We start from the raw sequence: 115,343 nt of genomic DNA, 5'->3' as shown, positions 1-115,343 counted from the left end.
CGTCAAGCCGGCTTTTTTCAAGACCTTCTGAGTCGCCGGAATCGGTCCGCATCCCATGATCGTCGGGCTCACACCCGCACTTGCATAGGCAGTCAATGTAACGAGCGGCTTCATGCCTAATTCTTCCGCTTTTTCTTTACTCATCAGGATCAGTGCGGCAGCACCATCATTGATCCCTGAAGCATTGCCGGCAGTGACTGAACCGTCTTTCTTGAAGGCCGGACGCATGCTCTGAAGTTTTTCAAACGTCGTACCGAATCTTGGATACTCGTCGGTGTCGACCACGACCGGATCGCCGCGACGCTGAGGCACTTCGACCGGAATGATCTCTTCCTTGAATTTACCGGCTTTGATCGCTTCTTCTGCTCTCTGCTGACTTGTTGCAGCGAATTTGTCCTGTTCTTCACGGGTGAAGCCGTATTGGTCGTTGATGTTTTCTGCAGTGATCCCCATATGGTAATCATTGAAGGCATCCATCAAGCCGTCTTTCAGCATCGTGTCGACAACTTTCATATCACCCATACGTTTGCCCCATCGTGCGTCTTCGATAACGTGTGCGGCATTGCTCATGCTTTCCGTTCCGCCGGCAATAATGACATCGGCATCCCCGGCCATAATTGCCTGGGCAGCAAGGGCCACTGTTTTGAGTCCTGAACCACAGAGCTTGTTGACAGCAAAGGACGGCACTTCTTTAGGAATACCTGAATAAATAGCGACTTGTCTTGCGACGTTCTGTCCCAGACCGGCACTCAGGATGTTTCCGAAAATCAGTTCATCCACATCTTCCGGATTGAGTTTGGCTCGCTCCATTGCCCCTTTGACAACAGCTACACCCAAATCAACGGCTGATACATTTTTGAAAGCTCCACCGTGAGAACCAATAGGTGTACGTGCAGCCTCCACAATAACTACTTCTCTCATTTTCTTCCTCCTATAACTTATTTTAATATTTTATGATAGTTAAATGTTCTACACTGTTTTTCAACATTTGACTAGTAATCGCTTACAAGGTTATATTAACGGCTTTATTTTTAAATGTCTAACTGTTTATTTTTATACCGGGTATAAGTTTTTGTTATATGTAACCGTTTTAATACATGATTAGCAATAGCGTCTTTTTTATGAGGATCACTAGAATACATTGCACGATTTTATTTGTTTCACTGCAAATAAAAATGCCGAAGCATAGGCTTCAGCATTTTTATATCGTTATAAAGGTCTTCATAAGTCCCAGTATTTTTGTACAGGACCTTTGAATTTGGTTACTGGATCGGTAGCCGGCACAAGCGTATCGTAGGCTCTTTTCTGTACAGTGTCATAATTTGACGCCTCACCTCGCTGCATGTCCGGTTCCATCCCGTTCGGATAAGCCCCTACGATCTTAAAGTCATCTGTGGAATCCGTAAGCTTATGAGCCACTCCGGCAGGCAGAAGAATGACATCCCCTTTGCTGAAGGGATATTCATCCTTGTCCGGTCCGCCGAGCTGAACAGTCGATCGGCCGGCTATGCACCCCAGAACTTCATGCGTATTGGAGTGAAAATGATGATAATCATAGATGCCGTTTACCCAGCCGTTACTGTAGCCGTTGTCGCTAAAGAATGCCAGCACAGCTTCAGCCGGATCAGACTTTTCGAGCAGCTCGTCTAACGCGTTAGGATAGTACAAAACCGGCAGCGGATGATTGGGAAACGGCGGGTTTTCTTCGATTCTAATTGCTTTGGCCATACATGCTTCCTCCTTTATTGCTTCTACACTTCTAGTTTGTCACCCTGACAGCGAGACTTCAACTGATAGCCCTTGATCGGATGCTTTATTTGTCTCTATGTGTAAAATAAATGTCGGAAGAGGGAAAATCCGACCTAGACAAAAAGAAAGAAGACCCTTAATCTAGAGATAACGACAACGCTAGAGAAAGAGGTCTTCTTATGAATGAAATTATAACAGAAATCATCGAAACGATAAAGGATTCTTCCACATTATTAGAAGGAGAATTAGCCCTGGAGAGACTTTTACAACAGGTGAATCAACAATTGCTTAACGCAGCCTTTAAACAGATTGATTTAGAACTGCTTCCGAAATATAAAGAGCAGGGATATGAAATTGATAGTGTACCTAAACGTACACTTCACATGACCGTTGGTCCTGTAGAGATTGCAAGACATCGTATGCGAAAAGAAGGCGAAAAAAGTGTCATTCCTTTTGATCAAGCTGTCGGCCTAGAGCCACGTAAACGCCATTCTCCTCTTGTCGAAATGAAAGCAGCTCAAATAGCTTCTGATGGAACTTATCGCAAAGCCGAAGAAGCGATTGATCTGCTTACGCCGTTTTCATTGAGCCATACGACTATACATAAGATGACTCAAAAAATAGGTACAACTATCCAAGAATGGACGGATACGGCCCCTCTTCAAGACGAAACGGCTCAAAAGGACAAGACTAAGACGCCAGTACTGTTTATCGAAGGTGATGGTTTAATGCTCACTAAAGGTAAAGAAAAGAAACGTCCTGAAATTCATCGTGTTCAGTTCCATGAAGGTGTTGAGTATAAAGGCAAACAGAAAAGGCCCGTTTTAATTAATTCGAGAATGTTCGAGAGCACTATATCGAGTTCAGAAGCATTTAAACGCGCAAGTCTATGGCTGGAATCAATCTATGACTTACGGGAAACGATTGTCATCTCTAACAGTGATGGAGGTAGTGGTTACGATAAAGATAAATTCTATCGGATTATCGGAAAATGCCAGCGTCATGAGCATTTTAGAGATGCCTATCATGTCAATGAAAAAATCAAACAACGGATGTATTTTGATAAAAAAATGGAAGAAAAAATGAGGAAAGCTGTGCGTATATACAATCTGGATCTGGTTGAAGCGATTATAGCGACGACTGAGAGTCGTATCAAAGGCAACGATGAAAAAGCAACGGAATATAAAGAAGAACTTTCAAAATTAAAAGCCTACCTATATAGAAATTGGGACAGTCTTAAACCCTTAAAAATGAGAAACCTACCTGTAAACGGAGGACTAGGTGTATGTGAGAGTAATCATCGCCCTTATAGTTATCGCATGAAACGACAAGGCCGAGGGTTTTCAGCTCAAGGTGCTGGAAATGTCGCAGCGATCATTTCTGCACGAAAGAATGGAACGTTTCTCCGAGCGCTAACCGAAAAGATTCCCGAACTATTAACGGAACTCCAACCGGAGTTCAAAGGCGCTGTACGAGCAGCTTTGAAGAAAAGCAAGACAAAACCATCAATCGGTGTAAAAATTGGGAGTATAGCTAATTACAGCTCTTCATCAAGTCCTATAGGACAATTGCAAAAAATGTTTAGTTAAAACCCTCTTTCTCAATCGTATTGGGAGCTCAAAGAGCGATCAAGCAATTGAGAAAGAGAAAAAATAAAAACAGTGTTTCAGATTTCTAGAATAAATTTCCGAGATTAACTTTACACATACTATTTGTCTCAGCTGATTGACTAAATAAAGCACTTTCAGTATTCTTATAGTACACGCACTTCATATAAAAGGAGATTGATCATGGGACTATTTGATTTTTTTAAAAGTAAAAAGGACACAGCAGACACGTCCGCTCAGAATAAGTTACAGGATAACGACCAGCATACGCTTAAACATGAAATGCAGATCACCGAAAAAGACCTGAAAGCAGATGAAGAGACCGTCGACCGCATCGTCGAGAAGATGGTCGAGGAAGATCCCTTCAAAAACTTTTATTCCGGCAAAACTAAAGAGGACATAACTCCTTTATCCAAGCAGACCTATAAGTATGAAAATATTACGACAGTCAATGTTGATTTTGTAAACAAGGACAAGGGAAAAACACTGGTGAAAGTCGAAGGCATCACTCTCGGTTTTCTTCCAGAAGACACGGCTTTGACCCTGCAGTCTTACCAGGACAAGTACCTGCTGACGGCTTTCGTATACGTCACCGGTGGTCCCTATATGGCTTATGACCCCAATACAGAAACAGTCATCGAGGACGAAGGACCATTCGGACTGGATATATTCGTACAGTTTACTTAAAAACAAAAGGAAGCAGGATCTTCATAGTGAAGGTCCTGCTTCCTTTTGTTGATGTATCCTATAGGTATCACTCAAATCGATTTTACGGTGAGCACGCTCAATGAGAGCCGCATTGGCCTTGCTCAAACTGGTTTCTTCGTCAGTACGTCCAATGAAGAGATCATTGGCATCACTCAAGCAGATTCTGCGGTGAGCACGCTCAATGAGAGCCGCATTGGCCTTGCTCAAACTGGTTTCTTCGTCAGTACGTCCAATGAAGAGATCATTGGCATCACTCAAGCAGATTCTGCGGTGAGCACGCCCAATGAGGGGCGCATTGGCCTTGCTCAAAGTGATTTTTCCGTCAGTACGTCCAATGAAGAGATCATTGGCATCACTCAAGCAGATTCTGCGGTGAGTACGCTGAATGAAGGCCGCATTGGTCTTGCTCAAAGTGATTTTTCCGTCAGTACGTCCAATGAAGAGATCATTGGCATCACTCAAGCAGATTCTGCGGTGAGCACGCCGAATGAGAGCCACATTGGACTTACTCAAACTGGTTTCTTCGTCAGTACGTCGAATGAAGGGCATATAGGCATCACTCAAATAGATTCTGCGGTGAGCACGCTCAATGAGAGCCGCATTGGCCTTGCTCAAAGTGATTTTTCCGTCAGTACGTTCAATGAACGGGACATTGGCATCACTCAAATATATTCTTCGGTGAGTACGCTGAATGAGAGCCGCTTTGGCCTTGCTCAAACTGGTTTCTTCGTGAGTACGTTCAATGAATGGGACAATGGCATCACTCAAATATATTCTGCGGTGAGCACGCTCAATGAGAGCCACATTGGACTTACTCAAACTGGTTTTTTCGTCAGTACGTCGAATGAAGGGCACAAAGGTACCACTTAACACGATTCACTCTTAATTGATGGCTTTTTTCCTGAACAGTGCTGCACCGGCAGCAATAAAGACTACAGTCAAAATCCCCGTCACAGCGAAGCTCTGAATGATTTCCTGGCCCGGTTCCAGACCGGTCAGCCACTGCGCATTGCGTGAATTAAGCTGCAAAGGACTCCACTCCTGTATGACCGGCACAAGTTCACCGAGGAATAAAAGACCGACAAATCCTCCGACAGCGAGCAGTGGGGCGAAAGTCGTTTCCAGTATCACTGCTGACAAAAGCAGTAACGCCATAAGCATCAGACCAAAGATATACATGCTGACTGTAGCCAGCAGCAGCCCCTCCGTGGAACTGTCAGGAAAATAGTAATACGTATAGCCAAGTGTGATCAGGGCGCTCATCCAGTAAAACAGTGTCCAGCTCAGGTAAAGCATAGCCAGTTTAGCTGAATAGATCGAGAGTCGAGGTAATCCTTTGGTCACCATATGAACCAGGGTCCCTTTTTCATACTCTCTGGCCATCAGCGGACTGAAGACGAGGATCATGACCACAAGCCCCATCTGGTTGACATTGGAGAAAAACTGGACCCATGAATCCACATGTGTCGGTTCCTGCAGGATGATCGTAATGTTCTCATCCATCAGACTTTCCAGCAGTTCTGGCAGAAATTTAGCACTTAACGGACTGAGTATCCCGATAATGGCAAAAACGATAAAAAAGATGAATAATTTATAGTTTCGTGTATGTTCGATGAGTTCTTTTTTAAAAAACGCCAGCGTCCCTCTCATTTGATCGCCTCCAGAAAGACTTCTTCCATCGTCGGTTCTATTCTTTCGATTTTCTCCGGAACGATAGCTAATCGGGTAAGGGTCTCCATAATGGAACGTATCGCCTGTCTGCCCTCTGTCGTTTCTCCTTCTACAATGCTGTCTTTTTGGCTAATGTTAGAAAAAAGCGGGTTATCCGCCAATGCCTCTTTGACCTTCTCCGCATCTGCAAGTGTTTCAAGGGTAACACTCCATCGTTTCGAGGAGAGACGGCCTTTCAGTTCACTCAGTGAGCCTTGTGTAACGATTTTCCCCTGGTCTAAAATAGCGACTTCATCACAGACGGCTTCCACATCACTTAGGATATGAGTGGAGAAAACGACCGTCGTTTTTTCCTTCACCCTTTCCAGAACAGAAAGAAGCTGTTTTCGTCCGATCGGATCCAAAGCAGACGTCGGTTCATCACAGATCAGTAGCACAGGATCATTGATGAGGGCCTGAGCGATACCCAGACGCTGCTTCATGCCGCGCGAGTAGTTACTGATGCGTTTTTTGGAGTCTTCAAGCCCTACCATTGCAAGCAGGTCAGTAATTTTCTGATCGCCGTTAGGATATGTAGTCCCACTGACATCCAGGCTCAACTGCATGTATTCCCGTGCCGTCAGAAACGAATAGAACTCCGGCACATCCGGCAGATAACCGACAAAGCGGTTCGTCTTCGTGTCCCCATAGGTCACCGTTTCTCCGTTAACTTTCACTTCTCCGGATTCTGCTCTCAGGAGCCCTAGGACGATATTCATCGTGGTCGTTTTACCGGCGCCGTTTTTTCCGATAAAGCCGAAGACTGACCCTTTTTCGACCGAAAAAGACACATCATCCAGTACAGTCTGTTTTCCAAACGCCTTCTTTAACTGACTGATCTCCAGTACAGCCATCAGTCTTCTTTCCTTCCAAAGATAAGGTATAAAATCGGGCCGATCAGGTTCACAAATATAATGACCAGCGCCCAGACGATTTTATTGTTCCGGTCCAGCCGTTCGTTTTTCACCAAATGCAGTAAAGCCGTGATCATCAATGTGACCTGCAGTATTAAAAGCGGGATAATGATAGGTAAGTAGGCCATGATATCTGGTAGTGCCATAGTATCGTCTCCTTTAACTTTATTATGTTCTAATTTAACCATGAAATCCCTTTTTTTACTAGGGACCAGAGACCGATTTTCGGTTGCGCACAACCTTACTTTTTGTAAGCAAACTAATTGCTTTTCTTTCAGAATTGAGAGAAAATAGAGGATGTAAGATAATATAACTGGAGGAATTCAAACATGAATTACGCATACGAAGAAAAAAGTTCTCACACATACCAGGACACACTGGATAAACTGAAACAGGCCATTGCCGACAACTCATTCGGCGTCCTTTACGAAGTGAACCTGAAAGATAAAATCGAAGGTAAAGGGTTTGAGTTCGATAAAAACTTTACAGTTCTAGATGTCTGCAACCCTAAACTGGCTAAAGAAGTGCTGGACGAGCAGATCGAAGTCGGCTATTTCCTACCATGTAAAGTCGTTGTCTATGAAAAAGGCGAAGACGTTTACGCGGGCGTATTGAAACCGACCGTACTCATCGATATGGTCGATAACGATTCACTGCATGATGCGGCTGTCAAAGTGGAAGACATCCTCACTAAAGCTGTTAAAGCGGCAGTATAATAACCATTTAATTTGAAAAAGTGCCGGCGGGTCTTCCCACCGGCACTTTTTTTATCGTATTCGTGCTCTGAACAGCCCGCCTGATAAATCTTCATCATCTTCATGATCCTTTGCCGTCGTGATATAAAGATACTCATTATCCTTACCTCCGATACAGCAGGACGTTACATTCGTCACCGGCATCGGAATCTCAAAGATCTTTTCTCCTGTATCCGAGTCCCACTTACAGACTCTTCCGCCTCCGTATTCAGCGATCCAGATATCATCACATTTATCGACACACAGACCATCGGGAGTACTGTCTTCCAGCTGGATCAGCACTCGTCCATTAGCTAATCGTTTTTCCTCTACATCGTAATCGTATTTCGTCACTGTCTTTTCTGTCGAATCGATATGATAAAAAGCTTTGCCGTCATGTGACCAGCCTAAGCCGTTGGACAGTGAAAGATCTTTCAAGAGGACTTCAGATTCGCCGTTTTCGATGACATACAAGGCTGCCGCATTCTTTATGATATCATTCTGTCCCATCGTCCCGACAAAAAATCGTCCTTTAGGATCGAGTTTCCCGTCATTATACCTTAACCGCTCGTCCTCATTCGGATGCGCTACAAATGTCCTGTCCCCCGTATCAGGATCGATACGGTATATGCCTTTTTTCTCTGCCGAAATCAGCATCCCTTCGTCATCGATAACGGCTGCCCCAACAGGTCCTTCCGTTTTGAATGTTTTCAACTCCGTCGTTTCCACATCCAGCTGGTAAATAATCTCATCCAATATCGATATAAAGTAAAGACGTTCATTTTTATCATCCCAGACAGGACCTTCAAGTAGTGAACTGCCAGCGTAAAAGACTAATTCTGGTTCAAACATATCTGCCCGATACATATCGTCTACTCCTTTAATTATTGTAATTTCTTTCACTATACACCAGAAAGAAACATTTTTTCTAGTTTTAGCTCTTATAGCGTTTATGTAGTATGATGAAAGGGTAGAATACAGCTCAGAAAGAGGTAGATCATGAATCATAAAAATCCCACCATAACTTATAGTGTCAATGATTTGATCGATACATCGGAGCTCTTTGCTCTTTATAAAAGTGTTGGGTGGACCGGTTATACGGATCATCCGGAAAAAATGAAGAAGATTCTCCCGGGATCTCTTCATTATGTCAGTGCCTGGAGAGATGACCGGCTCGTCGGGCTGATTCGAACGGTTGGAGATGATGCATCTATTCTCTATATCCAGGACATCCTTGTCCACCCTGAATATCAGCGTCTGCAGATCGGCACGACTTTGGTCAAAAAAGTCCTTGATTCATATGCTCACATCCGGCAGATCATCCTGTTGACCGACGATACTGAAGAAACAAAGGCATTTTACGTCTCGCTGGGCTTCCATTCTTCCGAAAAGCTTAACAGTGTCGCATTCATCCAAATGAACTGGGAAGCCTGAACTCCTTAACCCCTTCTGCATCACTGGTAGACCGGTGAGCTCTGCCTGCTGTTGCCAACTCCCATTAATTTTCTCATTAAGTTGACAAACCTGGCATTGCGCATACATACTCGCTGCCAGACATCTTATTGAGCTGGCAGGCGCTACCCTACGCTTACTTGTTCACTTCAAACCTTCTAACTGAGTTGGCAGGCCTGGTTATACGCTTACCAGCTTATCAGCCCAAAGCAATTATTGAGTTGGTAGACCCCGATCCTTCTTTACCCTTCTCAGTGACATTCTAATCAATAAGTCGGTAGGCCTGGCACTGCGCTTACACGTTCAAAAGATTTACTCTTTGAGTCAGCGGGCCCAGCTCATGGAAAAATATAAGCACGATTTATCCTCCTTTCATTTTCCCTTGCGGTTGAGCCATTTTGAAAAATCAAAAATCTATGTTACGCTTATATAGGCGATTTAAGACTTTCTGAAATTTTCATGAAAAGAATATATAGTCGGGAAAACTCTTCCCGATTTTTTTTACGGCAAATTTCAAAAATAGTCACTGGAAATAACTTATAAAATAATAAATGGAGGAATTGGATGAATAAAACAACTATAAAATTAGTATCTTTAGCTTCAGTCTCACTATTAATGGCAGCGTGCGGGAATGATGACACAGCTGCCGAGGCAGATACAACTGTCTTTGAAGAAATGGACTACACGATCACGGGGATCGAACCCGGTTCCGGCATTACTGAAAGTGCCCGAAACACATTGGACACTTATGACAATCTGGAAGGCTGGGAGCTCCAGGAGAGTTCAACTGGCGGTATGATGGTGGAACTGCAGCAGGCTATTGAAAACGAAGAACCGATCATCATTACCGGCTGGCAGCCTCATTATATTTTTGAGATCTATGATCTGAAGATACTTGAAGATCCCAAAGAAGGTTTTGGTGCTGCAGAAAACATCCACACCATGACCCGTACTGGTTTAGCAGAAGATATGCCCGATGCAACGGCTATATTAGACAATTTTGCTTGGGAAACGGAAGACATGCAGCAGATCGTCCTCGATGCCCAGGATGTTCCTTTTGAAGAAGCGGCTCAGACCTGGTACGACGAAAATCAGGATCTAGTCAGTGAATGGACCGATGGTGTGCCTGAAAGTGACGGACAGGAGATTGACCTAATCTCAATGCCCTGGGATACCGAACGCGCCTCAGCGCATGTGATGTCATTGACCCTTGAAAATCACGGATTTGACGTCAATGTCACCAGTGTGGATCCTTCTGTTTTATTCCAGGCTTTAGCCATTGGCGAAGCAGATGCCACTGTAACCCCGTGGCTGCCGATGACTCACGGTGCCTTTATGGAAGAATATGGAGACGACCTGGTCGACTTGGGTCCTAACCTTCCTGGAGCAAAATCTGGTTTAGTTGTCCCTGCCTATATGGACATCGATTCCATTGAAGATATCCCTGCCAAGTAATCATAGTCCGACCAACAATGAAACAATATCTTTATTACTCAAATGAAAAGCAGTGGTTTTTCACTTGTATACTAAAAAAAGCATATTATTTTATAGGAAAAACTATTTATGATAACATTAATGTGTGCGTGGAAAGTTTCTTGAAGAGATAAACCATTATATATTTTATTATTCAACATAAAACCCACTAAATACAGGAGGAATTTTTATGAAAATGAAAACACCCATTAAACTCTTATCACTTGCATCAGCGTCACTTTTACTTGCAGCGTGCGGAGGCGAAGAAACTTCTGATAACGAAGAAGCAAGCATCGGCGAGCAGCTGGACTACACGATCACAGGTATCGAACCCGGCGCCGGTATCACAGCGACAACAGAGCGTGCTTTGGAAGAATATGACAACCTTGATGGCTGGGAACTTGAAACGAGTTCAACAGCAGGCATGATGGGACAGCTTGATTCAGCATACGGCAATGAAGAACCGATCGTTATCACCGGCTGGACCCCTCACTATAAATTCGAACAGTACGACCTGAAGTTCCTTGAAGACCCAGAAGGCACATTCGGCGAACCTGAATTCGTGCATACTATGGCTCGTATGGGCTTTGAAGAAGACATGCCGAATGCTTATGCGATCATGGAAAACTTCTCTTGGGAAGTTGACGACATGCAGTCGATCATGCTGGCCGCACAGGATATGGAATTCGACGAAGCCGCAGCTAACTGGATCGAAGAAAACCAGGAAACTGTCGACAGCTGGACTGAAGGCATTGAAGAAGCCAACGGCGAATCTATCGAGCTCGGTTCATTCCCTTGGGACTCTGAACGTGCCTCTTCAGCTGTGATCACTCAAGTACTGGAAGATCACGGCTTTGACGTTACGGTCAATAATGTCGATCCATCCATTCTCTTCCAGGCACTGGCTCAGGGCGAAGTAGACGTGACCGTTGCACCTTGGCTGCCAACGACGCAAGGAGCTTATCTTGAAGAATACGGCGATGAGATCGTCGACATGGGACCTAACATGGAAGGCACCGTTATCGGTTTAGTGGTTCCGGAATATATGGAAATTGATTCGATCGAAGACTTGAATGCCCCAGAATAAACAACTTTAAAGCAAAAAGGTTCAGGATGAGAATCCTGAACCTTTTTTTATTCAACGATATTCAAGTACATTCTTGATGTGACGCGGTATATGATCCAGTAGATCAAGGCATAAATGAGTACGACACTAATCGTTATAAGAACGAACAGTCTATTGTTCAAGATGCCGAAAATAACGAGCAGTTTCTGAACGATCGGATAAGCAAAGGCCGTATGCAGAGCCGCCGTAAGGATAGGCAGCGAAAACATCCAAAGTATCTGGGACTGCGTTGCTTTTCTAGTTGTCTCTTTATCCAAGCCGACTTTCTGCATGATCTGAATGCGTTCTCTGTCTTCGTATCCTTCTGACACCTGTTTATAGTAAGTGATCAGGACCGCTCCGATAGTGAATAAGCCGCCTAAGAAGATACCTATAAAGACAAAGCCACCATTCATGCTATACCATTCTTCCCTGCTCCCTTCTCTTGACTCATAAAACACACCGATAGGATAGTCTGTTTCCCTAAGTTCATCATTCATCAGGGAGGCATACGCCCCATTTTGATCTTCTTCAGCTGTCGACCAGTAATAGTCGGCTGAATAACTGATCGGGTAATCAGCAATGTTCTCATTATAATATGACAGGATAGAATCAATAACCTCAGTGTCTGGTGCAACAAGAATCAGCATATCTCCAAACAATGCATTCGTATTCAATGCAGCAGGTGATTCATCGATTTCTTCCAGTTGAAACGTCTCTTCGTTGACCGTTAGCGAATCATGTGTAACATCAAACCCGCTGGCATAAAAGAGCATGTCATCTGATCCAAGCTGTCTGAACTCTCCAGATATATGAATATAATCTTCCAGCGGCATTATAATTATCGTTGTGGGCATATTATCGCCAAGTTCGAAATCTCTAAAACTGAGCTGACCGCCTTCCAAGTCTCCCCACATATCAACATATCTGTAATAATAGTTATCCTCCATCGTGTATCCCGTTTCGCTACTTAACTCAGAGAGATCACTTTCCAGTGTTTCAATCGATTCTTTTAATTCTGTTCCATTTAACTCAGGTTCGGTCATGATCGAAATGTTATTTTCTTCAGGGAATCGATTGCTTAGTGTTTCCTCTGTCCCAGCGTAAAGTGTAACGGTCGTTGATACCGCAATGATCACCATAACTGACAGAATACTGATATTGGCCAGACCCACAGCGTGCTGTTTCATCCGGTAAAGCATGCCTGAGATGGATATAAACGGTCCCGGTTTATAGTAAAAGGATTTATTGCGTCTCAAAGCTTTCAGTATAAAGATCGATCCTGAAGTAAACAGGAGATAGGTTCCGATTATGACAAGTAAAACGGCTATAAAAAACTGGTTTAAAGCATTGAAAGGACTGTCGATCGTCAGTGAGATATAATACCCTGCACCAAGTGAAATCAAGCCGATAAGGAACAGCAGAGGTGAACTTTTCGGTTCTTTCTCCCCTTCTTTACTGCCCTTGAGCAGGCGGATAGGATTCGAAAACGTGACTTGGGCGATATTGTATATAAGGGTCAGCGTGAATATACCCACGAAAAGCAGTGCAGTGATACCTGTCGTTCCCCATGACGTAGAATAATCAATGGCAGTTGGAAGATTCAGCAGATAATTGAGGAACAGAAAACTCAAGCGCCCGAATAAGACGCCGACAAGGATGCCCGAAAGGATACTCAGGCCGCTCACCATAATGTTCTCGATCGTTAAGATCTGTGCCACGTGTCTTTTTTCAAGTCCCAGCACACTGTAGAGACCGATTTCTTTTTTCCGGCGCTTGATCAGAAAGCTGTTGATGTAAAAAATAAAGATCACCGAGAAAACACCTATGACGAATGTGCCCATTCCAAAGAGTGTTGGCAGGGTAGCCGACCTTTGTCTGACAAAATCATTAGTCATGAGACTGGCCATCATCTGAAACAAGGCGACCGATAAAATAGCAGATAGACTATAAGGAATATAGAGCTGTCGGTTGGATTGAATATTCCGCCAGGCCATTTTAGTGAAAAAGCTTTTCTTCATGCTAGACACTCCCTTTAGAAGAAACTAGGAGCGATTTTGATATGCTGTCGATAAAGGCATCCGGTTCTTTATCGCCGCGGTACAGTTCGTGATAGACCTGACCGTCCCTTATAAAGAGTACACGGCTGGAGTAGCTTGCTGCACGGGCACTGTGCGTGACCATCAAAATCGTCTGACCATTCTGATGCACGTCTGACAAAATCTCCATCAGGTTCTGCGAAGATTTCGAATCCAGGGCCCCCGTCGGTTCATCCGCCAGAATCACTTTCGGCTTCGTAATCAAAGCCCGTGCCACGGCCGCTCTCTGCTTCTGACCGCCGGACACTTCATACGGATAATTATCCAGCAGGTGGGAGATCCCTAAGCGTTCTACCAGCGGCTTTAGGGCTGTCTCCATTTCGTTCACTGATTTTCTTGAAAGGACCAGCGGGAGCAGGATATTATCTTTCAAGGTAAAGTTATCCAGCAGATTGAAGTCTTGGAACACAAAGCCCAGCTGTTCTCTTCTAAATCTTGAAACCTTTTTATCTTTGATCGAAGATAAAGGCTGGTCATCCAGGTAAACTTCTCCTTCTGTGGCACTGTCTAATGTAGAAAGGATATTCAGAAGCGTCGTTTTTCCAGATCCGGATTCTCCCATCACCGAAATAAACTCCCCTTTTTCCACTGAAAAGTTGACGTCTTTTAAAGCCTCTGTTCCCTTTGAACCCAATTTCGTTGTGTATACTTTCTTTAAATGTTTGATCTCCATAAATGTCATGGTTGTTTCCTCCTTAGCTATAGTCCTATCATACGTTGAAGCAGACACGCCAGCATTCATCTAACCTTACAAAAACGAAAAGAACCTTACAGAGATGTAAGATTCTTTTTTATTCGGTGATCAGTCAAACAGATCCCACGACTTTTCGCCAAAGTCAACGATCGCTTTCGTTCCTTTGCCTGCTTCCGATTCAATGGTCAAGGTATGCCCTAACCTACGGCAAATCTTTCTGGAAAGGAACAAGCCAAGTCCCGTTGATTTACTATGCAGCCTTCCGTCGAGACCTGTGTAGCCTTTTTCAAAGATCTTCGGCAGATCTTCTTGCCGTATGCCGCTGCCGGTGTCTTCTATGATCAGCGTCTGTTCATCTTCAAAGAAAATCTTGATCTCGCCGGCTTTCGTGTACTTCAGACTGTTAGAGATGAGCTGTTCGATGAGGACCTCCAGCCATTTTTTGTCAGACAAGACTGTCTGCATCCGAGGTTCGAATGCCACACTGATATCTTTGTAGATAAAAAAGACCGCGTACTTTTTCAAGATCATTTTTATGACCTCATCAACAGCTACGTCCTCAAGTTCCAGTTCTTTTCCGCTGTCTTCAAGCTTCAGATAATTCAAGGCCATATGCGTGTAGTCATTGACCCGTATCAGCTCCTGTTCCAGTCGAAGCGCATCTTTCGTTTCGGGACTTTTCTGCAGAAGCAGACTCATGGCCGAAATCGGTGTTTTTATCTGATGGAGCCACAGTGTGAAGTAGTCCATCTGTTCTTCCTTATTTTCGGCAGTTTCCTGCTTGAACAGCTGGTACTCTTCATACAGCTCCTTGTACTTCTCCTGATATAGGGCATCGATCGACTGAACAGAATACCTGTCGTTTTTTATGTCTTGTCTGAACCGTAGTGACTCCGCCTCCCGGATGCGGTTCAAATAAGCTATCCACTGAATAAACAAAGAAACCAGAAAGATGAATGATGACAGCTGAACACCATACCAGAACAGAGAGAAACTTCTTTCTGTAAAGAACATTAGGAGGGCGAAAACTGAAAGGATCGATATGAACAGAAAAATCTGCGGCCTTACTGACTGAACAAAAGGACGAGCCCAGCGTTTCCACATATGTTTTTCAGATGTCTCATTCCATGACGGCATAACCGACACCTTTTTTCGTCGCGATGAAGTCTTCTTTGTCCAGTTCCTTGAGTTTCTTTCTAAGTCGCGCTATATTGACAGCCAGGGTATTGGAATCAATGAAGGATTCATCTTCCCAAAGCTGTTTCATGATCCGTTCTTTTGATACATATTCTCCTTTGTGCTTGAAGAGAATCTCTATTATTTTTAGTTCGTTTTTTGTAAGTGATACTGTTTTCTCTTTATATATCAGACTTAATTCCGATGGCTTGAGCGTCACCTGACTGGCTGAATAAAAGTTTTCGGTCTCAGAAAAATCATACGTACGTCTAAGCATCGCCTGAATCTTAGCCACCACTACGGTCAGCTGGAAGGGTTTTTGAATATAATCATCCGCTCCCATCTGAATGGCCATCACTAAATCCATGTCATCCGTTCGAGAGGATATAAATATGATCGGCACCTCAGAGATTTTCCGGATCTCCTGACACCAGTGATAACCGTTGTAGGCCGGCAGTTGTATGTCCATGAGAACTAACTGCGGTTTGATCGCAATAAATGAATCCAGAACAGCATTAAAATCAGTTTGCCTGTGGACCTTATAGTTCCACTTATTCAGTTCATCTTCCAAGGACGACGCGATCACATCATCGTCTTCTATGATCATAATTGAAAACATAACGAAACTCCTTCAGCTATTTATTATACACAGTATACCATTACTTTTATGCAGAAGAATCAGCCTGCAGTCTCATTTTCCGGAAATACTTCCTCAGACCCATCCATTCCTGTAAGCGCTGTGCTATACTGAATGAAAGACTGAAGGAGGAGAATGAATCACATGAACCATACATATGAAACTCTGCGTATCAAGCTTGAACGACTGGTCGAAAAAGAAAAGTCCGCTGAAGAACGGTTCCGGGATAAGGAACGCGACTACACGGATGCCAAAGTCGTCTTTCAGAAAGAAAAGGAAGATGTGGAAAGACTGGAGGCCCAGTCTTTCACTACCTTTTTAAGAACGGTGATCGGTACACATGACAAGAAGCTTTATGAAGAAAAACAGGAACAGATCCAGGCCAAACTGCGACTGGATCAAGCTTCGGCTTTGTATCTGGAAGCCCGAGAAGAACTCACCCGAATCATCGATGAAATCAGTCGGCTTAAAGAGGAACTGGAAGCACTGAAAGAAAAACTGAGAGCAACAGATCCGACGTTCCAGGAAACACTTTCTCAAAAAGAAGAACAGCGTCTTGTAATGGAGGCCGAGATCCGTGAGATCAGCGAAGCGCTGAATGCCGGTCAGAGTGTCTTGAACAGTCTCGACTCGACCCTGGAGAAATTGGAGTCCGCTGACTCATTAGCCACATGGGATATGTTCACCGACAGCTTTCTCGTTGACATGTTCAAGTATGACAAAATCGACAAAGCTGAAGAAGAACTCTTCTATCTGGAAGGGCTGATCGAACGTTACAAGAAAGAACTGAAAGACGTCGATCTGCACAATGTCCTGGATTACGAAAGTCTCGGTGAAATGAGACGGGTGTTCGATGTCTTCTTTGACAATGTCTTTTCTGACTGGAGTACAAAAGATACGATCCAGCGCAACATGGATAATCTCGATACGATCTATATGGAAGTCGACCGTATCCAGAAACAGCTCCAGGAACGTCGTTCAGAATTAGGGAATCAGCTGGAAGAACTTCAGTTGTATTATTAAAGACAAAGCAAACAGCGGGCGATCTCAGTTATTTCTGAGACCGCCCGCTGTTTTGTCTGTTCATGATGGTGAAACTGACCTCTTCAGGTCAGTTTCTTCGCTTTTAATGTACGTGGTTCTGCTTATCAATGATATAAGATTCTCTAGTGACCTCATTGGCAGTGCTCACAGTGATTTTGCCCTGAGTACGTCGAATGCGCGCTTCATTGGTCGTGCTCAAATCTGTTTTGTCCTGAGTACGTCGAATGCGCGCTTCATTGGCCGTGCTCACACTGATTTTTCCCTGAGTACGTCGAATGCGTCCGTCATTGGTCGTGCTCAAGCTGATTTTGTCCTGAGTACGTCGAATGCACCACTCATTGGCAGTGCTCTGACTGAATTTGTCCTGAGTACGCCGAATGGGCGCTTCATTGGCCGTGCTCAAACTGTTTTTCCCCTGAGTACGTCGAATGCACCACTCATTGGCAGTGCTCATACTGTATTTGGCCTGAGTACGTCGAATGCGCCAATCATTGGCAGTGCTCAAACTGAATTTGTCCTGAGTACGTCGAATGCGCCAATCATTGGCACCATTCCGACCGATTTTCTTGAGAACATTCCATCATTTTGACTCTCCAGTTTATTCGGTAAGATTCAATGCCTCCGCTAACTGCACTCATGAAACTCTTACCAGGGCAGCGGACGGCCTTTTATTTCTTCGATCCACAAGCCTCTCAAGTCCTGAACCATCTTTTCAGGAAGCAGATCCTGCGAAGCTGAAAGGTTATGCAGCAGCTGCTCACTGTTTCTGGCTCCCGGGATAACGGTTGATACTTCTTTATAAGACAAGATGTATTGTAAAGCCACTCGGGTCATCGAAGCATCTTCCCCAATGATCTTGCGCACTTTATCGACCAGTTCGGCACGTCTTTCAATATCTTCCCTGCTCCAGCGGCTTCTGATTCCATCAAATGTACTGTTTTCATCATACTTGCCTGTCAGCCAGCCCGAATCCAGAGGTACTTTGACGACCAGGCCGACACCTTCATTATAAGCACGGCTCATTGCATTAAGGGGTTCCTGATGAAAAATATTGAACATGACTTCAATGATCTGACTGTCTGTTTTATCAAGGATCTGGTTGACTTCTTTGCCCGTATCCACAGAAGCTCCGTATGCTTTGATTTTCCCCTTCTCTTTCAGTTTCTCAAGTGCCTGAAACTGCGGTGACTGCTGATCCAAAGCTGACAGCGGCGGATTATGCAGGAGCAGACTGTCTAAGTAATCGGTGTCCAGACGTTTCAGACTGCCTTCCACTGATGCAATCAAGTCATCCGGATCAAAACTCTGTTCATCATTCGCCTGGTGTCCGCACTTGCTGCTGATCACTACCTGTTCTCTGTTTTCTTTCAGAGCTTTACCTAAAAGTTCCTCACTTTTTCCCAGACCGTAATTCGGTGCTGTATCAAAAAAGAAACAGCCATTCATATGTGCTTCATGGACCAGTCGGATCGCTTCGTCATCGCTCATCCGGCCCCAGTCGCTCGCATTACCCAGCTGCCAGGCGCCAAATCCCACTTCAGATACTTCTATACCTGTATTTCCCAACATACGCTTCTTCATTCTCTTTTCACTCCTAATCATATTTACTCTCTACTTCTAATGATACCGCTCACAGCCCAGTGAATCCACTAAGACACAGTAAAATTAGTTTAATCACTTACCTTCAAAATGATTTTTCCCGTATTTTCATTGTCTTCCATGATGCGATACGCTTCCGGCAGCTCTTTAAAAGGAATAACCGTATGGATGACCGGTTTAAGTTGCTTTTCCTTAAAGAGCGGCATGGCGATTTCTGCGAATTCCTTAGAAAGCTGAGCTTTATACGCATCACTGCGTGGGGTAAGCAGCGTCCCTTTGAGCGCAATCCGTTTTTTCATCAAGTCGCCTAACGACACTTCAGCCACTTCACTTCCGCCAAGCGTCCCAATAAGGACCCACCGGGCATCCACCGCACAGCTTTCCAAGTTCATCACCCAATATGAGGCACCGATGAAGTCTAAAATGACATCTACTCCGGCTCCTTCGGTCACTTCATTCACGCGCTCGTCAAAAGATTCTTCCTTATAGTTGACTAACACATGCGCCCCCAGCTCTTTCGCCTTCTCCAGTTTCTCAGGGTGACCGGCTGTTGCAAAAATCGTTGCCTGACTCAGCTGACTGGCGAGTTGTATGGCTGCTGTTCCGACTCCGCTCCCTGCCGCATGGATCAGAATCTTCTCTTTTTCTTCCAGTTCACCCAGCCAGTAAAGGGTCTGATAGGCTGTCAGAAAAACTTCCGGGATCGCCGCCCCTTCTTCAAAAGTTAGTTCATCTGGTAAAATCATGGCCCGGTCAGCCGGCATGATGACATATTCACCGTATCCCCCATGGTTGACTAGTCCGCACACCCGGGTCCCTGCATTCAAATCAGGATCCGTCGACTGGTTTTCTGCGACCACTCCACTGACTTCGATGCCTAGAATCGGATAGGGTCTACTCAGGCCTGTATTCTGCCGGGTCAGTGTATCGGTACGGTTGATACCGGCCGCTTTCACTTCTATAAGCAACTCTCCTTGTTTCGGTACTGGTTTTTCCACTTCTATCTGCTTCAGGACTTCTCTGCCTCCTGGTTTTTCAATGCTCCATGCTTTCATTTCACTCATCCTTTTCTTTCACTTTATTTATAAAATCTTCAACGTCTTTAGGTGTATGTAGCCAGACCACTTTTTTGTCACTGGGAACCCTGTCAAGCTTCTCTAAGATTCCCGGCCGCTGGTCTTCAGGAAAATGCCAGATCCATTTATAAAAATCCAGATCAACATGTTCTTTATTTCCTTCACACATATCCGGACGCCGCTTGTTCCGGTACTGCAAGGCGCGTTTCATGACACGATAGAGGCACAACGTACGTTTAAAATCCAGAAATATGTTCATATCGGCCGCATCGAGCCGGATATCCAGCGTCCCTCCGTAATTGCCGTCAATGATCCACTCGGGCCGTTTAACCAGGTCTGTTTGGATGACACGCTGTTCTTCCTTAGACGTCATTTCCCAGTTCGGCTTCCAGTGCAGCACATCCAGATGATAAACGGGCAAGCCGGTCAGCTCTCCCAGACGTCTAGCCAGCGTCGACTTGCCTGAACCAGATGAACCGATGATCGCGATCTTCTCCAATGAAACCACCTCTCTTATCCAGTATACTAAAGTTGGAATCCTTTCCCTAATCATACTCATTTTCAGTATCGTTGACAAAAAGTAAGGGTTTGGTATACTTAAACCACTTCGAATTCGAGATAAAAGGAGGACGATTACCCTAATGAAACAAACGCCTGGTATCCACCATATTACAGCGATCGTCGGACATCCGCAGGAGAATGTCGATTTTTACTCAAAAGTTCTTGGACTCCGATTAGTCAAAAAAACAGTCAATTTCGATGATCCAAAAACCTATCACTTATACTTTGGCAATGAAAAAGCACAGCCGGGATCCCTTGTCACCTTTTTCCCATGGCCAGATTCAGAACACGGGCGCATCGGCGGAGGGCAAGTCGGAATCACTACTTATGCCATTCCGACCGGCAGCCTTGGATTCTGGGAAACCCGCCTGATCCATAAAGCTGTGCCTTTCAATAAAACAAGTCGATTCGGTGAGACCTACCTTCAGTTCGAAGATCCCCACGGCTTGAAACTCGAACTCGTTGAGCGCGAAGAAGGGCCACTGAACAGCTGGTCGAATGACGGCGTCCATCCTGATGTAGCCATCAAAGGATTCGGCGGTGCTATACTGTATTCCACCGAACCGGAAGAAACCATTAAAACCCTGACCGGAACCTTAGGACTGCGACAAACTCATGAAAATGAGCAGTTCATTCGCCTTAAAGCCACTGGAGATATCGGCAACCTTATCGATGTACAAAAAGAAGCCCAACCGCTTGGGCAGATAGGTGTAGGGACCGTGCATCACATCGCCTGGCGCGCCCAAAACGAGGCTGACCATAAAGACTGGCATACGTATGTCTCCGCCTTTGACCAGCAGGTGACAGAGATCAAAGATCGCCATTACTTTAAATCCCTTTATTTCCGCGAAAACGGCCATATCCTGTTTGAGATCGCCAGTGATACACCCGGTTTCACTATAGATGAAGAAGCCGATCACCTCGGTGAATCGCTCAAACTACCGGAACACTATGAAGCAAAAAGAGAAGAATTAGAGAAAACCCTCATCCCACTAAACCATTAAGGAGTGACCATACATGAAACACCTATTTAAAAAAGGCTCAGACTTGACGAATACCACCCTGCTGCTGCTCCATGGGACAGGCGGATCTGAAGAGGACCTGCTTCCATTAGCAGAACATGTAGATCTAGAAGCCAATGTGCTGAGTGTCAGAGGAAACATCAATGAGAACGGCATGTCCCGCTATTTCAAGCGTCTGAGACCTGGGGTCTTCGATGAAGAAGACCTGAAATTCAGGACCCACGAACTGAAAGACTTTCTGGATGATGCAGCAGATGAATACGATTTTGACCGCAGTAAAGTTGTTGCTGTCGGCTATTCAAATGGAGCCAACATCGCCGGAAGCCTGCTCTTCCATTACAGTGATGCCCTGGCCGGTGCCATCCTCCACCATCCCATGGTCCCCTTGAGAGGACTGTCGCTGCCTGATTTAAAGGATCGACCTGTCTTTATCGGAGCCGGAAAGAACGACCCGATTTGTCCGGCGGAAGAATCAGAAGAACTCGAGCAGCTGCTCTCTGAAGCAGGCGCCGACGTCACCTTACATTGGGAAAATCATGGCCATCAGCTGACTGGCACAGAGATCGATGCCGCAGCCGACTGGTATAGAAACAACAAAAATCGCCTGGATTAACAGGCGATTTTTTCTTTTATTCAACTTACTGTCCTATTCTGACGATACGCGCTCCAAAAGGCAGCAGGGCGAGTTTAGCCTGCTTAAAATGCTGGAGCCCGAATGGAATGCCGACGATAGTCAGACAGAACGCTGCACCCATCGTCACTTCTTCGACCACCAAGGCAAAACCGCCAAGCACGAGCCACAGGACATTGAACATAAAGGAAACGCCCCCGTGTCCGAATTCGATATCCTTTCCGAAGGGCGCTGCCGCCATCGTCGAGAATTTAAAGCACTGCCTCCCGATCGGCAAGCCCACAATCGTGATCGACCAGAGCACCCCTAAGATCAGCCAGGTAAAAAAGCTGATAAATCCGCCAAAAACAAACCACACGATATTACCCAATAATTTCAAACTCTTCTTCCTTTCATATTAAATCAACTGATCTGTGGTGGACGCTCGTTCTGATTATCTGACTCCTGAAAATCCGAGTGCTGCCACTGATACAAATACTCAAAATCCTTTTCATCCAGCTCGAAGTCGAAGACATCAAAATTTTCTTCGATCCGGTACATATGTGCCGACTTCGTCAAGGGTACGGTGTCTAGATCCAGACAGAAACGCAACAGGATCTGAGCCATCGTTTTGTCGTACTTCTGAAGCATTTCTCGCACCCGATCCTCTTTTCTCAGAACACTTAAAGGGTTCAGCGGGGAATAAGCCTGAACGACGATCCCCTGCTCCCTGCAGTAGTCTCTCACTTCATCCTGTGTGACCCCGGGGTGAATCAGCAGCTGATTCACCATTGGTTTAACTTCCGCATGGCTGACCAGATTTTCTAAATGGTTGATGGAAAAATTGCTGACACCGATCGCTTTTAGTTTCCCTTCTTTATAAAGTTCTTCCATGGCTTTCCACGTTTCTCGATTATCTTCAGCCCAGTCTTCACCATGTCCTTCGACAACAGGCCAGTGAATCAAGTAGAGATCCAGGTAATCTGTATCCATTTTTTTCAGTGACTCTTCCACTTCTCGTCTCACATTTTCATATCCATGGGCCGCATTTCTTAGTTTACTTGTTAAAAAGAGTTGTTCTCTGGGAAATCCACTTTCTCTGAGTGCCTTCCCTACTAGTTCTTCATTCTGATAGGCGGCCGCATTGTCAATATGACGAAAACCGACTTCTATTGCTTTTAACACCGATTTAACGGCTTCATCTTCATTCGTGTTCTGCCACATGCCAAACCCCAACACCGGCATTTTAAGTCCATTGGCTAAAGTTACATTTTCCATTCCAATTCCCTCCGCTTCCTGAATCCTGACTTGATTTGTGCAAAGTCTATCTATAACTAGTATACTATAGATAAAGATTCTATCCTATTAACACCATTCAAACATCTAATAGAATTTACAGGGAGGAAGAAATATGTCATTAATTGATGAACTGACAAAAAAACTGGAGGCAAAGCAGGATCGGCTTATTGAAGTAAGACGCTATCTTCACGCACATCCCGAACTGTCATTCCAGGAAGAACAGACAGCCGCTTATTTAAAAGATTTTTATAAGAATGTCCCTGTCGACAGCATCGAAACAGATTTCGGTGGGAACCGCGGGGTGGTTGTAAATATTAAAGGCGGAAAGCCCGGTCCACGACTTGCTTTACGTGCCGACTTCGATGCCCTTCCCATTCAGGAAGAAACCAACCTGCCTTTCGCTTCCCAGAACAAAGGTGTCATGCATGCCTGTGGTCACGATGGACACACAGCCTATATGCTTATCCTTGCTGAAACATTAGCCGAAATGAAAGACCAATTGAATGGCTCAGTCAGGATCATCCATCAGCCAGCAGAAGAAATGCCGCCGGGCGGTGCAAAAAGCATGGTCGAAGCTGGTGTTTTGAACGGCGTGGATGCTGTCCTAGGCGTTCACTTGATGTCGGCTATGGAAACCGGAAACGTTTATTACCGGAGCGGACAGACTCAGACCGGGCGTGCAAAATTCACACTGAAAATTCAGGGAAAAGGCGGTCATGGTGCCATCCCACACACCGCTAATGATGCCATCGTTGCCGCCAGTGCCTTCGTGATGAATGTTCAGACGATCGTCAGCCGCCGCGTCGATCCCTTTGATTCTGCCGTGGTCACGATCGGTTCATTCGACGGTAAAGGGCAGTTCAATATCATTAAGGATGCGGTGGAACTCGAAGGGGACGTCCGCACACTTTCAACTGAATCCAGAGCACTTGTCGAAGACGAAGTTAAAAAAATCGCCAAAGGGATCGAGTCTATGTATGGTGTCCAAGCTAAGCTGGATTATGTGAATGACTACCCAGTCCTTGTCAATGACGAAGAAGTCACCTTGAAAGTAAAAGAAGCGATCGAACAGGCAAATATACCTGAAATCAACGCCGTTCTGGAAACAGGACCGATCGCTCCTTCGGAAGACTTTGCCTATTATCTTCAGGAAAAACCCGGAACGTTCATTTATGTCGGTGCCAAGCCTGAAGGTAAGGAAGGCTTTCCGCACCATCATCCTAAATTCGAAATCGATGAACGCAGCCTGCTCATCAGCGCCAAGGCCATGGCCGCAGCCGTCGCTTCCTATCTGGGATGAATCCTTCATAAATCAAAAGCTCTCAAACGTCATGTTTGAGAGCTTTTTTGTAGTCATCAATTTTTAAATGTAGCTACATGACTTGGATCAATCCGCCGTCAGCATCTTTCGGTATTTATTTGATCTATTCGGTAGTTTGCTGGACTTTCATGCATCGAATCTACTGAATAGAGATGAGTTCGACACTTTGAGATAAGTTGATGTCTCCTAATTACCGAAGTATAACTATGTTCGACAGTTAAAAATGATCACGGTGATCCTAACTACCGAACTTAGCTTTATTCGGCAGTTTAAATCAAAACTTTATTTTCTAACTGTCGAATCCACGGCATCTTCGACAGTTAGCCGTCTATCTGATAATGGAACCTACCGAACTTGATGAACTTCGGTAGGTTCCGCCTGCCATCGACTTCCTAAGTGTCGAAGGTGTTCGTTTTGCATCCTTTAATATAGAAGAGAGAAAATAACCGAATAAATTTGCTGCTTCAAAACATATATCTCTACCCTCACTCTTTAAATATCAAACGGTGTATTATACACTATATATTGTTTACAATTAAGTTGCCCATTATATAACAACCAATAAAATACTTCGAAGGAGATTTTGTAAATATGAAAAAAGTTTATATTATACATGAAAACATGGACTGGACAAAACATCTGATCAAACGACTGGAAGAACTCGATGTTCCCTATGAAGACTGGGACTTATCCAAAGGACTTCTTGATATACAAAATATGCCGGAAGACGGTATCTACTATAACCGCATGAGTGCCTCGTCTCACACGAGAGGCAACCGTTATGCTCCCGAACTGACTGACCAGGTTTTATCCTGGCTGGAGCAGAAAGGCGCTCGCGTCATCAATGGAACAGGCGCAGTCGAGCTGGAAGTCAGCAAGCTGAAACAATATCTTGCCCTTGAGAAAGCCGGAATCAGAACGCCCAAAACCATCGGTGCTGTCGGAAAGGAAAACATACTGAAAGCTGCAGAAAAACTGGACGAGTTCCCCTTTATCATCAAACATAACCGCGCCGGTAAAGGACTGGGTGTCCGGCTGACGTCTGCCAGATCGGACCGGATGGCGAAGTGATTTCTGAGGAAAGTAAATTCACGATCATCGACCGACTGCCTGAAGACCAGATCGAACGATACGAAACGTTCCTGAAAAACCAGAACATCGATGTAGCCGCACTGGAATTCATTATTGATGAAAATGGCGATATTTATACGTATGACGTCAATACCAATACGAACTACAATGACGATGCTGAAACAGCAGCCGGCCAGCATGCCATGCTCGAGTTGGCAAAGTATCTGAAAAGAGAACTTAATCGTATTTAAACTCCAGTCGTTGTCCCACAAATAATGTCAGATCATAAAAAGCTGTGTCATTTTGTTGGTTTATACAAATTGACACAGCTTTTTCTATTTTTTCACTAGAATCTTTCTCTCTTTTTCGTGTATGAGTTCTTATGATTCGTTAAAAATTACATAAACTTTTATTATGTTCCCTTTGCATGATAATAGATGAGTCGAAGGGCACTTAAAGCCTATTTGCGTGCCCTTCACGCTACAGACAAAGACACGAAGGGCACATAAAGCCTATTTGTGTGCCCTTCACGCTACAATCGAAGTCACGAAGGGCACTTAAAGCCTATTTGCGTGCCCTTCACGCTACAGACAAAGTCACGAAGGGCACTTAAAGCCTATTTGCGTGCCCTTCACGCTACAATCGAAGTCACGAAGGGCACTTAAAGCCTATTTGCGTGCCCTTCACGCTACAGACAAAGACACGAAGGGCACTTAAAGCCTATTTGTGTGCCCTTCACGCTACAATCGAAGTCACGAAGGGCACTTAAAGCCTATTTGCGTGCCCTTCACGCTACAGACAAAGTCACGAAGGGCACTTAAAACCTATTTGTGTGCCCTTCACGCTACAGACAAAGTCACGAAGGGCACTTAAAGCCTATTTGTGTGCCCTTCACGCTACAGACAAAGTCACGAAGGGCACTTAAAGCCTATTTGCGTGCCCTTCACGCTACAGACAAAGTCACGAAGGGCACATAAAAGCTAAACGTGTGCTTTTTCAAAGCAGAAATAAGGAAAGATACTGGGATTTCGTTCCGGTATCCTCTTTATTAATCAATTATATTCTGTGGTCGTCCTTTCAAATAAGCCAGTGTGTTGTCAAAGGCGATTTCAGCACGCATGACCATAGCTTTATCTGTCAGATAGGCGACATGCGGTGTCAATACGGCGTTTTTAACATTCAGCAGCGGATAATCTTCTGGAAGCGGCGGCTCCATATCGAAGACATCGATACCGGCACCTGCCAGCTTTCCTTCATTCAAAAGATCCGCTAAAGCTGCGTTATCAATGATCGGTCCCCGCGCACAGTTGATGAGTACGGCTGAGTCCTTCATTTTTTCCAGTTTTTCTTTGGACAGGAAGTTTCTTGTTTCCTCATTCATCGGTAAATGGACAGAAACGATGTCACTTTGTGCAAGGACATCTTCTAGCGGCAGATACTCCAGCCCTAAATCTTTCGCTGCCTCTTTTTTCGTGCGGTTGTATCCGATCAGGTTGGCGCCAAAGGCTTTGAACAGTTCAGCTGTCTTCAGTCCGATATTACCCGTCCCAATGATGCCTACAGTCTTGCCATTGATCTCTCTTCCCTGGATCATTCCGGGAAACGATTCTTTTCTAATATCCTTGTCGCCTTGAGAGATGGAACGGTACACGTCCAGCGTCAGACCGATGACCAGCTCAGCCACTGACTGGTCAGAATACCCGGCCGCATTGGCAACTTTAATGCCTTTCTCTTTAGCCGTCTCTCGTGCGACATGATCCACACCAGTAAAAGCAACGTTGATCAGTTTGGTCTCTTTCAGCTTAGCCACGACTTCTTTCGGATACGGATTGTTGGCGATCATCACCACAACGGCATCCTGACTGCGTTTCAAAAGTTCATCAGGATCCGTTGTTTTCTCTTCATAGTAAATAAAGTCGTGACCTGCATTTTTAATGGGTCGAGCCAATTTATCGATCATATCTTTTGGTACTCTCAATGGTTCCAGTAAAGCGACTTTCATGCTCTTCTTCCTTTCGTATCGATTCTTTATCTATAAAAAGTGTATCGTTTAAAGCATTTCTTCGGCCAGAAGTTTATACGCATTCAGACGCTGTTCCTGTGAATGAGCGATACTGCAGATCATCGCTTCCTGAAAGCCGTATCTTTCCTGATCCTGATACAGTTTTTCAGCGACTTCTTTGGCCGTCCCCACTAGATGGATCTCGCGGTTCGTCTGAATCGTTTCCTTTTCGTCCTCCGTCAGTGGGTAGTCACGTGCTTCTTCAGGTGTCATCAACGGCGACATGCGGCCCTGTCCAAGACGGATCCGGGCAATGTCCTGCGGTTTGGCCTGAAATTCGGCTTCTTCTGTCGTTTCAGCTACGGTCACCAGATACGCAACACTGATTTCCGGCTTTTCCATGAATTCGGACGGCACGAACCGTTGTCTGTATAAGTCAAAAATTTCTTTTCGCATCGCACCAAGCATGAAGAACTGGGCAAAGGAATAGCCAAGCCCCTTCTGTCCTGCCTGAATCGCGCTGTTGCCGCTTGAACCCAAGAGCCAGGCTTCGGGTAAGGTCACATTTTGAGGTGAAGCAGGCGTCTTTTTGTATAACGTTTCTTTAGGGATCTCATCTTTGATCAAGTCTAGGGCCACATCCAGCTTCTCATATAAACGGTCAAAATCCGGATCATTTCCCTGAGCCAGTGCATAGATCGCATTCTGGTCACCGCCGGGAGCCCGCCCGACCCCATAATCGATCCGTCCGGGCGCCAGAGCACTCAATGTTTTGAAAACTTCAGCCATTTTCAAAGGTGAATAATGCATCATCATGGTTCCACCCGTACCTAAGCGGATGTGATCTGTTTTAGCTGCCAGATACGCCACTACGACTTCAGGAGCCGCACTGGCAAAGCTGGAACTCCCATGATGCTCAGCTATCCACATACGGTAATACCCCAACTCTTCTGTGAGCTGAGCAAGTTCCACCGCTTTTTCCAGCGCACCTTGAGCTGTATTACCGCTCGTTATCGGTGCCTGATCCAGTACACTTAATCTCATGTCTATCGTCTTCCTTTCCATCTTCATTATCCCTACTATATCATTTTAAGGAGCAGGTATCCTACTGATTCAATTATTCCTTCATCTGTTTGAGGAAATGGGTATTCTGTCTTGAAGATCGAATATCCGTTTCATCTGCTGAAACCCCTTGACATGTTGAGTCGTCCCTAATTAAATCAGTTCTTACTACTCGTTACGTTCCATGGATGAGCCGATGCTAAATTGGAGTAGTAAGGCAATCTCAAACTTTTCTTTTCGATCAGTCGATCCTAAAAAGCTAAGGTAGCGCCTGCCCACGTGCCTTTTATTTTTGAGCATTCCTTTGAAGGGCGTTTTAGCTGCCCCAAAAACAGCCTCCCTCCAGAGGTCACTATTCCCTACTTTTAAGGCAAACTGATTCCCCTTTGTTTTCTGACCAGTCACTATACCTGCCATACAGGACCGGCTCATACTGAATTTTGACTCAGCGGTCATTATGCATATGTCTACTACACACTCTTCATTTTATAGTCAGCCAGTAGTCTCTACATACTCCAAAAATATGGATAAGAGATAACTGCTCTGGATAAATGAAAAAAGTCTCCGTCACAGGAGACTTTTCCTTACTGATCTTCCACTTCAAAAGACGCTTTATGCTTCCTGAAAAATTCATAATAGTCCCTCACGTGCTCCAGCTCCGTCCACTTTCTGACAGATACAGGTTCCGAGTCCAGGTCGTAGACTTTAGCTTCTTCCAGAGAAAGCAGAAAAGGCGAATGGGTTGATATGATAAACTGACAGCCGAAAAATCGGGCAGAATCTTCAATGAACTGTTTCAGTTCCAGCTGTTTGTCCGGGGACAGGCTGTTCTCGGGCTCATCCAGGAGATACAGGCCATTCTCGTCCATCTTTTCGATAAAATAGCGGAAGGCACTTTCCCCATTGGACTGTTCACGCACGTTACTCATTAGATGTTCTCTGACATATCTGGACTGGGTTTTCCGGCGGGCTTCGGTCATCTTTTTCAACTCGTCATAATCATCCAGAGACTTCAACTGGAATGTCGCAAACTTTGCTTCAAGGTACTCATCAAACATCTCTTCTCTTTTCTCGTCGATCCCCTCGTTGACTGAACGCAGCGTGAGGATATAATCAAACACATCGTCACTGGTAATGATCCGTTTTTTTGAGGGTTCATTAAAGGTGTGTTCAACGGAACAGAAGTCCAGATAGGCCGGAAAGAAACTGGATTTATTATAGCGTGCATCACGGCAAGCTCCGATTTTCTCAGCGATAATATTCAATACGGTTGTTTTTCCCGAGCCATTTCCTCCATACAAGATCGTAACGGGTGCCAGATCTAGTCGACTCAGATCTTTTTTTGATAGGACCTGAAAAGGATAATATGTATTATATACTTTCCGTTTGATGCCCATAAAAAAATCAAACTCTGTTTCTTGATCAGGAAAACTTATAGATTTTAAGTACATGATCAGCTTCCTTTCTTGCCCTTCTATTAAATTATAATGGACTATCTTTCATTTTTCCAGTCAATTACGCCAACGCCACGTAAGCGTATACACATTTACTTCACATCCTATTCTAATGTTGTCATACCAAGCAAAACAAGCATTGGATGCGCTAACAAAGCGTATAAAAACCTGCAATAATTTTTTAAATAAAAATATAATTTGTTATATCTTATTCTAGCTTAATGTAGTATACTGTAAAAAATCACACAATCTGTTTATCAATTAAACGGATAAAAATTGGAGGAGATACAATGGAAAAACGAAAGAAATTTACAGTTGGTTTAGTTCCAAAGTTACTCATCGCTATTGGTCTGGGGGTCCTGGTGGGGCAGTTGACCTTTATACCTGATTTCATTCTTCAGATCCCCGTTACATTTTCAGCCTTATTCAGTCGTTTATTAGCCTTTATTATTCCTTTAATGATCGTCGGCTTTGTTGTCAAGGGTATTTCTGATCTGACAGATGGTGCCGGAAAATTACTCGGCCTTAATGCTCTAATGGCTTATTCAAATACACTGATCGGTGGGTTCATTGCGTATCTGTTAGCTTCCAATCTATTCCCGCTCTTCATCGATGCCTCTGTAAGGGAAACGGTGCAGACGGAAGGAACAGCCCTAGAACCGCTATTCGACCTTCCGCTTGAACCACTGTTCAGCGTTACTTCTGCCATCGTCTTTGCCTTCCTGTTCGGGGTCTTTATCTCCTGGCTGCGTAAAGAGAAAAAAGGCGAAGTCATGTATAACTTCTTCTCTGAATTTGGTGCCATAATCACTCAAATTTTGTCAGCTATTATTATTCCAGGTTTACCCTTCTACATTTTCGGTAACTTCTTAAACTTAAGCTACAGCGGTTCTGTCTTCTCTCTGCTATCCGTTTTCTGGAGAGTCTTCATCGTCGTTATCGGCCTTCAGCTCCTGCTTGTCACATTGCTGTTCATTTTCGCAGGTCTGTATACTGGCAAGAACCCGATCACTTTACTCAGAAATCAGATCCCTGGTTACTTTACAGCTTTGGGCACACAGTCTTCTGCCGCTACTATCCCTGTCAATATGGAATGTGCGCGCAAGAACGGTGTGTCTAAGGAAATCAGAGAATTTGTTATTCCATTGAGTGCAACGATCCATCTTATGGGAAGTGTCGTAACGATCACATCTTGTGTGACAGCCGTCCTCCTGATGTTCGACATGACACACAGTTTCGGTATGATGGCTGCCTTTATTGCTACATTAGGTGTGGCCTTAGTTGCAGCACCGGGCGCACCAGGTGGAGCCGTCATGAGTGCTTTACCCTTTGTTTACATGGTCGGCATTGACCCCACCGGTTCATTAGGTAACCTGCTTATTTCTCTTTATATCACACAGGACAGCTTCGGTACTGCCGCCAATGTTTCCGGCGACAATGCCATTGCACTTGTGATCGACAAAATTTACGGAAAATATATCCTGAAAGAAGCCGTTGAATCAGAGGGTGAAGTCGTCCCCCCTATCAACAACTGATCTAATAATTGCTTAAGCAAGAAGGAATGAGGCTGGGATAAATCCCAGCCTTTTTCTTTTTAAAACGATTATAGAAAGAAATGCATTCTGCCGATCGATGACCTCATACAACAACCACTTACTGAGAAGTCACAGCATAAACTGGTCACTAAACGTCTATTCACACCACTTCTACGGACCGCGGGGTTGCTTTTTTCGCACAGCGCATTTATCAAAAAATTCCGGAAACGCCAAAGGAGCTGAGACTTTATGTCCCAGCTCCTTTTTCTTATGTTCAAACTCTATTCCGTTACGTTCTCACTCATTTTTTCAAGCAGTCGTTTTGCGGCATATTGCCCGGACCGAACAGCACCTTCCATGAAGAGAGGGAAATCAAAGGCCAGTTCCGTGCTGGCAAACACCATATTTCGATGGGGTTCCCTTAACGTCTTATTCGCATCCGGAATGCCATGATGATGGATGATCGCCCCATATCCGCCACCGTAATAAGGAGAATGCTGCCACTCACTGATTTCATAATCTTTGTAGTGCTCTGCATCTTCTCCTAATACTTCTATCAGTCGCTCTCTGGCATAAAATTCTTTCACCTCGATCGGCACATCGGCAAGCTCCTTCGCTTTGTCGCCACCAATAAACAGAGTCAGTCGATTTTCTCCACTCTCTTTTGAAGAATCCATCAAGTTGACACCTTCATGGGCACTATAAATAACACCGTAGATACTCTTTTTCTTATCTTTGATGTCTCTCTCTCGCCAGAAAGGTGTGTCATAGACAAACGTCATCTTAATTACAGCACCGTCAGTATAACTTTCCAGATAAGGCCTATAATGATCGGCAATGGTGGTATTGAATGTGATCCTTGACGCTGCTGTAGGCGGCACCGCCATAATAATGGCTTTTGCATGATATTTTGCTTTGTTTTTGGTTTTCAGGGTGTAGCCTGATTTAGTTTCCTTAACTTTCGCTACAGGTTCAAGGTAGTGAATGGCATCTTTATTGAGTGTCTCCAAATATTTGATGACATTTGAAAGCGGATCTGAGGCTTGATATTCCAAACCGCTGGTCGTGGTGGTGACCCGACTGACCAGATTTTTCATAGCCTCTGCATTGATATATCTGCTGTTCACAGTCGTTTCTGCAGCTATAAAACTTTTCAGGATCTGACGCTTTCTTTTCTGGCTGATATGCTTTTCAAGTACCTGGTCAAGCGGTTTTGAGTCAAAGTGTTCACCTGAAATGGCTCCCAGGGTATCTGTGATGTCACTAAAATCCAGATTAATGAGTTCTTTGCTCTTGTCACTGATAACTATACTGCTTTGTGTTCCCTCATTCCTGGTAAGTGTCATTCCCGTTTCTTCTATGAGTTTAACTATTTCGGTCATCTTTTTATTGATGAACTGGGCACCCAGCTCAAAGTAACGGGACGTATCTTCTGAAGTTTTGGAATAGACCTTTCCACCTGGACGTTCCGTTGCTTCAAGGATCATATAGCTTTTACCTTCTTCATGCAGGACTTTCGCTGCAGATAACCCTGCCAACCCCGCACCAACAATTATCACATCATATTCGGACACCTGATTTTCCATCATGTCACTGTTCCCCACTTTCTGATATATCGTTCCCTAACCTTTATTTCTTTTTAAAATGTTGTGTGTAATGAATTTTTCGATTTCAACGACGACAAATACGCTGAAACCGACCAATACGGGATATACCCAGTCATACAGGTCGATTGGATACAGTCCAAGCGCATTAGACAGAAACGGCACATAAGTCACCAGCAACTGGAAGACGATCAGTAAACCAGATACTAAAAAGGCAGCCGCGTTGTTGAAAAACTGATCATTCAGACTGAAGTGTCGCTCGTTTCTGACATTGAATAAATGAAACAGCTGAGCAAACACCAGCGAATGAAGCGTGATGGTATTCAAGTGTTCACGGTCATACCCTGCCAGCAGTCCCTGATTGATCCACATAATGGTTCCACCTATAAGCACCGAGACAAAAATGATTCGAAACACATAATAAGGACTCAACAGCCGCTCATTCGGATTTCTTGGCGGCTTGGACATCGTTCCTTTTTCAAGAGGCTCAAAAGCCAGTGCCAGCGCGATCGTTACGGCTGTGATCATATTGACATAGAGGATCTGAACCGGAGTCAGCGGCATTTCTATACCTATCAGCAGAGCAGCCATTACAAGAAGCGCTTCAGCCCCATTAGTCGGCAAGATGAAAAGGATGGTTTTCTTCAGGTTATCGTACACCCGACGGCCTTCTCTTACAGCGTTGACAATGGTGGAGAAGTCATCGTCTGCCAAGACCATTTCAGACGCTTCCTTGGCTACTTCCGTTCCCTTTATCCCCATAGCGACACCGATATCTGCACGTTTCAGTGCCGGCGCATCGTTTACACCGTCACCAGTCATCGCACTTACATGGCCATTACTCTGGAGAGCTTCAACTAACTGAAGTTTGTTCTGCGGACTCGTCCTGGCAAAAACATCCACTTCTTCTACCAGTGACTGGATCTCCTCTTCCGACATGTCCTCCAGTTCACGACCTTCTGTTACTTTATCCTGATCTGTAATACCTAATTCCTTTGCGATCGCCAGCGCCGTTTCTTTGTGATCGCCTGTTATCATTTTAACCTGAATACCAGCTTCTTTACAGACTTTTATTGCTTCGATCACTTCTTCCCGCGGCGGATCGATGATTCCTGTCAGACCCAGCAGCGTGATGCCGGACTGGACATCATCATGATCGATACGATCAGTTGATTTTGAAACTTCTTTCACTCCTACAGCCAGGACACGCTCGCCTTTTTTCGAACGCTCGCTCACCCGCTCTTCCCAGTATTCACGTTCTTCTGAATCGATGTCTGCCATATCAAACAACCGGTCAGGTGCCCCTTTGATATAGATTTTTTTCAAATTGCTCTCTTCCACTAACCCTGCCATATATTTATATTCTGAATCAAAAGGTATTTTTGACTGGATATCAAGAGCCTCAATGTCTACGTTTGATTTTTCAGCCAGTGTGATCAGGCAGCCTTCTGTCGGATCGCCTCTTACTTCCCACTGGTCGTCTTTCTGATATATATCTGCTTCATTGATTGTTTTTGCCGCTGTCAGAAGTTCTTTCAAATCATTTTCTTCTGCCACATCGACGGCTTCTTCCTTTTCATTTAATATCTCGCCTTCAGGTTCATAACCCAGACCAGTCACGGAGTAAGCTTTGTCTCTCGTCACAACTGACTGGACAGTCATTTCATTTTTCGTCAGGGTCCCTGTCTTATCTGAACAGATGACTGTCACGGCGCCTAAGGTTTCGACCGACGGCAGCGTGCGCATGATCGCATTCTTGTCTGCCATCGACTGCACCCCAAGCGCCAGAATGATCGTCAGGATGGCCGGCAGACCTTCCGGGATGGACGCGACAGTCAGACTGATGACCGAAAGTAAAAGCTCTCCCCATTCATAATCATGGATCAGCATGCCGGCGATAAATAAAAGGACAGCCAGCACAAGGATGACGACTGAAATCGTCTTGCCGAATTTATCTGTCTGCCTGAGCAGCGGTGTCTTGATTTCTTCTACTTCATTCATGGAGCGGTTGATCTGCCCTATTTCAGTGGATTCCCCTGTTTCAACGACAATGCCTCTTGCTGTTCCAGAAGATACCGTTGTTCCAGAGAAAACCATGTTTGACCGGTCCCCCAGCGGGGTATCTTCGTCCAGTTTCTCCGTCTGTTTCTCAACAGATGTCGATTCCCCTGTCAGTGGTGATTCTTCCACTTTCAGCTTATCCTCTTCAAACAGCCTTATATCAGCTGGGACTTTGTCACCGGATTTCAAAAGGACGATATCTCCGGGAACGATTTCTGTGGAATCCACTTCTGCTTTCTGTTTGTCCCTCAGAACCATCGCTTCCAGAGACAGCATGTTTTTGATTCCTTCCAGCGCTTTTTCGGCCTTGCTTTCCTGAACATAACCAATGACGCCATTCACGATAGCGACTAAAAGGATGACAGAGGTATCGATATACTGTTCCAATATAAAGGTAACGACAGCGGCGGCCAGTAGAATATATATCAGGATGTCATTGAACTGCCTCAGAAACTTGACCCATTCCGGTGTCTGTTCACCCTCAGGCAGTTTATTCAAGCCGTACTTATCTTTTCGTTCTTCACTTTCATTTTCGCTTAGCCCGGTTTCTTTATCCGTCTCAAGTTCCTGCTCGACTTCTTCTTCGCTTAATGTAAACCATTTTATGTCAGCCATAAGGTCCCCTTCTTTATGAGATTATAGAATTTCTTGAGTCATTCATACTGTTTCTTACTTTGCCTGTATCCCAGCTGATTCTGCCATTCAGTCACATCATGATTATTGCATACACACGAGTTACTGACTAGTTCGTCCAGAATCCTCTTACATATAGAATAACATACTGAAAACTCTGATATCTTGTCTGGACGCTTGTAAAAGTATCTGCTCTTTGTTCTTGGATTCCTTTTGTTAGACACAAAAAGAGCGCAGATAATAAAGTGTATCTGCACTCAAGTTATATAAGTTATAGTTATTTGCTGCGACTTATATCACATCGAATAACTATCTATTCTCACTCATCTGTGTTAAATTTGTAACAAATCTAAAACCACTTCCGGTTCAAAATCATACAGTACCTTCTCTTTCTCACTCGTCATCTCCACTAATCGAACGCTTTCGATTCCCCACTGATTCATAGTCTCGGCAGTAATTTTATTCTTTCTTAACGTTGTCTCCATCGGACAGTCTATCTCACCATCCGCATTCATCACTAAATCATTCTCATCCACAGTTAAAGTGATCACTTTCTCCGTCCCGATCAACACGATCATCAGAGATTTTAACGGATGCAGCGTTATTTTCGATTCTTCTTTCATTCATGTCACCCCATCAGAATAGTAAAAAAAAACAACAACTCAACTTATTTGTATATCCCATTGTTAAATTAGTAACATGATACCACGATTTTGTAACTATTTTAATATATGTTCAAATATTACCCAAATGTTAGTAAAGCATCTCCTTACTGTATAATTTACAGTAGCGATAATTTTAAGAGCCCTATAAATCAACTATTCCGCATATTAAATTATTCATTTCTGATTTAATATTCACTCATGCTCTATTAAGGAGAATACAAATGGATAATATATACTATCATTTTGGTCAGACGCTGAAAACGATCCGTATGAACAAAGGCTATACCCAGGAAGACATCGCGGACGGTAAAATGTCGGGATCCAACTATACTAAGGTAGAGAATGATGAAATCAATCCGAATATCGTCAAGTTTTTTGCGATCCTCGACCATATGGATATGTCAGTGGATGAGTTCTCCTTTATTTTGAATGGTTATAATTTAAACGAAAAAGAGCATATTCTATATTTATTCAAAAATATGACCCAGTCCCCTTCAACCCCTTATATTCAGAATTTGATAAAAGCTTCCAACGACTTACTCCAAAAACGTCCAGATCACATGGTTCAGGATATCCTCAATGTATCCTTAGGTTACTGGGCACTTCTGAACGATCACGATCTGAAGAAAGCACAGATGTACGCTGGTAAAGTTTGGGACCGCTTGAAAACACTCGATAAGATGTACCTTGCTGAATATCATCTTTTAAATAGAGTGCTCTATTTCTTTGAAATCTAAACAGCTATTTCACTAACGAACAAAGCACTGGCAGACCTTCAGGAATATAAGTCATTTCAGGAAGCAGATGATCTCAGACTTTCTATTTTATCCAATATCGCCTGTATACTGATCGATAATGGTCAATACAAGCGGGCCATGGTCTATGTTGACCACTTGATCACTGAAAGCAAAAAAGAATACCAGATCATTGTTTTAGGTGCTGCTCTAGTACGAAAAGGGATGTGCCTGAAAGGTGACGGGTTTTCAGAAGACAGTGAGAATGCATTCAACTCGGCTATAGAAATGTTTGAAATCATGGACCGGGAGGATTATGTGGAAGGCACGCGTAAAAATCCCAAGGCTGTCTATAATCCATATGGATATGTAGACTTGAAAAGTAATTAACGGATCGACAACTATAACGTTATTTATTGCAGGATCAGACCTAATCGTCTGGTCTTTTTTTCATCCCGAAACGGGTTCGATTATTTAGAACCGTGTGATCTTGCCTACCCTGAAACAGCTTTACAATAGCTATTAATTGAAGTTTTTCAGTATGAATAGTACTCTTTAAAGTAACAAGGATCGAATAGATTTCGAAATATTTAAGCAATCCATGAAAGGAGAGGCGCTATGGAATTAGGTTTAAAAGACAAAGTCGCATTAGTCACAGGAGCTGCTTCAGGGATCGGTAAAGAGACGACCCGGGTCCTTTTAGAAGAAGGCGCAACGGTCGTGATGACTGATCTAGATGAGGAAGACTTGAAACAAGCTGCCATGGAACTGACCGAAAATGACAGACTGCTGTATTTCCCATCAGACATCAGAAGTCTCGAATCTCTTAAGCAGTTACATGAATACATCAAAAAGAGTCTGGGCAGTATCGATATTTTAGTTCAGAATGCAGGTGTCACGGGGGCTCAGGGACTGTTCCATACGCTCTCGGATGACGACTGGGTCTATACCATCGAGCAGAACCTGCACGGCCCTGTACGTATCGCCAGAGAATTCCTTCCCGATTTGAGAGAAGGTGGCTGGGGACGGCTTATCTTTATTTCTTCAGAGAATGCAGTTCAGCCTTATGACAACGAACTGCCTTACGACAGTGCCAAAGCGGCGGTCTTATCCTTTGCCAAAGGGCTGTCCCGTTCGTATGCCAAGGAAGGACTGCTCGTCAATACGGTCTCACCGGCATTTATCGAAACGCCTATGACAGACAGAATGATGCAGAAGCGGTCGGAAGAGAAAAAGGTTTCTTTTGACGAAGCTGTCGATTCTTTCTTAGACGAAGAACGCCCCCATATTGAATTGAAGCGCCGCGGTCAGACCGAAGAAGTGGCTGCCGTCATCACCTTTTTATGTTCAGAAAAAGCCTCATTCGTCAATGGAGCCAATTACCGCGTAGACGGCGGATCCGTTGCGACGATATAATACTTCATTTATTTTTAAAGGAGAGATCAGTTAATGACTTTATCCAGCGAAAACTATTATGACTACTTATTTATCGGTGGCGGGATCGCTGCCGGATATGCCGCAGAAGGCATCAGGGAAGTGGATAAAAAAGGCTCCATCGGTATCCTCTCTTCTGACCAGGACGGACCGTACACCCGTCCGGCTTTAACGAAAAAAATATGGACAGATGACGCGTTTACCGTTGACGATGTCCCTTTCGACACAGCCGAAGAAACAGATGCAGACGTCATACTCGAAACGGTGGTGACGACTATCGACCGGCAAAACAAATCTGTCACCACTGAGGACGGCAAGTCCTACACGTACGGTAAGCTGCTATTAGTCACTGGCGGTGAACCACAGACACTGGACGGACCAGAAGACGACCGCGTCATCGCCTTCCGTTCATTTGAAGACTACCGCAAGTTGAGAGACGTCTCAGGAGACAACCAGCACGTCATCGTAGTCGGCGGCAGTTATATCGGAACAGAGCTGGCAGCCAACCTGAAACTGAACAATACCGAAGTCACTCTCATCTATCCGCAGCAGGTCCTGGGCGACACACGCTTTCCACTTGAACTGGCAAAAGAGTATGAAGACAGTTACCGGAGAGCCGGCGTCAGATTGATGAATGACTGCCGGGCCGATTCTTATACGAAAGACGACGGTAAACTGGTCCTTGAACTGGAGAACGGAGAAACTGTGGAAGGCGATGCCCTCGTTTTAGGTCTGGGCGTCAAACCACGTCTCTCCCTGGCAGAAGAAGCCGGCCTGGATGTCGAAGACGGGGTCATCGTTGACGAATACTTCCGTACGTCGGACCCTGACATTTATGCGGCCGGAGATATCTCAGCTTATCCGGATCCGATTTTAGGTCGACACCGTATCGAACACGTCGATCATGCCCGCAAATCAGGGACAGCAGTCGGAAAAAGTATGGCCGGTGCCGGCGAATCTTATGACTATACCCCTTACTTCTATTCAAAAGTTTTTGATATTTCATGGAAAGCCATCGGTACACTCGATCCGGAGCTGCATATCTTTATCGATCATGTCGATGACGGCAAAGTGGCTTATTATCTTAAAGAAGGAAAACCGGTGGGTATCCTGACATGGAACGTGGAACCCGATCTGGATAAAGTAAGAAACGTGCTTAAGAATCCACCAGAGACCCCTGATGATTTACGCGGACTCATTCGTGATACAGCTGACGACTCTTAAACGAAACAATATATGAGGAGGACAAACTAATGAATACACATGTCGAAGGCAGTTATGCCAAAGTGGAAGATGCCCTGCGCGCTGTGGACACACTGATCATGCGCGGTTACGATGCTGATGCGATCATACTCATCAGCAGTAAGGCACATCAGGAAGAACAGCTGAAAGCCGTTGATATCACCGTGAAACAGATTTCAGATCTGACTGATCAGGATAAGAAAGAATTAGGCAAGCATATGGAGGATCTGGAAGACGGGCGTTTCGTCGTTCAGGTGACTGAAGACAAAGGTGAATCGAAGGAACAGTCTCCTGACATCAATCCTTTACAGGCCGACCGAGCATATACCGACGATGATTCTGGACTGACCTCTGAAGAAGGCTCCTACACGGACGATGCCGAGTTACTGGAAGACGTCAGAAACAGCAACACGGACCCTTCCAACAACCGTTCCAATGATGCGATCGGCTATTCCGACAGTATGAAGAATCCGAATGAGACACCACTAGATAACGGACCTAACCGTTCACTATAATTTACTATTTCCAATTTGAAGAAAGAAGCCGGCTGGCTTCTTTCTTTTTCATTTTATAGGTGCTTCAGCATAGATTCTGTGCCTTTCAAGTAGGTTCTCTGATCGCGAAAGGCACGCGCGGACTAATTCCGTGCCCTCCAGCCCGATTTGCTGACCGCGAAAGGCACGCGCGAATCGATTCCGAGCCCTCCAGCCCGATTTGCTGATCGCGAAGGGCACGCGCGGACTATTTGCGTGACCTCCAGCTCGACTTTCTGGTCGTGAAAGGCACGCGCGACCTCATTGCGTGCCCTCCAGCCCGACTTTCTGTTCGCGAAGGGCACGCGCGGACTCTTTGCGTGCCCTCCAGGCCGATTTTCTGCTCGCGAAGGGCACGCGCCAACCGATTGCGTGACCTCCAGCACAGCTTCCCGCTCGCGAAAGGCACGCCTTGTTCTCCTAAATAAAAAAGGATGGGAGCCCCATCCTTTTACCGATCGATTCAAATTCCACTCAAGCTCTAACTCTTTGAATAGTGACGGTTCAAATAACTGACCAGGGATTCCGCTTTTCTTCCTGTTATGGTCCGGAAGTCATCCGTTACGATATCCAAAAGACCCAGATTGGCTGCTTTATACATAGAGGCCAGCAACGCACCAAAGCCTTCCGGTTCATCATACGTTTCTGCGAACTCCTCAAGCGTCAGAGGCTCAAAACCGATTTTCTTTCTCGACACATCGCTGAGCGTATCTGCCAGTTCCCTCATTGTGTAAGAACGGTCCTGAGTTAACGTGTACGTCCTGTTCTGAAGTGTGGCATCTCCTGCCACTTCCACGATCGCCTTGGCACTGTCTTCTCTTGAAATGTAGCTGACTTTTTCATGCGGGACAGGATAGACGACATTTTTCCGTTCGATCAGTTCAGGCAGATAACTGACCAGTGGATCCGCGTACATCGCATTTTTTATAACCGTATAAGAAAGCGACGAGCTGGCCAGACGTCTGCTGGCGTACCCGTAAAACGGACTCATCTGGAACGGGTTGTTCTCCTGGTCTGCATAGAAACTGACAAAAATGAACTGCTTTACCTCTGCTTCCTCTGCCGCCGTGACCACATTCTCGATTTCCGGCAGCCGCTCATAACTTGGGTGAACGATGCTTGGGATATAGATCAGGACATCGGTATCCTCCCAGGCCGAAACCAGTTCTGATTTTTCCCGGTAATCTGCTTTCTTCACCTCCACTCCCTGTTTTTTATACTCTTCAGCTTTATCGACATTGCGGACAGAGACCCGCAGTTCTTTAGCCGGTAAGCTATTTAAAGCAACGGTCATGACTGCTTTGCCTAAACGTCCCGTTGCTCCTGTAATGGTATAACGCATAATTTTCTCCTTTCATCAAACATCGTTGTACTGGAACCCTTTGTTACCCTACAGTATAAGACAAACCTTACAGAATAGACAGAAATACGGGTATCCTCTTCTCTGACCTACCTTTGTAAGGACCCAGAAAGAACGAAGCTGTTCTGACCCAGCCTGCCAAGTTAAAAACTATTTGAATTTAGTGGCACAGATAGATAGAATAGGTATAATGGAATAAATTTTTCATGACAAAGCGGATGAGGATGATAGGATCCATGAGATATAAAAAAATAATTTTTGATTTAGATAACACGATACTCGATTTTTCAGATACCGAGGAAAAGTCTCTGAAAAGAGTCATAGAGATGTATGACCTTCCTTATACAAAGGAAACGGTTCAGACATATAAAGACATCAACCACGGCTTATGGCGGAAGCTCGAGCAGGGGATCATTACACGGGAAGAGCTTTTTTCCAGTCGTTTCGCCCTGTTCCTTGAAACGTTCGATATAAAGGTGGATGGCAAAAAAGTGGATGCCTATTTCAGTGAACATCTTGGCGAAGGCTATAAAATGATGGAACATGCCCATGAGCTGATGACCGTCCTTAAAAACAATGGCTACAAGCTTTATGCCGGATCGAACGGTGTCGCGAAAACCCAGTGGCAGCGGATGAAAGGCGCCGGAATCACGCACTTTTTCGAAGAGGTCTTTATTTCTGAAGACATCGGTGTCGAAAAACCAGACCCTCACTTCTTCCATCATATTTTTGATACCTTAAACGCCCACACTAAAGAGGAATTCCTGATGGTCGGGGACAGTCTCACTTCGGATATCAAAGGCGCTAATAACGCCGGGATAGACAGTGTCTGGTACAACTATGCTGAAGTGTCGGTCTCTGGTGAACAGGCACAGAGCACCTATACGATCACCAGTCTGCTTGAATTACTCCACCTGTTCAATTTAAAACGAGGAATCACTCGCTCCGTTTGATCCCTACCGACTAAGTCAAAAAGAGAGCAGAGATCTCAAATAAGTAAACAGCTCAATACGTTTACCCAAAAAAAGGAACGACCGGCTCCCTGCATCAGGGAAAATGGTCGTTCCTTTTTCAAATTACATGTTAAATCGTGTCCATACTGAAGTCCAGGTCGGGTCCTTTAGGAACGATACCCGTCGGATTGATGGTTTTGTGGCTGCGGTAGTAATGCTCTTTGATGTGACGGAAGTTGATTGTTTCAGAAACGCCCGGCCAATTATACAACTCTCTTGTGAAGAGCCAGAGATTTTCATAATCTGTGATGCGTTTGAGGTTGCACTTGAAGTGCCCATGATAGACACTGTCAAAACGGATCAGCGTCGTAAACAGGCGCCAGTCTGCTTCAGTGATCCGGTTGCCGATCAGATACGGATTTTTTTCAAGGATCGCTTCCACTTCATCCAGGGCTTCAAAGAGTTTGGTGACTTCTTCGTCGTAGACCTCCTGCTTCGTCGCAAAGCCGGCTTTATACACCCCGTTATTGATCGCATTGTAGACACGGTCATTGATCTTGTCGATATCGTCCCTCAGATCTTCAGGATAATAGTCACCTTCTAGCGCTCCAACTTCATCAAAGGCACTGTTCAGCATGCGCATGATTTCTGAGGATTCGTTGTTGACGATCTTGTGCTGTTTCAGATCATACAAGACAGGAACTGTTACCCGTCCGCTGTAGTTCGGTTCGACACGCGTGTACACTTCGTATAAGTAATCCGCATCATCCACCGGATCCGGGACGACCCCTTCATCCGGCTCGAAAGTCCAGCCGTTTTCCGCCATCAACGGATTGACGACCGACACGGAGATCATGTCTTCCAGACCTTTTAATTTGCGCATGATCATCGTACGGTTCGCCCAGGGGCAGGCATTGGAAATATACAAGTGATATCTGCCTGGTTCGGCTTTAAAGCCCGCTTCACCACTGGGACCGGCACTGCCGTCTTTGGTGACCCAGTTCCTGAACTGGGATTCTTCTCTTATGAAACGTCCGTCATTTTTTTCGGTATCATACCATTTATCATGCCACTGTCCATCTACTAGTAATCCCATAATGTCCTCCTTCTAACGTTCAGATCCGTTTATTCTGCAGTCAGTTCGATCAGGTTGCCTTCAGGGTCTTCGATCACCGCTTCATAATACCCGTCTCCTGTCGTACGCGGTCCGTCCATCAACGTATAACCGTCCGCCTTCAACTTATCCACAAGGTTATCCACAGCCTTTTCATCTCCGACGCTAAGGGCGAGATGTGCATAACCGTAGCTTTCTACATTCGGACGTTTGATGTCTTCTCTGTGCATCAGTTCCAGTCGGCTGCCTGAATCAAAGGTCAGAAAATAGGAACGAAACCCCTTTTTCGGATTATGATAAGGTTTACCGCTTTTTGCTTCAAAATAAGTTTCGTAGAACTCCCGCATTTTTTCCAGATCGATAGTCCATAAACCGATATGTTCAATTCTCACACTGCTTCACTACTTTCTTTTATTAGATACTTTTTTCCGGATATAAAATCCTACACCAATGAGTAAGACTAATATCAGTATAAATGGAATGGCGTAAATTAACCAAATAAATGCGTCCTGCATGAAATAATAGAAAGCAAAGAAGGAATCCACAAACGCTTCTCTGATACGGGCCAGGAACGACAGGCCATCTTCCCGTGTATTTGCGATGCGTGGACGTTCAGTTACCGACAGATGGACTTCTGTATAATCGATCAGATCATCAAAGGTTTCCAGCCGTGACTGAAGGGCTTCACGTTCCGCGATCGTTTCACTCAAGCTGTTTTCGATCTGAAGGATGTCTTCGATCGTTTCGGCCTGTTCCAGCAGCTCGTTCAGTCGTTCTTCTTTATTTTCCAGTACCTGAATACGAGATTCCGTGTCCCGGTAGGTCTGCGTGACATCTTCTGTTCCGATGTTCTCGCTTAACTTATACGCATCCATACCATCCAGATCGTCTAAAAAGTCGTTCAGTGAATCGGTCGGGATCCTGAACAGGTAATTCACCCGTCGGTACTGCCGCGACTGGTCTCTTGGAGCGATGCCTGACGGCGAATAGCTGGACTCATTGGAATATTCGATATAGCCGTCATACTCGCTCACTGTGTCCAGAACAAAGGACGTCGTTTCCTGGAAATCAAGCGTTTCGTACTCAAGCTGGACCCGGCGGATGACCTTGTCACCGATCAGCTGCTCACCCTGACCATCAGTAATTTGACCGTCAGAGACATCCGCTTCTCCCATCTCTTCTTCAACAGCGGCATCCTCAGCCGCTCTTTCGTCCATATACCCAGCACCCGAGTCCGATTCGGTCGATTCCGACGTGTCGTTACTTCCACTTGCGCAGCCGCTTAACATCACTATGAAAAGCAGCAGGAAAGCCAACCCTTTTTTTATCATCTGACATCACTCCACACCATTAGTTTATGTACCATTAAACCGCTTACTTAATTCTATTATATAGTAAAAGCAGGCAGATTAGCTACTCAGAACTGATTGAGTACTAAAAAGACTTCCTCACTCAATGGAGTAGGAAGTCTTAACAATACCTTTTATAGCTTGAAGCGGTCGACCAGCTGATTCAGTTCTTCTGCGATCTTAGCTAATTCTTCTGAACTGGCTGAGACTTCCTGCATCGTGCTCGTGGTCTGTTGAGCTGATGCTGAGGTCTGTTCGATACCTGCTGCAGATTCTTCGGAAACGCTGGCGATTTCTTCCACGCTTGCACTCATATCCAGCGTCTGCTGCTTGTTGGCCTGCAGCTTGTCTGAAATCTCTTTGATCGATGCCCCCATCGACTGAACGGATGACGAAATCTTATTGAACGTTTCTCCAGTGCTTTCGATCTGGGTCGTCCCTTTAGCCACCTGTTCATATCCATTCTCTAAACTCTGAGCCACACTGGATGATTCTGACTGGATGCTTAAAACGATCTCTGTGATATCACCGACGGAGTGGGAAACTTGTTCAGCCAGTTTCCTGACCTCTTCCGCAACAACCGCAAATCCCTTACCCTGTTCACCGGCACGTGCCGCTTCGATCGCCGCATTCAATGCCAGCAGATTCGTCTGTTCAGCGATTTCTTCAATCACTGAAACCAGCTTTGTGACTTGACCCGACTTGTTATCCAGTTCTTTCACACCATCGACCGACTGCTTGACTATCTGGTCGATCATCTGCATCTGCATGACAGAAGAATCCATCAGTCCTTTTCCTTTTTCAGTCAAAGCTCTGACGTCATTGGAGGTCTTGTAGATCCGGTCACTCTGATCGGCTGAATCTTCGATCGTCTGGACAAAGTTCTGCATATTCATGGATAAGTCACTGGTGTAATTGGCTTGGGACTCAGAGCCGGAAGCCAGTTCCTGCATGGTGACTGCGATCTGTTCCGCACCCTGACCGACTTCGTGTGTCGATTGAGTCAGTTCTTCACTGGAACTCATGACCTGTGTCGTCGCCTGGGAAACAGATGAAATGATAGTTCGCAGTTCATTCTGCATCGCGTTGCTGGCGTTGACCAGTGTGCCGATTTCATCCTTGCGTTTCGTTTTCAGCGGCTTGACGGTCAGATTGCCTTTGGCTACTTCGTTCAAATTATGCGAAATACCTTTCAGCGGCTTACCGATCATTCTTCCCATGAGAACACCAATAACTACAGCCAGTACAGTTGCGATCAGACTGATAAGGATAATGACGTTTCTTAGTGTTTCATACGTATTCAGATTCTGATTATGTGTTTCACTGGATAACTCGTCTGTCAAAGTGAGCAGTTCTTCCAGATACATATTGGCAGCCCCATATCGTGCTCCGCTGTCTCGCACGCCCTCCATCGTTGCCGTGTAATCGCCTGCCGATAAACTGGCCGCCGTGGTGCGTATGGATTCCGCAAACAAGTCCCAGTTCACTTGCATCAAATCAAAAATTTCCTGTTCGTCTGCCCCTAAGTCTCTGGTGCTGTATTCTTCAAGTAGAAAATCCACTTCTTCTAAATTCTCTACCGCACTTTCTCCACGAGCCGGCACGGTTCCGACGACACCGGTCAGTAAATGGACCCGGGTATTTTCCATCAGCTGAGACACTTCTGATAAGATGATGGCTGGCTGAAGACGTTCGGTGTACAGTTCTTCAGAGTTCTCATTTACTGTTCTCAAGCCGATAAACGACAGGATACCCAGCATAACGACCAGCAAGGCGATCGTTAAGTATGATAACAGTAATTTGGTTGTGATTTTCAAAGATATTCCCCCAATGTTCTAATAATAGCTATACCCATTTTCTAATAATGAGTCATACAGTTTTATAATCGGAGGAAAAACACTGAAATTAACCCTATTCAATGGATTTTGTGCTTATGTCTAGATTTTTAAAATAGTTCTGTATTGTAAAGTACAAACTAAAGAGGCCTTCGACTTTTGGGCGAAGGCTTTCCTTATTGCAAGAGCTTTGGGTTGGGAAGTGACTGCTGGGTTATTGTTTATGGTTGAGTATAACCAAGTGATTTCTGTAGTGCCGGCTCGAAAGTATGTCTGCTTGAGAAGGCTCTATATGCGTCCAGTAGGTTATGCTCGCTATCAGTAATTCGCTGAGCGGGCGGTAAAAACCTCTTGTAGTGACCACTCAGCGCCTATTATTTATTAATTGGCCATCAGAAAGGGCTTCTAGTGACCGCCCAAAATTTTCGGACCTTTGACCAGGCTGTATCACACGCAAGTACAGTCAACCGGAGCACCTATACCATTACAGCAGGCAAAAGCAGAGGCCTTTACAACCTTATCAAATAGAACGAGAAAACGAGTTGGCCGAAATCTTTTCCCTTTATACCAGTCAGTAAAGGGAATCGCTGAGTCTATCCCATTATTTTTAGCTTACTTCTCCTTTACATCATTCATTCAGCGTCCTGCTCACTTAACCCGCGCTTCATCCCAGTCAGTTCGCGAAGCGGTTGGATGTCCTGTACATATTCCAGGATGCCCATATATGTGCCATCGTCATCTCTGACTGCAGCATAGGTCACATGAATGAACTGTCCGTTTTTACGCGGGAACCACATGCTTTCCTTGTCTTTTCTGCCTGAGCTTAGATCCGCGATCAGACCGAGAACCATATCCAGGCTTTTTGGCGGATGACAGTTTTTCACTTCCCGTCCGATCGCGCTCGGGGCACGGCGGAAAACTTTTTCCTCATCAGGAATACTGTCATTGAAATACTTGAACACATTGTCTTTGTTGATGAAGGTCAGTTCCAGAGGGAGGATATCCAGGATCTTCTCCACTTCATTCAGCGTCAAGAAGCCATTCCCGAAAGGCATTTCCTTGTGACGCGGAACATCTTCGATGGCGATTTCTTCTTTTTCTTCGCTGTCACTATCCTCTTCAATAAAGGAAACCCGTTCAGGCACCCATTCTTCTGCCGGTTTAACGATCGTGTAGCCGTATTCTTTACTGTCTTTAGCTATGCCTATCCAGTCATCTTCATTGAAGATATCAAGGACTAAAGGTACAAGGATCGTCTCTTCTTTAAAAATCATTTCATTGAATTCAAAAGAGAATGTTTCAAAACTTTCCTGCAGCTTGTCCCTGCCGACTTTGTCTATGACCTCTAAGTCGCGCTTCACCTGATCAAACAGCTCGCGGATCTGGTCATCCACTCCCCACATGACTTTCGGCGGTGCGTCGTGACCGTATTTCTCCATGACCGGGAACCATACTTCTTCTTTCCGCTTATAATGGGCATCGAACTGGCCGAGTAAATTCAGCTGATTATATAAGCCTCTGAGCAGGCCTTTTTCAAAAGGCGGCTCACCGAGATTTTTTATGATCCGGTTGATACGCATGACCGCTGCACGCATGGCCTGGTTTTCAGTCCGCATAATCTGGATCGGATGACCCGGCTTTTCAAACTCACTGACTTTCCCCGGTTCGGAGACTCTGTTCTTGAACAAATTGGCATGGACATTGCACAGTTTCATGACATCTTCAAAAGTAATAGCGTTATCTTCGCTGTCTATCAGTTCGTGCTCCATCAGAGAGATTTCGATCGCGCTGACGCCCTGAAAATGTTCATCAAACTCGGCCTGAACCGACTCAGACTCTGCACCTTTATGAAGGCGCAGCAGGATATCCTTCAGTACCATTACGCGTTTCTTCTGATTATCATTCAAGTGTTCTGACTCTTTCATGCTTCTTCGACCCCTTTCACTTCGTACCCGTTCCATTCCAATTCTTTCGCCAAATCTTTCGCTCTTACATTGATCTTTTTTGCGCCCTGATTCAAGCTGACTAGTCGCCCCACGGAGTTCAGCATTTTTGGATCCGTCAATGGCTTGAACCCAGCCGTGACTAGCAGCGGTTTGATCTCAGGGTATTTTTCCAATACTTTAAAGACTGGAATTGTAAAATCTATCACATTATCCATTATTCTATCCCTTTCTATCGTGACTTAACATGGTTAAGACTGTTTTGAATTAAAGTATGCTCTCGTGAATGTTTTCCTTAATCATTCTAACACATGAAATTCTTTTTAAATGGACGATTTTATGACAACTTTCAATCTAGCCTATATATATTGAGTTCAAAGGCGATCGACCTTTAAAATCTTCTATTTTCTCTGGTATATGAGCCGGCTGCTTCTTGACTTCCAACTAACACCGTGCTATAAGTGTAAGGGAAAGATTAGACATATTTGGCATAATATATCTAATTAGGTGAGGCTTATGAAAACTGCACATTTGAAAAAATATCTATATATACTGCTCGGATCTGTAACGCTTGTCATCGGGACGATCGGGATATTCCTGCCCATCCTGCCTACGACACCGCTCCTGCTGCTGACGGGCTTCTTTTATCTGAGAAGTTCTGAGAAGCTGCATCAGTGGCTGATCCATCACCGTATTTTCGGTGCGTACATTTACAGCTATGTGACTTACAAGGCTGTTTCCTTAAAGACCAAAATCAGCGCCATAAGCATACTCTGGCTGTCCATCCTGTTCTCGATGTATCTCATCGACAACAACTGGCTGAGGCTCATGCTGGGCGTTATTGCTTTCAGCGTGACTGTCTATATCAGCTCCCTGACAACACTCTCGAAAGAAAAAACCAGAGAGGTCAAACAGCTTCACACTGCTTTAAGAAACTGAACAGGCTTAATTATTACTATAAAAAAGTATTGACCATCCAACTGGTTAATACTTTTTTTATATATTATCCCCTTCATCAGGTTCCTTGTTATTACTACTATAAATCCGCTAGCTAAAACTATCCTTCTCACACTTCCAAGCTTCTCAAAATAATTCAGTCATATTTCAGACAAATCTTTATATACTTTTTTATATATTCTTGTTGACTGATAATTATTCTCACTGTATACTATGGTCAATGCCAAATATGTGAAATTAATATCAATCTATAACCTAATGTACGATCCTGACATTCCATAGAAAGCCGTGAAGGAGTCTTCATCATGAATATCAAACGATTCGTCGAGGTCCGCAAAGCTAAGGGATACTCGCAAAGTGACCTAGCTGACGGGATCTGCACACAGGCCACGCTCAGCCGTTTTGAAAATAACGGACAAGTCCCTAACTTGAAGATACTAAATAAACTATGCAGCCGCATCGACTTCCCCCTAAGTGACTTATTTCCCAAAGTCGGCGTCCGCCATTCCGACGTCGTTGAGAAAATGAACCAGGCGGAATTCTTCTTGATCACAAGCAAGTATGAGAAAGCCCACCAGCTTATCAGCGGCATTGCTATCGATGCGATCGAAGATTCTCAGCTGCTGCTTCGCTATCATTATCTGAACGGCTTCATCATGATTTTTCAGCATCAGCCAATTATGGATATTCTCTTCACCTTTGACCAGGTCCTTCTGGAAGATGACAATTCAGACTCGACCATTTTCCGCCTGCTCGCCCACACGGGGATCGGAATGGTTTATTCACGCGAAGGAGATCTTAGAAAAGCAGAATTCTACTTCAACAAGGTACTTGAGAAGATTTACAAGTATCCGAATAAAAATATGGAAGATACCTGGCGTGTACTGAATATCGTCTATAACAGCGGCGTCTTTTACTCGACCATCGATGAAATCGAGATCAGCGATGCCCTTCTATGGCATGCAGTCAATATCTGTTCCGATAATCACGTCACTTACTACCTAGCCAAAGCGGCGATCCAGCTGGCTAAAAATGCCATCATCAAAAATGAGTCAAAAGAGAAGATTCTGGAACTCATTTATGACGCGCGTGCCTATTCTAAAGTGAACCGGAATGAGATCGCTCTGACAGAACTGGCGAAGCTTGAACGATCGGTTACAGAATCCACATAATTTTTTGCCAGCTCTTGTTATCTTTTGAGCATAAGGAGGAATGCCTGTGTCAGAACAACTTAAAACCGTCCGCATGATGGGTACGGTCATCGATATCCTGATCGATACCTTGGACGATCAAAACAGTGAACTGATCATTGAAGACACGATTCGAAAGCTTGATGTTTATGAGAAGCGTTTCAGCGCCAACGATCCCAAGTCAGAACTCATGGCTGTGAATAAAGCGGCAGGCATCTCTCCTGTGAGCGTTCACCCTGATCTTTATCAGCTTATAAAGAAAGGCAAGGCACACAGCCTGGCTGAGAGCAGCCATTTGAACATTGCCCTGGGCCCACTGATCAAAGCTTGGCGGATCGGTTTTGACGACGCGAGAAAACCGACCGAAACGGAAATATCTGAAGCACTTCAGCTCACTGATCCAAACCTCATCCACCTTAACGATGAACGGCAGTCGGTTTATCTGGAAAAAAAAGGGATGCAGATCGACCTCGGCGCCTTGGCCAAAGGCTATATCGCTGATCTGATTATAAATGGCTTGAAAAAAGAGCCGATCAAATCGGCTTATATCAACTTGGGCGGAAATTTTGTGTCAACTGGCTTCTCACACAAGCGCGCCTCGGGCTGTTACCGCATCGGTATCCAGGATCCAGCTCGTCCCCGCGGCAACTATCTGCTTGCCGTGGATACTCTGAACCAGTCCGTGGTGACTTCAGGCATCTACGAGCGCACACTAAAACACGAAGGTGAGACCTTTCACCATATTTTCGATACCCAGACAGGCTATCCGACCGAAACGGACCTTGCCAGTCTGACAATCATCTCGCCTGAGTCTGTCGATGGCGAGATATGGACCACACGTCTGTTTGGTCACAGTCCTTCTAAAATTCTCTCAACGGTCGAAGCATTACCGGATATCGACTGTATCCTCATCACGAAAAGCAACACTGTTATGTATTCAAAGGGCCTGGAAGGAAAAATCATCCCACTATCCCCGGGCAACTAAATCTATGAATAAGAAAGGAACAAACGACTTATGAAACATCTCATCGGACTTGTTGGTACAAACTCCAGCCAGTCAACCAACCGTAAACTGCTTCAATTTATACAAAGCCACTTTACTGAAGAAGCTACTGTAGAATTAATGGAGATCAAAGACTTCCCGGTTTTCAATAAACCATCAGACAGCACCCTTCCGCCTGTCGTACAGGAAGCTGCAGACAGAATCGAGCAGGCAGACGGCGTCATCATCAGCACACCTGAATATGACCATGCCATCCCTGCCTCACTGATCAATGCTCTGAACTGGTTATCCTACGATGTCTATCCTTTTGTTGATAAGCCGGTCATGATCACAGGCGCTTCATACGGCACTTTAGGCTCTTCACGCGCACAGGCACAGCTCCGTCAGATCCTGGATTCACCTGAACTGAAAGCACGTATCATGCCGAGTTCAGAATTCCTCCTGAGTCATTCCCTGCAGGCCTTTGACGAAGAAAACCGTCTAAAAGATACGAACCAAATCGACAAGCTTACCGGGCTCTTTGCTGACTTTCTCGTATTTGTCGACTTAGTCAATCAGCTCGTCCAGGCCCACGACAGCAATGTAAAAGCAGCGGAAAACTTTTCCTGGGAAACTATCTAACATAGGAGTGTTAAAACAATGAAATTAATAGGCATCGTCGGCTCTAATGCAGACATCTCATATAACCGTCATTTACTTAACTTTATCAAACGTCATTATTCAGATCTGTTTGAACTGGACGTCGTTGAAATCAAGGACATCCCGATGTTCAATCAGGATGACGATCAGACAAACAGCTACCCTATCCAGCAGCTCAATCAGAAGATCTTAGCGGCAGACGGCGTGATCATCGCTACACCGGAGCATAACCACACGATTCCGGCAAGCTTGAAGAGCGTCCTCGAATGGCTGTCGTTCAAGATCCATCCACTTGAAGAAAAACCCGTCATGATCGTCGGTGCCTCTTACTATGATCAGGGCTCTTCACGTGCACAGCTGCATCTGCGTCAGATCCTGGATGCTCCCGGTGTCAATGCTATTGTTATGCCCGGAAATGAATTCCTGCTTGGCAGAGTCAAACAGGCTTTTGACGAAGAATATAATTTAACTGATCAGAACACTGTGGACTTTCTTCAGACCGTGCTCGAGAAATTCCTCTCTTTTGTACGTCTGGTGAATCGTCTGGAAGCGCCGGTTGAAGAACCTTTACCGGAAGAAGATCTGCATGCGTCTCAACCGATCGACACCACTATCGAAGGGGTCGATATGGCTGCAGAAGACTGGGTCGAACAGGCAGCCGAAAAAGTCAATGCAGTTGAAGGGGATACCTATGTAAAACTGAACCGCGGGATCCTGACGGTCGACCAGATCAATACTTTCCTGTCCTCCATGCCGATGGAACTGACCTACGCCGACGAAAACAACCAGTTCCTTTATTACAATTACACCACGGAAGCGGAAGATATGCTTGCTGACCGTGTTCCGGGACAAGTAGGTAATCCGCTGGTCCTCTGTCACCCTGAGAGTGCCCTCAAGAATGTTGGCTGGGTCATCCAGCAGCTCCGTTCAGGTAGACAGGACGTCGTTCGCGTTCACGTACCGACACACGGTCCAGACAAGTTCGTCGTGCACAACTATCAGGCGATGCATGACGCGGAAGGAAACTATAAAGGCATCAATGAATATATCCTTGACTTTAAGCCGATCGTAGACTGGTACCTCAAACAAACCGGTCTGAAACTCGACGGCGATATCGATGCCGCATCCGGAGCCTCTCAGAAAGAGGAAGAAACCGTGGATGCCGGTAGTGGCGCCAGTGTGAAAAGCTAGTCAATAAAGATTTTTAGTTATGTGAGCCTTCGACCTCGAGTCGAAGGCTTTCCTTTTTATATGAACTTCTGGTTGCTAGTGACCACCGGGTTATTGATAATGTATGAGTAGGGAGAAGTGATTTCTGTAGTGCCTGCTCGACGGTTTTTCAGTCTGAGCTGGCTCTATATGGAGCGTTTAGTGCCAGCCCAGATTATGATAGCGGTGAGCGGGCACTATAATGCCCTTGTTCTGACCGCTCGGCGTCAAAAAAATAGTGACCAGTTAAAAGAGGCCCCCTCTTTTGACCTCTCAAAATTTTTTCCTCTTTGAGCTGTCGCTACCTGGCTAATTTACGGTCATCTCACAGCGGAAGCGATTTGAGCAGGCACTATAGCTCTCAGGTACGCCCTTCTCAAAAGAAAAATGACGTCGAGTTGTTACAACTAAAATTCATTGTGACAACTGGAAACTAATAAGAAGCTCACCTGTTACAAAGCTTTTATATATTTGCACAATATCATTCCGTATGGTTTACTTTATGTAAGCAAAAAGATAATGACGAATGGTTTATAGGATTTCCTTGTAATCACACCTTTTAAAATCCTAAATACATTGAATGAGGAAGATACTAATGACTACCCCTTTCGACTTTATCGTTAAAACACCTGCGGGAGAAGATTTCGAGCTGAAGCAATACGAAGGACAGCCTCTGCTTATCGTGAATACTGCCAGCCACTGCGGCTTTGCGCCTCAGTTTGAGGGACTGCAGAAATTATATGACCAGTATAAAGACGACGGGCTTGTTGTGCTCGGTTTTCCCTGCGGTCAGTTCAAGGAGCAGGAATTTGACGACATCGATAAGACGATGGAATTCTGTCAGGTCAACTATAACGTCTCTTTTCCGATGTTCGCGAAAATCGACGTGAACGGCGACAACGCTCATCCCTTATACAAACACTTGAAAAACCAGCAGAAAGGCCTGTTCTCCGATAAGATCAAGTGGAACTTCACTAAATTTTTGGTCGATGAAAACGGTCAGGTCGTTCAGCGCTATGCCCCAGCGAAGAAGCCGGAAGATATCGAACAGGATGTCCAAAAAGTATTGGGGAAACAGTAACGGCATCTCGGTACTCTTCATTCAAACGATTCCGTCAAACAAATCAAAACAGACTCAGCGCATTAATGGGCTGAGTCTGTTTTGATTAATATTATTCATAATGCGACCATGTCGAGTAGATTTCAACTTCTTTAGTATCTTCATTCACTTTATATACAACTCTATGCTGATAATTTGATCTTCTTGAATATCTTCCTTCGTGTTTTGGAAAAAGATTCTCAAATGATTGAGATGGGTAATATGGATCGTCTTTCAATACTGAAACGATTTCCTCAAACTGTTTCCTTAAGTTTGAGGCTTTAAGTTTTTTTAAATCTATTTTAGCTGAGTTCTTTATTTTGATAGTGTAAGTCGACATTACAAATTATCCCAGTCGATATCGTCTACTTCAGTAAAACCACTATCATTTTTTTCACGACTTCTAACTTTATCTAACGTACCCGTCTGCTCTAAATATAATGTTTCCTGTATAGCTTTCCAGTCATCTAGACTAATTAATACAGCATTATTTTCGTTTGTACTACTAATGATTTGAATTTCACTATGGTTCTCATTGACTTCTTTTAATAATTGATAGAATTGTTTCCGAGCTGAAGTGGGGTTTAAAGTTGTCTCCGGCATAACTGATCACCTCTTATCTATATTTACGTACATCATACCGTACGCTTATGATTGCGTCAACAGTTCCGTACTTGCAATAAAATCAATAGAGATGTATCCACATAAGTTATTAACGATCCTATAGATACATAACAAAGAACCAGCACATTGATTATGCTGGTTCTTTGTCTGCATATTCAGATTTATATTATTCTCAAACGACTGGCATCAAGTTTTCTAAATATCTCAAGGTTTCTCTGCTCAACTCTTATACCTTCAGTTCTGCGTCCATACCGAGCAGGTCTTTATTGGCATCCAGTATCGGCTGCACACATTCGCTGATAAACTCATCCACTTGTCCGGAGGCTCTGCCGGTATAGTTTTCTGCCTTCAGCACCTTCATGAGGTCATCTTTTGAAATGTTAAAAGCCTCATCGGAAGCAATGCGGTCGATCAGGTCATTGTCCAGGCCTTCTTCTTTGACCCGTCTGGCCGAGGCCATCGAATGCATGCGGATCTTTTCATGCAGCTCCTGTCTGTCTCCGCCTCGTCTGACGGCTTCCATCAGGATATTCTCCGTTGCCATAAACGGCAGTTCCTGCTCCACATGTGCGGCAATCACTTTCTCATAGACGACTAGATTACTGGAGACATTCTCGTATAAGTTCAGCACGCCGTCCAGTGCCAGAAAAGCTTCGGATACAGACAGCCGTCTGTTGGCTGAATCATCTAATGTACGTTCAAACCACTGTGTCGCAGCCGTTATAGCCGGGTTCAAAGCATTCACGATAACGTGTCTGGACAGAGCACTCATCCGTTCCGAACGCATCGGGTTACGTTTATAGGCCATTGCAGAAGACCCGATCTGTTTCTTGCCGAACGGTTCTTCCACTTCTTTCATTCCCTGAAGCAGTCTCAAGTCGTTACTGAACTTGTAGGCACTTTGAGCAATTTCAGATAACGTGTTCAGAACGATCGAGTCGACTTTTCTTGAATAGGTCTGACCGGTCACTCGATACGTTTCGTTGAAGCCCATTTTCTCAGTGACTTTCTGATCCAGCAGTTTCACTTTCTCTTCATCACCGTCAAAGAGGTTCATGAAGCTGGCCTGAGTGCCGGTGGTGCCTTTGACCCCTCTAAATTTAATAGAGTCCAGCACATAATCCAGTTTTTCCAGATCGATGACCAACTCGTTGATCCAAAGCGTGGCCCGCTTCCCGACCGTCGTCAGCTGCGCCGGCTGATAATGCGTTAAACCAAGTGTCGGAACGTCTTTATACTCTTTCGCGAAGTTGGCCAGTTCACTGATGACATTGATCACTTTTTTTCGCGTCAAAAGCAGCGCTTCTTTCATGACGATCAGGTCCGTATTGTCGCCCACAAAGCAGCTCGTCACGCCCAGATGGATGATGCCTTTTGCATTCGGGCACTGAACACCGTAGGCATGGACATGACTCATCACATCGTGTCTGATTTCCTTTTCCTTCTGTTCGGCAACGTCATAGTTGATGTCATCGGCATGCGCTCTCAGTTCATCAAGCTGTTCTTCTGAAATAGGCAGCCCGAGTTCACTTTCCGCTTCGGCTAACGCTACCCACAATTTGCGCCAGGTCTTGAATTTTTTGTCATTTGAAAAGAGGTAGGACATCTCTTTTGACGCGTATCTCGTTTCCAGTGGTGATGTATATGACTCTCTCATAAGTTCCCCTATCTTTCTCTAGTGATTGACGACTATTAAAAGGTATCTAGTTAAAGACTTTCTCTAGATCTCGTTGACCACGATCGTCTGGTCTCTTTTCGGTCCGACCGAAACGATCGACACTTCCACTCCCGTGAATTCTTCAATGCGTTTCAAATAAATCTTGGCATTTTCCGGCAGTTCATCATACGTTTTAGCCGTCGCCGCTTCTTCCCCCCAGCCTTCGAACGTTTCATAGACCGGTTCGCACGCAGCCAGATCTTCCAGCGAAGCCGGGAAGTAATCGATCACTTGACCGTTAAACTTGTATCCGACACACACCTGAATCTTATCGAGGCCTGCCAGTGTATCGATCTTGGTCACGACCAGATTCGTCAGTCCGGATACACGGGCAGAGGTTTTCAGGATGACCAGATCGAGCCAGCCACAGCGTCGTGGTCTGCCGGTCGTTACCCCGACTTCGCCGCCTTTTTCCTGGATCCATCTGCCAGTTTCATCGGTGAGTTCCGTCGGGAATGGTCCTTCACCGACACGCGTCGTATAGGCCTTGGCCACACCCACAGCACCTTTCAGCATCGTCGGACCGATACCCGTTCCGGTACAGACGCCGCCAGCGATCGTGTTGGACGACGTCACAAAAGGATAGGTCCCGTAATCGATATCCAAAAGCATCCCCTGGGCGCCTTCAAACAGGACTTTCTTGTCGGCTTTGATCTCATCATACAGTCGCACAGACGTATCCTTGACGAATGGGATCAGCCTTTCAGCATAGGCGCTATAAGTTTCATAAACTTCATCAAAGTCCAGCGGTTCCTCATCATATACGCTCACTAATAAATCATTCTTTTTCTTGATATTTTCTTCAAGTTTTCGTTTAAATACATCAGGCTTGATCAAGTCGCACATTCTGATACCTGATCGTTCGGCCTTGTCCGTATAAGCAGGTCCAATGCCTTTGCCGGTGGTGCCGATGGCGTTCTTTCTCAGTTTATCACTGGCTTTGTCCAGCAGACGGTGGTAAGGCAAAATCACATGCGCCCGGTCACTGATCAAAAGTTTTTCCGGCGTCACCGCTACATTCAAGTCTTCCAGATAGCTGATTTCCTTGAAAAGAGCTTCCGGATCGATCACCGTGCCGTTACCTAAAATGTTTAGTTTATCATCATACAATATACCTGAAGGAATCAGGTGGAGCTTGTATTCACTTTCTCCAACGATCACCGTATGACCGGCATTGTTTCCTCCTTGAAAGCGAACGACCAGATCGGCACTTTCTGCCAGAAAATCCGTCATCTTCCCTTTTCCTTCGTCTCCCCATTGTGCACCTAACACGACAAACGTTGACATTCATTGTCCTCCTTAGTAAATCGCTCTATTTATGAGCCTTCACTTATCCTCATTAGCGGTATCAAAAATCACTCACTTTCGATACCAGAACAATGGTATCAGAGGCATGGAGCCCAGGTCAATAAAATATCGCATGAATTTAGTGGTTGAGTGGTTAATGTTCGTGTTTATGGAAATTAGCACGTTTTCAATCTTCCTTATCAAAATCTATTTATAAAAAAACACATCAATGAGTTCTACTCACTGACGTGTTTTAATATTAACATTATATACCTGACCCCAACTTTATACATAGACTAAATCTAGATAACAACTTTAATCTTGTTCACTTATTCGTTTTGTAACACTATCCGCACTTTATGACTGAAAATGTATTAAGCTTCTACCAGCTGTTTCTTTTCTTCTTTCTCTTCCTTAACCTCTACGTTCGGAATGAGTACATAGGCAATGGCAAAGGATACTGTAAGAGAGATGAGCATGCCTAGAATGATAAAGACGAAGTACTCGCCAATGTAGGCTGGAAGACTAAACACGCTGGAAAGAATGTAGCCATAGATTCTTACGCCAAAGAAACTGATAAAGGCAGAGGCAGCAGAGCTTCCGATCGTAGCGGCGATAAAGGCTTTCGCATTTTTAGTCAAGACACCAAAGAGTGCTGGTTCTGTGATGCCCAAGAAGCCGGAAACAACGGCGGAGACAGCGATATTTTTTTTCTTCTTTGGTATTTAATTTGAAATACATCGCTGCTGTGGCACCGGTGATCGATAGATTAGCCATGAACATCATCGGCATCAGCATGTCATATCCCTGATTAGCAAAGTTCTGCAAAGCGATAGGCGTCATTGCATGATGCAGGCCTGTGAATATCGCGATCGGTCTAATTCCCCCTACAACGATCCCTGCCAGAACGGGTGACACATTAAAGAGTCCCTCGATACCATAAGCCAGCATATTCCCCAAGTAGATCCCCATCGGTCCTATTACCACCAGGGTCAGCAAGCCGGCTGCAAACAAGGAAAGCGTCGGTGTAAAGACCGTACGCAGGACTTCGGGAAGACGGTCGTCTATGAAGTTCCGGATGTGACTTAACGCCCAGACTGCGATAATGATCGGAATGACTGTTCCGCCATAGTTAAAGACGGGGACAGGTAAAAAGCCAAACACATTGAATTGAGAGATAACACCTTCCGCGACAGCATTAGTCATTGCCGGCACCTGCAGACTGGCTGCGATCGCAATGGCCAGATACTGATTGGTTTTAAAAATCCGGGCGGATGAAGCGGCTACAAAGAATGGCAGGAAAATAAAGACGCCGCTGGCTATCATGTTGATCACGATATACGTTTGAGATTCTGCACTAATGATCTCCAATGCCTTTAATCCGGACATCAACCCCATGATCATACCTGCTCCAGCTATTGCAGGAACAATGGGCCCAAACACGCCGGATACGATATCCATAAAACCTGAAATCATACTTTTTGATTCTTGTTTATCACGACTGGCCGACTCATTTGTATTCAGCCCTAAAATGGCTGCTGCCGTTTCGTAGTATTCGTTTACATTTGTTCCGATCACGACTTGTAACTGTTCATTGCTATCGGTCGTTCCCACTACCGGCTTTTCAGCCATCAACGCCTCGTGGTCCACCACATTATGATCCTTCAGTTTGAAACGCAGCCGCGTCATACAGTGCCACACGTTCTGAATATTGTCCTGCCCACCCACATTTTCTATGATTCGCTTGACTATCTCCTCATGTCTCATTTTGACTATTCCTCCTATTTTTGTATCGCTTTTGTTTACATGAGTTATCTTATCAGACGGCCCTGCTTTAGTAAACCAGTCCTAAAAATGTGTATAATCCAAATTATCGTTGATTTTAAAGCGTTTTAACGTTTTTTATAAATAATTGGACTGGTATTATACCCTTTACACACACAATGTCAGTCCAAATTGACTTCTTTACTCCGTGCGTGTTCTAATAACATTAAGCTATCTATTCCCGAAAGGACGATTATTTTGAAACCAACGATCATTACAAACATTAAAAGCTACGGTATCAAGCCAGACCGCCATAATCTGGTGGTCGTGGAAGTGGAGACAGATAAAGGCGTGAGCGGCTTCGGCTGTGCGACCTTTCAGTTCCGACCGCTGGCTGTGCAGACTCTGGTCGATGATTACCTGAAGCCTTTACTTGTAGGAAAAGACTCCAACAATATCGAGGACTTATGGCATCTGATGACGGTGAATGCCTACTGGCGCAACGGCCCCGTCATTAATAATGCCATTTCCGGGGTCGATATGGCCTTGTGGGACATCAAAGGAAAACTCTCGGACATGCCTTTATATCAGCTTCTTGGAGGAAAATCCCGTAACAAGGTATCGGCTTACGCACACGCTGCCGGGGATACTCTGGACGAACTTTTTGAACAGATCGATACCCACCTGGCTAACGGCTTTAGCTATATCAGATGCCAGCTGGGCTTTTACGGCGGGACAAATTTAAATGCTGAAACAGAAAACGAGGCCTTGCCCGGCGTCTACTATGACCAAAACACTTATATGGACCGGACGCTTGAAATGTTCGAGGCCATAGAAGCTAAGTACGGTCATTCTTTTCAGATGCTGCACGACGTTCACGAGAGACTGCACCCGAATCAGGCTGTCCAGTTTGCTAAAAAAGTGGAGCCTTTCAATGTTTACTTTTTAGAAGATATCCTGCCACCCGACCAGACAGAATGGCTGAAGCTCGTCCGTACCCAGACAGCGACACCGATCGCGATCGGCGAACTCTTCAACAATCCGATGGAATGGAATGCGCTCATTGCCAGTCATCAGCTGGACTATCTTCGCGTCCATGTTTCCCAGATCGGCGGAATCACACCTGCCCTCAAGCTGGCTCATCTTTGCGATGCCTTTGGTGTCCGGGTCGCCTGGCACACACCGTCTGACATATCACCCATTGGCCTGGCGGTGAATACACACCTCAACATGCACTTGCACAATGCGGCTGTTCAGGAGTCGCTGAATTTGAAAGACAACACGAAACAGCTTTTCAAGCATTCGCCCGAACCGAAACAGGGCCATTTCTATCCCATCGAACGGCCCGGTATCGGGGTTGACTTTGACAAAGAACTGGCCAAAGACTATCCGGTCGTTTACCGATCCCATGACTGGACGCAGAGCCGGTTGCCTGACGGGACATTGTTCACCCCTTGAGACACGCAGATCATAATAATAAAAAAAGAAAGTCATCACTCACGTGTTTTTACGTGACTGATGACTTTCTTTGTTGAACGGCGTGACATAGGTACAGGCATAGTCGATGGCGATGAGTTCACTGTATTCATACACCCGGCCGTCTTTCAAAAGACAGCGGTTCTCGATCTTCATCGCCGGCGTATTTTTCCTGGCCATCAATAATTCGGACTGACTTTTAGTCAATAGTGCCGGACTGTAGCTGGTGATGAAGTGCGAGATCTCATATCCGCATGATTGAACATAGTCCTGAATGGAACCTTCAAGTATTTTTTCATTGAGCTCCGGAAACAGTGACACGGGCAGCTTTGACTTTTCGATCTGCTCGATCTTGAAATCCACGATACGTACCCGCTCGAACGTCCAGATATCTTCTGCTTCACTAAGCTGAAAAATCTGCTTTTCCTCCGGTGTAGCTTTGTGTTTATCCAGATAAAGGACCCTTGACGCGATCCGTTCATAAGGCGTCCGGGTCAAGGTGTTGAAGACCAGTGGACTCGTCTGATAGTGATTCTGCACATACATCCCGGATCCCTGAACCGTCTTGATGATCCCGATCTCCTCCAGCCGCTTGATCGCTTCCTGGATCGTATAGCGGGATACCTGATACCGTTCAGCCAGTTCCCGCTGGTTCGGAAGTTTCTCATCCTTGAAATCCTGCTGGTATATTTTACTCAATAGATCCTGCACGATGAATTCTCTTTTATTCATAGTTTTATATACCCTTCTATATGTTTTTCAAGAAATTTTTTTACAAGACAGCTGATGCGATCAGATTGTCAAACTTCCGGATATCCACGCCTTTTTTCAAATTGATTTTAAGGTGACCGGCGCGTGTCCACAGTTCGACTTCGGCATTGAAGTCCAGCATTTTGCCGGCATTTTCCGTTGACCACATGTTGATTGAAGAATAAGGGATCGAATAAATTTCTACTTTCTTTCCTGTCAACCCCTGCGCATCTCTAATGATGATACGTTTGTTCGTGAACACCGCTGAATCTCTGATCGTTTTATATGCCGCAACGGCCTCTTCCCCCGGAACCAGCATACTGTCAACATCCTTCGGAATATCACATTCTGATATAAAGGTCCACGCCTGTATTGTCTGTAATTCGTTCATTAATAATTCCTCCTAAATATTTTTTTCTGATGTTAAACTTAAAATCAAAAAAGACTTCTCTTTCATTAATTCACTGTTCAATGGACTAAGAGTTTTCTCCCGCTCCGACCTGTTCAAAATAAGGATCCAAATACTCAAGCAGTTCATCAAACCGTTCCGGAAAGGCATTGGATCCTCCGGTTTTAAATTTCTTTCGATTGTCGAATGTGATTTTCAGATCCCACTGGGTCCCGTCCATGATATCTGGGTCAGTGTATTCTTCATCCCATGAAAGGACGAATAGGTCGTTGAACAGCTCATCTTTGATGGCCTGCCATTCGTTGAGGGTGATGCGCAATTTCATTTCGCCGTCTATACTGATACCAATAGGCGGTGTTAAGGTCATGTCCGCAAACCCGTCTCGTTCTTCGATAAGGATAGTCTTAAATCCACCGTGAAAGCCGCCATAGGTAAAGTAAAACGTGTGACAGCCGCTGACCCATTCACTGGATCTCAGCCCAAACGTTTTTTCACACGTCCTGCATACATACTTCCCGCTCTCGTTAGATAAGTCATTCATTTCTACTATCTCACTTCCGCAGTAGGGACACTTTAAGTCATTCGTCATCTGTTTGCCTCATTTCCTTTATTTGAATAGATCCCAGAAAGAGAAGGATGTCTTCTTATAGACTTTGTTGTAGGCAGCTTTTTTAGGATCCTTCAGCCAACCCATGCCTTTCTTGCCGTAACCCGGGATCACTTTTTTCTTTACCGCACGTTTGGCTCTGCCTGTGGTCCGTGCTTTGAAAGACTTTTTGATGCTTGGCTTACGCATGCCGAATTTCATGTCAAATCCACCTTTCCGAATTTTTTATTCTAGTCCTCATGCTCATTGTTTCGCTGATTCCAGCACATCGGTTCTTCCGCTTTCCAGATCGATTCGTTTCAGAGTATGTTCACCGTAGCTTTCTTCTACAGTGAAAAGCACGGCATCTCCCACTTTCGCCAGGCCTTCAACGCTGCTGGAGGCGGATAGAAGTTCCTCGTCTCCACCATCAGTACTCATCATGTAAATGCCCTCTCCCGAATACCCTTCACTTAATGAAGATAAGGCGAACACTACGCCCTGTTCCGTCGGCATATAGGCAGACACATGCGTATCCACCAGCAGTTCCGGGTCACTGTCTTCCCCGATCTCACTTCGGTAGAGCAGAGACTCATCCCCTAGATAATAGTAATACCCGTCCCAGACCATCAGGTTTTCTGCATAGGAATCCAGGACGATTTCCGGGTCTTCCCCGTTGAGATCAAAGCTCTCTACTACCGCCTGCCCCTGCTTTTCATGACTGACCAGAAGTCGATCGTCATGAATCGAAAAGCTGTATGCTCTGATGTCGATCAGCTGTTCGAGATTCTGTCCATTCAAATCCATACGGTAGATGCTGTTATCATCCTGCCAGGTCGAGAAATAGATCCCATTACCGTAAATCTGCATTTCTGACGGGAAACTCAAGGAAAAGAGTGTCGTATGCTCACTTCCGTCTAGTTTCATTCGTTCGATCGTTTCGCCTTTTGTAAAGTAAAGCCATTCACCGACGACATTCAGGTTTCTGATCCCATGACCTCCCTCACGCTGTATGAGGTACTCGGCATTTTCAAACTGCTTGTCTGTCCTGACAAGATCCATATGGTCTTCAACATAGAAAGTATACTCGTCAGTTTCTACGGCATAGCCACCATTCATCGTGTTCTCCAGTGCGTTGCCGCTGACTGTTTCAGAAACGGCTTCGACTTCTTCACTCACACTTGAGAAGGTATTATGACGCAGGACATTCATGCTCCACACCAGGTTGGAGTCCATCAAGACCGGCAGAAGAACGATGAACGCCATATAAATAAACTTGAGCGACGACATACTTTTTCTGGTCCAGAGGCTCTCTTCACCGCGGATATTCTTGGAAAGGATCGTAATGTAATGCTTCGGTCCTTCGATCCTCAGGCTTTCGTCTGCGTAGTAAAGGTCGATCTTGTCGTCAAGGATGAGATTGAACGGCGTATCGAACGTCGGTCTAACAGTCATTTCCGCTTGCCTTTTATCAAGCACTTCAAACCGGCCCTGTTCAATCAGCCTGTCCAGACTGTCAAAGCTCTGGACTTCTTCCTCGATGCACTGATGCCTGTACTTGGCGATCAGCCACCGGAGAAACACCAGGAGATAGAGAACAATAAATATCCAGTGGATCCCGGGCCCCATGCTAAAAACGCTCTGGTAACTCCAGTAAAACAGCAGGGCCAGCGGCAGATAAATCAGGACCGTTCCTCTTACAGCTATATTCAGCCAGTTCTTCACTTCTTTCATCAGTTCTCCTCCAAATGATCAGTCTCTTATTTTATGTATTTTCTGTTACTCTCAGTTTATCAAAAATGCCCTGTCTTTTGACAGCGCTTTTTAAAATAAACCTATATTTTATGCATTTTTCCCAATAGCATGGCATAATACTTTGTGTCATAATCTTAAACATTTAAGACTTCCTTTTCCGTTCGTGGTAAACTTGTGAATAATAATCAAATGAATTTATTCTTCATAAAAGAAAGCAGGTGCATTATGCATACCAAAAAATTGGATCCTTATAAAAAGAAAACAGTAGTCAGCGTACTCTTGATTTTGCTCTTTTCAGTTCCAATGCTGGTCTCTTTGTATCATTATTTGAAGCCAGTTCCTGAAGGACTTTCAACAGAAGGGAAATCACATAAAACGAGTGACTTAGAGTTCCTGTATGACCTGACTTATGAGAATGAAGCAGGTGAAGTCGTGCATGACCAGCAGATTTTTGATAGAGTCTATCGCATGATCGACGAGGCGGAAGACTTTATCGTTCTGGATATGTTCCTCTTCAACGACGACTATGACCATACCGACCCGGATCTGGACTTCCCTCAGTTATCGACTGAACTATCCGACGCCCTGATCGAAAAGAAACAGACGGCACCCGATGTGGATATCGTCTTTATCACCGACCCCATCAACACCTTTTACGGTACATATATGCCCGAGCACATCGCACAGATGACGGACGCTGGGATCAGCATGGTGTTTACTGATTTAGATCCCCTGAGAGATTCCAATCCTGTGTATTCCGGCTTTTCTCGCACGTATCTGGACTGGTTTGACCGTTCCGGATCAAGCTATCTCCCAAATATTCTTCGTCCGCAAGGGCCAGAGGTCGCCGTGCCTTCGTATACGAAACTGCTGCATTTCAAAGCGAACCACCGGAAAACGCTGATGACCGAAGGAGAAGGTCTGATTACTTCCGCCAACCCGCATGATGCCAGCGCCTATCATTCCAATATTGCCTATGTTTTAAAAGGCGACATCTTAAAGGACTTGCTGGCTTCAGAAAGAGCGGTGGCTGAACTGTCCAGTTTCGACACTGAATTGTTTGATTCCTTTGAGGTCCGGGATTTAGGTAGTGAATCAGGTGGTGTGTATAATGTACAGCTTTTGACAGAAAAGAAAATCAAGGTCTCACTTTTGGAATCGATCAGTCAGGCAGATGAAAATGATGCGATCAAAATCGGGATGTTTTATCTCTCAGACAGAGACATCATTGATGCCCTGCTTGAAGCGGACAAGAGAGACGTTTCGATCCAGATGGTTCTCGATATCAATCAGGATGCCTTCGGGAATAAAAAAATCGGCATCCCCAACCGCCCCGTCGCAGATGAACTGACCAAAGGTGACAGTACCATCGCTGTCAGATGGTATAAGTCACACGGCGAACAGTTCCATTCGAAGTTTTACATGCATGAAACAGAGACAGACGTCACGATGATCGGCGGTTCGACCAATTTCACCCGCCGGAACTTGGATGACTATAACCTCGAGACGAATGTGAAGATCACAGGAACAAAAGACCAGGCAGAAATCATGGACATGCTGCAGTACTTTGACCGGATCTGGAACAACGAGGGCGGCACCTATACCGTCGACTACGCCGAGCACGCAGAAGCAACGGCCTGGAAAGACTGGCTCTATCACATTCAGGAATTTACTGGCCTGTCGACGTTCTAGGTGAAAAGAAAGTACGTCCTTTATATGAAACAACTTAGAAACAAATCCTTACTCCAAAGTAATATTAAAAGAATAGACAAAAAGAAGAGTACAACATCCTGACATACGCTTATCGACAAGTAGGTTTTATGAAGTATGCCAAAGTTTTGAAATATCAGTGGTTGCTTTGTACATTAATTTTCTAACATGGTATAATTTATATAGAAAAAGAGGACATGCTCGATACGTGCCCTCAAATGTAGAACCGTTTAAGACGGTAGTAAATTTGATTACTAAAAAATAACCGTTAACTTGCCAAAGTTAAGGACGGTTATTTTTTTGTCATTATTTAGCTTTATCAGCACTTACGCAAACATTAGAATCCATCATTTACTCGTATTGTAAATGACGGACTCTATTTTTATTTTAATTTCTCTATCCGTTTTCGTTCTCTTCTCATATTGTAAAGGTCCTTTCCCAGTAATATCAGGGCAAACAAAGGAATCGTAATCAAGATAATAGCCAGCAGATCCCTTGTCGAACTATAGGATGCAGAAGAGAGTCCCATCACTGTTAAGTGGGCTACGGCATAAGAGATAGACAGTAAAAATGCCGTAAACGACCATTTTACGATTTGTTTATGTCGACGAAACAGTAGAGCGATAATTAAGCTTATTAATCCAAACAGAACAGCTGTCATAAGAAAGTAAGACAGATTCAATCTCGGCAAAGTCACTATTCCTCCATTTGGGATTTCATTGATTCCGTATATCAATCGGTCCTCTGTCCCATCCGTCTGATAATAATAAACCGATGAGACTGTTTCAGCTCCTTCGTTCAAGACAATTGTCCCGATCTCGTCTGACTGGACGTATTCATCCCAAATAGTCGTCCAAGTAGTGAGATGATAAGTCGTGCCAGATCCTCCTTCTGACGCATACTCGTTTATATCAAAGCCTGAGACCTGTTCGTCGAATGCAGCGACGACAGTTCCATCTGTTTGCTCGCTCACTTGGATAATGTCTTCATTGTACGGAAGATAATTTGGGGCAGTTAAAAATGAAAAAAGGATGGCAGAAAACAATAGTGTAAATACAAACGTCAACGCTATCGAAAGTGTCTTTTTCTTTCTTAGTGCAGATTTTATCTTCAGTAAAGGCATAGCGTTATGATCTTCTGGTGCAGGATATGGCTGGTTCAGTTCTTCCAGCAACTTTTGACAGTCCTTACAGTACTCAAGATGGGTTTCCACCAGTTGGACAGAATCCTCACTGAGCATATCTTCCACGTATAATGGAATAAGATCTCTTATGACATGGCAGGATACATTCATTTGTTTTTCCTCATTTCTTCTCTTATTTTTATTTTCGCTCTATAAAAGGTTACACAAGCCCAATTATCCGTTTTACCGAATAGGTCAGCAATTTGTTTGAAGCTTAATTCTCCAAACAACCTCAACGTAAAGACTTCCTTGTAAGGCTCAGAAAGCTGATGAAGAACTTTATGTACATTCATTGCTTCCTCTTTTGAAGCAACGATCTTTTCGATATCTGTTTCAGCTTCTATTTCTCCTATGGAATCAAGTCCCGTCTCCTTCTTTGATTTCCTCAGATGGGAGTAATAGGTATATTTAGCAATCTGAAAAAGCCAGACGTGAATATCGCTCTCCCCTTTAAAACTGTCCAAAGAGTTCAATGCTTTTAAAAACGTTTCAGATGTAATATCTTCTGCCAGATGCTTATCTTTGGTTAAGCTATATACGAAGTAATAGACATCTTTAAAATACAATGCGTATATCTCTTCAAGTTCCACCGCTTTCTCACCTCCTATATATAAGACGCACCAACCATCAAAATCTTACAAACTTTTTATAATAAATCACTAAAGACCTCTATTTTCTCTAAATGAGAATAGAGGTCTTTACTATTTAAGATTGTTTTCTTGTTCGCTATCCTTTACTGAATCACTCAATATAGATGCCGCCAATTTTGTCGCTTTTCAAATCATACCGCTTCATTTCCATCGTTCCAAGACCGCTCGTGGTACGAAACAGGATCGAGTCTCCAACTTTGGTCAGACTGTCCGCATAGTTTGTGGCATAGACGCGTTCACTATGAGAACCGTTATGGTCCGTCTCGTGAATGCCGTGACTCGGATGAATATCATTGTCAGAACTAAGCGTATAAATGACTTTATCTTCTGTCAGTGTATACGTCCCGACTGCTCTGTCTACCAGCACTGTTGTATCCGATGCCTGATTTTCATTGCGTTTATACAATTTTCCGTCAGAGCCAATATAATAATAATAGCCATCATGCCTGACTAAATCTCTCGCTGATTCATTGAGTATCACTTCATTCCCAGTGCCGTCAAGATTCCTGCGTTCGACGACGCTGTCATAACTGACAAACAACTCATCACCGTATACGGCAAGGTCACTGGCTTCGACATCCATCAGCCGCTTGAGATTTTCTCCATTCAGATCCATGCGGTAAACGTTGAAGTGGTCCACCGTGTTGATGAAGTAAATGCCTTCTTCTGTAACATGGACATCCGTGGTATAGCCAAGGTCATACAGGACTTGTTCCTCTGTCCCGTCCGTCTTCATCCGACGCATCGTTTCGTTATTGGTTAAGTAGAGCCAGCCCCCTATGAGATTGATATTCCTGTAGGTATTAAGGTGGTTATTTCTCACAAGCGTCTCTTCAAAATTCAGATCCTTATCTGTTTTGATGACTGAAGAGTCCCCATGAACGTAGAAGATATGATCAGTATCTTCCGCGCCCAAGCCATCATTGTTGATGTTTTCAACTGTAGGTTGGAACTCACCTTCGACTTTTATAGTCTCAGCTTTTTCAGATGCTGCTGCATTGTGCTTCATGACATCCACTTCCCACAAAATACCACTTTCCCGGATAAATGGGAATGGAAAGAATATTAATGAGAATATCAGTCCGAATACTTTTCTGAACTTCCATTTCTTTTCAGGCGATCCTTCGCGAATAGTTTCCGACAAAATCGTCACGTAATGCAGTGGCCCACTGATTGTCGCTGTATCCTCTTTATAGTGGATTTCTACTCTATCATCGATGATCAGACTAAAAGGCAAGTCAAAGGTGGGCCTGGCAATGATCGTATCTCTTCTGCGGTCGATGATTTCCCAGCGGTTCTGATTTAATGTCCGTTCCAGATGTTTGACATCACTGATTTGTTCTTCCTCAAGTCTATGTTTGTATCTCGAATACATCCAGCTCACTACAACACCTAAATATCCAAGGACCGTTAGCCAGTCAAAACGCATCGCTACGCCAAAGACGATCTGGTACAGGAGTGAAAGCAGTAAAACGACTGGCAGGTAAAGAAATAAGGCACTTCGCAGAAGCAGATTAAGATAGTTCAGTATTTTATTCGGCATCCCCGCATCCCTTTCTGTAAGTTTCTCAATATGTATAGGTTTATTTCTTCTATTGTAGCAAAACTCACACCTTCAAGAAAGCGGTTGTTGGCATTAGATTAATATTAATGTTTCACTATAAAATAAAATCCCTCGCGAACAGTTCACTTCATTAAGTCTGAGCTGTCTGCGAGAGATTTTATTAACAATTAATCATCAATGCTATCCGACTCTTTTTCAGCTTTCTGGTTGATTTCACTGATATACCACAGAATCAACAGTATTCCTGCTCCAAAAGACAGATATATAAATAGATTAAATATATCCGGGGTATAAGTTAATGCCTGTATAAATCGGTCTTCACCCCATGAACCACTGTTTACACTTATCAAAGCAGCTGACAAATATTTTGTGCTGTAAAGAATAGCAGACGCTAAAATAAATACACTGCCAATTATTCCTTTAACCATACTTATCTCTCCTCACATAATAATATAGCTGATGTCGCTTCAAAAAATTTAAAATCAGATGAGAACTTTGCTTCTCGATTGTAAATGTTTATATCTAATCTTAAGTTTTAGCACTTTTAGCTTTGAATTGTTCTATACAAACACTTCGAACATAACGGTTGCTGCCACAATGATTATGCCACTTGAAAGCTTAATCTCTTTCTCGTTGAACTTTATTTTCTCAAATAAGTAAAACAAAGATATAATCGTCAATATATATTGAGAACTGTACAATAAGTAATCCTCAGTATGTATAATCCCTCAACTTTTAATCAATAGATTATGAATCAATGTTCGACTGTAATTTTGAAAGTATTATATACCCAACATCTTTTTTGTGTATACCTCAATATGTATATGTTTATTTTTCTCTATTGTAGCAAAACTTACACCGCCAAGAAAGCAATAGTTCCATTATTAATTGTCCCGCCTACTCCATCGAAATTAAGCCAATCAGTAATGTTGTAATTTCACTCACTTACTAGTAGAATGTGAGTATAATTAACTTATAGTGTACTAGGAGGTATTCTTATGAGTGTAAAAGAAAAAAAGCGTATCCAAGTTCAGATCGACAAAAACCTTGCAGAAGAAGCTGATCTCATTTTCAATGAACTCGGTCTGAATCAGACAGCTGTTTTAAATGCCTTTTACAAACGCGTCGTAGCGGACGGCGGACTCCCCTTTGAATTAAAGTTGACAGATAAACAAAAAGCAGCCTTGGATTTATCAAAAGCTGCAGAAGATGTGCCTGTAAAGAAACTAACTACTAAAGAAAACGTCGATGCATGGTTCAAAGATGATGAACAAGACTATTAACCCCAATGATGTAGTAGGACTTTATGTCTCTTATTTAGATGGAACAGGTGGGAAGAGACGTCCAGTACTCATCATCAGTACGTATAAAGAAGAATTAAGCTTTTTTCGCCTGACAAGCCAGTATGAGAGTAAAACATCCAAAATCAGAAAGCAGTATTACCCAATAAAACATTGGAAAGAAGCTGGTCTGAAAAAACCATCTTGGATCGATGTGGGAAGCGTACTGAAAGTGAATAGAACACATTTAGACAGCGTCACAAAAATTGGTGCTCTAGACACTGACGATATCGATGGATTAGCTCAGTTCATCAAGAAAATAGATTACCATAAATAATAACAGTTGATTTAAAGATGACTTTAGATTTGCTCTAGTGTCGTCTTTAAATTTTTCTATATAAATAGTTCGAACATTACGGTTGCTGCCACAATGATCATGCCACTTGAAAGCTTAACCTCTTTCTCGTTAAATTTCATTTTTTCAAGCAAATAAAACAACGATATAATCGTCAATATATACTGAGAACTGTACAAGAAGTAATTATCAGTAGACAAAAATAATCCTGGTAAGCTTTCATAAACGGCTGCTGTGACCGACAATATCGCAAACAAGATAGGTATTCTTAGTTTCATTGTCATGATGAATGCTTCATCTCCTCTACTTAACCACACTAGGTTTCCTGAGTATATTGTACCCTATCAGAAAGTGTATCTTTGCATAGCCTCAACTAAACATCCACGCCAGCCAGCCGATGACCATGCCTAAAATAACCAGCAGCTGAAGGATCAGCGATATCGTGGCTAGTGCTTTGACCCAGGTTGCATATCTGATGATGTCAGAACTCGTTAATATGTATATGGAAAAGACAATGCCAAATACCGGAACGATATATGACAGCATAATGAGCGTGATGACTTTTGCGATGAGCTGCAGTTCGTTGTTATTGCTTCTTTCCACTAGATTTCTCCCCCCTCTTAGTTAATAAAAAACTCACTCATGAAAATTTGTCTCAACTATTGTTGAAGTTATTCCTTTTCGATTCTCCCATATCATGGCAGCGTGAATGATTAATATTATCAGTATAAAGTCGGTACTCAACATCCTTTTGCGCCTCTTTGTAATATATTTTCCAAAATCATCATCATTTATCGGCTCTTTTCTGTTAAATAGATTTGTGAAAACACCCTCTGCTAAATCTTCAGGTATCAGAAATTACTGAAGCATGAGTCAGATACTATTATTGTATACCACCTGATCTGAGAAGTGGTAAAACGGTAGTGTAATCCGACCATTTTATTTTTCGACGTCCATTTTGAAATGTGACGAGTCATTCCAACTAGTGCAGATAGTACGAGGAGCACATCAACGGATACCTGAAAGAGATATTTTGTGTTAAAAGTACACTTGAGCGACACTCAGACGACTTTCATTAGGCGCACTGACGGCAACCCTTCTTTGAGTAATGCTAATGAGGCGTTCATTGGACGTACTCAGGTTGAATTTCGTTTGAGTAATGCTAATGCGGCGTTCATTCGACGTGCTCAGGTTAATTCTGGCTTGAGCAATGCCAATGTGGCGTTCATTCGACGTGCTCAGGTTAATTTCGGTTTGAGCAGTGCCAATGCGGAGTTCATTCGACGTACTCAGCATAATTCCCGTTTGAGCAATGCCAATAAGGCGTTCATTGGACATGCTCAGGTTGATTTCCGTTTGAGTAATGCCAATGGGGCGTTCATTCGACGTGCTCAAGCTAAATCCCGTCTGAGCAATGCCAATGGGGCGGTCATTCGACGTGCTCAGGCTAAATCCCTTTCCTTTTGAGCAATGCCAATGGAGTACTCAATAGACGTACTCATATTAACTCTCGCATTTGTTCTCTACAGATAATTCGAACATAATGGTTGCTGCCACAATGATTATTCCACTTGAAACCTCAAACACTTTCTTCTTAAATCTCATTCTTTCAAAAAATGCAGGTATTAATTTTAGAAAGTATAAATCCCAACAAAGAAGACAAATAAGGAGGCAATAATAACCACAACTCCAGCTTTCTTTCGTTCTTCGTTCATTTCATTTAGTCCTATTGCTAATAACATGACTCCTTGTGACAACATCATATAAGGTATTACCTCAAAATTTTGAAAAATTAGTGCATATACTGCCATAACTCCTGTGATAATCGCAAATGTTTTCTGAAGGGTCTTTAACAATTTGATCACTCTCCGTCTGTCTCTTATATGTATAAAGAATCATTCTCCTATTTTTTTACTCCTCAAAACACCCCTAAGTTTTAACACCACTATATCTGAAAGTCTGATCTACTTTTATTAACAAATAATTATCTTTAAACCTATAGCACTATAGATTGTTAATCGAGTCTAACGCGGATTCACTCCATCTCGTCAAGGATGACTTCGATTCCCGGATCGTTATACTCATGGATCTCAATCTTATTCCTCGTCGTCACTCTTCCGGGCTCACTGTCTGGCCGGATGGCGACGGACTCTTGCACTTCCGTTTCCAGCGTGTACTGGACCAGTACGCCTTCATTATCGACGATTGATTCCAGAACGATCGCTTCATAAGTAAGGCCTTCCTGATAAGCGATATTGTGTTCGACTGACTGAATGATCTGTTCATTAGCGTCTGCATCCTGTAAACGTTCCACCTCATCTTCTAACTCTGACAGGTTTTCTTCTTTCTGCTGCTCCAAGAATTCCTCTGAGTAATTTACAGTGTAAACCACCGTAGCATCTCGTTCTTCTTTAGTGATGTCATCGATCATCGACTCATCGAGGTCTATGTCCAGTAAAGGTTCCAGAGGAGAGCCAAAGTCTTCTTCGGCTTTCACCCATTCAGCATCATTGACCACTTCGCCATCCTGGTCGATATATCTGCCTTCTTCATCGACTCTACCGAAACGTTCATAAGTAGTTGAATCCACAGACGAAAGCTCTGTTTTCGTTGAATCGTCACTGTCAGGTCCTTCCATGACCACGGACGTCTGCCAGTCCATCCCCTCGTCCGTCATCACGAATACACCTTCTGTCTCAGTCTCTACTGCGCTTTCATCTCTTTCTACACTGGTCGTTACGCTGAACCGCCCATTATCCACTTCAGATAAATCTTCACTTGCGTCTTCAATTTCTTCGGCATACTGAGCTGTGTCAGCATTCTCGCAAGCAGCAAGAGAATGTGTTGCAAATACTATACCTACTACGTTTTTTATCACTGTATCCCTCCATAGTTAATTATTGTCTTTTTCTTAATGACTTGATCAGCTCTCCTGTTTCCACTGTTTCCACTGTTTTCACTCTCCTTTTACTTGAATTTTATTTGTCCATCCTTCTCTAATTACGATGGCATAGCTGCGTACCAGATAAAGACACCATAAGCCATGAACATGATCGAGAAGATATAACCGGCTAACAGCAAGCCATCCATTATCCCTATTTCCTTTAACATTATACGGTTTCTGAGATACAAGCTTAGAGAAATCACCGCACCTGTTAACAGGGTGATTTGAACAATGCCTATCGGATAATATCCCGGATAATAGTTCTCCGGCAGAACGACGTACAGGACGTAGACGCCTATAAGCAGAAGGTCTAAAACGCATAGAATCTGGAAGCTTTTTTTAGTGGACATGTTCAATCTCCCTTCTGATTTTGATGGTTAAACGATCACATCAGCAAACAAAATATTCAACACGATTCCCAAACCTACACCAAAAACGATCCAAATAATCTGAACGATCGTGATAGCACGTTTGATATGTACCTCTTTTTCTCTTCCTGAAAAGTAAATAAGTAAAAACAGTCCGGCAGTAATCACACTGACAATAGAACTGGTAAGCAGATTCGTCTGAAGGTTAAGCAGTCTTAGAATAAAGTTAAGCACTGTTCCTATGGCGCTGGAATAGAATATCGCTTCCCATATCTCATTCTTATAGACAAATTCCTCTTTGGACAGCCACTGAGTAGGTAATTTAATAAAGGCGTATTGAATGCTCAAGCCGATCAGGGCACCAATGATCCCACCTATCGAACCAACTATGCCTCCTGCGACAAGTATCCCAGTGTCTTCTCGTGCAGAAAGTCCCGCATCTAGGGTGAGCATCTCGTAAACAGCCACTCCCATTAGAACAACGATAAATATGAGCATTGCTACCTTAGGGAACTCTTTATTTGCTTTTTGTTCTGTTGTCATCTTTCTCCTCCTATTATATGTGTAGAAAATGAATAATTATATATATTTTATTTAGTGTATCACAACTCCCTCTCACTTAAAACACGATTCTTATTTGCTTATTCCTACTAGCAGCTTACCTCGAGTTTATATTTTTAAGAAAAATAAAAAAGCTCCGACGACCTCCATCCTTCGGGTCATTCAGAGCTTAGCCATATTTTTTTAGAATAATTAATCTGCTACAAAGCGTTCGAGGTCAAGAGAACTCTTCAAGTTTCTTAGATACTTCATGGCCTGTGTCCAGTAGATGAATTCTTTTATTCGTGAAACGATATAATCTTCGATGACATCTTTTAAATGCCAGTCAAAGAAGTTGTACTCAGGGAGGAAAATGTCCGACGTCGGCAGTCCGATATCATACTGCAGCAGGACTTCATTGATTTTTTGTTTGGTGTTTTTTCGGTCATTTTCTGAGCCGTAACAGATGACCAGCGCACTTTTATTGTTCAATTCTTCAGAAATACTCGAGAAAAGCTGGCAGTAATCTTTTGGTACCCCACCTGAAAAAGTTGGCACGATAAAGATGTACCCGTCTTTTTTAGCCAGCTGCTGATGCCCTTTGTCTGAAACCATTAACTGCTCGTCGACCGGTACTAGAAAGTCAGTTAAAGCAATCACTTCAAACGTCGTATCATAAGCCCTTCTGCCCACTTTTTTCAGATAAGGAAGTACTTTTTTAGATACGGCGGTACTTTCCTTTTCATTCTCCTTATCGATGAGAACCACACCTATATTATTCACTGCATGAGCTCCTTCCAAATTCTATTGGATCTTAGTTGACTATCCTAAGCATAAAGTATACAGTAGCTGTAAAGTCAAGGAGTGAAGCTTTATGAAGAGCAGCAAGTACCTGAAAATCTCTGAACTGGCACAACTTGTCCATATCAACAAGCGGACTCTGCATTATTATGATGAGATCGGCCTGTTTTCTCCGGAATTCAAGGATACCAACGGCTACCGCTACTATGCGATGACGCAGATCATGGATTTGAGCATCATTCTTTCTTTAAGAGAACTAGGCATGCCGCTTGATGAAATCAGAGACATTTTAACAGGCAGTTTTAACGAATACACGCTGTCGCTGGAACACAAGCTGGATGACATTGAATCAAAAATTCGAGACCTGCACACTATCAAAGATATTATCTCACGGAAACTTGAATACATTGAAACGGCTGAGCGGTCGCATATGGACATCAACCGCATCACCTTAGATGACAGTTATCTGATATTAAGTGACCCGCTTAAAGACCCGTCTTTGCTGAATGTTCTGGATGAAGCACATCAGCTCGTCGATCAGAAAAGCCAGTACACCCTTCCAAACAACGAGTACGGCTTTATGATAAGCACGACTAAGAAGTTCGCTGATCCAAAAGACGAATCCTATGACTATTTATATATCGATGCACCTATAGACGACGATAGACACCATCTCAAGCCGGCCGGCGAGTATTTGTCACTGGTTTATCAGGGGACCGAGGACACGCTATATCTGACCTATGATAAACTGATCAACTACTGCAGGGAGCAGGAGATCGAACTAGAAGGCTACTTTTACGAAAAGGTGCTCCTCGATTCTATTCAGAAAAACCAGGATAATATGGTGACCGAGATCCAGGTGAAAATCAAAAACTAGCGGTGTAGCATTAAGTTTATCCCGACTTGTCAGTTTAAGTTGCCGGTTTTAAGGCAGCCACTTGGTCCTATTAACCAGCCTTTTGAGGTGATTAGCACCACTTTTTCACTTTTTTCATCAGAACTTGTCACAATACCTTTATTAGAACATCTTTCTGAGGAGATAGGCACTAAAACTTGTCGCAATAACGTTATTAGAACAGGTTTCTAGGAAGATACGTACTAAAACTTGTCGCAATAACGTTATTAGAACATCTTTCTAAGAATAAACGCATCAAAACGTGTAGCAAAACGAATATTGGAACAACTATTTACAAAATTCTCATTAAAACCTGTTCCAATATCATTATTAGAACAGATAGCTGGGGAGATACGCATTGAAACTCGTCACACTCATGTTTGAAAAACTTTAACTTGAGTGAAAACAGGAAAGAGTCTGGGACAGCGTAGCCCCAGACTCCTCCAATTATATTTTTTCCCGTTCATAGATACCGTGTCGGCCAAAGTAGCTTTTCGTTGCTTTGATGATGACCGGACTGAGCAGTAATAGCCCGATCAGGTTAGGCAGAGCCATCAGTCCATTCAGCGTATCAGCCAGCGCCCATATCGCGCGCAGTCCACCCACAGAGCCCACAACGATCAGAGGGATAAAGACCAGTCGGTAAAAGAGAATGACTTTGGGTCCGAACAGGAACTCGATGCAGCGCTCGCCGTAGTAAGACCAGCCGATCAGTGTGGAAAATGCGAAGAAGACCAGTCCGAACGTCACGATATAGCCGCCAAACGGGAGCCCTTCGTTAAAGGCTGAAGTGGTCAGCGCCGCGCCGTCCAGTCCTGTGTCTACAGAACCCGTCATGACGATAACTAAAGCTGTGATGGTACAGATGACGAGGGTATCCGCGAAGACTTCAAAGATTCCCCATAGCCCCTGACGGACTGGATGATCCGTCGTCGCTGCGGCGTGGGCGATCGGGGCACTTCCCAGTCCTGCTTCGTTAGTAAAGACTCCTCTGGCCACACCATATCTCAGTGACATGGTTAATGTAGAACCCGCAAACCCGCCTGCTGCAGCACTACCTGTGAAGGCCTCGCGGAATATGATACCTATAGCTTCAGGGATCAATGTGATGTTAGCCAGAATGATGATCAGTCCGCCCACGATATAGATGGCGGCCATGAAGGGCACGATGACTTCTGTCACTTTTCCGATTTTTTTGATGCCCCCGACGATCACTAAAGCAGACAGGACAGCCAGCACGATCCCCGTGACAAGTGGCTCAATGCCGAAAGTCTCATTCAGGGAAGCAGCGACAGAATTGGACTGGACCATATTCCCGATTCCAAAGGTGGCCATCGCCCCAAAGAGAGCGAAAAGTATGCCCAGCCATTTCATATTGGCACCGTTCGTCAGATAATACATTGGACCGCCGACGAAACGGCCGTCTTCAGTTTTCTCTCTGTAAACGATCGCCAAAACGACTTCTCCGTATTTCGTTGCCATTCCGAACAAGGCAGCTACCCACATCCAGAAAACGGCCCCCGGACCACCGATTGCGATCGCTGTCCCGACTCCGGCAATGTTCCCTGTCCCTACCGTAGCGGCCAGAGCTGTCGACACTGCCTGAAAAGCCGTGATTTCACCTTCCCCGACCTGATCTTTTTTGAATATCTTGAAGAAAGTCTGTTTCATCACATAACCGAACTTAGTGACCGAGATGAATCCTGTCAGTATACTTAAGAAGACACCCGTCCCCACTATTAAGATGAGAAACGGCCATCCCCAGACTAAATCATTGACAAACGCATTGAATTCCATTAATCTATCCATATTTCCCCCTTTTAATTCATTCCTCATTATTTTCTAATTTTAAATATACACAACTCTGCACCGAATGTACATCATTTTTTTTAACTAGATTTTTCCAAACGCTGCTTAGTGTGATAAACTATCTACAGTTCTTTCAAATTTAATTGTAAAAAATAATAGGAGGGTGTCCGCACTTATGACCTTACTCAAAGATTACAACCTGATGGACGACAAAAAACTGATTTTTTGGATAAATATGGCCGTTATTCCGTTGTTCTTTTTATTCATCGTCCTGTTCTCTACTTTTACCTATGTATTTTTTGGAACCAGTGATTTCGGCTATAGTGTCAGCAAGGATAACCTGCCCGGCTTTCTGATCTCGCTTGCGCTCTTTTTAGTCATTTACTTTGTACTCATCGTCGTGCATGAACTGATACACGGGATTTTCTTCAAAGTGTTCGATCCGGAGGGAAAAATCAAATTCGGCTTCAAGAACGGTATGGCCTATGCCACCAGTCCCAATTCCTATTACCAAAAGAACAGCTTCATCATGATATGTCTGGCCCCCTTCGTTTTCATTACAGCCGGCCTGATGCTTCTGATGGCACTTGGCCTTATCACCGAGTATTTCTTTGTCTTCTATGCCTCGATCCATGCGGCGTCATGTGCGGGAGACTTTTACTGGGTCATCCTGCTTTCCAGGCACTCCGGCGACATCCTTGTTGAAGACACTGAAAAAGGCATGACACTGTATCTGAAAGACTGACAGACGTACCTAAATAGATGGATTTTCGAATCGTTTAGAGATTGAAATAATCAAGAAATTTGGAATGGAAGTATGCTGTTACAGTGTCTGAAACAATACAGAAAGAGCCTTGAGCTGCATTGACATAATTGTCTGCAGCTCAAGGCTCTTAGTTTATATGTTAGCTTGAAAATTTTATAGATGTCAGCGGCTCTTGGAAGGCTGGCACACAGAAGTGCTTTACTTAATCTACATTGACCGACGAATTGTCTTTTGTCAGCGTATAGGCTATGCTTTCCACTTGGAAATACGTTTCCACCAGATTTTTCAGTTCCGAAGCTGCCTGGTCTGCTCGTTTAGCCTGTTCGGAGTTGATGGACTCAATGACTAAAACGGCATTTTCTGTGTCTTCCTGAAGCATCGTCCGCTTGGCTTCACGCCAGTTGAGGCAGCGGCAGACCGCTCCTTCGTCGTCATAGTAAATGATCTCTTCAGGCAGGGCCGGTGCATCAGTCTCTGCCCCGAGCGGAAAGAACGGTTCGCCGCCTTTTGCTTTGCCCAAGTGCAGGTCGCCTTTGATGACATCCAGGTCCTCTCCGCCACAAGGCACGGCATACTTCAGAGACACACTGTTGTAGATATCGACTAATGGATTGATCGGCGAAAAGTCCCGGTCCTGACTGGCGCGTTTGAGCAGGGCTTCGATGGATGACCGGGCCCCTTTTTTCGTTTTGAACTGACGGAAGGCCTGTCGCCATTCATCGATCACCGGATTCTGACTGAAGGGTTCCTCTGTCAGGAATGTTCTGGCTTCCTGTTTGCCTTTTTCAAGCAAGCCTTCAAAATACCCTTTATCTGATTCATCTGCGTTATTGTTCAATCCGTTGACGACCAGCACATTGATCTGTGCATCAGGGAACAGGTCCCAGAACTCTTTATTTACGTTGATTTTTGTCATACTTTTATCCTCCGCTCTTGATTTTAATACTCTCTCGTTTCGCCTTGCTTCACAGCTTTCCAGTCTGCTTCGATATTGTTTTTTACTTTTTCCAGCAGGATGGATAGGTTTTCGGCTTCTTCCCGTGTCAGCCCCTCAAGCGCTACTTCATTGGAATGCTTGTTTTCCCGGCGGATGTACGCCGAAGCTTCTGTCCCCTTGTCTGTGGGAAACAGCCGTTTGATTTTTTTATTGTCCGGGTCAGTTCTTTTTTCAATGAAGTTTTGTTTCTCCAACTTATTGATGGCTCGGGAAGCCGTTGTGCGGTCCACTTTGACCAGGTCAGCCAGTCTGTCAGGGATGATTCCCGGGTTCTCATCAATTCGGACCAGATACAGATACTGCCCTCTCGTGAGAGCCAGCTCTTTGAATTCGATATTCGCGATCGAGTCCAGTGCCCGGGCGATCACGCCGATGTCTCTTAGAATCTCGCTCATATGTCACCCCTTTGAATTAATAATGCATTCGCCTCAAGTTTCTTAGCATAATAATAGAATACAATATTTTTGTTGCATTTGCAACAATTAAAACGAAATATCCAATTCATACTACGTCAGTAACAGCCTTTCAGGACTTTGCTGCTGTCTGACTACTTTACCTATACATAAAGTGATACAATGAAGGCAATTAAATGAACTCAAAATTTTCTTAAACTCGTATGATAAACGTTTTTTTACCGTTCACTGAAGGGAGACTCATTATGGATACTTCAGTACTAAAGGTTTCACACTTGAAAAAACAGATTCAGAAAAAACTGATCATCGAAGATGTCAGCTTTGATATCCAAGCGGGTGAGATCGTCGGTTTCCTGGGTCCCAACGGTTCCGGTAAAACAACGACCCTGCGGATGCTTGTCGGCTTATCGACACCCACTTCAGGAGACGTTGAGATCTGCGGTTATTCTCTTAAAAAAGAGTTTGTCAAAGCGATGTCCAATGTCGGCTGCATCATCGAAGGACCGGATCTGTATGATTACATGAGCGGCTACCGGAATCTTGAACTGCTCGCCAGCATGTCAAAAGATGTGACGAAACAAAACATCGATGAGGCAGTCGCCTTAGTCGGGATGGAAAACCGCATCCATGATAAAGTGGCTGTATATTCCATGGGGATGAAGCAGCGTATCGGTCTGGCTCAGGCCCTGATCCATAAACCCAGACTGCTGATCCTGGATGAGCCGACGAACGGTCTCGACCCTCAGGGCATCCACGAATTCAGAGAGATCGTTAAAAATCTGGCCCGCGAAAAAAACATTTCAGTCCTGATCTCATCTCACCTGATCAGTGAGGTCCAGCTGATGTGCGACCGCGTCAGTATCATCAATAACGGCAGGATCATCCAAAGTGCATCGATCGATGATGCCCTGGTCACCGGCGAGGTCGTGTGGACATTAGACGATCCCAAAAAAGCTCAGTCGATTTTAAAAAACACGTTTGAGGTGGAGGCAGCGATCGCAGGACATACGCTTAGAGCCACGGTCGATCCAGGAAAACTTTCAGAAATAAATAAGACCCTGATCGAATCAGGCTTTGACATCACATATGTCGAAAATAAAAAGCGCACCCTGGAAGATCTGTTCTTGTCACTTACCGATAAACACACGATTTAGTGGAGGAGGATCGTTATGATCGCACTCGTACGGAATGAAGTACTGAAAATCCTGCTGAAGAAGAAAATGCCCCTGATCATTATTTTACTTCTGATTTTTGTCACCCTGCTCTCATATGGACAGAATTATGCTTACGAAAGAAATATCGAACAGTTCGAAGCGGAGTCTGGTGACACAACGTTTGACTGGCAGGGACTGACGATGCAGCGGCTCAGTGAGCTCGAAGAACGCAGCCAGAACGAATCCATCCCCGGCGAAGTACGGGCCTCTATCGACAGAGAGATCGAACAGCTAAATTATTTTATCGAAAACGACATCAATCCAGTCACCCCGACCGCGGCGAAGTTCAACGTGTCTTTCGCTGAACAGGGCATCACCTTATTCATTCCTTTGCTTATCGCTATCCTGGCGGCTGACCTCGTTTCCAGTGAATTTTCCAGAAAGACGATCAAAATCTTACTCACCCGCGCCGTCCCCCGGTGGAAAGTATTGCTGAGCAAGTATATTGCCCTGCTTATCATGACCACCCTCTTAGTGTTTATCATCGGGATCACGACGACTCTGGTTTCCTATCTCTTCTTTCAGGAGTGGGGCTTCAGCGAACCCATCGTGACCGGCTTCACACTATTTGAAGGCACACTGAATTCAGATTCCACGATACTGATCCCCAGATATCAGTATACTCTGCTGATCTATTCTCTCGTGTGGTTCGTTTCCATCATCGTCGCTTCAATTACCCTGCTGATCTCAGTGATCGTGGACACGAGTGCCTCAGCTATCGGCATCCTGATGGCGGCTCTGATCGGCGGCCAGTTCCTGCAGTTCTTCTTGTCCGACTGGGAACTGGTGAAGTATTTCTTCGTGACGAATCTGGATCTCACCCGCTACCTGACCGGATCCTACCAGCCGGTCGAAGGCATGAGTCTCAACTTTTCCATTCTGATACTGAGCGTCTGGGCAATCGTGTCCATAGCGATCAGCTTCATCGTTTTTAACCGCAGAGATGTCCTGGTCTGATCACATGCCCAAGGAGGTGCACCATGTTTAAAAAAGTCGTTTGGCCGCTGGTATCAATGAGTGCCCTGATCCTGGCGCTAGTGTTTGTTTTTGGATTCGTCACGTCCATCATTATCAGCGGAGATGAAGCAGGTGTTCAGACAGAAACACAGACGGAGTCCCCTGAAGATATGCCAGAAGATGTCATGCCGCCGGATGGCGCTTCTGACATCCTCATCCTCGGCGACTCCATCGGTTTCGGTGTCGGAGACGAAGAAAATCTGGGGATCGGAGAAAGATATCTGAATCTGCTGGAAGAAGACAGTGAGACAGATACAACCATCACAAACAGTTCGGTCCCAGGTTTTGAAAGCAGTCAGCTGGCAGACTTGATCGAGAGCAGAGAAAACCGGACAAGCATTGCCGGTGCCGAGCTGATCATCCTTTCGATCGGCGGCAACGATTTGAACCGCCTGAACTTAGAGGACAACGTGACGCTCGCCCCTGCCTTCGAAGAAACACTGAACACCTATAAAGAAAATCTGACATTTATCCTGAGTGAGATCCGGTCCATCAATCCGGATGCACAGCTGGCGATCATTGGTTTGTATAATCCATACAGCGAGGACGACCCTCAAAATGCACGCTTTTTATTAGACTGGAATCATGAAACACGACTGATCGTCAATTCGGATGCTGCTTTTGCCTATATCCCGACCTATGAACTGTTCGCCTATCATTTAGACGCGTATCTCTCCCAAGATGACTTTCATCCAAACGGGATGGGCTATCAGGTCATTGCAGAAACACTCTTCCGGATATTGAACTAGAGCACTAAATAACTTATCATTAAGCATAAACGCATGAAGGAGTGATCTTATTTTCACATTGGGAAGAATGATCGATTTCAACTACAAAACAAACCAGCTGATCGTCCTGTTGACACTGGCGGTCACGGCTGTGGGATGGCTGGTGACTGGCGCATTTCTATCAGGTTTATCTATCGGTGTTGGTGTGTTTCTGTCCTGGGCACTGGCTAGGGAAATCGATCCGAAACATGACTATTCAGCAATTCTGGCTGCCGGCTTTGCACTTATCAATCTATTTTACTATGAATCGGTCCAGCTGCTGATCATTGGCTGGCTGCTGCTCGTTTTAAGGATGGTCAACGGCCTGTGCGGGAAAGCGGTGACTGTCTTTGATATGCTTTTGACTTTGGGCCTTACGATCTATTTGTCTTTTAGTAACGACAACAGTATTTATCTCGTGGTCTTTCTTTTAGCCATATATCTTGTTTCAAAAGGACGAAGGCTGACACGGACCTTCGTCATCATCAACGCGATCGCATCCGTGCTGTTTCTGGTACAGAGTTTCTTTCTGGATTATTTGAATTTCCATCCTGTCTCTGGCATGGATACGCTCACCACAGTTTTTTTCACTCTTATTGGGTTATCATTTATCCTCTTCTGGTTTTTGTCCCGGGAAGAAGCTTTAGATGATCAGGGAAATAAAGTAAACAGATCCAGACTATTTGCTGCTCAAATCTTATATAGTGCCTCCGTTCTGCTTATATTTTTCTTTGACGACGTCAGTCTAAACAATCTGATCATCTATGCATCCGTTATTCTTGCTGTTACTTTATATTATATTGGATCAAAGCTAGCTAAAGCTTTTTAATGCAATAAAGCACCTCTTTATCCGTCCAAAACTGGATGATAAAGAGGTGCTTTGCTTTAGTTGAGATTATTTTACTGTTTCTTCTTTGACTCTTAACGGTTTTAAGGCTTTGCTCCAGGCGTTGACCTGATCGAGCATGGCATTCATGTTGACTAAGTGCAGGTCAGCCGGTTTGAATGTCGTGAAGTTTTCAAAATCAGTGAACAGAGACAAGGTCGGATGCACACGAACGTCTGCGATCTTCAGTTCAGCAAACACACCGCGGAGATGTTCAGCCGCACGCGCGCCGCCGGTCGAACCGTAGCTCACGATACCGGCTGCTTTGTCATGCCAAGCTTCTCTCAAGTGGTCGATCGCATTTTTCAATACACCTGTATAGCTGTGGTTATATTCCTGAACAACAAAGACAAAGCCGTCCAGACTGTCGATTTTTTCGTTCCAGGCCGCGATACCAGGTTCTGTTCCATCTGTGGTTCCCAAGAATGGCAGCTGATATTCAAGGATATCTATGATCTCATAGTTTGCGTCCTCGCGTTCGTCTGCGATTTCCTTGACCCATTCGCCGACCTGCGGGCTGACGCGGGCATCCCTTGTGCTGCCTAATATAATACCAATGTTTAATTTATTTTCCATGATTAAACTCTCCTTTTTCTGTTTTATTTAGTGTTCCTCTTATTCTTTTAAACTTAATCGATCGGGTCCAGTTTGCTTTCGATCTCTTCTCGTCTGTCTTCCAGAAACGGCGGCAGGACGAGTTCTTTGCCTAAGTGCTCAGGATCCTGATCAACGGTGAACCCGGGTCCGTCTGTCGCGATTTCAAACAGGATGCCGTTGTGTTCCCGGAAGTATAAACTTCTAAAGTAATACCGGTCGACTTCTCCAGAGGACGGGAATCTGTTCTGTCGTGCCATTTCGTCCCAGTACTGGAGCTCCGATTCTTCACTCACACGCAAGGCTAAATGATGGACACTGCCTCTTCCCGGTTTCTCATCCGGTCCATCCAATTGCCTGACTAAGATCTCACCATAACTATCTTCCTTCACTGTCTGAAACAGTGCTTCGTTGCTGTCTCGGTAAACCTCTTTATACTTCATCCGGTCAGTCAGGGTCTCTTTGAATGTCTCACTGTCTCTTACCGTGATCTCGATCGGCCCCATCCCGCGAATCTGATGTTCTACAGGGACTGCCGACTCTTTGTAGCTTTCCCAAGTATCCATTTCTTCACCATCAGCCACCAGGAGGACCAGCTGCAGGCCGTCCGGGTCTTCAAACTTCAGCCCCTTGCGCTTGGCATAGGTCGTGATGCTCCCGTGATAGACATTTAAGTCTTCAAAACGCGCTTTCCAATACGCCAGGCTTTCTTCTGACGGGACCATCAGACCGATGCGTGTAATGGCGTTGGTCCCTCGGTGAGTCCTTCCGATGCTCGGCATTTCAAAAAAGGTCAGGCCTGTACCCGGACTGCCCGTTTTGTCTCCGTAAAACAAATGATACATCGTCGGGTCGTCCTGATTGACCGTGACTTTTACCCGATGCAGCCCTAAAATATCTTTATAGAATGTATCGGTTTCTTTCGCATTTTTCACCAGCATGGAAATGTGGTGATGTCCTAATAGTATCGACATGATGATTCCTCCTCATGGTTTTAATTTGACTAGTCAAGTGATGACCCAAAAAAAAGTTGCCCGCATTTAGGTATTCAACTTTTTTTCAGTGTGCTTCTGCACTTTTGTCATCAGAGCATACAATTCTTTCTGTTCAGCTTGGGTCAGACACTCGTCCATCAGTGACGTCTGAAAGTCCAGCTGATCTTCAAAGACTTCATCCAGTTTCCCTTGGCCTGTTTCAGTCAGGCTGATCCACTTGGTTTTCCATTCAACCGTCCGCGCGATGTACCCCTCGCGTTCAAGCCGGCTCAACATGCGGGAGATCCCGCCGGCTGAAATCGTGATCTTGTCAGCCAGTTCACTTTGAGATAAAGGCTGATACGTGCCGATCTGATTAAGTACGTCAAACTGTGCTGCAGTGATGTCATACCTTTTTACATTATCGTTAGAAAGCAACGCACTCTGATGAGTGAACCGTGTAATACGCACCCATATGAGTGAAGCTAATGTATTTTTTCTCACCGGTATCATTCCTTTCTATATTATCAGTTTACATGTAAAGCGATAAGGATGCAAGGAGTATTTTAAACTTTCTAAATTAAATGTCTCAGCCTATTATTAAAAGACACTAGTGTAGAAAGCATCCTATCTGTTAAAACGACGGGCTCTTAGTTGCCGGTTCATCTTGCAAAGCGTTATAATCAGGTTGAAATAACCGAGAAAAATCATAGTCATGATTGGCTGTACATAATTTGAATTCATAGAGGAGGACACACAATGAAAACCCTGATCGCCTATGCGAGCAAACATGGATGCACCGAAAAATGTGCGAATATGCTGGAAGAACAACTGGAAGGAGAAATAGAGAAAATCGATCTGAAAGAGAAGACGGAAGTTGATTTTTCACAGTACGATACCGTTGTCCTTGGCAGTCCAGTCTATGTAGGAAAGATATTAAAAGAAGTGGATATATTTGCTAAGACCAACTTAAACGAACTAAAACAGAAAACGATCGGCCTGTTTATCTGCGGCATGCAGGAAGAACACACCCTGAGGAACGAACTGGAAGTCAATTATCCGCCGGAATTACAGGAGAAAGCTGTGGTCAGAGACTGCTTTGGCGGAGCGTTCGATTTCAATGAGATGAATTTCGCTGAAAAAATGATCACTAAAAAAGTTGCAAAAGTCACCGAAGATGTATCGGCCATTCGAGAAGATGTCATTCAGAATTTTGCGGAGACTTTAAATCAGCAGTTAAATAAAAGTCTCTAATCATAAATGACTGTTGCACAATCATTTATCGTTAAGCCCGACTTTAACTATAGAGACCCCCAAATACACAGGTATCACGAGTGTGTATTTGGGAGTCTCTTAATTTCTATTTTCCATTCAACATCTCATTTAGTTACTCTTATCAATTTTAAATCTCGCCTATTTTTTTGCCACCGCGTTCGTCTTCCCATTCTTTCAACACACGTTTTTCATCAGGATCCCGCGGTCTCTTTCGCTTAGGTGAGGCTGACAAGTCACGTCCCAACCGCTTTTTTATCTTTAATAGTTCCATTTCACTCATTCCCTTTGGCGCCTTGATTACCACATTGTCTACTTTAAGTTTAGTCATTATCAGCCCCCCTTTTCATCTAAAGTATATCATATTCTTACATAATCACTCTTTTCTTAATTCTTTTAAGTACTTAGTTACTTTATCAATGTTTTTTACATCGGATTCTGAAAAAGAGTTTAACCAATTCGTAAGTTCATTTAGTGTTAGCTCACTATCTCTTATAGCCACAAATGTCTCTTCGTGGTCTTCTTCGTCTTCGTAAGTATATCCCATAACTAATGGAGATAATGATAAACCATAAAATGTTCCGCTTTTTGCCGGTAGTGCAATAATTTTGTATTTTCCTAATTCAAACAAAGTATGAGGAACACCTTCTCTTTGAAGATACAGGATCAGTTCAAATTGTCGTTTCTCAGAGGTAGCTACTTCCTTAACTATATCGTAAAAATAGTCAAATAACTCTCTTTCTGCTTTATCCAAAGTGTTTCTAATATAAGTGATGTCCAATTTCTTGTGGTACTTTTTTATCAACTGATAGATCCACTCATCCTGCATGTATTCATCCCACTGCACCAATGCGACAAGACGGTCTTTAATAATATCTTCAACACCAATAACGGACAGTTCAAAACCATCTTCTGTGGTCACGTTTCTGATATAGTGTTCATCTGCATCTTTCAGAACTGAATCCGGAACTTCGACAAAAACATTCAGCTCATCGTGAATACTGTTCCTGCCCTCATGACGGAAACCTAGATCACTCAATGCCTGCATGATTTTCTCATGGTTCACACCCACAAAATCGATGTCCTGTGTCGTGTAACCGCCGTCTGTATAGATTTCTACTGACAGACCACCAACGACGATCAAGTCAATGTCATAAGCTTTTTTAACATAATCCGTTATCACACCAGCAACACGAATAAGTTTATCTGTGTTTGTATCAGGTACAGATTTGAGTTCATCTAAAACTGTCAGATAGTTATTCACATTCACAGAATCCCTCCTCTTGCTCTTCATACCTATTATACGCTTTTAATTATTTATTCAACAATGGGAGCTATTTATCTGTAATAGAACTTAAGCGTAAATAGCAAAAAAGAACCTCTATAGAGAGATTCTTTTTTGAAATTCTAGTGCTGAAACTTTTTGTGTTTTTACTGATAGTATTGTACCTGGGCAGTCCAGAGTTCAATGTGAATAAGACCCTTGTTACAACCTAAACGACCCCGAGAATAATAAAATTTTCCGGGGTCGTTTTACTTTCTCTTCCTCTCAGATCACCCTCTTAGAAATCCGCCTTCTGAATTGATGACCTGACCTGTGATCCACTCTGACTCTTCGCTGGCAAGGAACAATGCTAATCGAGCGGCATCTTCAGGCAATCCCATTCGCCCTGACAAGAATTTGGGTGTCAACTCTTCTTGAATCTCATCTGTCATCCAGCCGGTATCTGTTGGACCCGGATTGATGGCATTGACTGTTATGCCTAAAGGTGCCAGTTCCGCTGACAACGATAGCGTGAAGGCTGATATGGCTCCTTTAGTGGCAACATAAGCCAATTCTCCCGGCATCGGCCCTTGAGCTTGCCCAGAAGTCAAATTGATGATTCGGCCGCCGGACTTTTTCTGCTTTTTGAAGCGGCGTGCAAATTCGACGCTCAAAAGAAGAGTCGCCCGCATATTGACTGCATAATGGTCATCAAGTGTCTTGGCATCCAAGTTCATGTAGCCGTCTCTTGTGGAGTGTGCGGCATTATTGACTAGGATCGTTGGGCTGCCTAATTTGCGAGTCGTTTCTTCGATGATTTTCTGCGGTGCATTCGGGTCCGAGAGATCGACTTCCATATCGCTGCACTCGATCCCATTTATTTCTGTTAGCTCTTCCTTAAATTTTGCGGCCCAACCAGCCCCAGACTTCCAGTGCGTAAAGAATAGTGTTGCACCTTCTTTCGCCAGCTCACGGCAGATCGCCGCACCGATCCCCTGCCCATGGCTGACACCTGTCACGACGGCAATAGCATCATTTAGTTTCATACACAGCTCTCCTGTCCTAGTGTTTCTGAATAATATTTACGATTTCATCTCCGTATTTTTCTACCTTAGCCTTGCCAAATCCATTAACTGACTGTAGTTCTTCTTTGCTCTTTGGCATCTTATCTATCAATGCTGTTAACTGCTTATTACTGAAGATATAGTAAGCTTTAATATTTTCTGAACGGCTCCTGCTTAACCGGAACTCTTTCAGCTCTTCATATAAGTCTTTTTTCTTTGCAGACGACGGCTCATTGATTGTCGTTTTAGTTTTCATATCCAAATGATCTGTATCATCGGTTTCTTGTTTATCACTATTCAATGTATACGGTTCATACTTCTTGGTATAATCTTTGATACGCTCTTTATGTAAATCCAAGTATGACTGTGCACGGTCTAACAGCTCTTTGTCAGAAAGAACCGCGCTGTCTGAGCGTTTATACGCTTCTTTTATGTATCTCACCAGCTGATCCGCCCGTATCACCTTGTCTTTCACTTCTTTTTTTGCGTACTTTGCATTGAGTACCGTTTTAGGATTAGCCAGCACAACGACCGGTATGTTGAATTCATCAAAATATCTCTCTGAAATAAACTTAGTCAAGACATTATTTTTACTTTCCACTCTGATCTTTTTCAATAAGTCCATATGACGCTGGTTCTGTGTGATAGGTGAATAGATGCCTTCCTTCTTCTTGACCCCTTTATATTCTGTGGTGCGTACAAAATCGCCTGCATTATTAATGTCGATATTCCCATACAGATTTTTACATTCGATGATAAACGTTAATTTCTTTGTCACAACCAGGTAATCGATCTGTGCACTTAAATCATCCTCCTCAAGATATAGGTCATGCAGTATATACATAGGGATATGGCTGTTTTCAAGTTCGAACCTTATATTCTTTTCTCCTGCTATGCCGTACTCCAGGAACTTAATATCTCGTTTCAGCATCTTGATTCCTTCCGCATTAAGGGTCGGTTTCAAGTCCTTCAGCTTTTCCAACTGTTCTTCCGCATTATTACTCTCTTTGAAAAAAACCGGTTCTTTCATTTTGTTAAATAGCTTCATCAGGCAGTCACTCCTTTAAGTTAACAGCTCAGGATCAAATTAATTTAATTAAATATATACTAAATTGTACCATACTATTGCATAGTCGATGGATGAAACGTTCTTTATTATATGATTATTTCTACTAAATTATAATGAGCGATTAGGCTTTGATGCCTAATCACTTCCATTTTAGCACTGCTCGCTGAATATTTTCGTTGAGTTCACCGAAATCTGGACCACATAGCATCGCTCAAATTTATTTTTCCTTGGGTTTACCGATATAGCACCTATCTGGCATCACTCAAATCTTTTTTTCTTAGAGCTTGCCGATATAGCCCATATTTGGCATCACTCAAATCTAATTTTCCTTGAGCTTACCGATATTTGCCCTTCTTAACACTACTCACTCATATTTCAGCCTGAGTTTGCCGAGGATTGCTCTATATAGCATCGCTCACTGATCTTTTCGGCTTGAGCTTGCCGATGTTGGCCCTACTTAGCACTACTCTCTCATATTTTTGCCTGGGCTAACCGATAACTGCTGTAATTGTATTGTTATCGCTCGAATCCTTCAACTTTTAAAGAATTCCCATTCTCCCCATACAGAACGCCGTCATGCGTGGTAAAATAGAAAGTAGAGTATCTATATGAAAGAAGGATAAATTCAATGAATCCAATTAAATTAACCACCCTGACGACTAAAGGCGGCTGCGGCTGCAAGATCGGGCCCACTGAACTGCACGAGGTTCTGCTTGACCTTCCCGTACAGAAAAAAGACCCGAACCTGCTTGTCGGTGTAGATACCGGCGATGATGCGGGCGTATACAAACTGACTGATGATCTGGCGATCGTTCAGACCCTGGACTTCTTCACACCGATAGTTGATGATCCCTACGACTTCGGTCAGGTCGCTGCGGCGAATGCCTTGAGTGATGTCTATGCCATGGGCGGCACACCGATCACGGCCCTGAACATCGTGGCATTCCCGATCTTCGATTTAGATAAAGCGATCTTGACAGAGATCCTGCGCGGGGCCAGCGACAAGGTGCAGGAAGCGGACTGCAATCTGGTCGGTGGTCACTCGATCGACGACAAGGAACCGAAATTTGGTCTGTCGGTCACCGGAACGATCCATCCCGACCGTATCCTGACCAATGCCGGCGCAAAAAAAGGCGACAAACTGATTTTGACTAAACCGATCGGTGTCGGTATTTCGACCACTGCGATCAAACGCGGTCTGCTTTCTGAAGAAGAAACGAAACGCGTCACCCATGTCATGGCCACACTGAATAGAACAGCGGCAGAAGTCATGAAAGACTTTGACGTGCACGCCTGTACCGATGTCACCGGCTTTGGTCTGCTGGGTCACTTGACTGAAATGGCAACGGAAAGCCATCAGGCGATCACGCTTAATAAAGCCGATGTCCCTGTCCTGCCGCGTGTCAGAGAACTGGCTGAACAAGGCGTCATTCCCGGCGGTTCTAAGAACAATCTGAAACATGTGAAAGAGGCTGTTCACTTTGATGAAAACCTTGACGAAATAGATCAAGTCATTCTAGCCGATGCCGTGACTTCAGGTGGGCTGCTTATGGCCATTGGCGGAGAAGATGCTCCGGCACTTTTAAAGGCGCTTCAGGATAAAGGCATCGATGCGAAGCTCATTGGAGAAGTCTCTGACGGGGAACCCGGTCATACTTACGTAAAATAAGAAAGGATACACTATGTTTAAAGATGTTACACCAGAAGAACTTTATCATTTAAAGAACCAGGATCACACGCTGGTCGATGTCCGGTCACCAAAGGAATTTGAAGAAGCAACGATCCCAGGTGCCATCAACATTCCCCTCTTCTCAAACGAGGAACGGGCACAAGTCGGAACAACCTATAAACACGAAGGTCAGAATGCCGCAAAAGAACTGGGACTGGAGATCTTTTCGAAAAAACTCCCGGCCTTTATCAAAGAATTCAAAGAGCTCGGCACACCGGTTACTGTGTTCTGCTGGCGCGGCGGCATGCGCAGTAAAACGGCTGCGACCGTCAACAACCTGATGAACGTTAAAGTCAATCGTCTGACAGGCGGCATCCGAGGCTACCGCAACTGGATGAAAGAGCAGCTGAACACTTTACCACTGCCACCTCTGTATGTCCTGAACGGTCATACCGGCAACGGTAAAACACACATCCTTTATCAGCTGAAAGACGAAGGCTATCCCGTCATCGACTTGGAAGGCATGGCTGCTCACCGCGGCTCTATCTTCGGCGGTATCGGGCTCGAACCAAACAACCAGCGCATGTTCAATCTGCTTTTAGGCGAGGCACTCCTTGACTATCAGGATCGCCCTTATATCCTAATTGAAGGTGAGAGTGCACGCATCGGTAAAATCATGATCCCGGACCGCTTCTATCAGCACAAGGAAACGAGTCCCCAGCTGTTTATCGATCTGCCCATCGAAGAACGGGTCAAAAATATTTTGAGCGACTATTCTCCTTCTGACCATCACGAACAAGTTGTAGAAGCCTTTCATGGAATCAAGCGCCGCATCCATACACCGGTGGCTCATGCGATAGAGGAAGCTTTAGAAAACAGAGACTATCCGGAAGTCGTCAAAAACCTTCTGACCTATTACTACGACCCGCGCTACTCGCACTCCACCGCCTGTGACGAAGAACTGATCACATCGATCGCTGGCGACTCAGTTGAAGATGCAACGGAAAAAGTGAAGCAACTGCTGTCGTCTAAAAGTATGGATCTGAAACGCGAGGGCGTCAAATGATCGCAGAAACAAAAGAAGATTTTAACGGACTGAAAGCCATCGGAAAGATCTGTGGAAGCATAAGAGATACACTGGTTGAAAAGACTGTACCTGGTATCACGACAAAAGAACTCGACGAGCTGGCGGGCAGACTGTTTCAAGAAGCTGGTGCCCAGTCAGCACCCAAGCAGATCTATGACTTCCCGGGCTTCACCTGTATCAGTGTGAACGAAGCAGTCGCCCACGGCATCCCCGACGACCGGGTCATCGAAGAAGGCGATCTGGTCAATATCGATGTTTCCGGATCCAAGAACGGCTATTTTGCGGATACCGGCATCTCTTTTGTCGTCGGGAACGGACACCCGGGGCTGAAATTGATTTGCGATGTAGCCAAAGAAGCCTTTGAAGCTGGCCTATTGAAAGTGAAACCCGGTGCTAAGACCAGCGCGCTCGGAAAAGCCGTGCATGAGACGGCTAAGCAGAACGGGTTGACTGTGATAAAAAACCTGACTGGACACGGTGTCGGGCGGTCGATTCATGAGAAACCCGACCACATTTTCAACTTCTACACGAAGTATGACGATGTCGTTTTAGAAGAAGGGATGGTCATCGCTTTTGAACCCTTTATTTCCACGCTCGAAGAGGACGTTTTCCAGTCAGACGACGGCTGGACTTTCTTAACTGATGAAAGTTATGTTGCCCAGTACGAACATACCATAATTGTGACGAGTGACGGACCGATACTCACGACGGCCTGATATTCTTGGGTGGCATAATCTGATCACAACCGTAAAAGGAGTGGATCCAGTGTCTGTACCTGTATACGAACCTCTAAACACATTGAAAGAAGTCGGTCCAGACATCTGGATCGCAGACGGGGATATCATCAAAATGGATATGCTGGGATTTGGTTTGCCTTTTTCAACGCGAATGACGGTCGTGAAGTTAAAGGACCGGTCTCTGTGGATCCATTCCCCGATCGATCCTGACGTGCAACTGTTCCAAGAAATCGATGCGTTAGGCGAAGTGAAACACCTCGTTTCTCCGAATAAAATCCATTACGCTTATATCGCTGAATGGAAAAAACGTTATCCAAACGCCACGGCCTGGTCGAGTCCCGGTGTCGAAAAGCGAGCCGAGTCTCAGGATATCCAGACAGATTTCAACCGTCCTTTAAAAGACGAAGCCCCTTCTGACTGGTCAGACAAGATCGATCAGCTTATTTTCAAAGGGAGCCGTGCACTCGAAGAAGTCGTCTTTTTCCATAAAGAGAGCCAAACGCTGATCCTCACTGACCTGATCGAGAACTTTGAACCCAAGCGCACATCCAATATCTTTCTGAGAAACTTGTACAAGCTGGCCGGCATCGCCTATCCAGACGGCAAGACGCCCATCGATCTGCGCATGACCTTTGCCGGACAAAAGGAACAGGCCCGAGAATGCTATAAACGGATGCTCAGCTGGCAGCCCGAGAAAATCATCCTCGCCCATGGCCACTGGTATGATCAAAACGGGACTGAAGAACTCAAGCGAGCTTTCAGATGGCTGGACAAATAGAATAAAATGCCTGCTTCTCTTTTCGAGAAACAGGCATTTTTCGCGTTTGTCATCTATTTTTATCGGGATTCTTTCGGCGGCTCACACACGTCGCATTTACGCTGATTCTTATTTTTGAATTTCGTCAATGTTTTTTCAAACCTATTGCCACAAGCACATCTGAACTCTAATCGTTGAGAAAATCCTGTAAACTCTGTCGAGAGTAATCTGCTGTCTGAATTTTTATTTACAAAGTCATTGATCTGATCGATCGTCCATCTTTTCTTCAATTCTTTACACCTCCGTGTCATTTGAATAGTCGGAGACTATACTGTAACTTTCTTTCATACATAAGTTGACAGTATACCATGACACGGTTACGTATCAAACAGTTTATTGTTCAGTTGTAATAAGAAGCTGGACTAATATCTAACTTCCCTGATCATCTATTTGAATCGTATAATCTTCATAACTATGAATATCTCTCAGTTCAATGACCCATTCGTCTGCATTGTCATCAAAGGAAATCGAACGGACGACTAAGGATTCAGGATCTAAGGATTCTTGAGATAATGCAGATCTTAAAGCTTCTGCTTCAGATAGATCAGCCCCATCCGGGATACGGCTATCCATTATTTCCAGCTCTCCCATTCCAGCTTGTGCAGGATACGACTGATCAACGCCTCCTTCAAACCATACGTTTACTTGCTCGCCGACATCCACAGTTTCAGTCACATTACTTACCCAGACCGCATCATAAAACTCTTCAATTCCTCCAGCTCCACTAAAATCTTCAGGTTCTGTGTTAACGACAAGGATGCTATCTTCACTTGTTGCTATGACATAGCCGGTGATACTCGGCTCTCCCCTCAAGAAATTTAAATTATTGCATCCAGATAATACAAGTAGGCACAAAATGCCTAAAATCACTAAAGTCTTGTTTTTCATGTGACCTCTCCTCATATTTATAGTAATAGTCTATAGTGGGTTTAACGACTTTGATAACGATGTACAGGATTAAATCATCCTAGAGTATCAAGTAGTCTTTTTTGTTACATCGTTATTAGAGAACCTACTCAATATCTAAGGAGAAAGCATAACTAGCATTTCCTTGTGGCCAATGTGCCAGCACTTCACAGATAATTTCACCTTCGCCAGACAAGTCAACCATATCTGACTCGCTTAGAACATTAGTATCTTCATCCCAGATCCTTACGGTATAGCGGTCGGGTTCTTCTTCGAAGTTAAACGTAATAGTAGTGTCTGCAGTGACTTGCAGTGGGTCCATAGTACTGACTAATTCTGGCGGTGCTACAGAATCTACTTCGATACCATCAAATGTACTATCTTCATTTTCAACACTCCAGCTGTACGTACCAAGAATCGGAATAAGGCTTTCTTCTCCGACTTGAATATGCAATTCTGGTGGCTTAGGTCTAGCTTCTTCGGGACTCACGTCAGTGCTGGTTTGGTCACTCCCATTATCATTGTTCACTTCACTTATTTCATCTGTATCGGAACAACCAGCTAATGCTAGAACACCAATTAACATAAAAGTGTAAACGCTAAGTTTCATCATTCACGACCTTTCTCAATATTATATCCCTTAGTATTATGTATGGATTGAATTTCCATCCTTAGTATACCTTACATTTAAATACTTTATATTATTTAGCGCCAAATATATCTTTACTTTTTCCTAAACTGATATGAATTCCTATATTTTCAAATATGAATATTACTAAGTGTCTTTTAATTCTATTTCATCAATCATCAAATAATCGGGTTTAAAATTGAATCAAACCCAAACATTTGATATAATTAACCAAATAATCGGGTGATAATTATAAATATACCCAATTATTAGAGTAGGAGGTCCCTCAATGAGAAACGCACTGCACATCAATGACTTGATAGAATTTCTTAAAAAAAATCACCCTATAAACACACAGGATTTCTTAGATTTCTACCACCAATTTGATCCTGATTTACCTATCACTACATTGAGATGGCGTATATACGAATTAAAAAAAGAAGGAGTAATATTCAGTCCTAAGAGAGGATTATATGCTCTTAATGAAAAAAAACTTTTCCAACCGAAACCAACTAAAAAGATGACTGAACTAGCACATCTGTTACAAGGGAAATTCCCATATGTAGATTTCAGTATATACCCGACCAAATGGATCGGCAATCTATCCAGCCATGTTTATCAGACGGATAACCTTATCGTCGAGATAGATGCAGATGTGCTGGAGGCTGCCTTTCATTTTTTAAAAGAAAACTATCCAAATACATTTTTATCTCCTGATCAAAAGATGTATGACTATTACATCTCTCCACAGGAAGAAAACATCATCGTCAAACGTTTGTACGTAGATTCTCCATTAAATAAAATCAACAATAATTATTACACACCGAAATTAGAAAAACTTATTGTTGATTTGCTGATTAATGATCCAATCATTTTACCGATAGGAGTCTCAGATATTCGTACCGTTATTATGAATATCTTGGATACGTATAGCATCAATTATTCGACATTAAATCGATATGCTAAAAAAAGGAATGCTGAAAAATCGCTGGAAAAGTTGCATTTAAAAGGAGGGCCAGGAACTGAATGATTACTGAAAAGAGTTTGACCACAGATTGGTATAATAAATTAAATCATGACTATAAAAAATTAGACCACAACCTGTTAGACAAAGTAACTCATGCTTTTTATCTGCTGGAGAAACTTACAGATAGGAAGCTGAATTTTATTTTTAAAGGCGGCACCTGTTTGTTGCTTTTATTAAAAAACCTGAAGAGATTCTCGATTGATATCGATATTATTATTACTGATAAAATACTGATAGAAGATTTATCTGATCTTTTACAAGAGGTAGTTGATCAGTCTAGTTTCACACGCTTTGAAGAACACGTTCGTTATCAAACAGCAATTCCAAAAGCGCATTTTAAATTTTACTATACATCACCTCTCGATAGCACTGAATCGTATGTACTACTTGATATTCTATATGAAGAATCTCCATACAATCGACTGATTGAACTCCCAATTGAGAACCCTTTCATTGATGCTTTACCACCCTCCAAAGTTGTTATTACTCCTGATATAGATAATCTTCTGGGGGATAAACTAGCAGCATTTGCTCCAAATACAACCGGTATCCCTTACGGTAAAGGTAAAGAAATGGAAATCATTAAACAGTTATTCGATATTGAAAGTTTATATGATCAAGCTGAGGATTTAACAGAAATCAAAGATACCTTTATTAAATGCACTGAGCAAGAACTTATCTATCGTCAGTTAGACTATTTAAGTCCAAACGATGTATTAGATGATATTATAAAAACGGCATGTATCATTGGCGGGAGAGGAAGTATCGAAAAAGAAACTTTTCTACAGCTGGAAGATGGTGTACGAAGAATAAAATCTCATATCATCAATCGGAACTATATCGTAGAAGAAGCAGTAGTCAGTGCTGCAAAAGCATCTTACTTAGCAAGTCTACTAAAAACGGGGGCAAGAGAGATTGAACGTTTTGACCCGTCTCAGCCATCACTTGAATTGACTGGTATACCACTATTCAAAAAAATGACTAAAATAAAGAAATTCAGTTCTGAAGCATTTTATTATTTCGTGAAAACGCAAGAGAGCATTCAGTGATTTTGCGTCAGCTTAACAAAAATGCCATAATCTAATTTATATTATTTCATCAAATTGTAAAAATTGTTCAGTTAAGCTTACTCGATTGGACGACTTTAAAGTTGATCTATTTTTAGTTATATACACTAGCATCTGATATAGACACTTTCGATATTGCTTATATCTATTTAAGGTTTTACCCGTACTTTTTCTGATGCTCTTTCTTCAGCTTCAGATACTCTTCATCTTCTCTGACGATTATCCATTTCTCTTCAAAGATGGCCGCTGATTCTGCCTTTTCTTTATCGATCTGTCTCTCTTTGACTTCACCGTTATCGTCGTACTTCCTGCCGCCTTTATAGTTGGCGTAGCGGCGCGCACGTGTATAGCCCATCTGGAGATATTTTCTTGCCATATCCATCCCGACAAAGTCCCCGGCTTCTTTATAATCCAGGTACATCTGATAGATTTTATCGGAAGATTCCTTTGCAATGTCAGGGGTCTTGAAGCGCCAGTGCGGAAGGATCTCGCTTTTATATGGCTCCACCATCAGCACCCCCTGCTCACCTCTACCCACTCTGTAAAGTTCCGGCTGCTCGCGAAAGTTGATGGTGTCAAAATCCAGATCATAGTCGAATGCCACGGTCCTCACCTCTTTCCTTTTTTCTCTTCGTAGGAATGCAAGCTGTCTCATTTACTTATTCTTATCATAGCATAAGACTTCACCGGTTCCCTATTACTATCCATCTAAAGATACAAGAAGCTCAGATAATAACTAAAAAAAACACGTTCCCACTTCAGTAAGTCTTTCTGTTACTGAAGTGGAGAACGTATTTTTTGATTGCTTAATTTTTGGAGAGCTTTGTTAAAACTTAAATGCAAAATTATGCATGAATTTTTGAGCAATGCGGTAAAACTGTTCTTCTTCCATATTTTCTACAAACTGAATATTTCTTTTGGCTCTTTCACTATAGTCCAATGAGTAAACCTGGTTTGTATTAACCTTACTGGTTGACTTAGAAGGTAGCTTTTCGGAAGTTATTTTAACTAGGAAGGGATGATCTTTGTCTGTTGATGTAATCGGACAAACAATGACCATGTTCGTACTTACATTATACTCATTTCTACTTAATACAAGTGCAGGTCGTCTTTTCTTAATCTCGTACCCTTTAGAAGGATCGAAGTCTATAAACACGATATCACGTTGTCTTGGACTATATGTCATCGAGTTCTCCTTCGCTTGGAACATACCCAGCATCTAACTCGGGCATATCGTATTCGCCTTCTGATACATCTTTGAAATGGTCTTCCTCTTTAGGGATGAGCGCGATAGCACCATTATCTTTTTTGATGATGAAAAATTCTTCGCCTTCTTTGATACCTAAAGCGCTGGGAAGAGTAATCATTATCGAGTTCCCCTGTTTACGGGCTTTTATTGATGACATAGTATGACCTCCCTTTATCACCTGTATTATAACATGTAATTACTACCCATTACAATGAATGCTGTAGTTTCCACAAATAAAGGTTTATTAACTGAGCCATACTAAATCAGCTTCTCAGTCCGCGACCTGTTTCGATCAGATACCAGTCGATGGCGTAGAGGACCACGATGAATATCACGAGTATACCCATGGACAACAGGATCGGTACATCGATGATGCCAAGGAAGCCGTAGCGGAAGCCAGAGATCATGTAGACGATCGGATTGACGCGTGAAACGGCACGCCAGAACGGCGGCAGCATCGAGATCGAGTAGAACACGCCACCCAGATAAGTCAGTGGCTGCAACACGAAAGTCGGTACGATCGAGACGTCGTCAAAGGACTGGGCAAAGATGCCGTTGAGTAACCCTGCGAGTGAGAACAGAATAGACGTCATCAACAGCGTTACGATGATCATGACCCATGAATAGGCCTGCAGAGGAACAAAGAATAGGGAAATGATGGTCACAAGTGTCCCGACCAGGATACTCCGACCTAGCCCGCCGACCACGAAGCCCCACATGATCACGTGTGTCGGTACAGGTGCGATCAGCAGCTCTTCAATGTTTTTCTGGAACTTCTGCGAGAAGAAAGATGACGAGACATTGGAATACGAACTCGTGATCACGGACATCATGATCAGTCCGGGAACGATGAACTCCATGTACGAGAAACCTTCCATCTCGCCGATCCGACCGCCGATGAGATTACCGAAGATGATAAAGTACAAGGAAGTCGTGATGACCGGTGGAACCAAAGTCTGTACCCAGATTCGCAGATATCGGTTGGTTTCTTTAACGGCCAGACTTTTTAATGCTGTGTAATATAGATTAAACATGGGCACCCTCCACTTGGTCATTTTCTTCGGTGATCTTCAGGAACAGCTCTTCCAGTCGGTTGGACTTGTTGCGCATGGACAAGACTTTGATGTCCTGCTGGGACAGCTGTTCAAACACATCGTTGATCCCCTGGTTACGCTCGACTTCAACATGAAGGGTCGACTCATCGACCATTTCACTCGGATAACCTGTGATTTCAGGGACTTGTCCTGCCGTATCCAGATCCAGGATAAAGGTCTCAAACATGAGTTTTGACAGCAGGCTCTTCATGCTCGTGTCTTCGATCAGTTCCCCGGCCCGGATAATCCCGATGTTACGGCAGAGCATCTCAGCTTCTTCCAGATAGTGCGTGGTCAGGATAATCGTCGTACCGTTATTGTTCAACTCTCTTAGAAAGTCCCACATCTCACGACGCAGTTCGATATCCACGCCGGCTGTCGGTTCGTCAAGGATAAGTAAACGCGGTTCGTGCATCAGTGCACGGGCGATCATCAATCGGCGCTTCATCCCGCCTGACAGCATACGGGCGCGGACATCGCGTTTTTCCCATAGGTCAGACTGTTTCAGATACTTTTCGCTGCGCTTCAGGGCTTCTTTACGAGGCACACCGTAGTAGCCTGCCTGATTGACGACGATCTGCTGGACCGTTTCAAAGGGATTGAAGTTGAATTCCTGAGGGACCAGACCAATCTGCTGCTTGGCACGTGTCAAATCCGTATCTATATCGTAGTCGAATACCTTTACATTTCCAGAAGTCTTATTGACGAGTGACGTGACGATTCCGATGGTGGTCGACTTCCCGGCACCATTTGGACCCAAAAGGGCGTAAAAGTCCCCTTCTTCAACCGTCAAGTCAATGCCGCGCAAGGCTCTCACCCCGCCTTTATAGACTTTTTTCAAATCTTTGATTTCTAGTGCATAAGTCATCTAATTTATCTCCTTAGTTACTTTCTTGTTTTTCCGCTGTATTCAAAAACACTCGATTTCTATTATAGCATATTTCGGCTTATTTTTAGTTAGCACATTTATCAGAAAAATCAGCTGCCATCTTACAGAATAACTCTTTTCACCGTTAGACTCAATGCATCTATCCGATTCTCAGTGTTTTAATGGCGATTTTCAATAATAAAAGCCCAGAACAGACTTCTCAGGGAAGGATGTTCTGGACTTTTTCATTCTTTGCTTTGTTTTCGAAGACTTTATTCAATAGTCCGGATCCAAATCAGCTGTAAAATGCTCTTTTATCTAGCAAAAATGGGTTCGACAGGATTATTGGAACAACTTATTTCAAAAAGGAGAGATTAACTTGTTCTAATAACTGTATTGCAACCACTTATGTCGCTCAAAAGTGAAAAAACATGTTCTAATATGCGTTTTGGCACCACTTTTATAGCTCAATGGAGTAGAAACGTGTTCTAATATGCGTTTTGGCACCACTTTTATAGCTCAATGGAGCGAAAACGTGTTCTAATATGTGTTTTGGCACCACTTTTATAGCTTAATGGAGCGAAAACGTGTTCTAATATCCCTTTTAGCACCACTTTTATAGTTCACAGTAGCAAAAATATGTTCTAATATGCGTTTTTACACCACTTCAGACAGAAAGCAAGCTATCCGACTGCCGCTTTCCCGTCAAATCCTGTCAATCCACAGTAACAATCCCTCTGTCGATATAGCTCTGAATACTTGCTTCAACCACTTGGGTAGCTGTGTATTGCAACTGGAAATCAAGCAGTTTTCTGGCATTGTCGATGCTGAAGTGTCCGCTGCGAGCTAAATGGAGATAGGCAACATTCACTTGTTTTTCGTCTGCTACATGCTCGCTCCACTTGTCCCATGACAGGAAACCGACTTTAGGTTCCTGTCCAAAGAATCGATACATAGCCATGGCATAACCGTAAAGTGTCAGAGAATCTTCTGACACGGCATAGAAATTCTCGCCAAGAGCCTGCGTCCGGTGATTCATCGCATCGACGAACAACCGGGCCACATCTTCCGCGTGTACCGGATGCAGGGTCTCCATCCCTAAGTTAGGCAGCTTGATTTCTTTCCCGTCCGCGATCGTCTGGAAGACACTGTCGTCTCCGTATCCCAACGGATTGATGATCGACCAGCCGGGCCCGCAGATCTGTCCTGGACTGATCATCGTTGCCGGAAAATCGTTGACGCGGTACTCATGCAGTAAGTACTGCTCGCTTTCGTATTTTTGCCTGCCGTATTCATCGAGCGGATATTTCTCCCCTTTTGGATCGACTGGAATCGTTTCTGTCCGTCCGTGCGTCCAGATCGTCGAGCAGTATAAGTAATGCGAGAGGTCCGTCTCTTTCAGCGCCTCTACCATCTCTTTGACCTCGTCCAGTTTGAAACAGATCAGATCGATCACCACATCTGCATTCATTTCCGCAATTTCCTTTGAGAAGTCCGGATCCTTGCTGCGATCCAGCGCGACATGTTCGGCTTTGTCCCAAGCCCAATCCCGAGTATACGGTTCACTTTTCCCGCGACTCACCATAATGACCTGATGACCTTCTCTGACCAGTTTGGGTACTAAGTACGTCCCGATATGTCCGCTTCCACCAATAACAACGACTTTCATGTTTTAGCCTCCCTGTAGATTATGTAATAAATGAAGTGCTTTCCGTCCGATTTTTCACTGGTTAATAGTTAAATCTTACCATACCCATTACTCAAGAGAAACGGTGCAGCTCTGACAACTCCTTAGTCCCGCCATTCTATTTAGGAGAGTCTCAATAGTTAGGCATTTGAAGTACTACATGTTAGAATTTAACTGTAAAATCAAATAAAATGCTCTAATAAAGGATTAATTAAAGGAGAGCTTTGTCATGAAAATAGAAATCGGACAAGATGCCATTTCCTGGTTTGAAGAGAATATCTATGTAGGGTCTGAAAACGGTATTCGCTTTTTCCCTAAGTTGACTAGAGGGAGTAACACAGGGATCACTGTCGGTATTGAACCTGCCGTTCCTCATCAGTCAAATGTTAACACAACCGTAAATGACGTCACTTACTTTATTGAGGAAGGTGATGAATGGTTATTTGACTATAAGGATGTTCATATACGTTTAGATAGAGAATTCAATGAACCCATGTACAAAACAGAATAATGACTGAACGAATCCTTTCGATTCAGAAAAAAAAAGAACTGTTCATACTGGTTTATCAGGTCATTCGACTACAACTATTGGAGGATATAAAATGTTAGTGGAAACGATTTGGGAAGGAAAAATGAGCTTAGTCGCCGGCGACGATAAAGGCAATACATTTAAAATGGATACGAGTCCTAAAGTGGGCGGAGAGGAAAAAGGCGTCACCCCAATGGCCGCTCTTTTAGGTGCCATGTCCGGCTGTATTTCCATGGATACACTGGCCATGCTCCGGCGTTCCGTTGATAATGGAGAGATCCAGTCTTTTCGAGTAGAGGCAGATGGCACACAAAACGATGAACACCCCAAATACTTTACAGATATTGATGTGATCCTTTATGTAGAAGGCAGCATCTCTGCTGAACGTGTCTGGGGCGCTTTCCGTAAAAGTGAAGAAAAATACTGTTCAGTCCGTCATTCACTGAAGGCCGACGTGACATTGAAGCTTGTATTGAACGGAAAAGATACCCCTGAACTCAATTAAACTCCTCCTATTCTACTAGAGTTGACAGAAGGGTAACTTTCATGACGTCTAACCCTTTAAAGCAAAAACCACTCATAAATCTGATGAGCATGCCTGCAAAGAAGAAGTAGTAATATCGTAAAAGGTGACCACCCATTTTCGCCGGTGGTCACCTTTTCGCTTCCCTGCAATCAGGTATTTAATTGTTTCTTTCCTGAGACTGTCGGTGCAGTTCTTTTACTTCTTCTGCCAGTTCCGGAACCGGTCCGTCCACTTCTGCAACCCGGATCACTTCCTGAATAGAGAGGTTATATATCGGCGACTGGGGTGCATCCCATTCAGCCTTCCACTCCTGCAGCTGCTTGGATGAACTCGCGTAAACGATCCGGTCCAGACCTACCCAAGCATGAGCTGCGGCACACATCGGACAGTGTTCACCGGATGTGTAGACCGTCGCCTTACTTCTTTCCTCAGGTGTCATGTAGCTGGCTGCCCAGCGTGCGATGGCAAACTCCGGATGCTTGGTCTGATCGCCGCCTGCCACACGGTTATGGTCTTCAAACAACACCTCTCCGCTTTCAGAAACCAGTATGGACCCGAACGGTTCATTTCCATTGGTCAATGCAATTCTGGCCAGTTCCACACACCGTTTCAAGTGCTTCCTATCTGTTTCATTGATCATATCAGAATGTTCCTTTCTCTTCTTTATTTGATACCCTAAATACTTTATCTAAAACTATTCACTGTTTTTGTGTCCGAATCGACAAACGCTTGGTCCAGTGTGTGCAGCGAAGCGGCGATGACTTTTGAAACCGTGTCGATTCGTCCGTTTGCTGATTGCTCCTGCATTGCAATCGCTCCTTCAAGAAGGTTCTCGTAAATTCAGTTAGCCAGTTTCCTTTGAATGTTGGAATCCTGATTGAAATAACGCAGTTTCGACAGCAGATACATCAAGAACATGACCGCAGCTCCGACAACTGCCAGAGACAAAAGGTAGACTGGGTTGAATGTAAGACCGAATACTTCGATCGTGGAGCCGAGGTTGTATAAATCTTCTAAAGGCGTCCCTGCTTCCGGCGCATAGCTGTAAAAGTAATTGGATTTTTCATCGAAAATAGCGACGAACCAGTTGTTCACTATGACCGACAGTACATAGAGCACCGCTAAAACCTCATATGCCTTCAAAAGTGCTCGCCAGTCGATTTGGATCATTTTGGTCAGCAGCAAATACAGCCCTGTCGTTACAATCAGCATATGCCCTGAAATATAGGCAAGTCCCTGCGTATTGAGGACATTACTGTAGTTTTCCAGCCCATCGGCAAACACGACGGATACCAGACCGGCGGGAACATTCAGGCACCAGGCAATCGCAGCCGTCACTCGAAGATTAGGGTTGATCGCAACGATAAGCAGCAGAATATTGGCAAAGTGACAGACCTGAAAAGGAAAAACTTCAGGACCTAAACCCTCATTATTGAAAATGTAAATCTGTCTGGCGGCTAGTATGAGGACTAAGAGAATCCCCAATACTATCGCAACGCGTCATTTTACAGCATAGGTTTTATCCTTCGTCATTTTATATAAGATCACGGCAAGTACAAATGGAAAAATCATCATGAAGTAATGAAACGTGCTCCACATTTCAAACTGCGCCTGCATACACCTTCCCACCTCTCAATGTCTCTTGAATCCGAAATGAAACTCTTCTACTTCATTTATAGAATGATTAAGCGTTATAAAAACCTCTATACCTGGACAGGATAAGGCTACTTTATTTAACGGTTTCGTTTAGTATATACTATCATTTTTTTTGTATTTTTCATAAGATAGAGAATCATATAGGCTATGGATGTTTTATTGTCATTCAGTTTTTCCAGATGCGCCTTCTGTTATTACAATAGTTCTTCCTTTCAAATCCAACCAACCACTCATTATGTATCTCCTTTCAATTTTTTAATACTATTACTAACTAATTCTCAGTATAGAAGGCTGTTCAGGTTTAATAAACACAACAAATTTATTCTACTGAAAGTAAAAATGTAAACTAATTTATATTTTTACTTAATCTTGCTTTAATATGAGTTTACTTATAACCAAATATGCATGTTATAAGCCCTAATTTCTCGCAAAAAAACATACTACTGAAATTTTTCAGTCAATTTATCAATAGTGGACTAATAAAAGACACTTTCCCATAAGAAAAGTGTCTTGAAATTTCTATCCCTCCGCAACACTCATAAAGAGTGACTACTTATAGTTTACTGCTGAATTACATTTTCACCATTAGATGCAATAACTTGTTTATACCAATTAAAAGATTTCTTTCTCTTACGATCCAGCGTCCCCTTACCTTGATCATCCAAATCAACATAGATAAAACCATAGCGTTTGCTCATTTCACCAGTGGACGCAGCTACTAAATCAATGCATCCCCATGGTGTATAGCCTATTAGGTCAACACCATCAGTTACAGCATCTGCCATTGCCTGAATATGCTTTGCTAAATAATCAATACGATAATCATCATGGATCTCACCATTGTCATCAATTTCATCTTTTGCACCTAATCCATTTTCTACAATGAACAACGGAACTTGGTAACGATCCCACAAGTCATTTAATGAGATTCTCAAACCTAACGGATCTATCTGCCAACCCCATTCACTTGATTCTAAGAAGGGATTACGTACACCTTCCATCAAATTACCGGCAGCAGGATCTGTCGCTTCTGAATTTGTTTCATCGATAGCCATACTCATGTAATAACTAAAACCAATGTAATCTACAGTGTTTTCCTTTAATAGTTCCTTATCGCCTTTTTCCATTATCGGCATTTTTGCATCATAATGCTGTAATAACTGACTGATATATGTGGGATAATACCCTCTTACCTGAACATCGCTAGTAAAATAATTAAATACGCGCTGTTTAAATTGAGAAGCAAATTGATTACTGGGATTACTGTCAAAAGCATACATAGGAGCATAAATCTGCATACAGCCAATCTGAATATCCTTACGTAACCTTTTCCCGATTTTCACTGCTAGAGCACTGGCAACAAATTGATGATGCCAAGCTTGAAATCGATCAGTAAAATTATTCGCACCCGTTTTAGGAATCAGCCCTTGAGAAAGAGCCGGGAATTCTATTGCGGAATTTATCTCATTAAAAGTCATCCAATATTTCACTTTAGAAGCAAACCGCTCGAACAATACTTCTACATAACGTTCATAAAAATTTATCAATTCTCTATTTTTCCATCCACCATAATTTTTTGCTAAATGTAAAGGCATTTCATAATGAGAAATCGTTACAACCGGCTCTATATTATATTTTAGACATTCCTCAATCAATGCTTCGTAAAAAGATATTCCCTTTTCATTTGGCTTTAATTCGTCTCCTTGTGGGAAAATGCGACTCCAGGCAATTGAAAAACGGTAAGCTTTAAATCCCATTTCAGCGAATAAAGCTATGTCTTCTTTAAATCGGTGATAATGATCGATTCCTAAATGGTTAGGGTAATAGTATTTATCTGTATCTATATCCCAATCGAATTCAAGAGAAGAAATAATCGAAAATCGGTTTTTCCCTCCTGGCATCGCATCTGCAACAGATAACCCCTTACCATCTATGTCAAATGCACCTTCACACTGGTTTGCGGCTGTAGCACCACCCCATAAAAAATCTTTTCTAAATTCCATTTTATTCCTCCTCATATTATAAGTGTCGTGCTGTTACGTTAAGTTAGTTTTACTGATTTTATCGATACCCTCTTTAGTGAAATAAATTGGCTGAAAATACACTTATTAATATAAGCGTTACATGAGTATTCTTTACACTTTCGGTATGAATTTACATTTTGTTAGTCTTTTTATTACTCTTTTTTGGCGATTCATACTGCTGCCTTCAGTTTAAGACTTCTACTTCTACATCCCCAGTTCCCAGCGCTTCCTCTAAACCTGCTACGTTTTCTATATGTCCAATTTTCGTATAGGAGTAGTTCGTCGAAAAAGATTTATAAAAAATCACTAACGTTTGATTACCGTATAACATGACGTCTCCCGCTTCTATATTGTGAATATTCACTGCATCTGTTGCTACGCTTTGAGGGAAGGTATAATACTTCTCGTTCTCGTTTAAGTCAGTCATGGTGAAGCGACCTGGTAATCGTTCAATTACATCCTCTGCTATAGTACTTCCTTCTAAAATAACTGAAAATTCTGAACCATTCATATATAGGGTTACCACATCCTGTTCATCTCCTTCTAAATCCGCCTCTACTTCATCAATTTCAACTTGCTCTTCCAGTGATTCATTATTCGATTCAGGATCAGTTGAATCGGGTTCCGAAACTGTTTCAACGCCACACGCACTTAAGAAAAAGGCGAACAGTATCATCATCCACTTAAATTTCCGATTTTTTTCAAGACCAACCACTCAAACTTAAATTTTCTGGTTTAATGGGCGTAACAGTACCTCGCTGATCGTTACATGGTCTGGCTGTTCGATTGCATATATAACAGCTCGGGCAACGTCTTCTGATGTCAAACTGTTTCCTGTCTGATCTGCAGTTTTTTGCAATTCATTTTCTAAAGACTTATCTCCAACTGTAGAAAACAACTCTGTGTTGACCATCCCTGGCGATATTATCGTTGATCGTATACCATTTGATAGCTCTTCTTGTCTTAAACCTTCCATAATTGCACGTACCGCAAATTTAGTCCCATTGTATACAGCAGAGCCTGGGTAAACCACATGGCCGGCAACAGAATCTGTTGTAATAATCAAACCCGATTTCTGTTTATGCATAATCGGTAACACAGCTCCAATGCCATTCAATACACCCATCACATTTATATCCAGCATGCTCTCCCAACTTTCGTACTCAAGTTTTGCTAAATTCCCTTGAGGCATGATACCGGCATTATTAAACATCACATCGATTCTGCCGAATTTCTGCATAGCAAGATCAATGACAGCTTTAACGTCGTCACGATTTGTCACATCAGCTGCCTGATACACTACATTTTCTCCTAGTTCATCAGCTAAACGTTTGATTCGTTCTTCACGGCGAGCAGCCAACACTACCTTTGCATGACTGTTCGCTAATAATTTGGCTGTTGCTTCCCCAATACCTGATGAAGCTCCCATAATAACGACGACTTTTTCTGATAGATTTGACACAGCAATTCTCCTTAAGATTAATTTTTATGATTCGATCTGTTTGATTATCTTTGCGGGTGAACCGGCAACGATCACATTCTCTGGTATGTCTTTCGTTACAGTTGAATCGGCCGCAATGATTGAGTTTTCACCGACCGTAACCCCCGGTAATATGGTAACATTTGCACCTATCCAGGCATTTTTCCTTATCCTGACCGTCTGAACATTTAACCCACGGCGTTTTTTGGGGTCAATTAAATGATTGACCGTTATAATTCGACTCATTGGTCCGATCAGTACATTATCCTCGATCACAATCCCTCCTAAATCCACGAATGTGACGTTTTGATTGATGAAGATATTTTTACCTAATGTAATATGTTTTCCAAAATCAGTATAGAACGGCAATGAGACAGTAACCGTGCTATCAACTTTTTTTCCTGTGATCTTTTCTAAATAAGCTAATATATCCTGAGGGTTACGGTAACCTGTATTAAGTTCAGCTATAAGTGGCTCATTCTTATCTTTCGCTTCATGTATTTCTTTATAAACAGTGGAACCTGCTAAGATTTCTTTTCCAGCTATTTGTTCAATTAGCGTATTCATCGACACAAAAACCTCCTCACCATTATTGATATTTTGAGTATACTCGGTTATACTCATGATGAATAATACTTATATCGAATGTCTATGTATTCTTTTAAGTTATGGGAGTGATTATGTGGATTTAAGGGTACTAACCTATTTTTTAACTGTCGCTAGAGAAGGAACGATCAGTAAAGCTGCGGAGGTTTTACATCTATCCCAACCAGCTTTATCGAAACAATTGAAAAGTTTAGAGGAAGACTTAGGCGTACAGCTTTTTGAACGTGGAAATCGTGGAATCACCTTAACGGCTGACGGTATTTATTTACAGAATCGCGGAAACGAAATTCTCTCTTTAGTTGACAGCACCACCTCGAATATCCAGAAAAATAACGTTATAGGTGGAGACATCTTTATTGGGGGAGGAGAAACACAAGCTATTGAGTATGTTGCAGTTATTTTAAATGATTTAATAAACCATTATCCTGACATAACTATTCATATGTACAGCGGAAATGCTGATGATATCAAAAATAAAATCGATAAAGGTCTTTTGGATTTTGGGTTAGTCATTGATCCGGTAGAAAAACAGAAATATGAATACATCAGATTACCGCAATCAGATTGTTGGGGTATTTTAGTCAATGAACACCATCCATTAACACAAAAAGAATATGTATGTCCTAATGATTTATTAAATCAACCTTTGATCATTTCTAATCAGTCATTGGTGGACAATCAACTTGCAGAATGGTTAGGACAAAATCTAAGCCATTTCAATATCGTAGGAACTTACAACCTTCTATATAATGCTTCTCTCCTTGTTAAAAAAGGCGAGAGTGTCGCACTATGCATTGATGGTATCATCAATACAAAAGACAATGGTCTGAAATTCATCCCGTTCTCTCCTCCACTGACCTCCAGTATTAATATTATCTGGAAAAAGAACCAACTATTTTCAAACGCTGCAAACCTTTTTCTTCAAAAGGTCACTCAACAATAATTTGTCTGCAGTTTTTCTGACCATACAAGACTTGTCTCTAACTGTTCAGTTCACCCTCTATACTATTTAACTCTCGTGCTTTTCTATTCCAAAAAAGGCCCATACCTAAAGTGCTGGTATGGGCCTTCCTAAATTCAATTTACTTATTAAAAATGATCGGAGCTTTTCGCATATATTTCTGATCGTTTTTTGGTGTCTCGCTTTGGATATCTCTTCCGCCGCTACTTTGCTGTTTCTTTTTAATGACTTCTAGCATTTTCTCTTTTGCATTCACATTTCCCACCGCCTTTTATTATTGAGTCTATTTCTTTTAATTTCAACACATGGAGAGAGGTATTGCCTCATGACTAAAAAAAGAACCCCTTCGAAAAGGAGTTCTTTTTGATATTCGCAAAATGTAAGTTTAACGTTTTGAGAATTGTGGAGATTTACGGGCTTTCTTAAGACCTGGTTTTTTACGTTCAACCATACGTGGGTCACGTGTTAATAAACCAGCAGCTTTAAGTGGGCCGCGGAAATCAGGGTCTACTTGTAACAATGCACGAGCGATTCCGTGACGAGCAGCGCCTGCTTGTCCTGCAAATCCTCCGCCACTAACATTGATTCTAATGTCATAGCTTTCTACTGTATCAGTAACAGCTAGAGGCTGTCTAACGATTAAGTGCAAGTGTTCAAAGTTTAAATATTCAGTAATATCTTTTTTGTTAAATGTGATTTTACCAGAACCTGGAGTCATGATTACACGAGCTGTCGAGTTTTTACGACGACCAGTTCCGAAATATTGTACTTGTGCCAATGGATGTCCCTCCTTAAATTAAGTTAGTGATGTCTAGTACTTCTGGCTGCTGAGCTTGGTTGTTGTGCTCAGGTCCAGCGAATACGTGTAATTTTTTAAGCTGTTTGCGTCCTAAAGCGTTATGAGGAAGCATACCTTTGATTGATGTTTCGATTAAACGTTCAGGTTTTTGGGCACGCATAGTACCAGCAGATACCTGTTTCAAGCCACCTGGGTGTCCTGAGTGACGAGAATAAATCTTGTCGCTTGCTTTTTTACCTGTTAATTTAACTTCTGATGCGTTTACTACGATCACATGGTCACCCGTGTCAACGTGTGGTGTATACGTAGGTTTGTTTTTACCGCGTAAAATAGATGCTACGACAGTTGACAGACGTCCCAAAGGAATATCTGCAGCGTCGACGACATACCATTTACGTTCGATGTTGCTTTCGTTAGCCATAAATGTTGTACGCACGATCTTAACCTCCAAATTTTCTTTTTCAAGTTTCAAATTCACTAATTGTTGCTTTCCCTATCTTTTTTAGTACCGTTAAAAAAAGTATATGAGAAAGTCTTCGTTGTTTGTTCCAATAACAAGTTTCCGAGGCCTGTAGTGGCGGCAAACAATACCGTCTAATAGCTTACCGCGAATGCGGTGAAAAGTCAACCGTTATTTTTAAAAAATCTTTTTTCTACTCTCCTGATTTATTGCCCTGTACGCCGTTTCTTAAATGTCTTTTCACCCTTATATATCAGCCTTATATGACTTCTATTTTCTATAAGTGTGGTAGAATGATCGTACAGTGTATTTCATATATAGTGCTGCTTTTCTTCTTCAACTATTTAATCGCTCGAGAAAGGGGTATAAAAAATGTCGAACGAATGGTGTTCAAGGTATTTCATTTTCAAAGATATGGATTTTGATTTCTGGAAAGGCGACCGCGTACAGCTGCGGGCGATGAAAGAATCGGACGCCCTGTTAAGAAACGAAGAAACGCGTGACAGTAACGGTTTCAGACTGATGAACTGGGGTGTCGAGGCACCCAAAAGTCTCGAAATGGATAAAGCCGACGTCGCTGAATGGATCGACTATAAAGACTTTGAGAAGGGTATTATGTTTGCCATCGATAATCTAAAGGGCGAGCATGTCGGAGCTATCTATCTCAATTCGATCGATATGAAGAACGGGACATTCAGTTTCGGGATCCGCATCTACCGGCCTTTCAGAAACAACGGGTATGCCCAAGAAGCCATTCGTATTGTCCTGCGGTACGCATTTTTCGAACAAAGACTTCAGAAATGCAATTCGGGCTGCATCGAAGGAAACCTCGCTTCCCAGAAAATGCATGAAAATGTCGGCTTCGTTGTTGAAGGAAGCGTCAGGCGTTCTATTTATATGAACGGCCACTACTACAACGATTTGAAGCTTGGCTTAACGGTGGAAGAATTCGTCGAAAACGAGAAGGCCTATTCAGATTCAAAATAAAACTGTATTCAACTTCTAGTCGTTCGTTGTCAAAGGATCATTCCCGATGACGAACGACTTTTTGTGATCCACCTATTTTAAATCCTTTAGCACCCTTGTATTAATGTTATACTTTATGTATATATTTCATATAACATTAAAAAAGGAGGAATCAGTTTGTACCTGATACTGTCTATTTTCATTTCAGTTTTACTTACTTATGTTTTATTTTTCATAGGAGACTTCGGCATAGTAATAGGCATTGGCATTCTGTCCGGTATTTTATTCAGGGTCGTCTTTTTACTGGAAAGCATCAATAAGCATCTGGTGAGTCAGAGTGAACCTGTGAACGACCCACTACCCAGAAAGCTGTAAGAACTCGCTTTACATATTCACATAAAGGAACACCCTCCGGAAAATTCCAGAAGATGTTCCTTTTGATTTGTCTATACAAAAACGAATCCC

General features: G+C 43.7%; 124 protein-coding genes and 2 pseudogenes (2 of these 126 only partly in view). 49 read left to right on the top strand and 77 right to left on the bottom strand.

Annotated elements, in window-relative coordinates; translation table 11 throughout:
• Positions 1-921: the 5' portion of an acetyl-CoA C-acetyltransferase gene (locus tag AB4027_RS02170; RefSeq protein WP_368645794.1), read on the bottom strand. 258 nt of this gene lie to the left of the window's left edge; only the first 921 of its 1,179 coding nucleotides appear in the window; it begins with the start codon at positions 919-921; its stop codon lies beyond the left edge, outside the window.
• A gap of 300 nt (positions 922-1,221) precedes the next feature.
• Positions 1,222-1,728, bottom strand: a complete 507-nt coding sequence (locus AB4027_RS02165; protein WP_368645793.1) for a cupin domain-containing protein — start codon at positions 1,726-1,728, stop codon at positions 1,222-1,224.
• A 200-nt stretch (positions 1,729-1,928) separates the two neighbouring features.
• On the opposite strand from AB4027_RS02165, the gene AB4027_RS02160 reads away from it, so the two are divergent.
• The 3 genes from AB4027_RS02160 to AB4027_RS02150 all read left to right on the top strand — a co-directional run bounded on the left by AB4027_RS02160 (position 1,929) and on the right by AB4027_RS02150 (position 4,934).
• Positions 1,929-3,338: an ISLre2 family transposase gene (locus AB4027_RS02160; RefSeq protein ID WP_368645792.1), complete on the top strand. Its 1,410-nt coding sequence runs from the start codon at positions 1,929-1,931 to the stop codon at positions 3,336-3,338.
• A gap of 201 nt (positions 3,339-3,539) precedes the next feature.
• The gene (locus AB4027_RS02155) at positions 3,540-4,043 is read left to right on the top strand and encodes a hypothetical protein (RefSeq protein ID WP_368645791.1); all 504 of its coding nucleotides are present in this window, start codon (positions 3,540-3,542) and stop codon (positions 4,041-4,043) included.
• A 45-nt stretch (positions 4,044-4,088) separates the two neighbouring features.
• Complete coding sequence (locus tag AB4027_RS02150; protein ID WP_368645790.1) at positions 4,089-4,934, top strand: hypothetical protein; 846 nt, start codon at positions 4,089-4,091, stop codon at positions 4,932-4,934.
• A 12-nt stretch (positions 4,935-4,946) separates the two neighbouring features.
• Here AB4027_RS02150 and AB4027_RS02145 read toward each other — a convergent pair whose 3' ends face one another.
• Genes AB4027_RS02145 through AB4027_RS02135 form a run of 3 tightly spaced genes read right to left on the bottom strand, consistent with a single transcriptional unit; the run spans position 4,947 to position 6,834 of the window.
• The gene (locus tag AB4027_RS02145; protein WP_368645789.1) at positions 4,947-5,714 is read right to left on the bottom strand and encodes an ABC transporter permease subunit; all 768 of its coding nucleotides are present in this window, start codon (positions 5,712-5,714) and stop codon (positions 4,947-4,949) included.
• Positions 5,711-6,628, bottom strand: a complete 918-nt coding sequence (locus tag AB4027_RS02140) for an ATP-binding cassette domain-containing protein (protein ID WP_368645788.1) — start codon at positions 6,626-6,628, stop codon at positions 5,711-5,713. Before AB4027_RS02140 ends, AB4027_RS02145 begins: the two co-directional genes overlap by 4 nt.
• Positions 6,628-6,834, bottom strand: coding sequence for a PLD nuclease N-terminal domain-containing protein (locus AB4027_RS02135; RefSeq protein WP_218142373.1), 207 nt, complete (start codon positions 6,832-6,834; stop codon positions 6,628-6,630). The genes AB4027_RS02140 and AB4027_RS02135 overlap by 1 nt, the downstream gene beginning before the upstream one ends.
• A 183-nt stretch (positions 6,835-7,017) precedes the next feature.
• On the opposite strand from AB4027_RS02135, the gene AB4027_RS02130 reads away from it, so the two are divergent.
• Entirely contained in the window at positions 7,018-7,404 is a 387-nt protein-coding gene (locus tag AB4027_RS02130) for a DUF302 domain-containing protein (RefSeq protein ID WP_368645787.1), read from the top strand.
• Between the two features lie 51 nt (positions 7,405-7,455).
• On the opposite strand, the gene AB4027_RS02125 is transcribed toward AB4027_RS02130, so the two are convergent.
• Complete coding sequence (locus tag AB4027_RS02125) at positions 7,456-8,289, bottom strand: SMP-30/gluconolactonase/LRE family protein (protein WP_368645786.1); 834 nt, start codon at positions 8,287-8,289, stop codon at positions 7,456-7,458.
• A 132-nt stretch (positions 8,290-8,421) separates the two neighbouring features.
• Between AB4027_RS02125 and AB4027_RS02120 the strand changes: the two genes are divergently transcribed.
• From AB4027_RS02120 to AB4027_RS02110, 3 genes are all read left to right on the top strand, one after another.
• Positions 8,422-8,856, top strand: a complete 435-nt coding sequence (locus tag AB4027_RS02120) for a GNAT family N-acetyltransferase (protein WP_368645785.1) — start codon at positions 8,422-8,424, stop codon at positions 8,854-8,856.
• A 582-nt stretch (positions 8,857-9,438) separates the two neighbouring features.
• Positions 9,439-10,329: a glycine betaine ABC transporter substrate-binding protein gene (locus tag AB4027_RS02115; RefSeq protein ID WP_368645784.1), complete on the top strand. Its 891-nt coding sequence runs from the start codon at positions 9,439-9,441 to the stop codon at positions 10,327-10,329.
• Positions 10,330-10,537: 208 nt separating this feature from the next.
• Positions 10,538-11,434, top strand: a complete 897-nt coding sequence (locus AB4027_RS02110; RefSeq protein WP_368645783.1) for a glycine betaine ABC transporter substrate-binding protein — start codon at positions 10,538-10,540, stop codon at positions 11,432-11,434.
• A 47-nt stretch (positions 11,435-11,481) separates the two neighbouring features.
• Here the strand turns inward: AB4027_RS02110 and AB4027_RS02105 are convergent, their stop codons facing one another.
• The 4 genes from AB4027_RS02105 to AB4027_RS02090 form a co-directional block, all read right to left on the bottom strand.
• On the bottom strand, positions 11,482-13,473 hold the full coding sequence (locus AB4027_RS02105) for an FtsX-like permease family protein (RefSeq protein ID WP_368645782.1): 1,992 nt from the start codon (positions 13,471-13,473) through the stop codon (positions 11,482-11,484).
• 1 nt (position 13,474) lies between these two features.
• Positions 13,475-14,233, bottom strand: a complete 759-nt coding sequence (locus AB4027_RS02100) for an ABC transporter ATP-binding protein (RefSeq protein WP_368645781.1) — start codon at positions 14,231-14,233, stop codon at positions 13,475-13,477.
• 120 nt (positions 14,234-14,353) lie between these two features.
• Positions 14,354-15,382, bottom strand: coding sequence for a sensor histidine kinase (locus AB4027_RS02095; protein ID WP_368645780.1), 1,029 nt, complete (start codon positions 15,380-15,382; stop codon positions 14,354-14,356).
• A complete protein-coding gene (locus AB4027_RS02090; protein WP_368645779.1) occupies positions 15,366-16,040 on the bottom strand; it encodes a response regulator transcription factor in 675 nt (224 codons plus the stop codon). The genes AB4027_RS02095 and AB4027_RS02090 overlap by 17 nt, the downstream gene beginning before the upstream one ends.
• Before the next feature lie 162 nt (positions 16,041-16,202).
• On the opposite strand from AB4027_RS02090, the gene AB4027_RS02085 reads away from it, so the two are divergent.
• A complete protein-coding gene (locus AB4027_RS02085) occupies positions 16,203-17,081 on the top strand; it encodes a hypothetical protein (protein ID WP_368645778.1) in 879 nt (292 codons plus the stop codon).
• A 52-nt stretch (positions 17,082-17,133) separates the two neighbouring features.
• Positions 17,134-17,691 (top strand): hypothetical protein, encoded by a 558-nt coding sequence (locus AB4027_RS02080; protein WP_368645777.1) that lies wholly within the window; start codon positions 17,134-17,136, stop codon positions 17,689-17,691.
• Positions 17,692-17,747: 56 nt separating this feature from the next.
• Here the strand turns inward: AB4027_RS02080 and AB4027_RS02075 are convergent, their stop codons facing one another.
• From AB4027_RS02075 to AB4027_RS02065, 3 genes are all read right to left on the bottom strand, one after another.
• Positions 17,748-18,683 carry an aldo/keto reductase gene (locus AB4027_RS02075; protein WP_368645776.1) on the bottom strand — a complete coding sequence of 312 codons (936 nt, stop codon included), beginning with the start codon at positions 18,681-18,683 and terminating at the stop codon, positions 17,748-17,750.
• Positions 18,684-18,772: 89 nt separating this feature from the next.
• Positions 18,773-19,756 carry an NAD(P)H-quinone oxidoreductase gene (locus tag AB4027_RS02070; RefSeq protein WP_368645775.1) on the bottom strand — a complete coding sequence of 328 codons (984 nt, stop codon included), beginning with the start codon at positions 19,754-19,756 and terminating at the stop codon, positions 18,773-18,775.
• A gap of 1 nt (position 19,757) precedes the next feature.
• On the bottom strand, positions 19,758-20,276 hold the full coding sequence (locus AB4027_RS02065) for a DNA topology modulation protein (protein ID WP_368645774.1): 519 nt from the start codon (positions 20,274-20,276) through the stop codon (positions 19,758-19,760).
• A gap of 142 nt (positions 20,277-20,418) precedes the next feature.
• Between AB4027_RS02065 and AB4027_RS02060 the strand changes: the two genes are divergently transcribed.
• Together AB4027_RS02060 and AB4027_RS02055 are read left to right on the top strand one after the other, a co-directional pair.
• Complete coding sequence (locus AB4027_RS02060; RefSeq protein ID WP_368645773.1) at positions 20,419-21,342, top strand: ring-cleaving dioxygenase; 924 nt, start codon at positions 20,419-20,421, stop codon at positions 21,340-21,342.
• 13 nt (positions 21,343-21,355) lie between these two features.
• The gene (locus AB4027_RS02055) at positions 21,356-21,973 is read left to right on the top strand and encodes an alpha/beta hydrolase (RefSeq protein ID WP_368645772.1); all 618 of its coding nucleotides are present in this window, start codon (positions 21,356-21,358) and stop codon (positions 21,971-21,973) included.
• Positions 21,974-21,998: 25 nt separating this feature from the next.
• Here AB4027_RS02055 and AB4027_RS02050 read toward each other — a convergent pair whose 3' ends face one another.
• Entirely contained in the window at positions 21,999-22,370 is a 372-nt protein-coding gene (locus tag AB4027_RS02050) for a YccF domain-containing protein (protein WP_368645771.1), read from the bottom strand.
• 23 nt (positions 22,371-22,393) lie between these two features.
• Entirely contained in the window at positions 22,394-23,248 is an 855-nt protein-coding gene (locus tag AB4027_RS02045) for an aldo/keto reductase (protein ID WP_368645770.1), read from the bottom strand.
• Positions 23,249-23,381: 133 nt separating this feature from the next.
• Here AB4027_RS02045 and AB4027_RS02040 point away from each other — a divergent pair, with 133 nt between their 5' ends.
• Together AB4027_RS02040 and AB4027_RS02035 are read left to right on the top strand one after the other, a co-directional pair.
• Positions 23,382-24,569, top strand: a complete 1,188-nt coding sequence (locus AB4027_RS02040; RefSeq protein ID WP_368645769.1) for a M20 family metallopeptidase — start codon at positions 23,382-23,384, stop codon at positions 24,567-24,569.
• A gap of 612 nt (positions 24,570-25,181) precedes the next feature.
• Positions 25,182-25,912 (top strand): annotated as a pseudogene (locus AB4027_RS02035) (RimK family alpha-L-glutamate ligase).
• Positions 25,913-26,709: 797 nt separating this feature from the next.
• On the opposite strand, the gene AB4027_RS02030 reads toward AB4027_RS02035, so the two are convergent.
• The 3 genes from AB4027_RS02030 to AB4027_RS02020 all read right to left on the bottom strand — a co-directional run bounded on the left by AB4027_RS02030 (position 26,710) and on the right by AB4027_RS02020 (position 30,176).
• Positions 26,710-27,663 carry a 2-hydroxyacid dehydrogenase gene (locus AB4027_RS02030; protein WP_368645768.1) on the bottom strand — a complete coding sequence of 318 codons (954 nt, stop codon included), beginning with the start codon at positions 27,661-27,663 and terminating at the stop codon, positions 26,710-26,712.
• Positions 27,664-27,711: 48 nt separating this feature from the next.
• The gene (locus AB4027_RS02025; protein ID WP_368645767.1) at positions 27,712-28,707 is read right to left on the bottom strand and encodes an LLM class flavin-dependent oxidoreductase; all 996 of its coding nucleotides are present in this window, start codon (positions 28,705-28,707) and stop codon (positions 27,712-27,714) included.
• A gap of 602 nt (positions 28,708-29,309) precedes the next feature.
• Entirely contained in the window at positions 29,310-30,176 is an 867-nt protein-coding gene (locus tag AB4027_RS02020; protein WP_368645766.1) for an AAA family ATPase, read from the bottom strand.
• Positions 30,177-30,469: 293 nt separating this feature from the next.
• On the opposite strand from AB4027_RS02020, the gene AB4027_RS02015 reads away from it, so the two are divergent.
• Positions 30,470-31,714: a dicarboxylate/amino acid:cation symporter gene (locus tag AB4027_RS02015; protein WP_368645765.1), complete on the top strand. Its 1,245-nt coding sequence runs from the start codon at positions 30,470-30,472 to the stop codon at positions 31,712-31,714.
• Between the two features lie 281 nt (positions 31,715-31,995).
• Here the strand turns inward: AB4027_RS02015 and AB4027_RS02010 are convergent, their stop codons facing one another.
• From AB4027_RS02010 to AB4027_RS02000, 3 genes are all read right to left on the bottom strand, one after another.
• On the bottom strand, positions 31,996-33,303 hold the full coding sequence (locus AB4027_RS02010) for a flavin monoamine oxidase family protein (protein ID WP_368645764.1): 1,308 nt from the start codon (positions 33,301-33,303) through the stop codon (positions 31,996-31,998).
• A gap of 33 nt (positions 33,304-33,336) precedes the next feature.
• Positions 33,337-35,994, bottom strand: a complete 2,658-nt coding sequence (locus AB4027_RS02005) for a cation-transporting P-type ATPase (RefSeq protein ID WP_368645763.1) — start codon at positions 35,992-35,994, stop codon at positions 33,337-33,339.
• 350 nt (positions 35,995-36,344) lie between these two features.
• Positions 36,345-36,635, bottom strand: a complete 291-nt coding sequence (locus AB4027_RS02000; RefSeq protein ID WP_368645762.1) for a hypothetical protein — start codon at positions 36,633-36,635, stop codon at positions 36,345-36,347.
• A gap of 263 nt (positions 36,636-36,898) precedes the next feature.
• Between AB4027_RS02000 and AB4027_RS01995 the strand changes: the two genes are divergently transcribed.
• The 5 genes from AB4027_RS01995 to AB4027_RS01975 all read left to right on the top strand — a co-directional run bounded on the left by AB4027_RS01995 (position 36,899) and on the right by AB4027_RS01975 (position 40,602).
• Positions 36,899-37,414, top strand: a complete 516-nt coding sequence (locus AB4027_RS01995; protein WP_368645761.1) for a helix-turn-helix domain-containing protein — start codon at positions 36,899-36,901, stop codon at positions 37,412-37,414.
• Between the two features lie 6 nt (positions 37,415-37,420).
• Positions 37,421-37,801, top strand: a complete 381-nt coding sequence (locus tag AB4027_RS01990) for a hypothetical protein (RefSeq protein ID WP_368646393.1) — start codon at positions 37,421-37,423, stop codon at positions 37,799-37,801.
• Positions 37,802-38,029: 228 nt separating this feature from the next.
• Complete coding sequence (locus AB4027_RS01985; protein ID WP_368645760.1) at positions 38,030-38,827, top strand: SDR family NAD(P)-dependent oxidoreductase; 798 nt, start codon at positions 38,030-38,032, stop codon at positions 38,825-38,827.
• Between the two features lie 33 nt (positions 38,828-38,860).
• Positions 38,861-40,069: an NAD(P)/FAD-dependent oxidoreductase gene (locus AB4027_RS01980; RefSeq protein WP_368645759.1), complete on the top strand. Its 1,209-nt coding sequence runs from the start codon at positions 38,861-38,863 to the stop codon at positions 40,067-40,069.
• Positions 40,070-40,098: 29 nt separating this feature from the next.
• Positions 40,099-40,602: a hypothetical protein gene (locus AB4027_RS01975; RefSeq protein WP_368645758.1), complete on the top strand. Its 504-nt coding sequence runs from the start codon at positions 40,099-40,101 to the stop codon at positions 40,600-40,602.
• Positions 40,603-41,101: 499 nt separating this feature from the next.
• Here the strand turns inward: AB4027_RS01975 and AB4027_RS01970 are convergent, their stop codons facing one another.
• The gene (locus AB4027_RS01970; RefSeq protein WP_368645757.1) at positions 41,102-41,962 is read right to left on the bottom strand and encodes an NAD(P)H-binding protein; all 861 of its coding nucleotides are present in this window, start codon (positions 41,960-41,962) and stop codon (positions 41,102-41,104) included.
• A 254-nt stretch (positions 41,963-42,216) separates the two neighbouring features.
• Here AB4027_RS01970 and AB4027_RS01965 point away from each other — a divergent pair, with 254 nt between their 5' ends.
• Positions 42,217-42,933 (top strand): YjjG family noncanonical pyrimidine nucleotidase, encoded by a 717-nt coding sequence (locus AB4027_RS01965; RefSeq protein WP_368645756.1) that lies wholly within the window; start codon positions 42,217-42,219, stop codon positions 42,931-42,933.
• 130 nt (positions 42,934-43,063) lie between these two features.
• Here AB4027_RS01965 and AB4027_RS01960 read toward each other — a convergent pair whose 3' ends face one another.
• The 6 genes from AB4027_RS01960 to AB4027_RS01935 all read right to left on the bottom strand — a co-directional run bounded on the left by AB4027_RS01960 (position 43,064) and on the right by AB4027_RS01935 (position 49,392).
• Positions 43,064-44,029: a glutathione S-transferase family protein gene (locus AB4027_RS01960; protein WP_368645755.1), complete on the bottom strand. Its 966-nt coding sequence runs from the start codon at positions 44,027-44,029 to the stop codon at positions 43,064-43,066.
• A gap of 29 nt (positions 44,030-44,058) precedes the next feature.
• Complete coding sequence (locus tag AB4027_RS01955; RefSeq protein ID WP_091488142.1) at positions 44,059-44,439, bottom strand: VOC family protein; 381 nt, start codon at positions 44,437-44,439, stop codon at positions 44,059-44,061.
• 9 nt (positions 44,440-44,448) lie between these two features.
• The gene (locus AB4027_RS01950; RefSeq protein WP_368645754.1) at positions 44,449-45,378 is read right to left on the bottom strand and encodes a DUF4349 domain-containing protein; all 930 of its coding nucleotides are present in this window, start codon (positions 45,376-45,378) and stop codon (positions 44,449-44,451) included.
• Positions 45,379-45,530: 152 nt separating this feature from the next.
• Positions 45,531-47,213, bottom strand: a complete 1,683-nt coding sequence (locus AB4027_RS01945) for a methyl-accepting chemotaxis protein (protein WP_368645753.1) — start codon at positions 47,211-47,213, stop codon at positions 45,531-45,533.
• Between the two features lie 650 nt (positions 47,214-47,863).
• The gene (locus AB4027_RS01940; RefSeq protein ID WP_368645752.1) at positions 47,864-49,156 is read right to left on the bottom strand and encodes a DUF438 domain-containing protein; all 1,293 of its coding nucleotides are present in this window, start codon (positions 49,154-49,156) and stop codon (positions 47,864-47,866) included.
• A complete protein-coding gene (locus AB4027_RS01935) occupies positions 49,153-49,392 on the bottom strand; it encodes a DUF1858 domain-containing protein (RefSeq protein WP_368645751.1) in 240 nt (79 codons plus the stop codon). The genes AB4027_RS01940 and AB4027_RS01935 overlap by 4 nt, the downstream gene beginning before the upstream one ends.
• Before the next feature lie 298 nt (positions 49,393-49,690).
• On the opposite strand from AB4027_RS01935, the gene AB4027_RS01930 reads away from it, so the two are divergent.
• The 6 genes from AB4027_RS01930 (at position 49,691) to AB4027_RS01905 (ending at position 55,253) form a co-directional block, all read left to right on the top strand.
• Positions 49,691-50,113, top strand: a complete 423-nt coding sequence (locus AB4027_RS01930) for a YbaN family protein (protein WP_368645750.1) — start codon at positions 49,691-49,693, stop codon at positions 50,111-50,113.
• 323 nt (positions 50,114-50,436) lie between these two features.
• On the top strand, positions 50,437-51,303 hold the full coding sequence (locus tag AB4027_RS01925; RefSeq protein WP_368645749.1) for a helix-turn-helix domain-containing protein: 867 nt from the start codon (positions 50,437-50,439) through the stop codon (positions 51,301-51,303).
• Positions 51,304-51,343: 40 nt separating this feature from the next.
• Positions 51,344-52,306, top strand: a complete 963-nt coding sequence (locus AB4027_RS01920; RefSeq protein WP_368645748.1) for an FAD:protein FMN transferase — start codon at positions 51,344-51,346, stop codon at positions 52,304-52,306.
• Positions 52,307-52,336: 30 nt separating this feature from the next.
• Positions 52,337-52,945 (top strand): NADPH-dependent FMN reductase, encoded by a 609-nt coding sequence (locus tag AB4027_RS01915; RefSeq protein WP_368645747.1) that lies wholly within the window; start codon positions 52,337-52,339, stop codon positions 52,943-52,945.
• Between the two features lie 18 nt (positions 52,946-52,963).
• Complete coding sequence (locus tag AB4027_RS01910; RefSeq protein ID WP_368645746.1) at positions 52,964-54,154, top strand: NAD(P)H-dependent oxidoreductase; 1,191 nt, start codon at positions 52,964-52,966, stop codon at positions 54,152-54,154.
• A 613-nt stretch (positions 54,155-54,767) separates the two neighbouring features.
• Positions 54,768-55,253 carry a glutathione peroxidase gene (locus tag AB4027_RS01905; protein ID WP_368645745.1) on the top strand — a complete coding sequence of 162 codons (486 nt, stop codon included), beginning with the start codon at positions 54,768-54,770 and terminating at the stop codon, positions 55,251-55,253.
• Between the two features lie 91 nt (positions 55,254-55,344).
• Here the strand turns inward: AB4027_RS01905 and AB4027_RS01900 are convergent, their stop codons facing one another.
• From AB4027_RS01900 to AB4027_RS01880, 5 genes and pseudogenes are all read right to left on the bottom strand, one after another.
• A complete protein-coding gene (locus tag AB4027_RS01900; protein ID WP_368645744.1) occupies positions 55,345-55,611 on the bottom strand; it encodes a Txe/YoeB family addiction module toxin in 267 nt (88 codons plus the stop codon).
• A complete protein-coding gene (locus tag AB4027_RS01895; RefSeq protein ID WP_368645743.1) occupies positions 55,611-55,874 on the bottom strand; it encodes a type II toxin-antitoxin system Phd/YefM family antitoxin in 264 nt (87 codons plus the stop codon). Before AB4027_RS01895 ends, AB4027_RS01900 begins: the two co-directional genes overlap by 1 nt.
• A gap of 247 nt (positions 55,875-56,121) precedes the next feature.
• Positions 56,122-57,552 carry an adenylosuccinate lyase gene (purB, locus tag AB4027_RS01890; protein ID WP_368645742.1) on the bottom strand — a complete coding sequence of 477 codons (1,431 nt, stop codon included), beginning with the start codon at positions 57,550-57,552 and terminating at the stop codon, positions 56,122-56,124.
• 63 nt (positions 57,553-57,615) lie between these two features.
• Positions 57,616-58,899: an adenylosuccinate synthase gene (locus AB4027_RS01885; protein ID WP_368645741.1), complete on the bottom strand. Its 1,284-nt coding sequence runs from the start codon at positions 58,897-58,899 to the stop codon at positions 57,616-57,618.
• Between the two features lie 425 nt (positions 58,900-59,324).
• Positions 59,325-60,666, bottom strand: a pseudogene (locus AB4027_RS01880) (PTS transporter subunit EIIC); the annotation flags it as partial.
• 255 nt (positions 60,667-60,921) lie between these two features.
• Here AB4027_RS01880 and AB4027_RS01875 point away from each other — a divergent pair.
• Positions 60,922-62,121 carry an enolase C-terminal domain-like protein gene (locus AB4027_RS01875; protein WP_368645740.1) on the top strand — a complete coding sequence of 400 codons (1,200 nt, stop codon included), beginning with the start codon at positions 60,922-60,924 and terminating at the stop codon, positions 62,119-62,121.
• A 39-nt stretch (positions 62,122-62,160) separates the two neighbouring features.
• Here AB4027_RS01875 and AB4027_RS01870 read toward each other — a convergent pair whose 3' ends face one another.
• The 5 genes from AB4027_RS01870 to AB4027_RS01850 form a co-directional block, all read right to left on the bottom strand.
• A complete protein-coding gene (locus AB4027_RS01870) occupies positions 62,161-62,871 on the bottom strand; it encodes a GntR family transcriptional regulator (RefSeq protein ID WP_368645739.1) in 711 nt (236 codons plus the stop codon).
• A 40-nt stretch (positions 62,872-62,911) separates the two neighbouring features.
• Entirely contained in the window at positions 62,912-63,280 is a 369-nt protein-coding gene (locus AB4027_RS01865) for a PH domain-containing protein (RefSeq protein WP_368645738.1), read from the bottom strand.
• An 85-nt stretch (positions 63,281-63,365) separates the two neighbouring features.
• Positions 63,366-63,887: a hypothetical protein gene (locus AB4027_RS01860; protein WP_368645737.1), complete on the bottom strand. Its 522-nt coding sequence runs from the start codon at positions 63,885-63,887 to the stop codon at positions 63,366-63,368.
• 18 nt (positions 63,888-63,905) lie between these two features.
• A complete protein-coding gene (locus AB4027_RS01855) occupies positions 63,906-64,106 on the bottom strand; it encodes a hypothetical protein (protein ID WP_091528491.1) in 201 nt (66 codons plus the stop codon).
• Positions 64,107-64,148: 42 nt separating this feature from the next.
• Positions 64,149-65,618 (bottom strand): DUF5050 domain-containing protein, encoded by a 1,470-nt coding sequence (locus tag AB4027_RS01850; RefSeq protein ID WP_368645736.1) that lies wholly within the window; start codon positions 65,616-65,618, stop codon positions 64,149-64,151.
• Positions 65,619-65,864: 246 nt separating this feature from the next.
• On the opposite strand from AB4027_RS01850, the gene AB4027_RS01845 reads away from it, so the two are divergent.
• Complete coding sequence (locus tag AB4027_RS01845; protein WP_368645735.1) at positions 65,865-67,331, top strand: phospholipase D family protein; 1,467 nt, start codon at positions 65,865-65,867, stop codon at positions 67,329-67,331.
• Positions 67,332-67,731: 400 nt separating this feature from the next.
• Here AB4027_RS01845 and AB4027_RS01840 read toward each other — a convergent pair whose 3' ends face one another.
• The 4 genes from AB4027_RS01840 to AB4027_RS01825 all read right to left on the bottom strand — a co-directional run bounded on the left by AB4027_RS01840 (position 67,732) and on the right by AB4027_RS01825 (position 71,174).
• Positions 67,732-68,643 (bottom strand): zf-HC2 domain-containing protein, encoded by a 912-nt coding sequence (locus AB4027_RS01840; RefSeq protein WP_368645734.1) that lies wholly within the window; start codon positions 68,641-68,643, stop codon positions 67,732-67,734.
• Positions 68,640-69,122 carry an RNA polymerase sigma factor gene (locus AB4027_RS01835; protein ID WP_368645733.1) on the bottom strand — a complete coding sequence of 161 codons (483 nt, stop codon included), beginning with the start codon at positions 69,120-69,122 and terminating at the stop codon, positions 68,640-68,642. Before AB4027_RS01835 ends, AB4027_RS01840 begins: the two co-directional genes overlap by 4 nt.
• 151 nt (positions 69,123-69,273) lie before the next feature.
• On the bottom strand, positions 69,274-70,725 hold the full coding sequence (locus tag AB4027_RS01830; RefSeq protein ID WP_368645732.1) for a DUF5050 domain-containing protein: 1,452 nt from the start codon (positions 70,723-70,725) through the stop codon (positions 69,274-69,276).
• 188 nt (positions 70,726-70,913) lie between these two features.
• Positions 70,914-71,174 (bottom strand): hypothetical protein, encoded by a 261-nt coding sequence (locus AB4027_RS01825; protein WP_091488102.1) that lies wholly within the window; start codon positions 71,172-71,174, stop codon positions 70,914-70,916.
• A 570-nt stretch (positions 71,175-71,744) separates the two neighbouring features.
• Between AB4027_RS01825 and AB4027_RS01820 the strand changes: the two genes are divergently transcribed.
• Together AB4027_RS01820 and AB4027_RS01815 are read left to right on the top strand one after the other, a co-directional pair.
• Positions 71,745-72,029, top strand: coding sequence for a type II toxin-antitoxin system RelB/DinJ family antitoxin (locus tag AB4027_RS01820; RefSeq protein ID WP_368645731.1), 285 nt, complete (start codon positions 71,745-71,747; stop codon positions 72,027-72,029).
• A complete protein-coding gene (locus AB4027_RS01815; protein ID WP_368645730.1) occupies positions 72,010-72,363 on the top strand; it encodes a type II toxin-antitoxin system PemK/MazF family toxin in 354 nt (117 codons plus the stop codon). Before AB4027_RS01820 ends, AB4027_RS01815 begins: the two co-directional genes overlap by 20 nt.
• A 387-nt stretch (positions 72,364-72,750) precedes the next feature.
• On the opposite strand, the gene AB4027_RS01810 is transcribed toward AB4027_RS01815, so the two are convergent.
• The gene (locus AB4027_RS01810; protein WP_368645729.1) at positions 72,751-72,984 is read right to left on the bottom strand and encodes a hypothetical protein; all 234 of its coding nucleotides are present in this window, start codon (positions 72,982-72,984) and stop codon (positions 72,751-72,753) included.
• Between the two features lie 432 nt (positions 72,985-73,416).
• Here AB4027_RS01810 and AB4027_RS01805 point away from each other — a divergent pair, with 432 nt between their 5' ends.
• Entirely contained in the window at positions 73,417-73,848 is a 432-nt protein-coding gene (locus AB4027_RS01805) for a hypothetical protein (RefSeq protein WP_368645728.1), read from the top strand.
• A 164-nt stretch (positions 73,849-74,012) separates the two neighbouring features.
• On the opposite strand, the gene AB4027_RS01800 is transcribed toward AB4027_RS01805, so the two are convergent.
• The 5 genes from AB4027_RS01800 to AB4027_RS01780 all read right to left on the bottom strand — a co-directional run bounded on the left by AB4027_RS01800 (position 74,013) and on the right by AB4027_RS01780 (position 77,016).
• Positions 74,013-74,246, bottom strand: a complete 234-nt coding sequence (locus AB4027_RS01800) for a DUF3953 domain-containing protein (RefSeq protein ID WP_368645727.1) — start codon at positions 74,244-74,246, stop codon at positions 74,013-74,015.
• A gap of 170 nt (positions 74,247-74,416) precedes the next feature.
• On the bottom strand, positions 74,417-75,259 hold the full coding sequence (locus AB4027_RS01795; protein ID WP_368645726.1) for a hypothetical protein: 843 nt from the start codon (positions 75,257-75,259) through the stop codon (positions 74,417-74,419).
• Between the two features lie 122 nt (positions 75,260-75,381).
• A complete protein-coding gene (locus AB4027_RS01790; protein WP_368645725.1) occupies positions 75,382-75,675 on the bottom strand; it encodes a hypothetical protein in 294 nt (97 codons plus the stop codon).
• A 27-nt stretch (positions 75,676-75,702) separates the two neighbouring features.
• On the bottom strand, positions 75,703-76,236 hold the full coding sequence (locus AB4027_RS01785) for a hypothetical protein (protein WP_368645724.1): 534 nt from the start codon (positions 76,234-76,236) through the stop codon (positions 75,703-75,705).
• A 210-nt stretch (positions 76,237-76,446) separates the two neighbouring features.
• Positions 76,447-77,016: a hypothetical protein gene (locus AB4027_RS01780; RefSeq protein WP_368645723.1), complete on the bottom strand. Its 570-nt coding sequence runs from the start codon at positions 77,014-77,016 to the stop codon at positions 76,447-76,449.
• A 91-nt stretch (positions 77,017-77,107) separates the two neighbouring features.
• Here AB4027_RS01780 and AB4027_RS01775 point away from each other — a divergent pair, with 91 nt between their 5' ends.
• Complete coding sequence (locus AB4027_RS01775; RefSeq protein ID WP_368645722.1) at positions 77,108-77,911, top strand: MerR family transcriptional regulator; 804 nt, start codon at positions 77,108-77,110, stop codon at positions 77,909-77,911.
• Between the two features lie 465 nt (positions 77,912-78,376).
• Here the strand turns inward: AB4027_RS01775 and AB4027_RS01770 are convergent, their stop codons facing one another.
• Complete coding sequence (locus tag AB4027_RS01770) at positions 78,377-79,738, bottom strand: alanine/glycine:cation symporter family protein (protein ID WP_368645721.1); 1,362 nt, start codon at positions 79,736-79,738, stop codon at positions 78,377-78,379.
• Between the two features lie 175 nt (positions 79,739-79,913).
• Here AB4027_RS01770 and AB4027_RS01765 point away from each other — a divergent pair, with 175 nt between their 5' ends.
• The gene (locus AB4027_RS01765) at positions 79,914-80,483 is read left to right on the top strand and encodes a DUF3267 domain-containing protein (protein ID WP_368645720.1); all 570 of its coding nucleotides are present in this window, start codon (positions 79,914-79,916) and stop codon (positions 80,481-80,483) included.
• 223 nt (positions 80,484-80,706) lie between these two features.
• On the opposite strand, the gene AB4027_RS01760 is transcribed toward AB4027_RS01765, so the two are convergent.
• Complete coding sequence (locus AB4027_RS01760; RefSeq protein WP_368645719.1) at positions 80,707-81,420, bottom strand: B3/4 domain-containing protein; 714 nt, start codon at positions 81,418-81,420, stop codon at positions 80,707-80,709.
• A 23-nt stretch (positions 81,421-81,443) separates the two neighbouring features.
• Positions 81,444-81,896 carry a MarR family winged helix-turn-helix transcriptional regulator gene (locus AB4027_RS01755; RefSeq protein WP_368645718.1) on the bottom strand — a complete coding sequence of 151 codons (453 nt, stop codon included), beginning with the start codon at positions 81,894-81,896 and terminating at the stop codon, positions 81,444-81,446.
• Positions 81,897-82,159: 263 nt separating this feature from the next.
• Here AB4027_RS01755 and AB4027_RS01750 point away from each other — a divergent pair, with 263 nt between their 5' ends.
• The 4 genes from AB4027_RS01750 to AB4027_RS01735 all read left to right on the top strand — a co-directional run bounded on the left by AB4027_RS01750 (position 82,160) and on the right by AB4027_RS01735 (position 85,741).
• On the top strand, positions 82,160-83,068 hold the full coding sequence (locus AB4027_RS01750) for an ABC transporter ATP-binding protein (protein ID WP_368645717.1): 909 nt from the start codon (positions 82,160-82,162) through the stop codon (positions 83,066-83,068).
• A gap of 15 nt (positions 83,069-83,083) precedes the next feature.
• Positions 83,084-84,085, top strand: a complete 1,002-nt coding sequence (locus AB4027_RS01745; protein WP_368645716.1) for an ABC transporter permease — start codon at positions 83,084-83,086, stop codon at positions 84,083-84,085.
• A 23-nt stretch (positions 84,086-84,108) separates the two neighbouring features.
• Positions 84,109-84,894, top strand: a complete 786-nt coding sequence (locus AB4027_RS01740; RefSeq protein ID WP_368645715.1) for a GDSL-type esterase/lipase family protein — start codon at positions 84,109-84,111, stop codon at positions 84,892-84,894.
• 67 nt (positions 84,895-84,961) lie between these two features.
• Complete coding sequence (locus AB4027_RS01735; RefSeq protein WP_368645714.1) at positions 84,962-85,741, top strand: hypothetical protein; 780 nt, start codon at positions 84,962-84,964, stop codon at positions 85,739-85,741.
• A 66-nt stretch (positions 85,742-85,807) separates the two neighbouring features.
• Here AB4027_RS01735 and AB4027_RS01730 read toward each other — a convergent pair whose 3' ends face one another.
• The 3 genes from AB4027_RS01730 to AB4027_RS01720 all read right to left on the bottom strand — a co-directional run bounded on the left by AB4027_RS01730 (position 85,808) and on the right by AB4027_RS01720 (position 87,870).
• Complete coding sequence (locus AB4027_RS01730) at positions 85,808-86,374, bottom strand: NADPH-dependent FMN reductase (protein WP_368645713.1); 567 nt, start codon at positions 86,372-86,374, stop codon at positions 85,808-85,810.
• A 53-nt stretch (positions 86,375-86,427) separates the two neighbouring features.
• Entirely contained in the window at positions 86,428-87,366 is a 939-nt protein-coding gene (locus AB4027_RS01725; RefSeq protein ID WP_368645712.1) for a ring-cleaving dioxygenase, read from the bottom strand.
• Between the two features lie 66 nt (positions 87,367-87,432).
• Positions 87,433-87,870, bottom strand: a complete 438-nt coding sequence (locus AB4027_RS01720) for a MarR family winged helix-turn-helix transcriptional regulator (protein WP_368645711.1) — start codon at positions 87,868-87,870, stop codon at positions 87,433-87,435.
• Between the two features lie 255 nt (positions 87,871-88,125).
• On the opposite strand from AB4027_RS01720, the gene AB4027_RS01715 reads away from it, so the two are divergent.
• The gene (locus AB4027_RS01715) at positions 88,126-88,620 is read left to right on the top strand and encodes a flavodoxin domain-containing protein (RefSeq protein ID WP_368645710.1); all 495 of its coding nucleotides are present in this window, start codon (positions 88,126-88,128) and stop codon (positions 88,618-88,620) included.
• A gap of 148 nt (positions 88,621-88,768) precedes the next feature.
• Here AB4027_RS01715 and AB4027_RS01710 read toward each other — a convergent pair whose 3' ends face one another.
• The 4 genes from AB4027_RS01710 to AB4027_RS01695 form a co-directional block, all read right to left on the bottom strand.
• The gene (locus AB4027_RS01710) at positions 88,769-88,969 is read right to left on the bottom strand and encodes a hypothetical protein (protein ID WP_368645709.1); all 201 of its coding nucleotides are present in this window, start codon (positions 88,967-88,969) and stop codon (positions 88,769-88,771) included.
• Between the two features lie 45 nt (positions 88,970-89,014).
• Positions 89,015-89,908, bottom strand: coding sequence for a hypothetical protein (locus AB4027_RS01705; protein ID WP_368645708.1), 894 nt, complete (start codon positions 89,906-89,908; stop codon positions 89,015-89,017).
• A 284-nt stretch (positions 89,909-90,192) separates the two neighbouring features.
• Complete coding sequence (locus AB4027_RS01700) at positions 90,193-90,948, bottom strand: SDR family oxidoreductase (protein WP_368645707.1); 756 nt, start codon at positions 90,946-90,948, stop codon at positions 90,193-90,195.
• A gap of 16 nt (positions 90,949-90,964) precedes the next feature.
• Positions 90,965-92,014, bottom strand: a complete 1,050-nt coding sequence (locus tag AB4027_RS01695) for an HRDC domain-containing protein (RefSeq protein WP_368645706.1) — start codon at positions 92,012-92,014, stop codon at positions 90,965-90,967.
• 649 nt (positions 92,015-92,663) lie between these two features.
• On the opposite strand from AB4027_RS01695, the gene selD reads away from it, so the two are divergent.
• The 4 genes from selD to AB4027_RS01675 are packed head-to-tail and all read left to right on the top strand — an operon-like array spanning position 92,664 to position 96,306.
• The gene (gene selD, locus AB4027_RS01690) at positions 92,664-93,704 is read left to right on the top strand and encodes a selenide, water dikinase SelD (RefSeq protein WP_368645705.1); all 1,041 of its coding nucleotides are present in this window, start codon (positions 92,664-92,666) and stop codon (positions 93,702-93,704) included.
• Between the two features lie 13 nt (positions 93,705-93,717).
• Positions 93,718-94,770 (top strand): tRNA 2-selenouridine(34) synthase MnmH, encoded by a 1,053-nt coding sequence (gene mnmH, locus AB4027_RS01685; protein ID WP_368645704.1) that lies wholly within the window; start codon positions 93,718-93,720, stop codon positions 94,768-94,770.
• Positions 94,767-95,507, top strand: coding sequence for a type I methionyl aminopeptidase (gene map, locus AB4027_RS01680; protein WP_368645703.1), 741 nt, complete (start codon positions 94,767-94,769; stop codon positions 95,505-95,507). The genes mnmH and map overlap by 4 nt, the downstream gene beginning before the upstream one ends.
• 40 nt (positions 95,508-95,547) lie before the next feature.
• Entirely contained in the window at positions 95,548-96,306 is a 759-nt protein-coding gene (locus AB4027_RS01675) for a DUF4336 domain-containing protein (protein ID WP_368645702.1), read from the top strand.
• A gap of 408 nt (positions 96,307-96,714) precedes the next feature.
• On the opposite strand, the gene AB4027_RS01670 is transcribed toward AB4027_RS01675, so the two are convergent.
• Together AB4027_RS01670 and AB4027_RS01665 are read right to left on the bottom strand one after the other, a co-directional pair.
• A complete protein-coding gene (locus AB4027_RS01670; protein ID WP_368645701.1) occupies positions 96,715-97,233 on the bottom strand; it encodes a DUF3221 domain-containing protein in 519 nt (172 codons plus the stop codon).
• Positions 97,234-97,357: 124 nt separating this feature from the next.
• Positions 97,358-97,864: a hypothetical protein gene (locus AB4027_RS01665; protein ID WP_368645700.1), complete on the bottom strand. Its 507-nt coding sequence runs from the start codon at positions 97,862-97,864 to the stop codon at positions 97,358-97,360.
• Between the two features lie 304 nt (positions 97,865-98,168).
• Here AB4027_RS01665 and AB4027_RS01660 point away from each other — a divergent pair, with 304 nt between their 5' ends.
• Both AB4027_RS01660 and AB4027_RS01655 read left to right on the top strand, forming a co-directional pair.
• Positions 98,169-98,909 (top strand): DUF6577 family protein, encoded by a 741-nt coding sequence (locus tag AB4027_RS01660; protein WP_368645699.1) that lies wholly within the window; start codon positions 98,169-98,171, stop codon positions 98,907-98,909.
• Positions 98,906-99,955, top strand: a complete 1,050-nt coding sequence (locus AB4027_RS01655; RefSeq protein ID WP_368645698.1) for a nucleotidyl transferase AbiEii/AbiGii toxin family protein — start codon at positions 98,906-98,908, stop codon at positions 99,953-99,955. The genes AB4027_RS01660 and AB4027_RS01655 overlap by 4 nt, the downstream gene beginning before the upstream one ends.
• A gap of 175 nt (positions 99,956-100,130) precedes the next feature.
• Here the strand turns inward: AB4027_RS01655 and AB4027_RS01650 are convergent, their stop codons facing one another.
• The 6 genes from AB4027_RS01650 to AB4027_RS01625 all read right to left on the bottom strand — a co-directional run bounded on the left by AB4027_RS01650 (position 100,131) and on the right by AB4027_RS01625 (position 104,853).
• Positions 100,131-100,577: a DUF4385 domain-containing protein gene (locus AB4027_RS01650; RefSeq protein ID WP_368645697.1), complete on the bottom strand. Its 447-nt coding sequence runs from the start codon at positions 100,575-100,577 to the stop codon at positions 100,131-100,133.
• 222 nt (positions 100,578-100,799) lie between these two features.
• Entirely contained in the window at positions 100,800-101,159 is a 360-nt protein-coding gene (locus tag AB4027_RS01645; protein WP_368645696.1) for a type II toxin-antitoxin system PemK/MazF family toxin, read from the bottom strand.
• Positions 101,149-101,379 (bottom strand): AbrB/MazE/SpoVT family DNA-binding domain-containing protein, encoded by a 231-nt coding sequence (locus AB4027_RS01640; protein WP_091489413.1) that lies wholly within the window; start codon positions 101,377-101,379, stop codon positions 101,149-101,151. Before AB4027_RS01640 ends, AB4027_RS01645 begins: the two co-directional genes overlap by 11 nt.
• Before the next feature lie 106 nt (positions 101,380-101,485).
• Positions 101,486-102,256: an ABC transporter permease gene (locus tag AB4027_RS01635; protein WP_368645695.1), complete on the bottom strand. Its 771-nt coding sequence runs from the start codon at positions 102,254-102,256 to the stop codon at positions 101,486-101,488.
• Positions 102,249-103,184, bottom strand: coding sequence for an ABC transporter ATP-binding protein (locus tag AB4027_RS01630; protein ID WP_368645694.1), 936 nt, complete (start codon positions 103,182-103,184; stop codon positions 102,249-102,251). Before AB4027_RS01630 ends, AB4027_RS01635 begins: the two co-directional genes overlap by 8 nt.
• A gap of 715 nt (positions 103,185-103,899) precedes the next feature.
• Positions 103,900-104,853 (bottom strand): NAD-dependent epimerase/dehydratase family protein, encoded by a 954-nt coding sequence (locus tag AB4027_RS01625; protein ID WP_368645693.1) that lies wholly within the window; start codon positions 104,851-104,853, stop codon positions 103,900-103,902.
• Positions 104,854-105,100: 247 nt separating this feature from the next.
• Between AB4027_RS01625 and AB4027_RS01620 the strand changes: the two genes are divergently transcribed.
• Together AB4027_RS01620 and AB4027_RS01615 are read left to right on the top strand one after the other, a co-directional pair.
• The gene (locus AB4027_RS01620) at positions 105,101-105,382 is read left to right on the top strand and encodes an iron-sulfur cluster biosynthesis protein (RefSeq protein ID WP_368645692.1); all 282 of its coding nucleotides are present in this window, start codon (positions 105,101-105,103) and stop codon (positions 105,380-105,382) included.
• A 91-nt stretch (positions 105,383-105,473) separates the two neighbouring features.
• Positions 105,474-105,905, top strand: a complete 432-nt coding sequence (locus tag AB4027_RS01615; RefSeq protein ID WP_368645691.1) for an OsmC family protein — start codon at positions 105,474-105,476, stop codon at positions 105,903-105,905.
• 178 nt (positions 105,906-106,083) lie between these two features.
• On the opposite strand, the gene AB4027_RS01610 is transcribed toward AB4027_RS01615, so the two are convergent.
• From AB4027_RS01610 to AB4027_RS01580, 7 genes are all read right to left on the bottom strand, one after another.
• The gene (locus AB4027_RS01610) at positions 106,084-106,566 is read right to left on the bottom strand and encodes a nucleoside deaminase (protein ID WP_368645690.1); all 483 of its coding nucleotides are present in this window, start codon (positions 106,564-106,566) and stop codon (positions 106,084-106,086) included.
• A gap of 44 nt (positions 106,567-106,610) precedes the next feature.
• Positions 106,611-106,733: a hypothetical protein gene (locus AB4027_RS01605; RefSeq protein WP_368645689.1), complete on the bottom strand. Its 123-nt coding sequence runs from the start codon at positions 106,731-106,733 to the stop codon at positions 106,611-106,613.
• Positions 106,734-106,766: 33 nt separating this feature from the next.
• Positions 106,767-107,411 carry a hypothetical protein gene (locus AB4027_RS01600; RefSeq protein WP_368645688.1) on the bottom strand — a complete coding sequence of 215 codons (645 nt, stop codon included), beginning with the start codon at positions 107,409-107,411 and terminating at the stop codon, positions 106,767-106,769.
• A 731-nt stretch (positions 107,412-108,142) separates the two neighbouring features.
• Positions 108,143-109,585, bottom strand: a complete 1,443-nt coding sequence (locus tag AB4027_RS01595) for a glycoside hydrolase family 1 protein (protein ID WP_368645687.1) — start codon at positions 109,583-109,585, stop codon at positions 108,143-108,145.
• A gap of 205 nt (positions 109,586-109,790) precedes the next feature.
• The gene (locus tag AB4027_RS01590) at positions 109,791-110,285 is read right to left on the bottom strand and encodes a cyclophilin-like fold protein (RefSeq protein ID WP_368645686.1); all 495 of its coding nucleotides are present in this window, start codon (positions 110,283-110,285) and stop codon (positions 109,791-109,793) included.
• 42 nt (positions 110,286-110,327) lie between these two features.
• Positions 110,328-111,068, bottom strand: coding sequence for an SDR family oxidoreductase (locus AB4027_RS01585; protein WP_368645685.1), 741 nt, complete (start codon positions 111,066-111,068; stop codon positions 110,328-110,330).
• Positions 111,069-111,092: 24 nt separating this feature from the next.
• Positions 111,093-111,653 (bottom strand): DapH/DapD/GlmU-related protein, encoded by a 561-nt coding sequence (locus AB4027_RS01580; protein ID WP_368645684.1) that lies wholly within the window; start codon positions 111,651-111,653, stop codon positions 111,093-111,095.
• A gap of 115 nt (positions 111,654-111,768) precedes the next feature.
• Here AB4027_RS01580 and AB4027_RS01575 point away from each other — a divergent pair, with 115 nt between their 5' ends.
• Entirely contained in the window at positions 111,769-112,635 is an 867-nt protein-coding gene (locus AB4027_RS01575) for a LysR family transcriptional regulator (RefSeq protein WP_368645683.1), read from the top strand.
• A gap of 139 nt (positions 112,636-112,774) precedes the next feature.
• On the opposite strand, the gene AB4027_RS01570 is transcribed toward AB4027_RS01575, so the two are convergent.
• The 3 genes from AB4027_RS01570 to rplM form a co-directional block, all read right to left on the bottom strand.
• A complete protein-coding gene (locus tag AB4027_RS01570) occupies positions 112,775-112,909 on the bottom strand; it encodes a hypothetical protein (protein ID WP_368645682.1) in 135 nt (44 codons plus the stop codon).
• A 129-nt stretch (positions 112,910-113,038) separates the two neighbouring features.
• On the bottom strand, positions 113,039-113,431 hold the full coding sequence (gene rpsI, locus AB4027_RS01565; protein WP_091489423.1) for a 30S ribosomal protein S9: 393 nt from the start codon (positions 113,429-113,431) through the stop codon (positions 113,039-113,041).
• Between the two features lie 13 nt (positions 113,432-113,444).
• Positions 113,445-113,888: a 50S ribosomal protein L13 gene (gene rplM / locus AB4027_RS01560; RefSeq protein WP_091489436.1), complete on the bottom strand. Its 444-nt coding sequence runs from the start codon at positions 113,886-113,888 to the stop codon at positions 113,445-113,447.
• A gap of 396 nt (positions 113,889-114,284) precedes the next feature.
• Between rplM and AB4027_RS01555 the strand changes: the two genes are divergently transcribed.
• Positions 114,285-114,899: a GNAT family N-acetyltransferase gene (locus tag AB4027_RS01555; RefSeq protein WP_368645681.1), complete on the top strand. Its 615-nt coding sequence runs from the start codon at positions 114,285-114,287 to the stop codon at positions 114,897-114,899.
• Positions 114,900-115,055: 156 nt separating this feature from the next.
• The gene (locus tag AB4027_RS01550) at positions 115,056-115,253 is read left to right on the top strand and encodes a hypothetical protein (RefSeq protein WP_368645680.1); all 198 of its coding nucleotides are present in this window, start codon (positions 115,056-115,058) and stop codon (positions 115,251-115,253) included.
• Between the two features lie 71 nt (positions 115,254-115,324).
• Here AB4027_RS01550 and AB4027_RS01545 read toward each other — a convergent pair whose 3' ends face one another.
• Positions 115,325-115,343 carry the 3' portion of an energy-coupling factor transporter transmembrane protein EcfT gene (locus tag AB4027_RS01545; RefSeq protein WP_368645679.1) on the bottom strand. 692 nt of this gene lie beyond the right edge of the window, so 19 of the gene's 711 nt are visible here — the last part of the coding sequence; the start codon falls outside the window, past its right edge; the stop codon is at positions 115,325-115,327.

The organism is Alkalibacterium putridalgicola (assembly GCF_040959045.1).
Classification (GTDB): domain Bacteria; phylum Bacillota; class Bacilli; order Lactobacillales; family Carnobacteriaceae_A; genus Alkalibacterium; species Alkalibacterium putridalgicola.
This window is presented reverse-complemented; position numbering and strand designations above follow the sequence as displayed.

Coding starts and splice junctions, on each gene's coding strand:
- AB4027_RS01825 (WP_091488102.1), bottom strand. CDS start 71,174: ATGGTTAAAGGAATAATTGGCAGTGTATTTATTTTAGCGTCTGCTATT.
- AB4027_RS01755 (WP_368645718.1), bottom strand. CDS start 81,896: ATGAGCGAGATTCTAAGAGACATCGGCGTGATCGCCCGGGCACTGGAC.
- AB4027_RS01760 (WP_368645719.1), bottom strand. CDS start 81,420: ATGACAAAAATCAACGTAAATAAAGAGTTCTGGGACCTGTTCCCTGAT.
- AB4027_RS01975 (WP_368645758.1), top strand. CDS start 40,099: ATGAATACACATGTCGAAGGCAGTTATGCCAAAGTGGAAGATGCCCTG.
- AB4027_RS01840 (WP_368645734.1), bottom strand. CDS start 68,643: ATGAATGTATCCTGCCATGTCATAAGAGATCTTATTCCATTATACGTG.
- AB4027_RS01965 (WP_368645756.1), top strand. CDS start 42,217: ATGAGATATAAAAAAATAATTTTTGATTTAGATAACACGATACTCGAT.
- AB4027_RS02100 (WP_368645781.1), bottom strand. CDS start 14,233: ATGACATTTATGGAGATCAAACATTTAAAGAAAGTATACACAACGAAA.
- AB4027_RS01595 (WP_368645687.1), bottom strand. CDS start 109,585: ATGGAATTTAGAAAAGATTTTTTATGGGGTGGTGCTACAGCCGCAAAC.
- AB4027_RS01695 (WP_368645706.1), bottom strand. CDS start 92,014: ATGAAGCTATTTAACAAAATGAAAGAACCGGTTTTTTTCAAAGAGAGT.
- AB4027_RS01625 (WP_368645693.1), bottom strand. CDS start 104,853: ATGAAAGTCGTTGTTATTGGTGGAAGCGGACATATCGGGACGTACTTA.
- AB4027_RS01775 (WP_368645722.1), top strand. CDS start 77,108: ATGAAGAGCAGCAAGTACCTGAAAATCTCTGAACTGGCACAACTTGTC.
- AB4027_RS01590 (WP_368645686.1), bottom strand. CDS start 110,285: ATGATGATACTGTTCGCCTTTTTCTTAAGTGCGTGTGGCGTTGAAACA.
- AB4027_RS01915 (WP_368645747.1), top strand. CDS start 52,337: ATGAAACATCTCATCGGACTTGTTGGTACAAACTCCAGCCAGTCAACC.
- AB4027_RS02120 (WP_368645785.1), top strand. CDS start 8,422: ATGAATCATAAAAATCCCACCATAACTTATAGTGTCAATGATTTGATC.
- AB4027_RS02095 (WP_368645780.1), bottom strand. CDS start 15,382: ATGCCGTCATGGAATGAGACATCTGAAAAACATATGTGGAAACGCTGG.
- AB4027_RS02000 (WP_368645762.1), bottom strand. CDS start 36,635: ATGAAAGAAGAATCGAAAATAACGCTGCATCCGTTAAAATCTCTGATG.
- AB4027_RS01815 (WP_368645730.1), top strand. CDS start 72,010: ATGATGAACAAGACTATTAACCCCAATGATGTAGTAGGACTTTATGTC.
- AB4027_RS02155 (WP_368645791.1), top strand. CDS start 3,540: ATGGGACTATTTGATTTTTTTAAAAGTAAAAAGGACACAGCAGACACG.
- AB4027_RS02165 (WP_368645793.1), bottom strand. CDS start 1,728: ATGGCCAAAGCAATTAGAATCGAAGAAAACCCGCCGTTTCCCAATCAT.
- AB4027_RS01970 (WP_368645757.1), bottom strand. CDS start 41,962: ATGCGTTATACCATTACAGGAGCAACGGGACGTTTAGGCAAAGCAGTC.
- AB4027_RS01745 (WP_368645716.1), top strand. CDS start 83,084: ATGATCGCACTCGTACGGAATGAAGTACTGAAAATCCTGCTGAAGAAG.
- AB4027_RS01605 (WP_368645689.1), bottom strand. CDS start 106,733: ATGCAGGAGCAATCAGCAAACGGACGAATCGACACGGTTTCAAAAGTC.
- AB4027_RS02045 (WP_368645770.1), bottom strand. CDS start 23,248: ATGGAAAATGTAACTTTAGCCAATGGACTTAAAATGCCGGTGTTGGGG.
- AB4027_RS02115 (WP_368645784.1), top strand. CDS start 9,439: ATGAATAAAACAACTATAAAATTAGTATCTTTAGCTTCAGTCTCACTA.
- AB4027_RS02160 (WP_368645792.1), top strand. CDS start 1,929: ATGAATGAAATTATAACAGAAATCATCGAAACGATAAAGGATTCTTCC.
- AB4027_RS01905 (WP_368645745.1), top strand. CDS start 54,768: ATGACTACCCCTTTCGACTTTATCGTTAAAACACCTGCGGGAGAAGAT.
- AB4027_RS02135 (WP_218142373.1), bottom strand. CDS start 6,834: ATGGCACTACCAGATATCATGGCCTACTTACCTATCATTATCCCGCTT.
- AB4027_RS02005 (WP_368645763.1), bottom strand. CDS start 35,994: ATGGCTGACATAAAATGGTTTACATTAAGCGAAGAAGAAGTCGAGCAG.
- AB4027_RS02110 (WP_368645783.1), top strand. CDS start 10,538: ATGAAAATGAAAACACCCATTAAACTCTTATCACTTGCATCAGCGTCA.
- AB4027_RS01870 (WP_368645739.1), bottom strand. CDS start 62,871: ATGAATAAAAGAGAATTCATCGTGCAGGATCTATTGAGTAAAATATAC.
- AB4027_RS01630 (WP_368645694.1), bottom strand. CDS start 103,184: ATGACTTATGCACTAGAAATCAAAGATTTGAAAAAAGTCTATAAAGGC.
- AB4027_RS02055 (WP_368645772.1), top strand. CDS start 21,356: ATGAAACACCTATTTAAAAAAGGCTCAGACTTGACGAATACCACCCTG.
- AB4027_RS01785 (WP_368645724.1), bottom strand. CDS start 76,236: ATGACAACAGAACAAAAAGCAAATAAAGAGTTCCCTAAGGTAGCAATG.
- AB4027_RS01935 (WP_368645751.1), bottom strand. CDS start 49,392: ATGGATAATGTGATAGATTTTACAATTCCAGTCTTTAAAGTATTGGAA.
- AB4027_RS01555 (WP_368645681.1), top strand. CDS start 114,285: ATGTCGAACGAATGGTGTTCAAGGTATTTCATTTTCAAAGATATGGAT.
- AB4027_RS01865 (WP_368645738.1), bottom strand. CDS start 63,280: ATGAACGAATTACAGACAATACAGGCGTGGACCTTTATATCAGAATGT.
- AB4027_RS02020 (WP_368645766.1), bottom strand. CDS start 30,176: ATGTACTTAAAATCTATAAGTTTTCCTGATCAAGAAACAGAGTTTGAT.
- AB4027_RS01580 (WP_368645684.1), bottom strand. CDS start 111,653: ATGAATACGCTAATTGAACAAATAGCTGGAAAAGAAATCTTAGCAGGT.
- AB4027_RS01925 (WP_368645749.1), top strand. CDS start 50,437: ATGAATATCAAACGATTCGTCGAGGTCCGCAAAGCTAAGGGATACTCG.
- AB4027_RS01645 (WP_368645696.1), bottom strand. CDS start 101,159: ATGACATATAGTCCAAGACAACGTGATATCGTGTTTATAGACTTCGAT.
- AB4027_RS01655 (WP_368645698.1), top strand. CDS start 98,906: ATGATTACTGAAAAGAGTTTGACCACAGATTGGTATAATAAATTAAAT.
- AB4027_RS01985 (WP_368645760.1), top strand. CDS start 38,030: ATGGAATTAGGTTTAAAAGACAAAGTCGCATTAGTCACAGGAGCTGCT.
- AB4027_RS01845 (WP_368645735.1), top strand. CDS start 65,865: ATGCATACCAAAAAATTGGATCCTTATAAAAAGAAAACAGTAGTCAGC.
- AB4027_RS02015 (WP_368645765.1), top strand. CDS start 30,470: ATGGAAAAACGAAAGAAATTTACAGTTGGTTTAGTTCCAAAGTTACTC.
- AB4027_RS01920 (WP_368645748.1), top strand. CDS start 51,344: ATGCCTGTGTCAGAACAACTTAAAACCGTCCGCATGATGGGTACGGTC.
- AB4027_RS01980 (WP_368645759.1), top strand. CDS start 38,861: ATGACTTTATCCAGCGAAAACTATTATGACTACTTATTTATCGGTGGC.
- AB4027_RS01730 (WP_368645713.1), bottom strand. CDS start 86,374: ATGGAAAATAAATTAAACATTGGTATTATATTAGGCAGCACAAGGGAT.
- AB4027_RS01930 (WP_368645750.1), top strand. CDS start 49,691: ATGAAAACTGCACATTTGAAAAAATATCTATATATACTGCTCGGATCT.
- AB4027_RS01725 (WP_368645712.1), bottom strand. CDS start 87,366: ATGTCGATACTATTAGGACATCACCACATTTCCATGCTGGTGAAAAAT.
- AB4027_RS01640 (WP_091489413.1), bottom strand. CDS start 101,379: ATGTCATCAATAAAAGCCCGTAAACAGGGGAACTCGATAATGATTACT.
- AB4027_RS02140 (WP_368645788.1), bottom strand. CDS start 6,628: ATGGCTGTACTGGAGATCAGTCAGTTAAAGAAGGCGTTTGGAAAACAG.
- AB4027_RS01850 (WP_368645736.1), bottom strand. CDS start 65,618: ATGAAAGAAGTGAAGAACTGGCTGAATATAGCTGTAAGAGGAACGGTC.
- AB4027_RS02025 (WP_368645767.1), bottom strand. CDS start 28,707: ATGAGATTAAGTGTACTGGATCAGGCACCGATAACGAGCGGTAATACA.
- AB4027_RS02060 (WP_368645773.1), top strand. CDS start 20,419: ATGAAACAAACGCCTGGTATCCACCATATTACAGCGATCGTCGGACAT.
- AB4027_RS01615 (WP_368645691.1), top strand. CDS start 105,474: ATGTTAGTGGAAACGATTTGGGAAGGAAAAATGAGCTTAGTCGCCGGC.
- AB4027_RS01960 (WP_368645755.1), bottom strand. CDS start 44,029: ATGGGATTACTAGTAGATGGACAGTGGCATGATAAATGGTATGATACC.
- AB4027_RS01910 (WP_368645746.1), top strand. CDS start 52,964: ATGAAATTAATAGGCATCGTCGGCTCTAATGCAGACATCTCATATAAC.
- AB4027_RS02085 (WP_368645778.1), top strand. CDS start 16,203: ATGAACCATACATATGAAACTCTGCGTATCAAGCTTGAACGACTGGTC.
- selD (WP_368645705.1), top strand. CDS start 92,664: ATGAATCCAATTAAATTAACCACCCTGACGACTAAAGGCGGCTGCGGC.
- AB4027_RS01635 (WP_368645695.1), bottom strand. CDS start 102,256: ATGTTTAATCTATATTACACAGCATTAAAAAGTCTGGCCGTTAAAGAA.
- AB4027_RS02030 (WP_368645768.1), bottom strand. CDS start 27,663: ATGAAAGTCGCTTTACTGGAACCATTGAGAGTACCAAAAGATATGATC.
- AB4027_RS01770 (WP_368645721.1), bottom strand. CDS start 79,738: ATGGATAGATTAATGGAATTCAATGCGTTTGTCAATGATTTAGTCTGG.
- AB4027_RS01715 (WP_368645710.1), top strand. CDS start 88,126: ATGAAAACCCTGATCGCCTATGCGAGCAAACATGGATGCACCGAAAAA.
- AB4027_RS01860 (WP_368645737.1), bottom strand. CDS start 63,887: ATGACGAATGACTTAAAGTGTCCCTACTGCGGAAGTGAGATAGTAGAA.
- AB4027_RS01885 (WP_368645741.1), bottom strand. CDS start 58,899: ATGTCAACGTTTGTCGTGTTAGGTGCACAATGGGGAGACGAAGGAAAA.
- AB4027_RS02010 (WP_368645764.1), bottom strand. CDS start 33,303: ATGATGGAAAATCAGGTGTCCGAATATGATGTGATAATTGTTGGTGCG.
- AB4027_RS01620 (WP_368645692.1), top strand. CDS start 105,101: ATGAAAATAGAAATCGGACAAGATGCCATTTCCTGGTTTGAAGAGAAT.
- mnmH (WP_368645704.1), top strand. CDS start 93,718: ATGTTTAAAGATGTTACACCAGAAGAACTTTATCATTTAAAGAACCAG.
- AB4027_RS01735 (WP_368645714.1), top strand. CDS start 84,962: ATGATCGATTTCAACTACAAAACAAACCAGCTGATCGTCCTGTTGACA.
- AB4027_RS01895 (WP_368645743.1), bottom strand. CDS start 55,874: ATGCCGGAGACAACTTTAAACCCCACTTCAGCTCGGAAACAATTCTAT.
- AB4027_RS01670 (WP_368645701.1), bottom strand. CDS start 97,233: ATGAAAAACAAGACTTTAGTGATTTTAGGCATTTTGTGCCTACTTGTA.
- AB4027_RS01665 (WP_368645700.1), bottom strand. CDS start 97,864: ATGATGAAACTTAGCGTTTACACTTTTATGTTAATTGGTGTTCTAGCA.
- AB4027_RS01950 (WP_368645754.1), bottom strand. CDS start 45,378: ATGATAAAAAAAGGGTTGGCTTTCCTGCTGCTTTTCATAGTGATGTTA.
- AB4027_RS02145 (WP_368645789.1), bottom strand. CDS start 5,714: ATGAGAGGGACGCTGGCGTTTTTTAAAAAAGAACTCATCGAACATACA.
- AB4027_RS02090 (WP_368645779.1), bottom strand. CDS start 16,040: ATGTTTTCAATTATGATCATAGAAGACGATGATGTGATCGCGTCGTCC.
- AB4027_RS01750 (WP_368645717.1), top strand. CDS start 82,160: ATGGATACTTCAGTACTAAAGGTTTCACACTTGAAAAAACAGATTCAG.
- AB4027_RS01765 (WP_368645720.1), top strand. CDS start 79,914: ATGACCTTACTCAAAGATTACAACCTGATGGACGACAAAAAACTGATT.
- map (WP_368645703.1), top strand. CDS start 94,767: ATGATCGCAGAAACAAAAGAAGATTTTAACGGACTGAAAGCCATCGGA.
- AB4027_RS02105 (WP_368645782.1), bottom strand. CDS start 13,473: ATGAAGAAAAGCTTTTTCACTAAAATGGCCTGGCGGAATATTCAATCC.
- AB4027_RS02070 (WP_368645775.1), bottom strand. CDS start 19,756: ATGAAAGCATGGAGCATTGAAAAACCAGGAGGCAGAGAAGTCCTGAAG.
- AB4027_RS02125 (WP_368645786.1), bottom strand. CDS start 8,289: ATGTATCGGGCAGATATGTTTGAACCAGAATTAGTCTTTTACGCTGGC.
- AB4027_RS01820 (WP_368645731.1), top strand. CDS start 71,745: ATGAGTGTAAAAGAAAAAAAGCGTATCCAAGTTCAGATCGACAAAAAC.
- AB4027_RS01610 (WP_368645690.1), bottom strand. CDS start 106,566: ATGATCAATGAAACAGATAGGAAGCACTTGAAACGGTGTGTGGAACTG.
- AB4027_RS01830 (WP_368645732.1), bottom strand. CDS start 70,725: ATGCCGAATAAAATACTGAACTATCTTAATCTGCTTCTGCGAAGTGCC.
- AB4027_RS02075 (WP_368645776.1), bottom strand. CDS start 18,683: ATGAAGAAGCGTATGTTGGGAAATACAGGTATAGAAGTATCTGAAGTG.
- AB4027_RS01660 (WP_368645699.1), top strand. CDS start 98,169: ATGAGAAACGCACTGCACATCAATGACTTGATAGAATTTCTTAAAAAA.
- AB4027_RS02040 (WP_368645769.1), top strand. CDS start 23,382: ATGTCATTAATTGATGAACTGACAAAAAAACTGGAGGCAAAGCAGGAT.
- AB4027_RS01900 (WP_368645744.1), bottom strand. CDS start 55,611: ATGTCGACTTACACTATCAAAATAAAGAACTCAGCTAAAATAGATTTA.
- AB4027_RS01740 (WP_368645715.1), top strand. CDS start 84,109: ATGTTTAAAAAAGTCGTTTGGCCGCTGGTATCAATGAGTGCCCTGATC.
- AB4027_RS01855 (WP_091528491.1), bottom strand. CDS start 64,106: ATGAAATTCGGCATGCGTAAGCCAAGCATCAAAAAGTCTTTCAAAGCA.
- AB4027_RS01710 (WP_368645709.1), bottom strand. CDS start 88,969: ATGACTAAACTTAAAGTAGACAATGTGGTAATCAAGGCGCCAAAGGGA.
- purB (WP_368645742.1), bottom strand. CDS start 57,552: ATGAGAGAGTCATATACATCACCACTGGAAACGAGATACGCGTCAAAA.
- AB4027_RS01790 (WP_368645725.1), bottom strand. CDS start 75,675: ATGTCCACTAAAAAAAGCTTCCAGATTCTATGCGTTTTAGACCTTCTG.
- AB4027_RS01700 (WP_368645707.1), bottom strand. CDS start 90,948: ATGAAACTAAATGATGCTATTGCCGTCGTGACAGGTGTCAGCCATGGG.
- AB4027_RS01940 (WP_368645752.1), bottom strand. CDS start 49,156: ATGAAAGAGTCAGAACACTTGAATGATAATCAGAAGAAACGCGTAATG.
- AB4027_RS01995 (WP_368645761.1), top strand. CDS start 36,899: ATGGATAATATATACTATCATTTTGGTCAGACGCTGAAAACGATCCGT.
- AB4027_RS02130 (WP_368645787.1), top strand. CDS start 7,018: ATGAATTACGCATACGAAGAAAAAAGTTCTCACACATACCAGGACACA.